Source organism: Streptomyces sp. NPDC015130 (assembly GCF_043080005.1).
Taxonomy (GTDB): domain Bacteria; phylum Actinomycetota; class Actinomycetes; order Streptomycetales; family Streptomycetaceae; genus Streptomyces.
Window position 1 is genome coordinate 395,650 of the sequence record NZ_JBIBVC010000007.1, and the last position, 102,622, is coordinate 498,271.

Genomic DNA, 102,622 nt, shown 5'->3' on the forward strand with positions numbered 1-102,622 from the left:
CTCAGGCCGACGGTGCCGGGGCCTCCAGTTTGATCCCGACGTGGCGGATCGTGTGCAGGTACCGGGGCCGGGCCGCCGATTCCCCGAGCTTCCGGCGCAGCCAGGAGAGATGGATGTCCACGGTGCGCTCCCCGTGGTAGGTCTGCAGCCACACCTGCTGGAACAGTTCGCTGCGCGCCACGACGACCCCGGGGCGCCATGCCAGGAACTTGAGGAGGTCGAACTCCTTGGGCGTCAGGTCGAGCGGGGCGTCGTCGAGGGAGGCCAGGCGGCGCGCCGCGTCGACGACGAGCCCGCCCACCGTGACGACGTCCGCCGACGGCCCCCGGGTGCCGGCCCGCCGCAGCACCGCGGTCATCCTCGCGATGAGGTGCTCCACGGAGAACGGTTTGACGAGGTAGTCGTCGGCCCCGCTGCCCAGCACCCGTACGATCTCGCGCTCGTCGTGCCGGGCCGTCACGACGACCACGGGGATGTCCGAGACGGTACGGAGCATGACGAGCATGTCCCGGCCGTCGAGGTCCGGCAGGCCCAGGTCGAGCAGCATCACGTCGAACGGCTCGTCCAGGACGGCGCGCAGCGCACCCAGCGCCGTCCCGCACTCCCGCACGGTGTACGTGGCGTTCGAGAGACATCTGTGCAGGGCGGAGCGGACGGACGGATCGTCCTCGACGAGAAGCACCTTTGCCATGCGGTGCACGCTACGTGACACACATGTCTGCCTGGAGGTCAGGGCGGGTGACACATTCCCCGTTAAGGATCCTTAAGGCATCGGCAAGCCCGGGTTAACCCCTCCCGCGCACATCGCCTCCTAAGATGGCATGTGCCGCTGACGCTGCTGCCGGGAGCTCGCGTCGGCGGGAGCGGACCGGTGGAATGCGAGCGGTCCCGTAACCGCGTGAAGGGCGGTGAAGGGGGCGATCCGCTACTCCGCGGGGGTGGCCGCGGTGTAGAAGACGGAGGACCCCTCCTTGGTCCGGCGGGCGTGTCCCTTGGCGACGAGGTTCTCCAGGGAGGTGCGGACGACGGTGTTCTGGACGTGCCGGTCGCGGTGCTGCTCGCTGAGGGCGGTCGTCACCTCGGAGGCGGAACAGGGAGTGCTGCTCGCGGCGAGGTGATTGCGGATCAGCTCGACGAGCGTGGTCTTCGTGGCGCCGGAATTCTTTCCGCTCCTGCTGTTCCTGCTGCCGTTCCCGGCCTTCTGCCGGGGAACCCGCCGGCCGGGCGCGGGGACGTCGGCCCGAAGAGCCTGCTGAAGGCTGAGCAGAACGCCGTGGTCGTGCACGAGCTCGTCGAGTTCGGCGGTCAGCCGTGCGACCTCGCCGCGGATCCGCTCCTGTTCCGCCACATTGCGCTTGAGATCATCGGCGACCTTGCTGCTGTACGCGGACGTGAGTTCCGTTTCTCCCGGCATGCTTCCCTCTTCGTCGAACGGGGTCGGACGCGCGTGATGCCGTCCTGCCGCTTATCCGCTCCCATCGAACTCGCGGTGACGCCGCGGATGTCATCAGGAAGATGGGGAACCCGCGGCGCATGGTCGGCTGCCCAAAGCCGACGACCACTGTAAGGCATCGCCTTCATCGGCCCGGTTCTTTGTGTATTGGCATGGCATGAGGAAGTCGTATTGGTCATGCGGCCAATTCGCGTCCGAGAAATTGCGGGACAAACGAAGACGTGGTGTGAATGCGGACCCTTCGTCCTGCGCGAAGAAGGTGCACGGCGCGGACGGTAGGACGGGGGAGACCTGGCCGTCCGCGCCGTGCGGAGTGCGCGCAGCTGACGCCTTGTCCTCCGACGGGGGAACGTCGGGCAGGGCGGAGGTGCCTCCGGGAGACCGGAGACCTCGTGCACGCAGGAGGAGTATGGCACATGTGTTCCGTGCGTGTGTGATGCCAGACGGTGGATGTGATGCTCTGTCATGACGCGAACTCGCCCTGGATGAGGCATGGATGGCGAAGGGCGACGGCCGGTCCCGTGGATCCTCATCCCCGGCTGATCACGACCTCAAGGAACCCTTAAGAATCACCGGCCGTCGCCTCTGTGCCTCACATATGCCATCACCGGGTGGTTAGGTTTCCAGCAGCTCATCACACGCCCGCTGGGCCTCCCACCCTCATCACCGTGCGGGTCCGGACGTTCCGACCGCCCGGCCCTCCGCACAGCCCCTGCCGGTTCCCAGGCCCGGAAAGGAAACGTCGCCATGGTCCTGCCCCACTTCAGAGGCGCTGCTCGCATCGCAGACATACTCGACGCCCTCCCCGACGGTCTCGTGCTCGTCAACCGCGACGGCACGGTCGTCAACGCCAACACGATCGCCCTCGGCATGTTCGAGACACCCGGCACCGCGCTCGTCGGCCGTGGTCTGCTCGACCTGCTACCCGCTTTCCCGCTGCGGCTGGTCCCGGGCTCGGCGCGCCACTCAGGAGGCACCGACGAGCGCAGCCGCACCGAGCCGACCCGGATGATCGCCCGCCGCACGGACGGTGGCGAGTTCCCGGTGGAGGTGACGAGCGCCGAGCTGGGGGACGGCCGCGAGGCCTGCGACCCGTACGGCGGCCACACCGGCGACGCGACGCTGGTGCTCGTCGTCCGCGACCTCACCGGCACCCTCGACACCGAGGCCGAACTCGCCCGCTCACAGCACCGGACCGAGACGATCCTGCGCGCCACCGCCGAGGGCGTCGTCGGCACGGACACCGACGGCCGGGTCGTCCTGGTCAACCCCGCCGCCGCGCGGATCCTCGGCTACCGCACCGACGAACTCGACGGCGCCGAGCTGCACCCGCTGGTCCTCGCCTGGCGCGCCGACGGCGAGCCCTTCCCGTACGAGGACTCCCCGCTCGCCGACACCCTCAGATCCGGGCGCAAGCACCGCGTCCGCGGACAGGCCCTGTGGTCCAAGGCCGGCGAACGCGTCCCCGTCGACCTGACGACCGCACCCCTGCGCGACGGGGACCGGCTCGTCGGTGCCGTCCTGACCTTCACCGACCGCAGGCCCTACGAGGTGCTGATCGCCCGGCACGCGGCCGAGCGCAAGGAGCAGGCGGAGCGGTACGCCGTCCTCGCCTCCCGGAATGCCGAACTGACCGCCGCACTCGCCGGGCTGCGGCCGGGCACACCCGGTGCGCTCGCCGTGAGCGGTCCGGAACCCCGGCGGCCGGCAGAGGCGGCGGCCGCCGTCACCCGGCACCCCACCACCCTCGGCACCGTCGTGTCCGCCGGCATCGACAAGGCCTCCGCGCTCATCGGCCCGCACCGGACGCAGTTCGCCGTGCACGCCCCGCCGGTCGTCGTCGCGCTCGATCCGGCGCGCGCCTCGACCGCCCTGGCCCACCTGATCGCCGACGCCTCCGGAGCCGCCTCCGCGGGCACGGCCCGTCCGCGCGCCCGGGCCGTGCCCCAGGCCGACACCACCGTCGTCATCACCGCGGCGCTGCGGGGCGCCCATCTGCGCATCGAGATCTCGGGCCCCAGGGCCGCCAACGACCCCGCCCACCTCCTCCTCGCGCGCGGGATCATCGACGCCCACGGCGGAGACCTCATCGCACGGGAGGGCCCCAGGGGCGCCGGCCTCACCTACGTCGTCCAGATCCCGCACGCCCCCGCACCCGTGCCCGCGGCCCCTCACCTCGCGCACCCCCGCCCCCTGCGGGCCGTCCCGGCCCCGGTCACCGGCTCCTGGATCGTCGGCGCGGCGGTCGGCGCCCACCGCGACCGGACGGCCGCCCGCCCCCGCCCGTACGCCGAACCGGCCGGGTCCGCCCCTCGCGTCCGGACCGGTGGCGACGAGGCCGCGCAGCAGCGCATCGTCCATCTCCTCGCCAGGATCAGGCGCCACTCCGCCTGACCGACGCCCCTGACCGACGCCCTCGACTCCGGAGGCGGGCGGCGGCGCGGGTCTCACCAGGTGGGGCCGAGGCGCAGGAGGTGGTCGCGGACCAGGGTGGCGTGGGGGTTGTCGGGGATCCCCGGGCGCTGGACGAGGTAGGCGGTGTTGATGGGCGGATCCTCGGTGTCGTGCAGGGCGACCAGGGCGCCGGAGGCCAGTTCGTCCTGGCAGAGGTAGCGGGGCAGGACCGTGAATCCCGCACCCGCGGCGACCGCGGCCAGGACTCCGCGCAGGTCGGGCACGGTGACGGCGGCGCGGCGGGTCAGACGCCGGCCGAAGACGTGCCGCCAGTAGCGGCGGGCGATGGGCAGGTCCTCCGCGTACGTGACGAGGGGGACGCCGTGCAGGGCGCCGGGGTCTTCCGTCGTCACCCGGCCGTCGATCCGCTCGGCCCACACGGGCGCGGCGACCAGGACGAACTCCTCGTCGAGCAGCGGTACGGCCGTCAGCGTCCGGCCGCGCGGGCGAGCGGTGGCGATGGCCAGATCGTGGCGACCGGCCCGGAGTTCGTCGAGGAGGGGTTCGGTGAGCCCGGTCGCCACCCGGAGTTGCACGCCGTCCGCCACGAGCGGCGCGAGGGCGGGGAGGACGCGGGTGCACAGCAGTTCGGCGGGGCCGGCCAGGTGCACGGGCGCGGCCGTGCCCTCCGCCGCGGCGCCGTGGCCGGTCGCCGCCATGAGGGCGTCGAGCGGGTCCATGACCCGTGCCGCCAGATCGTGCGCGTACTCCGTCGGGGCGACGCCTCGCGGCAGCCGGGCGAACAGCTCCCGGCCGGTCTGCCGCTCCAGTGCGCGGACCTGACCGGTCACCGTGGGCTGCGAGATGCCGAGGAGCTGTCCCGCGGCGGTGAAGGAGCCGGAGCGGTAGACCGCGAGGAACGTGCGCACGAGGTTCAGGTCCAACGGCGACGAGCGCGCCGGGGACGCGGCGGCCGACGCCGCCGCCGAGCCATCAGGATTCCTGTGCTTCACGTGAGGGAGCATAGTCAGCGCGAATGGCCGGGAGGCGGCGGAAAAGGCGGTGACGGTCGGGGCCGGTGGCCGCCGTCAGGCCATCTTCTTGAGGACCTCGGCGGCGAGCGGGGCGGAGGAGGACGGGTTCTGGCCGGTGACCAGGTTGCGGTCGACGACGATGTTCGGCACCCACGGCTCGCCGACCTGGACGTCCACGCCGGCCTCGACGAGGCGGGTCTCCAGGAGCCACTGGGCCTTGTCGGCGAAGCCGGCCTGGGTCTCCTCCGCGTTGGTGAAGGCGGCGACCTTGTAGCCGGCGAAGGCGTTGGTGCCGTCGGCCTTCGTCGCGGCGAGCATCGCGGCGGGGGCGTGGCAGACGACGGCGAGGGGCTTGCCCGAGGCGAGGGCGTCGACCAGGATCCGGCCGGAGACCGGGTCGACGGCGAGGTCCTCCATGGGGCCGTGGCCGCCGGGGTAGAAGACCGCCGCGTACTCGTCGAGGCGTACGTCCTCCAGCGTGATCGGGTGGTCGAGCTCGTCGAGCGAGGCGAGGGCGGCGGCGACCTTGTCGGCGCCCTCCTGTCCGCCGTTGACCTCCGGAGCGAGGCTGCCCCGGTCGACCGTCGGGACGACCCCGCCGGGCGTGGCCACCACGACCTCGTGGCCGGCGGCCTTGAACACCTCGTACGGCGCCACGGCCTCCTCCGCCCAGAAGCCGGTGGGGTGCTTGGTCCCGTCGGCCAGGGTCCAGTGGTCGGCGCCGGTCATCACGAAAAGGATCTTGGACATGCGAGGGGCTCCCGGGGTCGTCGGTGCGGCGATGTCTTCGACGCTATGCCCGCCGCCGAGAGGTTTCCAATGGAGAACCCGATGTCCGCCATGGGAAGTCCGATGGCTCCCGGGGAATACCTCCCAGCGGCTCCGACCTGCGAACTCGCCTATCCGACGGCGGACCCCGGGGCGGTGACCGGGGCCGTGAGGCCCGCGAGGGCCAGGGCCCTCGCGACGGCGGGGCCGTCCAGCGGGTCGCCGTCCGGGCCGATCGGGCGGAGCCGCTCCAGCAGGACGGCCGGGTCCAGCCGGTGCGCCTCGGCCGCGGCCAGGAGCGCGTCGGCGCTCGGCCCTTCGGCGGTGCGGTCGATGCGGTCGGACAGGTCGCCCACCGCCCGCTCCCGGTCGACGAAGTCGCTCATGCCGCAGTCCAGGCCGTCGTCACGGAGGTCCGCGGGGTACGGCGCGCGGGCCCAGGTCCCGTTCTCGTACCAGTAGACGCACCCCAGCTCGTTGCCTTCGAGGCGGTCGTGCAGCTCCTCGTACGGGAGCCACTCCGGGCCGCCCGCGAGCATGTCGATCGGCGGCTCGTGCCACTTGACCCCGCTCGACTCGTCCTCGCCGTAGAGCACGAACCGGCCTTCGCCCATCCGGGACATGGTCCACCAGGTGCAGCCGGAGTCGTCGTGGTGCAGGCCCTCGGAGTCGATCCAGACGCCGGTGCGGTAGCCGCTCCGGCGCTGCTCGTCCTCCGTGGTCGCGCCGACCGCGGCGAGCAGGGCCCACCGGGCCCAGAGCGCCTCGCCCGTCGGAAGGTCCTCCGGCAGTCCCGGTCGGTGAATGGTCATTCCTGCCCCCGTGTGTCGAGCCGTGCGGCCGTAGAGCTGTGCGGCCGTAGACCAGAGACCGTATCGGAGGGGTCCGACACGGTCTCCGACGACCTGGGGGAGCCCGTGCGTCAGCGCGTCCGCGCCGGATCCGGTGCCGTGCGCGCGAAGTGACGGGCGGTCGGGGTCAGTGCCGCGGCCGCCGTCACGAGGAAGCAGGCGGCTGCGCACACGCCGAGCACGGGCGTGACCCCGAAGGCGTCGATGGCCGGGGCGATCAGGGCCAGGCCGACCGGCGCGAGACCGTACGACACGAGGAAGTCCAGCGAGGAGACACGGGCCGGCCTGTCCGGTGCGACGTTGGAGCAGATGGAACCGTGCAGCGACCTCAAGCTCGACCAGAAGCGGCGCGTCGCGCGGATCCACGAGATCCTCGCCGAACACCCCGAGTACCACTGGATGCGGCAGTACCACGACGACATCCACTACCTCGGCTACCGGGCGATCGCCGACCGGATCAGGGAGGCGACCGGGCCGGCCGATCCGGACGGAGCGGCCGGCCCGGACGGAGCCGCCGGGCTCACCGTCGTCGGCGGGGTCCGCTCGGGTGCCTCGACCGGCGCCCTCGCCCGCTACCTGGGCGCCTCCCCGAGCGGCATGGCCGACGTCCGGCTCGTCGGCGTCCAGCCGTACGGCAGCGTCACCTTCGGCGCCGAACACGTCTCCGATCCCGAGATCATCATCGCCGGGATCGGCAGCTCCATCCCCTTCGGCAACGTCTCCCACGAGCTGTACGACAACCTGCACCGGATCTCCTTCGACGCGGCCCTGGCCAGCAGCGTCGACCTGCTGCGCCGGCACGCGGTCTTCGCGGGCCTCTCGACCGGCGCCGGCTACCTCGCCGCCCGCCACGAACGCGATCGCACCCCCCAGATGCACGGTCCTCTTCATCGCCGCCGACACCGGTCACCGCTACGTCGACACCGTGCACGCCCGCCACCGCGAGGCCGCGCCCCTCGCCGCCCTCGCCCCGCGCGACGTGACCGACCGGAGCGAGCTGGCGCTGCCGTGGTCCCGGATGGAATGGAACCGCGCCGGAGCGGACGTCCGTGCGACCGGCTCGTACGCACCGGCGAGATGATCACTCGTTGGTGAGTTCGCCCGTCCCCGCCACCGGTCCGGCGCGAGGCTGAGGGAGGAGTGGCAGTGATCGTGCGGCCGGGACGTGCCGCGGGCAGGGGAGCGGTGTGACGAGGGAACCAGGGGTCCGCGAGGGCCTGGACGAGCGGGCGTTGCTGCTGGCGGCGGGGCTCGCGGACCTGGCGGTCAGCACCCTGAGCACGGGACTCGGGGCCGTCCGGGGCCTGTTGAGGCGCTCGGACGCCGCCGAGGTGGCGGCGGAGGCCGAACGGGACCTGGAGGCCCGCGGCCGCCTCGTCCTCGACAGGTACGCGGCGCCGCCACCGGCCTACCTGGAGGTCCTCGCCCGGCACGTGCTGGCCCGGCGGGCCGACCGTGACGTCTGAGCGCTGGGAGCCGGCCGCCTTCAAGTCCCGCGTCGACGAGGTGCTCCGGCGGTACGTCGCCGAGGAGGCCGGCCTGCTGTCGGAGGTCGATCCCGCGCTGGGCCCGGTCGCCGGACAGCTGGAGGCGGCGGTCGCGGACGGCAAGAGGCTGCGGGCCGCGTTCTGCTACTGGGGCTGGCGCGCGGTGGGGCAGCCCGACAGCGAGGCGCTGCTGCGGGCGGCGGCCTCGATGGAGCTCGTGCACGCGGCGGCCGTCGTCCACGACGACCTGATCGACGACAGCCCGCTGCGCCACGGCCGCCCCACCGCCCACGTGGCCCTGCGGGACGCGGTGGGGCACCACCCGCGGCCCGCCGCCGGCGCCCGGTCGCTGGCCATGCTCGTCGGGGACCTGCTCATGTCGCTCGCCGGCCAGCTGTTCGTCACCAGCGGAGTACCGGCCGCCTACCTCGGCCGCGCCCGACCCCTCTGGGCGGCACTCGCCCGGGACCTGATCGCGGGCGAGTGCCTGGAGATCCTGCACACCGGAGCCGCCCCCGACACGGCTGCCTCGCTGAAGGTGATCCGCTACAAGACCGCCAAGTACACCGTCGAGCAGCCCCTGTTGATCGGCGGCGCCCTGGCCGGGGCCGGTCGGCGGCTGCGTGAGGGCTACTCCGCGTACGGGCTGCCGCTCGGGGAGGCGTTCCAGCTGCGGGACGACCTGCTCGGCCTCTTCGGGGACCCGGAGACCACCGGCAAGGCCGACGCCGACGACGTACACGGCCGACGGCCCACCGCCCTGCTCGCCGAGACCTGGCGGCTCGCCGGTGGCGAGGACCGGCGGCGGCTGCGCGACCTGCTCGCCCGCCCCGCCCTCGACGGCGACGCGCTGGAGGCCGTACGCGCGCTGATGCGGCGGCTGAAGGCGCCCGACCGGGTCGAGGCCATGATCGCCGCGCGGGTCGAGGAGGCACTCCGAGCCCTCGACGGGCTGAACCTGCCCGCCCCGCCCGCCGCCGCGCTCACCGCCCTGGCGCACTCGGCGGCGGCCCGCCGTTCCTGACGGAGACCCCCCCGACCCCCGTCAGAGATCCCCCGTCCCCGACAGAGATCCCCGTTCCTGACGGAGAACAAGGAGCCCTGCCCCATGACCCCTGTCACGTCCCGTACCGAGGCGTCGATGGACGCCCTGCGGCGGTCCGGCGACGAACTCGCCGACGCCACGGTCGCCACGCTCTTCGAACGCGGCGAGGTCGGAAAGTTCAACACCCTGATGCGGTACGTCTCCACCGCCGGCGCCCCGCTGCCGGACGGGCTGCCCGACGTCGCCCGGGAGTACCTCCACGCCACGAGCGCCCCGCCGTCCTGGGTGGACTGGGGGGAGATGGAGAAGGCCCGGCTGTTCTTCATCGACAACAACGTCCACATCTCCACCGCGCTGTCCTTCGCCTCCATGCCCGCCTGCTACCTCGTCCCGCACGTGGCGAAGCTGCTGTCGGCGACGCACGGCCTGAGCTACCCGTCCAAGCGCATGGCGGAGACCGGGCAGTTCACCGTCCACCTGATGCAGCCCGACGCCTTCGAGGCCGGCAGCAGGTTCATCCCCGCCGCGCAGAAGGTCCGTCTGCTGCACGCCTCCATCCGTCACCACCTCGTCCGCGAGAACCGGTGGGACGCCGCCGAGCTGGGGGTGCCGATCTGTCAGGAGGACATGATCGGCGGGCAGATGTTCTTCTCGATGCTCGTCCTCGACAGTCTGCACCGCCTCGGCATCCACATGACCTCCGAGGGCGCGGACGCCTACTACTACGCCTGGCGTGTGGTCGGCGCCATGCTCGGCGTCGACCAGGACGCCGTCCCGAAGACCCTCGACGACGCCCGGGCCTTCCTCGACCTCTACATGGTCCGCCACATGGGACCCTCGCCCGAGGGTTCGCACCTGACCCGCCAACTGATCGACCTCTACGAGGAGATCGTGCCCGGCACCTTCTTCGACCCGGTCGTCTCCGCGCTCATCCGCTTCCTCGTCGGCGACACCTGCGCCGACTGGCTGGACGTCCCCCGCACCCGCTGGGACACCCTCGTCAGGTCCGTCCCCCACCTCCTCGGCGTCCTGGAGAGCATCGAGGACAGCTCACCGCTCGGCGCCTGGGCCCTGGACCGCCTCGGCCACCTCACCACCGTCCTGGAACTGTCCTCCCTCACCCGTGGCCGCGTCATGCACTACGCCATCCCCGAGCACCTCAGGAAGGAGTACGGCGTCCCGGCGGGCCCGGCCCGCACCCGCCGCTGGGCGCCCCCGGCCGCCACGGTCTCCCCGTGACGGCCGGGTCGCGGCCGCGTCGCCGTCAGGGAGCGGTGAGCTCGGCCCGGACGGTGCGGGCCGCCGCCACCAGGTTCTCCAGCGAGGTGCGGGTCTCGGGCCAGCCGCGGGTCTTCAGGCCGCAGTCGGGGTTGACCCAGAGCCGCTCGGCGGGGATGGCCTCCAGGCCGGTACGGAGCAGCTCCGCGGCCTCCTCGGCGCTCGGGACGCGCGGGGAGTGGATGTCGTAGACCCCGGGTCCCGCCTCGCGCGGGTAGCCGTGGGCGGCGAGCTCACGGGCGACCTGCATGTGGGAGCGGGCGGCCTCCAGGCTGATGACGTCGGCGTCGAGGTCGTCGATGGCCTGGACGACGTCGCCGAACTCGGCGTAGCACATGTGGGTGTGGATCTGGGTCTCCGGCCGCACTCCCGCGGTGGTGAGGCGGAAGGCCTCCGTCGCCCAGGACAGGTAGTCCCCGTGGTCGGCGGTGCGCAGGGGCAGGGTCTCGCGGAGGGCCGGTTCGTCCACCTGGATGACCGAAGTGCCCGCCGCCTCCAGGTCGTTCACCTCGTCGCGCAGGGCAAGGGCGACCTGGCGGGCGGTGTCGGCGAGGGGCTGGTCGTCACGGACGAAGGACCAGGCGAGCATGGTGACGGGGCCGGTGAGCATGCCCTTGACCGGCTTGGTGGTGAGGGACTGCGCGTACGTCGTCCAGCGGACCGTCATGGGCTCGGGCCGGGAGATGTCGCCGGCGAGGACGGGCGGCCGGACGTAGCGGGTGCCGTAGGACTGGACCCAGCCGTGCTGGGTGGCCAGGTATCCGGTGAGCTGCTCGGCGAAGTACTGCACCATGTCGTTGCGTTCCGGCTCGCCGTGGACGAGGACGTCCAGTCCGGTCTTCTCCTGGAAGGAGATCACCTCCTGGATCTCGGACCTGATCCGCTCCTCGTACCCGGCGGTGTCGGTCCGGCCCGCCCGCAGGTCGGCCCGGGCGCTCCGCAGCTCCGCGGTCTGCGGGAACGAGCCGATGGTCGTGGACGGCAGCAGCGGGAGCCGCAGGGCGGCGTGCTGGGCGGCGGCGCGGTCGCCGTACGGCTGGGAGCGGTGGGTGTCCGAGGCGGAGACGGCCGCGGCGCGGGAGCGGACGGCCGGGTCGCGGGTGATCGGGGAGGTCGCGCGCGAGGCGAGGTCGGCGCGGTTGGCGGCCAGTTCGGCGGTGACGGCCCCGGTGCCCTGCGAGAGACCCTTCGCGAGGGTGACGACCTCGGCGGTCTTCTGGCGGGCGAAGGCGAGCCAGCGCAGGATCTGCGGATCGGTGTCGCGTTCGGCCGCCGCGTCGAGCGGGACGTGCAGCAGCGAGCAGGAGGCGGCCACGTCGACCCGCTCGGCGAGACCGAGGAGGGTGCCGAGCGTGGTGAGCGAGGCGGTCAGGTCGTTGACCCAGACGTTGCGGCCGTCGACCACCCCGGCGACGAGCCGCTTGCCGGGCAGGCCGCCGACGGCGGCGAGCGCGTCCAGGTTGGCGGCCGCCCGCTCGGTGAAGTCGAGGGCCAGCCCCTCGACCGGTGCCTTCGCGAGGACCGGCAGGGCGTCGCCGAGCCGGTCGAAGTAGGAGGCGACCAGGAGCTTCGGCCGGTCCGTGAGCGCTCCGAGGTCGCGGTAGGCGCGGGCGGCGGCGTTCAGTTCCGCCGGGGTGCGGTCCTGGACGAGGGCCGGCTCGTCGAGCTGCGCCCACTCGGCGCCCCCCGCCCGGAGGTCGGCGAGGACCTCGGCGTACACCGGGAGCAGCCGGTCGAGGAGGGTCAGCGGGTCGAAGCCGGGCGCCACACCGGGTGCGGGCTTGGCGAGGAGCAGGTAGGTGACGGGGCCGACCAGGACCGGCCGGGCGGCGAGGCCCTCGGCCAGGGCCTCGCCGAGGGCGGCGACCTGCCGGGAGGAGTCGGCCGTGAAGACCGTGTCGGGTCCCAACTCAGGCACGAGATAGTGGTAGTTGGTGTCGAACCACTTGGTCATCTCCAGCGGCGCGACGTCCTGGGTGCCGCGCGCCATCGCGAAGTACCCGTCGAGCGGATCCGCCGCGACGGCGGCGCGGTGCCGCTCGGGGATCGCGCCCACCATGACGGTGGTGTCGAGGACGTGGTCGTAGTACGAGAAGTCGCCTGTGGGGACCTCGTCGAGGCCGGCGGCGGCGAGCCGCCGCCAGGTGTCGAGGCGCAGTCCGGCGGCGGTGTCCCGGAGGGCGTCGGCGGTGACGCGGCCCTTCCAGTAGCCCTCGACGGCCTTCTTCAGTTCGCGGTCCGGCCCCTGACGCGGGTAGCCGTGGAGGGTGGAACGCGCTGCCGCGGCTGCGGACTTGGTGGTCACGGAGATCTCCTTCGCGAGATGAATCCCTGAGATCCCGGGGACGGGACGGGGGCGCGAAGGGGTGACGGAACGGCCGGTACGACCCGGCGTGGTGCGACGGGGTCGTCCTGCTCGCTCTGTACGCCGACCCGCCCTCGAGGTCACCGGAATGTCCGCGCGCGGAATCGTCCGCGTGCGGGCAACGGGCAGGTCTTCGGACTCGCGGGCACGTCCTCACGGGGGAGGACACCTAGTGGCCGTCGCTTCCCAGGCCCGTCACGGGCCCAGTGCTGTGTGACGGCGGTCGTTCCCGCTCACCGCTGCGGGGCAGTCCCGGATTCCCACCGGGTTCCCTCTTACGACGCATCCCGTCCGGCTGACGGGGCGAACCAGCTGCACCGGCAGCGTAACCCGGCCCTCCGGCTGCGCGCACGCAAAAGGGCCCCGGGACCGCGCAGGGCCCCGGAGTCCGTCAGGTCACGGATGCGGACCGGTCAGCCGCCGCTCGGGCTGGGGACGCCTCCTGCCGGCCGGGGACAGCACGCCACCTTCCAGGGCAGGTCCGGCGGGCCGGAGCCGCAGGGCGGCCCGGAGGCCGTCTGTTAGGTTCCGAAGGCCCAGCGGTTCCGGCGCGGACGGGGACCTCACATCCCCGGCCGCCGGTCGAGAGGAAGAGTCGCACGATGGCCGTCATCCACCACACCACGATGCAGCCCACCAAACTGGAGCTGCTCGCCTCGTGGCTGCCCACCCGCGACTGGTACGGCGGCCGGGAGGGCGGGCCGGCCCCGGCCAAGGCGGGCGGCTTCCGGCTCGACGACCCGGCCGGCGAGGTGGGTATCGAGTTCATGGTGGTGACCGACGGCACCGAGCCGGGCGCTACCGCCTATCTGGTGCCCATGACCTACCGGGGGGCTCCGCTGGAGGGCGCCGAGCACGCGCTCATCGGCACGTCCGAGCACGGCGTCCTCGGCACGCGCTGGATCTACGACGGTGCCCACGACCCCGTGCTCGTCGGGGAGTTGTACGCCCTGCTGCGGGGCAAGGCGGTCGCGCAGCACCAGTCCGTGGACGACACGGTGGATCCGACGGTCTCCGTCACGGCACCGGCCGGGGACGCGCCCGACGCCGAGCTCGTACGGGTCGTGGACGGGGCCGACCACACCGCCGTGGTGCTGCGGGCGGACGGCGCGCCCGAGGAACTGACCCTGCGCGTACGGCGCGTCCTGCGGGCCGCCGACGAGGACGGCTCGCCGGACTCCGGCCGGGTCACCGCCGCGTGGCTGCTGCCGGACGGGAGCACCGCCCGCGGCTCGTACGTCACCGTCTAGTGGCTCGTCAGACAGCCTTGGCCGGGTAATGCGTCCAGGCGCGGATGGGTGAGTCGGGGGCGAAGTTGGTCTTCGGTTCTGCGTGAGCGTTGTGCCAGCGGATGTAAGCGGCGATGGCCGCGTTCTGCTCGTCGTGGCTGCGATGGTCGGTGCCGTTGAGCGCGAAGTAACGCAGGGCCGCGAACTCGGCCTCGATCCAGTTCAGCCAGGAGACCTTGCCCTCGCGCAGGATCCGGCGCAGGGTCTCCCGGCTGATGGCCGCGGTCACCTTCTGCTTGATGAGGTGGTCGGCGAGCTTGCTCAGGCTCCAGGTGGAGAACGCGGTGATCTTCCAGTCGGCGGGGGACGTCCGGGCGATCAGACAGATGTGCTCGCGCACCTCGTCACTGATCGTCTTGGGGGGTCCCCCGCTCCATTTTGGGGCCAGCGCATCGAACCCCCGCTCGGTGGAGGCGTGGATGACATCACGTTCGTAGTCCTCACCAACCTGCATCAACGTGGTGATGTCCTTCACCGACTGGCCCTGGGCGGACATCAGCACCACGATCGCCCGGCGGAGTTTCACCGGGTCCTTCGCGGTCCGGCTGATCCGCTGCAGCCTCCGGCCCTCGTCCATCGTGACCGGCCGGACGAACACACCCGGTCGTCGTCCCACGACCACCTCCAAGATCAGGTCTTGGAGACAGTCTGCTGCCCCACGAGCAGCAGGTCGCGCGACCGCTCTGAGCACTTCGGCTGGCGAGTCGGCGGGACGCAGTTTGCGGACAGGCCCCCAATCACACCGTCGGCGGTTCCAGGGCGACCCCGTCACGGAACCGGAACCCCAAGGCGTGAACAAGCGCGAAGACCAAGTCCTCCGCCAACGGATCACACTCAGCCACCAGGGCGGTCCTGAGCGCCACCGGGTCCGGCTGAAGGCCAGCCCCTCGGGCCCAGGCTGCAGCTCGCTCACCTACTTCGACCGAATCACCGATCCACTCACCAGGGAGGCCGTAATCCCGCGCCATCTCCGACGACAAGGCACATTGCCATGACAGGCCATCGGGACTCGCTGCCTGAACGGTCGCGAAGTCGCTGTCAACCACATGACAGACCAGGACAGAAGCTCGCGTCTCGTCAATGATCGAAGGCTCCGGATCAGCGATAGGACACGCTTGCAGGATCTGCCACTCGCCATCACGCGCCCACCACAACGGCACACAGTCCGACGCCCGCATCGCCGCCAACTCCGTCAGCGGCCGGCCGGCTCGCGCCACGATGAAAGACCCCGAGAACCCCATGACCGGGAACCATAGCCGTGATCACTGACACCGTTGATTACCCGGCCACGGCAGCGTGACAAGCCACTAGGGCGTGTTGCGAAAGTCCCGCCTGCCCGACGGGCGGCCGGCGCTACTTTCGCAACACGCCCTAGCTCGTACGTCACCGTCCACGGCGCCGCTCCCGGATCCTGCCGGACTCGCGGTGTGATCCGAAGGAAACGCCCACGGGGCTCGCAGGGCCCGTCGGGCGGGCCTCAGACCCAGTTGACCTCCGCCTTGGCGAGCAGCGGGTCGTCGACCAGCTCCCACAGCGCGACCGCGAGGTTCCCGCTGCGGTAGCGGCCGCCGAAGTGCAGACCGAGCACACGGTGGTCGGTGAGGTCGAACACGGGGGAGCCGCTGTTGCCGCCCAGCGTCGAGCAGTCGTGCTTCATCACCAGGCTCCCCGGGGTGAACTCGGTGGCCGCGCCCGGCTGGAGCCGCTTGACGTTGTACACGTCCATGAAGATCCGGCGCATCGACTCGGGCTCGTTGCGCCTGCCGTCCCAGGCCGGGTAGCCGATCACGTACACCGGGCGGCCCGGCAGGCTCGCGGGGGCGTCGGCGGCCACCGCGAGCGGGGTGGGCAGCCCGTCGGAGGCCGCGGGCTCGACCCGCAGCAGGGCCATGTCGACGTCCGGGTGGATGCCGAGGACCTCCGTGATCTCGTACGGGACCGAGGGCGGTGCCGTGACCGGGTCGCCGCCGTCCACGGGCAGCTCCTCCGCCGGGTCCACCCGCGCCGACATGCCGAACTCGAACGTCCAGCGGTCCCGGTCCGCTTCAAAACGGCTGAACTCCGCCGCCACATGACGGTTCGTCATCACCGTGCGCGGCCCGACGAGGAACGCCGTGCCGATCCAGTCCAGACTGGGATGGCCGGTCACCTCGACCCGGCCGACCCGCGCCAGGGACTCCTTGATGGCGGCCCGGTGGCCGTCGAGGACCGCCCACTCGTCGCGCTGAGAGGCGAAGTCCTGGCGCTGCACCAGGATCGCGGGGCGGCCCTGGAGGAGGACGATCGCCTCCACGCCGAAGGACTCGTCCGGTTCGAGCTCGTCCTCGCGGTGCGCCGCAAGCTTCTCCAGACCGCTGACCCCGGCCTCCAGGACCCGCGCCCGCTCGTCGCGGGCGAAGCGGGAGATCTCGGCCGCGGGCGCCACGTCGGCGGGCAGTTCGAGCGAGGACTCGGCGATCTCCGCCTCCAGGTCCGCCCGGACGCGGGCGGCGACCGCCCGCAGGTCCCCGAAGATCTCCGCGGCGCCGGTCGCGACCGGCGACCCGGGCGACCCGTTCCGTGCTCCGTTCGGCATGGTCACTCACCTCCGCCACCCGTGCGCCCGCCCGGGGCGGGCCGCCCCGACTGGCCGGCCACGATCTCGTCGTACAACTCCGGCCGGGAATCCCGCAGATGGGTCATGATGCTGCTCATCTGGGTGCCGACGTTCACGAACTTCGTCTTCCCGCCCTGGAACTCGACCTCGTCGACCTTCTGTGTGCCCCGGTGCAGCCCCACCACCGTCCAGTCGTCCAGGCAGACGGGAGAGCCGGACGAGCCGCCGCGCGTGTCGGTGAAGTAGAGGATGTCCCGCTCGTCCGCCCGGTAGACCAGGTTGTTGCGCAGGGCCACCCGCTTCGGCAGGCCCCCCGGGTGCTGGATGATGTTGACGGGCACGCGCTGGCGCTCCCGGACGAGCAGCGGGCGCGTGGCGACCTTCAGCGTCGGCCGCGGTGCCTGCTCGGCGGCGAGCCGCACGACGGCGTAGTCGAGGGCCTCGTCCCAGGCCGCCAGTTCACCGGCGGTCACCTCCGGGGAGGCCGTCGCGTTCTCGACGAAGTCGAAGCGGGAGCGGGACATCAGCGCCTGGAGCCGCAGATCCTCGTCGCTCACGAACGGCCGCACGCCGGACTCCCACGAACGCGCCATCACCACATGGTGGTTGGTGATCAGCAGGCCGGGCGCGACCATCCACCCCGTGCCGCCGTGCGGGTACGAGGGGAGGAGCGGCGACCCCGACTCGTACGGCGGGATCCTCAGCAGCGCGACGGACGCACCGGCCCGGATGCCGCCTTGGAGGAACTCGTACGGCACGGTGTCGTCCTGGAGGACGATCTCCTCCTTGAACTCCCCGGGCATCATCTCCGGCGGCAGGGAGGCCTCGCCGGCGATCTCCCTGGCCACGGTGTCGAGCGCTCCCTGGAGAACGGCTCGCGGACCCTGCTCGTGGGTCTGCTCGATCGCGTTGTGCAGCCAGATCTCCAGGGGCACGAGGCCGTCGATGAGCCGCTCGACCTGGTTCATCGCGTTCAGATCGGCATGGGCCTGCTCCAGCGGGTCGCTGAGCGGCTGGAGGGTGGCCGTGAAGTGCGCCGGGATGCCCTTGAGCAGTGCGGGCCGCAGCGCCCGGTCGGCGAGCCCCGCCTCCATCGCGGCGTTCCGGACCCGGACCAGCTCCTCCTGGGGCAGGAAGGGCTCCTTGCGCAGCGCGGCCCCGGCGGCATGGGGCGGCGGCTGCGTCCACAGGCCGGGAGGCGGCGGGGACGAGAGCGGGGCGGCGGGCATCCGGACGGTGGCCGTGGGGCCGTGCGCGGCCGGGCCGGCCTCCATGGCGGAGGCGACCCCGAGCAGCAGGTCCCCGCTGCCGTCGCGGAGCGTGAGGGCCTGCCGGGCGACGCTGTCCAGCGTCCCGCGCCGCCGCGCCTCCCGCAGCGCCCGCTCGATCCGCTCACGGCCCATGCGGGGCGTCTGCCTCCCCCCGCCCCGCGGCGCCGCTCCCCACGTCGCCGGTGCGAGGTCCGGGGGCTCGCCGGCCGCCGCGTCCAGGATGCGGGTCAGGGGCTCGCACAGCCGCGGCTCGTCGTTCATCGTCGTGTCGATCCAGTGGGCGAGCTCGCCCACGACCGCGTCCTCGTCCGCCGGGAGCCCCACGAGCCGCAGCGTGTGCTCCAGCAGCTGCGGGTCCGCCCGGCAGGCTGTCGCGGCCGCCGTGCGGGCCAGGGACGGCTGCCGCGCCAACTCCGCGTCGGGAATCCCGCGCAGCGTCCGGGCGAGCCGCGCCTCCGCCGGGGCGGCGTCGCCGTCCGCGAGGGCCGCGAGCCGGGACCGGGCGACCAGGACGCCCAGGGACTCGTACCGCAGGCCGAGACCGGCCGCGATCTCCTCGGCCTCCTGGAGGTCCCGGTCCGCGTCGGCGAAGTCCCCGGCGTCCTGCGCGAGCCGCGCCGACAGCTGGAGCAGTTCGAGCTGGGTCTCCCCGCAGCCCGCCTCCGCCGCGCCGGCCACGGCCCGCTCGGCGCCCTCGCGGGCCTCCGCGCCCCGCCCCGAGCGGGCGAGGGTCTCCGCGAGCAGCGCGTGGAGCCTGCTGCAGGGAGTCCACGGCCGCCGCCCGGACAGCCGCTGCGCCGCCGCCTCCACGTACCCCTGGGTGAGGAGGTCCTCGACCTCGCGCGCGGCGATCCGCTCCCAGTCCTCCTGCTCGGCCTCCGTCATGATCTGGTCGGGGACGTGGCCGCCGATCAGACCGAGGAGGAAGGCCGCCGACCGGTCCGGCATCTCGCGGTGCGTCGAGCCGCCGAGGTACGGGGTCACGCCCTGCTCCCAACGGGCCTCCACCGTGCGCGGGTTCTCGCCGAGGCGGAGCCGGTGGTAGATCTCCTCGGCGCGGTCCCGCGGCCCCTCGCGGGCCGCGTAGTACGCGACGGCACGCCGGTCCACGGCCCGCATCAGATCGGTGCGCGCGCGGTCCGAGAGGCGCAGCATGATGGCCCGCAGGTCGGCCCGGTGCCGGATGGCCTCGGGGCCGGCCGACTCCATCAGGTCGACCCGGGAGGTGAGCAGCCCGTAGAGGCGGCGGGCCTCCGCCGCGGTGTCGACCCGCAGCCCGGCCGGTCCGGCGAGGACGTGCCGCACCAGCTCGGGCGTGATGAAGCGGAGCGCGAGCCCCGCCTGGACCAGGGCCCGGACGTCGTCCTCCGCGATGTGCTTGAGGATGCGGTCGTACAGCGTGCCCTGGATGAGCATCTGGTCGACCTGGCGGTCGAAGTAGCGCCGCCGGTACGGGAGTCCGCGCAGCAGCTCGCCGAGTGAGGTGGAGTCGCCGCCCAGCGCGACCGCCGTGCGGGCCGCCAGCCTGAGGCTGAGCGGATGGCCGCCGATCCGGTCCACGAGGCTCTCGGCGACCGCCTCGTCCGTCACGCCCGAGGACAACAGCAGCTCGACGGAGGCCTGTTGGTCCAGCTCGGTCAGCTCCATCGTCCGAGGGGCGAGGACCCGCGCCGGGTGGTCGACGGGCGCGCGTCCGGCGACGACGAAGCGCAGGCGCGAGTACGCGGCGCGCAGCGCGGTCCAGATCGCCCACATGCGGCCCATCACCGGCGAACCCCGGTACTGGGCCTCCTCGAAGGAGTCCATGACGATCAGGAAGGGCGGGGCCTGCGCGGACCCGCCCCGCGCGGGCCGGACGGCGTCGGCGACGAGGGCCGCCATCCTGCGGGCCAGTTCCTGCTCCCGGGCGCTGGCCCGGGCGTGGAAGTCCGCCGAGTAGTCACGGCCGAACGTCGCCCGCGTCGTGGAGAGCTGGTACAGCTCGTCCAGTTCGTTGCGCTCGCCGCGCTGCACCGCCGCCGTCCGCTCGCACTCGTCCGCCAGGGCGTCGAAGGCGGCCCGGTGTCCGGGGTGCTGGATGCCGAGCTGGCGTGCCGTCTCCGCGATCACGGTGGCGGGTTCGTGGATGGAGAGGGTCGGACGCTCGAAGTCGAGGTAGGCGAAGGGGAACCGGGTGGGGGCCTCGGTCAGCGCGTCGACGAGGAACCTGGCGAGCAGCATGCTCTTGCCGATGCCTCCGACGCCGTGGATGAGGACGGGGGGCTCGGCCGGCTCCTCGGGGAGCGCCAGATAGGCGTGCAGGGCGTCGAGTTCGGCGGCGCGGCCGTGGAAGGTCCCCTGGAGGAGCCGGTGCATCGGCTGGAGCAGCCGGGCCTCCTCCAGGCGGCGCTGGACCTCCTCGGCGGGCGGGAGCCCGGTCACGCCGGGGACCCGGCCGAGCCACAGGACGGCCTGGAGGGTGTCGCAGAGCTCGTCGACCACCGGTCTGCCGGTGAGGGCGGAGACGCCCGTCGTCGGGGCGGCGCCGCGCGTGCCCGCGAGAGTGCGGGGTCCGGCGCCGGTGAGCAGGCCGAGGGCGGTGCGCTCGGGGCCGGGGCCCTCGGGCCGCAGGCCGATGTTGGCCCGCAGGGCGCGCAGTGCGGCCTCGGGGCCGGCGAGGCCCGCGAGGGCCGTCTCGCGGATCTCGGGCTTCAGCGTCCAGAGCGTGGCCTCGGTCGACGGCAGCGCCGCGCAGTCGTCGACGAGCTCCAGGACCGCCCGGCCGGTGGACCCCTCCTCGTCCGGGAGCCGCAGCAGCGCGGGGTCGAACTCCTGGAGCAGGCAGGCCGCTTCGCGGTAGGACCTCCGGAGGTCGGGCAGGGCGGGGGCGGGGGCCGCGAGGCTCGTGCGCAGGGCGTCGCGGAGCTGGTGACCGGCCTCCCCGGGCGAGGGAGGCAGCGGGGCGAACGCCCGGTGCAGCCGTACGACGTCCTCCACCGCCGTGCACAGCCGGCGCATGTAACTCTCCTCGGCGCCGGGGCGGTCGACGGCCCGCAGGACCTCCGACACGGCCGTCTCGGTGAGGGTGCGGACGACCTCCTCGTCCTCCTCGTCCCGGTGCACGGCGGTGAACTCGCCGAAGAACTCGCGGAAGAACGCCCGGAGATCGTCGCCGTCCAGCAGGCGCGTCGTGTCCCGGCACTCGTTCTTGCGGATCTCGTAAGGGAGTTGGCGCATGGCGGTCGAGTAGCCGAGGAGGACCAGGCGGGGCACGGTCTCCTTCCGCACCGGGGTGTGCTCGTAGACCGCCCGGGCGAGGACGCCGACGCAGTCCCACACGTCCGAGTTGGGGTCGAGGCGGTCGCAGTCGTCGAGGACGATCCAGAAGCTCTCCTCGGCGGCGGTCGCCCGGCCGACGATCCGGTGCGCGGCGTCCTCGAATGACGGCAGTGGATCGTTCAACCGTGTCGGGTTCAACGAGACTTCGTCGGCTCCGGGACCCGCGACGAAGGCGGCCAGGCGCTCCATGAGCCGCGCCGCCGTCGACGTGCGGGACAGGGTGACCCGTACCGGCCGGAAGCCGTGGTGCTGGCCGAGGTGCCGGAGGAACTCGTACGTGTAGGAGCGGCCGCTGTGCGGGGGGCCGTCGACGACGAGGACCGTCTGCTCCGGGTCGGCCAGGAAGCCCCGGAGCTTCTCGCGCAGCTCCGAGCGGTCGAGGAAGGCCGCGGTGCCGTGCTTCAGGAGCTGACTGTCGAAGGGGTCCCGCGGGGAGCGGTCGAGCCGCTCGTCCTCCCGCAGCCGGGTGAGGAGGTTCCGCGCCTCCGCTCCCTGCTCGAAGGCGTGCGGATCGTCGATCGCCGCCAGCGCGTCGAGCCCGGAGAGGACCGCGAGCAGCCGCCGCTGGTGGGCGATGTCCCGGCGGGCCGCCCCGACCACGAGCAGCGCGTTGCGGTCGGGGTCGGGGGTGAGCGGCAGGTCCTGGACGAAGTCGGCGGGCAGACCCGCGCGCAGCAGGCTCTCCCGCGGCTCGGGTGTGTCCAGGAGATGGGCCCGTACCCAACTGGCGACGAGCCCCCACTCCGTCTCGGTGAGCGGCATAGCGCACCTGTCCGGCGAACTGGCTGGTCCCTCTCATCGTTTCACCGGGCGGTACCGGTCGCAATCGGTGCCGGGCGGCCGCCGGGACCCCCGGCCGACCGGCCGCCGGGACCCTCGCCGACCGGCCACCGGGACCCCCGGCCGACCGGCCGCCGGGATCCTCGCCGACCGGCCGCCGGAACTCTCGCCGACCGGCGACCGGGACCCTCGCCGACCGGCCGCCGCACCCCTGGCGGTGAGCCGGGGGACGCCCCCGCGATCAGGGGTGCAGCACGATGTCCCCGTACGACTCCAGGCGCCGCCAGCGGTCCTCCGGCCCGCGCGCCGGCGGCAGGACGTCCACGTCCGGCAGCGGTCCGAACTCCAGCTCGGTGATCTCCGCGATGTCCGAGACCGGTACCTGGTACGTACGGAAGGGCCCCAGCGGCGGTGGTGCGCCCGCCGTCGCCCCCGCGAGCGCCCGCTCGGCGTCCCGGCTCAGGTCGGGGCTCTGGTCGAGGACGTACGCGGCGGCGGCGAGCGCCCCGTCCTGCATGAACGCCGCCACCTTCCAGAACCGCAGCGGCACCTGGATGCCCCGGTAGGGCGGGTCGGAGTCCTGGAGCACCGGGCCCGTGAGGACCGTCAGCTTGCGGTCGAACTCGGCGGCGTGGTCGAGCAGGTAGTTCTCCAGGCCCTGCCAGAGCTGCCTGCCCTGGTTGAAGACGTCCGCCTGCGGGGCCGCGTTGGTGAAGTGGAAGGTGTCGGTATTGGCCCGGGCCGCCACGGCGGGCGAGCCCCAGACCGGGTCGAGGCGGCGGACCAGATGGCCGCGGTCGAGGCTGTTGTTCCGGTAGATCTCGTCGCCGGCCTGCTGGTCCTCGGGCAGCCGGGGGTCGAACTCCCAGACGTCGTCCCGGGGCATGTCCTCGTGGAGCTCACGCCCCTCGATGCAGACCGCGGTCGAGGCGGCGAGCCGCCGGTCCGGCCGGAAGACGACCGTGAAGTGGGTGTACGGAAGGATCACCGTCCCGATCGTGTCGCGGACCGGGAGCGGCAGCGGCACGGCCGGGCCGAGGAAGGTCTCGTCGTAGCCGGCGCGGTCGCCGAGCGCGTCGTGACGGGGACCTCCGGCGGGGAGCGGGGGATCGGAAGGGTTCATACGATGTAAGTACCGCGCGGAGGGGATCGCGTTCGGCGCCGGACCGCAGGCCACTCGATCAGCCGCCTCCGACCGCCGCCGCCCCCGGCGCCCTTCCCGCCCCGCTCCCTTCCCCCGTCCACCCCTTCCCTCCCCCCGACACACGACCCTCCCGACACCCGTCTCCCCCTCACACATCTCCCCTCACACGTCCCCTCACCTCCCACCCTCCGCACGAGGAGGCACCCCATGGCCACCGGACTCTCCCTGCACGTCGGACTCAACGAGGTCGACCCCGCCCGGTACGAGGGCTGGGCGGGCACCCTGGTCGCCTGCGAGAACGACGCCCACGACATGGCGCGGATCGCCCGCACCGCCGGATTCGAGACCACCGTCCTGCTCACCCCGGAGGGCACCGTCGCCAACGTCACCTCCGTCCTCGGCGAGGCAGCCTCCCGCCTCGGCCCCGGGGACATCCTGCTGTTCACCTATTCGGGCCACGGCGGACAGGTGCCCGACGAGACCGGCCCGGACGCCGAGCCGGACGCCCTCGACGAGACCCTGGTCCTCTACGACCGCCAGTTCCTCGACGACGAGGTGCAGCAGACCTTCCGTGCCTTCGCCGACGACGTCCGGATCGTTGCCTTCTTCGACTGCTGCCACAGCGGCAGCAGCATCGAGATCCCCGGCGGCGGCGAGGACGACCGGGGCCGCTATCTGCCCGAACCGCAGCAGCGGCAGCTCTACGAGCGGGACCGGGGCTTCCTGACGGAGCTGCGGCGCTCGCTCGCCGAGGACGCCGCCGGGGACGGGGCCGCCCCCGACGCCCTGCTCGTCTCCGCCTGCCAGGACAACCAGACCGCGTCCGACGGCGACGTCAACGGAGCCTTCACCGCGGCCCTCCTGGAGGCGTGGGACGGCGGCGCCTTCCGGGGCGGCTACCGGGCCTTCCACCGCGCGATCCAGCGCAGACTGCCGCCCACCCAGAGCCCGAACCTCTATCTGACCGGCTCGCCCGGCCCGGAATTCGTGAACCAGCGGCCGTTCACGGTCTGAGCGCCGTCGCCAGCTGGGCGCGCGAGCGGACGTCGAGCTTCTGGTAGATCCTGGTCAGCCGCGCCTCGACCGTCTTCACGCTCAGGTACAGCTTCGCCGCCGCCTCCTGGTTGCTGGCCCCCTGACCCACCAGCCGGGCGAGCCGCAGCTCCGCCTCCGTGAGGGTGGAGAGCGCCGGCAGCGTCTCCTCGCCGCCCGAGCCGCCGCCCGGGCCCTCGCCCGCCGCGCCCGCCGGGGTCTCGCCCGCCAGGGCCAGCCACGGCGCCGCCCCGGCCCGCTCGAACACGGACGCCGCCTCGTGCAGCGCGCTCTGCGCCGCCGACCTGCGCCGCCTGCGCCGCTCCACCCGGGCCAGCGCGATCAGCGCCCGGCCGCGCTCCAGCGGCAGCCCGGCGCGGCCGAAGCGGTCGGCCGTCCCGGTGAGGAGCTCGGCCGCCGCGTCCGTACGCCCCTCTGCCGCGAGGCAGAGGGCGTGCACGCGGTCGCAGCCGAGGAGGACGGTGTCGCGTCCGAGGCGCTCCGCCACCGGCCGTACCTCGGCGAGGACCGCGAGGGCCTCCTCGCCGGCGTCGTTGGCGAGCAGCGCCTCGGCCAGTTCCTCGTGCCAGCGCAGCATCGACGGGTCGACGGTCGACTGGGCCCGCTCGTCGGCCTGGACGCGCCGGAGCGTCTCCAGGGCGGCGGCCACGTCCCCGTTGACCAGCTGGACCCGGCCGAGGGCGTACCGGCTGCGGGAGAGGAAGACCCGGTCGCCCTCCTCCTCCGAGGCCTGGACGCTGCGGCGGGCGTAGCTCGCGGCCCGCGCGAAACTGCCGCCGGCGGTCTCCGCGAGCGCCAGCGCGTACCAGGCGGGACCGGGCGAGAGGCCCGCCTCCAGGGTGAGGGCGAGCGACTGCCCGGCGTGCGCCAGGGCCGCCCCGCACGGGCCGAGCCGGGACTCGATCTCGGCGAGGGTGCTGAGGAGCTCGATGGCGTCCTCCACCGTGCCGCGCCGCTGCACCAGCGGGAGGAGCGCGCCCAGTTCGTCACGGGCGTCCGTCAGCCGTCCGTCGAACAGGGCGTGGCGGATCGTCAGGATCTGCGCGGCGTTGCGGATGCCGAGCGGCCGCTCGGCCAGCTCCAGGGCCCGGGCCTGGGCGAGCACGGCGTCGGTGTCGGGCGAGCCGAGCGCCCGCTCCATCCGCGCCTGCACGGTCAGGGCCTGGGCGGCCGTGCGCGGATCGCCCATCGAGGCGGCCAGCGCGGCCGATTCGGCGGCGGCCGTCCGGGAGCGCTCCGGATCGCCGTCCGCGAGCACGTACTTGACGGCCAGCCGGAGCTGTACGGCGGCGCGCAGCGCGGTGTCGCCCTCGGAGTCCTCCATGGCGTGCACGTACATCTCGTCGAGCCCGGTCAGCCCCTGGCCGGCCGTGTCGAGGACGGCGAGGCGCGCCCTGACCCGGTCGGCGGGCGCCGCGTCCCGGGCGAGGAGGTCGGTGGCGGCCCGCATGGCGAGATCGGCGCGTGCCGCGCGGGCGGCCTCCTCGGCGGCGTCGACGAGCCGGGCGATCCGCCGCGTACCGTGCCGGCCCGGCGTCGACTCGGCCGCGAGCAGCGCCAGTTCGGCGGCGAGCGCGCTGTTCCCGCGGCCCCGGGCCAGATCGGCGGCGGCGGCGACCTCGGCGGCGAGGTCCTCGTCGGGGCTGTCGGTCGCGAGCGCCCGGTGGCGTACGGCCTCCACCGGGTCGTCGACGACCTCGGCGAGGGCCGCGTGACCGGCGCTCCGCTCCGACCAGCAGGCGTCGTGCACCAGGGTCGAGGGCAGCAGCCCGGCGGTGAACGTCACCGAGCCGTCCTCGGACAGCGACACCAGTCCCGCCCGCTCCGCCGCCGCCAGGTCGGCCTCCGCGGTGGGCCGGCCGGCCCGGCGCACCAGGGTCGCCGAGGGGCGCAGCGCCAGCGCGGCGAGCAGCAGCGTCTCGCGTACGGGGAGGGGCGCGGCGCCCAGGAGCTGGCGGGCGAGGTCGCGGGCGCGCCCGGTGAGGGTGAGCGCCTCCGCGTGGTGGACCGGGGTGCGGGCGTCGGCGAGCGAACGGCCCACGGCGAGCGCGAGCCGCGGATTGCCGCCGCTGGCCCGGTGGATGCGGCCGGCCATCCGGGAGGGCAGGCGGTGGTGGATGAGGAGTTCGGCGATCTCGTCGGCGTGCAGCGGGGGGACGAGCAGGACGTCCGCCTCCGAGGGCACCCAGAGGTGCGTGGCGTGCGGGTCCTCGGGGCGGAAGGCCGCCCGGTGGCTCTCGCCGTACGGCTCGTGGTCCCCGCCGTACGGCTCCGGGGTCTCGACGGCGACCACCCGCAGCGCGGGCGGGGCCAGATGGAGTGCGAAGCGCAGCAGGTCCGCGCTGTCCGCGTCGATGTACTGCACGCCGTCGACGACGAGCAGGACCGGGCCGCGGCCGGCGAGGGCGCGCAGGATCCGGGCGATGCCGAGGCGCAGGGCGATCGGGTCCCAGCCGCCCGCGTCGACGGGCGCCTCGCGGCAGAGCATGGCGACGGCGGTGCGCTGGGGGCCGGGCAGTTCGTCGAAGACACCGGAGGCGAGCACCCCGGGCGTGAACGGCGCGGCGGCGAACGGATCGGACACATCGGACTGATCGGACTGGCCGGAACGGCCGGACCGGTTGGACCGGTGCGACGGATCCTCGGGATCGGAGAGGTCGGGTACGGGAGTGCCGAGGCCCGCCCATGTGACCGTCGCCGCCACGGAGGCGACGAGCGCGGCGGCCGCGGCGCCGGGTATCTCGCGGTCGGAGGGGAGCGTCGCGAGCCAGAGGACGGTCTCGCCGCGCGCCTCCGCGCGGGCGGCCTCGGCGAGCGCGAGCTCGGTCTTGCCGACGCCGGCGGGTCCGGTGAGGAGGGCGCGGCCCCGCGTGTGCAGGACGCGCTCCAGCCGGGCGAGGAGTTCCTCGCGGCCCACGGGTGCCGGTGGCCCCCCTGTGCCGGCGGGGCGCAGGGGGCGCTGCGGTGCTGTCGTCACTGTCCACCACCTCCGGCCCTCGGGCCCCCGGCCCAAGAGCCCCGTGCGCAGAGAATACGGAGCCCCGCCGTGGAGTCCAGGCCCCTTGTCCGGCATACGGACACGGCGTCCCTGCCCGGCCTGCCCCCAACACGCCAGAACGCGCCCGTGGTATAGACCACGAGCGCGTCGCTGACCAGCAAGAATGCTGATGTGGGGGGTGGTTCGGAAGGGGATCCGCGCTACATCAGAAGGTGAGGTTCCACGAGTCGATGTAGCCGGTGTCACCCGAGGCCACATCGCGGACCTGAAGCTTCCAGGTGCCGTTCGCGACCTCGCTCGACGCGTCGACCGTGTAGGTCGTCACGACGTTGTCGGCGCTGTCCGAGGACGAGGACGCCTTCAGGTTGCGCACCGTGCCGTCGGGGGCGACCAGGTCGATGACCAGGTCCCCGCGCCAGGTGTGCTTGATGTCCACGCCGACCTTGAGGGCGGCGGGGGCGTTGCCGGTGCGGCCGGTGACGGCGATCGAGGACGACACGGTGGCGTTGTCCGAGATCGTGACGTTGTTCGCGTTCGTGAAGACGGTGCCGGTCGGCGGAGTGGTGGTGCCGGTGACGGCGTCCACGGTCTTCGCGGTGTCGGCGATGCCGGTGCCGCAGCCGCCGGTGCAGGTGCCGGGCAGCGGGCGGGCGTTGGTCTTGATCGCGGACTCGATCTCGGCCGGGGTGAGGGTGCTCTTGGCCGACTTGAGCAGCGCGGCGAGGCCGGCGATGTGCGGCGCGGCCATCGAGGTGCCCTGGTAGGGCTTGTAGTTCTCGGCCGACTGGGTCGTCGTGCCCGAGTTCAGCGTGGAGAAGATGCCGTTCTCGGGGGTGGTGACGGTGCCGGGCGTGTCGGTGGCGCGACGGGTCTCGCCACCGGGCGCGGACACGTCGATGTTGGTGCCGAAGTTCGAGTAGTACGACCGGTTGCCCTCACGGCTGGTCGACGCCACGTTGATGACGTTCGAGCAGTTCGCGGGGGTGAAGCCGGAGGCGTTGGCGTTGCTGTTGCCCGCGGCGACGACGACGGTGGTGCCGCGCGAGACGGCGCCGTTGATGGCCGTCTGGTAGACGCTCGGGCAGGAGGCGCTGGCGCCGCCCAGGCTGAGGTTGATGACCTTCGCCGGGTTCGCGTTGGCCGGGACGCCCGGCACGCTGCCGCCAGAGGCCCAGGTGATGGCGTCGGCGATGTCGGAGGACGAGCCGCCGCACTTGCCGAGCACGCGCACGGGCTGGATCTTCGCGTTGTACGCGATGCCCGCGATGCCCTTGGTGTTGTTCGTGACGGCGCCGATGGTGCCGGCCACGTGGGTGCCGTGCCAGGAGGAGTTGGAGGCGCGCGAGCCGGTGCCGCACTCGCCGTCCGTGGCGTTCCAGTCGCCCTCGTCCTTCGGGTCCGCGTCGCGGCCGTTGCCGTCGCGGGCGTCGGCGGACGTGGAGATGAAGTCGTAACCGGAGACGATGTTGGTCGCCAGGTCCGAGTGGGCGGCGTAGCCGGTGTCGATGACGGCGACGGTGACGCCGGAGCCCGTGGTCTTGTCCCAGGCGGGGGGAACGTTCATGCCGCCGGTGGGCTCGAAGAGGTCCCACTGCTTGGCGTAGTCGGTGTCGTTCGGCGTGGCGGCCATCGCGTAGGCGCGGATGTCGGGCTCGACCGAAGCGACGGACGGGTCGGCGCGGAACGCGTCCATGACCTCCGTCACGTCCTGCTTGGTGGCGCTGTCGCCCAGGTCGACCAGGGCGCCACCGCCGGCGAGGCGGCGCTCGAAGGAGAGCTTCTCGCCCGTCTTCGCGGCCTTCTCGGCCGTGTCGCTCTTCGCGGCGGTGTTGGAACCGGCCTCGGCGGCCTGGCTCTTGTAGGTGACGATGACCTTGTCGACCGGGGCGCTCGGCAGCGCCCGCATCGTCTGCGAAGCCGGGGCCGGCTTCGGGGTGGCAGCGCCCGGGGCGGCGGCGAACGCCCCGGTGGTGGCAGCGGCGCCGAGGATCGCGGCGCTCGCGACCACGGATATGACTCTCCGCCTGGAACCGTTCAAGGTGTGGCCCTTTCGAGTACGACGTAACTGCGGAGCAGTGGCGGCGGCGCGGGACACACGGTGCGAAGTGGGGTCGCTGTCCGTCGGTCCCTGGGCTTGGGGAGCCCGTGCGCCGCCACCGGCGCGACGGCCCGGGTCAAGGCCGTCCCCGGCGGATGCCACCCTCCGCATGCACCTGTCAGAGTGCGTTCGGGGGATGATATCTGCCGGTGCGGAGGACAGTAGGGAACGGGAGAGTGAACCCGATACGGGGAAAACCCTTGTCACCCCTCACGGGGCCGCGGGGGGTCGAGGAGAGGGAGACGGGGGACCGGTGGGGGCGGGCGCACGGCGACCGCGCGCAGAGCCCGCCGCGATACGGCGTTTCCGCTGGTCGCGGCGGGTGCGGACCCCTCGCGGGGACGCGCCGTCAGCGCCGGCCGGCGGGGACCGGAGTGGGCCGGGGAGGGTCTGCGAACCCTTGGATCCACCCCTCGGATCCACCCCTAGGGGCGGCCCTCGCGACAGGGGGAGAGCGGGGGAGGACGGGCAGACGAGCGGGAGCCGAGCGGGCCTTGAGGCCTCAGCCGAGTTCGAGCGTCGTGACGCCGAAGACCCGCTCCCGCGCCACCGGCCGGACCGGCCCCGTGTACATCCGGGCCGTCTCGAACGTCGGCTCAAGACCCCGCTCCAGTGCCAGGCGCGCCGCCGCCGGGTTCGACTCCGGCATGTCGACGGCGATCCGCGCCGAGCCGAAGTCCCGCGCCTCCGCGGCGAGCGCGTCCAGCAGGGCCGCCGCGTCCGCGGGGGTGTCGGCGAACAGCGGCCCGACGCGCGCCTCGTCCTGCGCGGGGCGGACGACCCCGTACCCGGCGGGCCGGCCGTCGACGAGCCGGACCAGCGCCCGGTGGCCGGGGGTGGTGAGCCAGCGGGAGAGGAAGCGCGGCCGGTCGGCGTGGTGGCAGGCGCTGTCGTACGCGGCGAGGGCGGCCGGGGCGACCCTCTCGGCGGGCACCACTCCGGTCACCGGGCGGTCGGGCGCCGGGACCTCGCCCACGAACCGCGCCGTGCGGTACGCCGCGCCGAAGCCGGAGCGCCGGTAGTTGTCCTGCTGCGCCGGCACCCCGTCGAGCCCGACGGACCGGTCGCCGGCGTGGGCGAGGGCGGCCCGCCAGGTGGCCAGGCCGTGGCCGAGGCCGCGGTGTTCGGGGCGGACGAGATAGAAGCCGAGGAAGGCGTACGCGTCGCTGTAGTTGACGACCGAGATGGCGGATACCGGTTCCCCGTCGACGCGACCGAGGAAGAACCCGCCCGGATCCTGCGCGAAGAAGGCGGGGACGTCGGAGCGCCCGGGGTTCCACCCCTCGTCGGCCGCCCAGGAGCACACGAGCGCCCAGTCCTCGGGCGTGGCGGGGGCGACGGACAACGAACCGGAGGAGGCGGGGGCCATGGGATTCCTTCGGACAGCGGGTGCCGGGCGAGCGCCGGAGCGGGCGAGAGAGGAGCCGGGGACGGGTGAGGGAGGAGCCGGGGAGAGGAGCCGGGGACGGGTGCGGAGCGGGCGAGGGTGCGGGCGGGCGAGGAGCCGGGGACGGGTGAGGGCGGGGCGAGCATAGTGCCGCCGCGCGGCTGCTCCGGCACACGCCGATCGAATCCGGCCGCGAGCCCTCCGTGCGCCCGCACCGGCCGCGCCACCGGCCCGGGAGTGATGCCCGGGACGGCGGGTTGACGGACCGACCGCCTCCGCGGTCCTCCGCGCCGCGCCCGCTCAGCCCACCAGCCGGAGCCTGGCCTCGGCGGCCGCGAGGCGGACCGTCTGGCCCCACGTCAGGTGCAGGGCGTCCGACTCGACGCCGTCCCCGAAGGCCACCAGACGGTCCGACTCGACGGTGAGGCGCAGGCCCTGGCCCGCGTCGAGGAGGCCCTCGACGCGGCTGGTCCCGGTCGTCGGCGACGGCCAGGCCTCGCGGACGAACCAGGCGAGCCGGGGGTCGGCCGGCGCGGGCAGGGCGAGCGCGCTGGACCGCTGCTCCCACAGGGAGCGCAGCCAGCCCGTCGCCCCGGTCCCGGTGCCGACCAGGACACCCGACGAGGCCTGCGGCTCAGGCTCGGGCACCTGGTGCGGCGGGCTCTTCGGGGCGTCGATCCCCAGGGTGTAGCGCGCGGTCTGGTGGCCGGGCGGGCCGACGTAGATCTCGTTCAGCGCGAGGAGCCGCTGCGCGTCGTCGGTCACCGCCTCCACCATCGTCAGCTCGTCGACGGCGGCCCCCGCCCCCACCGCGTACGGCAGCAGCCGCCGTGCCTGCGCCGGGCGGTGCCGTACCAGGACGCCGGCGTTGCGGCCCGGGTCCGCGTCGATGCCGACGACCGGCTGGCCCGTCAGGTACTTCGCCGCGTTGGCGACGAGACCGTCCTGGCCGACCACGACGACCACGTCCTCGAGCCCGAAGAGAAACCGGTCCAGATCGGCGCGTTCCACCCGGGTCTGCCGCCACGACAGCGGGACCGCGCCCGCCACTTCGGCGAGCGCCCGGTGGACGCGCTCGTGCCGCTCCCGTACCGCCTCGACCGAACGGCCGCGCGCGGAGAGGAAGAACGCGGCCTGGCCGTGCGTGCCGTGCCGGGCGAGCAGCTCCTCGTACTCCGTGGTCCGGTGCACCAGGACCGCGCGCGGCGCGAGGCTCACGGCCGGGCCCCGCCCTCGCCGCCGCCCAGCTTCGCGAGGAGCCCGGTCAGCACGTCCGGGGAGAGCGTCAGGTTCTCGATGCGCGGCAGGTTCTCCGCGGCCCGGGTCACGGCCAGGGCGTGCAGCGTCGCCGGATCCGCCTCCCCGTGCGCCCGCAGCCAGGCCGACTGCGCGCCCGCGCGCGCCTCGCCGACCACGCGCGCCGCCTCGGCCTCGGCCTGCGCGAGCCGCACCTTCCGTACGGCCTCGGCCTCGGCCCGTACGGCGTCGGCGGCGGCGCTCTCCTCGGCCTCGCGCCGCGCGTTGGTGCCGCGCTGCTCGACGAGCCGCTCCTCCTGGCGGGCCAGCTCGATCTTGCTGGCCAGCTCGTTCTCGGCGATGGCGCGCTCGCGCTCGACCGCCACGGCACGGCGCTCGTAGGTGGCGCGGTCCGCCTCCTGCTGGATCTGCTCGCGGGCGGGCGTGCGCAGGGCGCGCTCCACCTCCGGCTCGGGGCGGATCGCCACCACCCGGACCGCGACCAGCTCGATACCGGTGTCCGGCAGGCGCGGTTCGTCCGCGAGGCCCGTCGAGATCCGGTCGCGCACGGCCGCCACCCCGTCGACGAGCGCCGCCGCGAGCGTGGTGCGGGCGAGGACGTCGAGGGCGTGCTGCTGGGCGGTCTCGGTGAGGAGGGTGGCGATCTGCTCCAGCGGCGTACCGCGCCAGGCGCCGGTGTCGGGGTCGATCGAGAAGTCGAGCCGGGTGGCCGCCGCGCCCGGGTCGCCGATCCGGTACGTGACGGTGGACTGCACGCTCACGTCCTGGAAGTCGGCCGTGCGGGCGTGGAAGGCCATCGCCAGCTCGCGGTCGTTCACGGGTACTTCGGAGAGGGCGGCGCTGCGCGGACGGAACCAGAAGCTCAGCCCTTCGCCGTCGTGCACGAGCTGTCCGCGGCGCTGGTGGCGGATGTGGGCGGTGGGCGCGGAGCGCAGATGGCGCCAGCCGGACCGCCGGGTGATGTCAGCCATGGAGACCCCCTTGTCGTCATGATGACGATAGGGGGTTCTCCGGCTTTTCGTCAATGTGACGTAAGTGAGGACTCGGGAAGGGGTGACGGGAGGGGTGACGGCAGAGGGGAGGGGGGCGGCGCGGGGAGTTCGGTGCGCTGGGTCGGTGACACGGGTGGCACCGGCAGGGATCCCGCCACGACCGTGGAGGGGGAGGCGGCGGGTGTCTCGGGGGCGGGCGCCCCGCCCTTCGTCAGGAGCACCACGCCCCGCGCCGCGACCAGCGACGCCGCGGCCGCGACAGGCCAGCCCCAGGCGCCCGCCCGGAAGGTCTCGCCGAGCAGGGCCACCCCGATGACCGCGGCGGCCGCCGGGTTGGAGAGGTTGACGACGGCGAGCGGCGCGGCGAGCCCGCCCCGGTAGGCCGCCTGCGAGAGCAGGAGCCCGCCCACGGCGAAGCCCGAGATGAGGACCGCGAGCAGCGCGGCCTGCCACCAGACGGGTTCCCGGCCGGGCGGTTCGAGCGCGAGCGCCGCCGTCAGCGTCTGCGTGAGGGCCGAGCCGACGCCGGACGCGATGCCGGAGGCCGTCGCGTGCCCGAGCCCACGGCCCCGCCCGCCGCCCTCGCCACCGGTCCCGCGCTCGCCGGTGCGCCCGTGGGACAGCCGGCCCGAGGCCAGCGCGGCGATCAGAAGGGCCGTCGCCGCGGCGACGATCAGGGCCTCGCGCAGGCTGAGGGCCTCGCCCGGCTCCGCCGGTCCCGTCATGGCGACCAGGCCGACGAGCCCGGCCAGGGTCAGCAGCGCCCCGCGCCACTCGGTCCGGGTCACGCGCCGGCGCGCGCAGTACGCGCCCAGCGGCAGGGCCGCGACGAGCGTCAGCGCGCCGAGCGGCTGGACCAGGGTCAGCGGCCCGTAGTGCAGGGCGGCCACATGGGCGAGGGCTCCGGCGGCGTTCAGCCCGACCGCCCACCACCACTGCCCGCGGGCGAGGAGCGCGCGGAGCGCCCCGCGCCCGTCCGGGGCGGGGGAGGCGGCGAGGCGTGCCTGGGCGACGGCGGCGAGCGCGTACCCGGCGGCGGAGGCGAGGGAGAGCAGCACCGCGAGGACGGTGCCGGCGACGGGGCTCATCGCGGGACTCCCGCCGGGAGTGCGGCCGTTCCACGCTGCCGGGGCAGGGCCGGCGGCGCCGTCCCACCGTCACCCGGGGCCCTGACCGCGAGCAGCGCGAGACCGAGGAGCGCGGCGGCGGCCAGCGCGTCGAGCCAGTAGTGGTTGGCGGTGCCGACGACGACGAGCAGGGTGAGCAGCGGGTGCAGCAGCCAGAGGACCCGCCACCGGGAACGCGTGGCGGCGATCAGGCCGACGGCGACCATCAGGGCCCAGCCGAAGTGCAGCGACGGCATGGCGGCGAACTGGTTCGCCATCGAGTCCGCCTCGGGAGTGGCCCCGTACACGGAAGGGCCGTAGACCCGCGCGGTGTCGACGAGGCCGGTGGCGGCGAGCATGCGCGGCGGGGCGAGCGGCACCAGCAGGTGCAGGGCGAGCGCGGCGCCGGTCAGGAGCGCGAGGACGCGGCGCGCCCACAGGTAGTGGGCGGGGCGGCGCCAGTACAGCCAGCCGAGGAAGGCGATGGTGGCGGGGAAGTGCACGGCCGCGTAGTAGGTGTTGGCGGCCCGGATCAGGGGCTCGCCGTGCATGAGCAGCTGCTGGACGGCTCCCTCGCCGGGGAGGTGGAGCGCGCGCTCGGCGTCCCAGACGAGGTCCGCGTTGCGGAAGGCGCGGGCCTCGTGGCCGTTGGCGACGAGGCGGCCGAACTTGTAGACGAGGAAGAGCGTGGTGACGAGCACGAACTCACGCAGGACCGGGGGTCTCGCGACCGCCCCGCCGCCCTGGCGCTCACGGCCTCCGGAGCCCTCGCGGCCTTCGGCGTCCTCTCGGTCCCCGGCGTCCTCTCGGCCTTCGGGCTCGTCGGGGCCGGGGGTAGCCGTCGTCCCCGGTCCTGGAGGACGTCGTCCTCGTGTCCCGCGTATCCCGGCAGCCATCGCGCGGCCCCTCTTATCCGTCAAAACCGGCAGCAAACGGAGTGAGCCTAGATCCGAATTCATCGAGACGCAAGCGTCTCGATACGTTTGCGTCTCGATTGTGCACCCCCTACTCTCGTATGTGCAGGGAAAGAGGAGTCCGGGAGGATTCGATGTCGACACAGGCCGCGACCGCCGCAGCCCGTCGCAGCAAGATCACGCCCGAGCGTGAGACCGAGCTCTACGACGCGGTGATCCGCCTCCTCAGGGAGGGCGGCTACGACTCCGTGACCATGGAGGGCGTCGCGGCCCGCACCAAGTGCGGCAAGGCCACGCTCTACCGCCAGTGGGGCACGAAACCCCAGCTCGTCACCGCCGCCCTCGCCCAGCGCCGCTGCACCGTCTTCACCGGAATCGACACCGGCTCCCTCGCCGGGGACCTGCGCGAGGCCGCCCGCATCGCCGCCTCCCACCACGAGCGCGACGCCGAGCTCATGGAGGCCGTCGCCCAGGCCTTCGTCCAGCACCCCGACCTGCGCGCCGCGCTCCGCGAGACCGTCATCGCGCCCGAGGTCGCGGCCATCGACGAGGTCGTCGCCCGCGCGGTCGAGCGCGGCGAGGTCGCCGCCGACAACCCCGCGATCGCCTTCGTCGCCCCCTGCTTCCTGGGCATGCTCCGCATCGAGCGGATCTTCGAGGAGCGGTTCGCCGAGACCTCGGCCATGAGCGGCTTCGTGGACGCCGTCCTCCTTCCGGCGCTGCGCGCCGGGAGGTGACCCGCCGGTCCGTCCGGCACCCTGGAGGCATGCCTCCGAGCAACCCCCACGTCCACGTCCGCCGGATCTACGAGACCCCGTCGCCCGACGACGGGGTGCGCGTCCTCGTCGACCGGCTCTGGCCCCGCGGGCTCGCCAAGACGGACGCCCGGATCGACGAGTGGCCCAAGGCACTGACGCCCTCCACCGAACTGCGCCGCTGGTACCACGGGCCCGAGGGGGAGTACGCGGAGTTCTGCCGGCGGTACGAGGCCGAGCTCGCCGCCCCCGACGCCGCCGCGGCCCTCGACCGGCTCGGGGAGACGGCCGCCCGCGAGACCGTCACCCTGCTCACGGCGGCCAAGGACCCCTCGGCCAGCCACACCTCCGTACTGGAGCGCGAACTCGCCCGGCGGGCAGGGAAGTAGCGGACCTCAGACGCCCGGACCGCGCAGGCGCGGCGCCTCCGCCGCGGCGTCGACCTCGGTACGGGACGCCTCGGCGCGCTCGGCCAACTCCCGCGCCCACGCGACGAGTCCGCGGACATCGATCCCGTACGGGGTCGCCCGCGGGCCCTGGTCGGGGCTCGGGACCGGGACCTCGCCGTGCGCACCTCGGTCCCGTGTCTCGTGCGTCGACGTCTCGTACGAGTCCGGATCCGGCATCTCGTACGCTCCCGAAGTCCGCTCCCACGAACGGCTCGTGAGCCGGTCGGCGCCCCTCCGCAGCAGCCGCGCCCCGCCCTCCCGGTTGCCGCGTGCCGCGTGCGTCAGGCCGACCGCGAGCTGCGCGAGCCCCTGCCACAGGTCACGCTCCTCCGCCGGGCCGGACTTCCAGGCGTCCTCGAAGACCTCGTGGGCGTGGAAGGGCATCCCGGCGTCGAGGAGCCGCTGCGCCTCGCGCACCGTCTCGGCGGGGGCGCGCACGACACCCTCGGGCTGCCGGGGCACGCCCTCCGCCCCGTACGGCAGGGGGCGCCCGAGCCCGTCACGCGGGCGTGCGCTCCGCGCCCGGCCCTCCTCGTCGCGATCCCTGCTCGTCCGATCCACCCGCCCATTGTCACCCCCGGGACGATCAGGGGCGGTAGGCTCGTCGGTCCGGCGCTTCCCGGGGCCGTGCGGTCGCCCGACCAGGCGGGCCGCGTCGTGACCGTAGCTCTTGTGGGGGAGTGAGTCACCGGTGCCGTCGGAACCCGAACAACCGCAGCCCGCAGGGCCGTCGGGCTCGTTCACCGCCCTCGCGCGGCCGGAGCGGGGCGCACTGCTCGAACGCGGTCCGGAGCTCGCCGCGGCCCGGCACGCCGTCGACGCACTCGTCGCCGGGGCCACGGGCGGCGGACCCGCCCGGGGCGCCGTCCTCGTCCTCCGCGGCGACCCGGGGGTCGGCAAGACGTCGCTCCTCGCCGAGATCCACCGCGCGGCCCGGGACCGGTGCACGGTCCTGACGGCACGCGGCGGCGAGACCCTCACCCAGGTCCCCTTCCACCTCACCCGCCAGCTCCTCCAGCCCGCCCTGGACGGCTACGGCTCCGAGGACGTCCGGCGGCTCTTCGGCGAGCACTTCGACCTCGTGGCCCCGGCCCTCGGCCTCGCCCCGCCGCCCGCGCCGTCCGCCGCGCCCGCCGACCCGCAGGGCGTACGGGACGGACTGGTCCGGCTCCTCGACCGCCTCGCGGACGGCCTGAAGGACAGGCCGCCCGTCCTGCTCGTGGACGACGCGCACTGGGCCGACGCCGAGACCCTGGCCTGGCTCGACGCCTTCGCGCACACACGGAAGGACCACGGCCTGCCGGTCCTCGTCGTCCTGGCCCACCGCCCGCTGCCGAGGCGACTCCCCGACGGGCCGGACGAACCCGACGGCACGGCCCCCCTGACCGCACTGACGGACCGTGCCCTCCTCACGCTCGGCCTGTGCGCCCTCACCCGTGAGGCCACCGCCGAGCTGGCCCGCGAGACCCTCGGCGACCACGCGGACGAGCCGTTCTGCCAGGAGCTGTGGACGGTGACCGCGGGCAACCCGTACGAGACGGTCGAACTCCTCGCCAAGGTCCGCGACCGGACGCTCGAACCCGTCGCGGGCACGGCGGGCCTCCTCCGGGGCCTCGCCGCGGGCGCCCGCGGCGGCGGCCTCGTCGCCCGCCTCGAAGCCCTCGGCAGCGGGCCGACCCGCCTCGCCTGGTCGGTCGCCGTCCTCGGCGCGGACAGCACCCCGGACCTCCTCGCCCAGCTCACGGGCCTGGACGCGCGGGAGCTCGCCGACCACACGGAACGGCTCCGCCGGGCCAGGATCGTCGCCGCGCCGACCACACGGAACCCCCTCGCCGGCCCCCTGGAGTTCGCGCACCCGCTCATCGCCAGCGCCGTCTACGGCTCGGTGCCGACGGGCGTCCGCACCGCCCTGCACGGGCGCGCGGCCTGGGCGCTCACCGAGGCGGGCCACGGGCCGGCGGCGGCCTCCCGCCACCTCCTCGAAGTCCACCCGGACGACGACGAGGACGTCGTCGACCGGCTGAGGGCGGCCGCCGTCGAGCACCTGGCCGTCGGCGCCCCCGACGCGGCCCGCCGCTGCCTGGAACGGGCCCTCGCCGAGCCGCCGGGCCCCGCCACGTACGCCAGGGTCCTGTACGAACTCGGCTGCGCCTCCCTCCTCACGGCACCGGCCGCGACCGTCCTGCACCTGCGCTCCGCACTCGACCTGCCCGGCCTGGACGACACCCTGCGCACCGACGCGACCTACCGGCTCGCCCAGGCCCTCGCCCACAACAACCAGCTCCAGGACGCGGCCCGGGCCGTCGCCGCCGAGGCGGCCCGCACCCCGCCGGGCACCGGCCGGCGCCGCCTGCAGGCGGCCCACTTCATGTACGAGGGGTTCCAGGCCACGGAGGACGACGGCCCTGACCGCTCCCGCCACCTCGCCGAGCTCACCGCGGCCTTCACCGGCGCCGACAACTCCGAGCGGGCGCTCGTCGCCGTCCGGGGCTTCGACGCGATGCTCCGCGGCGAACCCGCCGACGAGGTCGTACGCCTCTGCGACCGCGCGCTCGTCGACGGCCGGCCGGCCCGCGGCCTCGGCTGGACGGACCCCACCTGGGGCTTCGAGATCCCCGCACTCACCGGCATCGCGTACGTCTTCGCCGACCGGCCCGACCGGGCCGAGGTCCTCTTCACCGAGGCGGTCCGGGCCTTCGAGATCTCCGGCTGGAGCGGCGCGCACCTCGCCTTCGCCCATGCCCTCCTCGGGCTGGTGCACCGGCGCCGCGGCGACCTGCCCCGCGCCCAGCACCACCTGGAGGAGGCGCTGCGCCTCGCCGACCGGGTCGGCGAGGGCCTCCCCGTCCACTGGGACACCGCCTGCCTCCTCGTCGACACCCTCCTCGCCCGCGGCCGTACCGCCGAGGCACGGAGCGTGGCCGACCGGCACGCCTTCGGCCCGCCCTGGCCGGGCGCGATCGTGCTGCCCGACGGCCCCAGCGTCCTCGGCCGGCTGCTGCTCGCGGAAGGCCGCACCGACGAAGCCGTACGCACCCTCGAAGAGGCCGCCGAGGCGCTGACCGCCCGAGGGCGCCACCACGTCGTCTGGGCCCCCTGGCCCTTCGACCTCGCGAGGGCCCTCGCCCCCGTCGACCCGCACCGCGCCGCCGGGATCGCCGCCGAGGCCCTGACCCACGCCGAACGCCTCGGCACCCCCACGGCCCTCGGCGAGGCCCTGCGCTGCGCCGCCGTCCTCGCGGACCCGCCGGAGGCCCGCGAGCTCCTCACCCGAGCCGTCGCCCACCTCACCGCCTCCCCGTCCCGCTACGAGGAGGCCCTGGCCCACCACGACCTCGCGCGGGCCACCGGTTCCCCCTCCGCTTTCGCCCGAGCCGCCGCCCTGGCCGCCACCTGCGGCGCAGACGCCCTCGCCGCGACAGCGGTGACAGCCCGTGCGTCAGCCCACCCTCCGGAGTGAGGTAGTGTTTCTCCTGCACGCCGACGCGGGGAAAACCCGCGGACGACGAGCATCGGGACGTGGCGCAGCTTGGTAGCGCACTTGACTGGGGGTCAAGGGGTCGCAGGTTCAAATCCTGTCGTCCCGACTGTGCGGAAACGCAGGTCGGAGGCCGTTCTCTCATCCATGAGAGGGCGGCCTTTCGTGCGTCCCGTGGCGTGGTGGTCGCACGCCTGAGCCGGGGCTGGTTCGCCAGGCGGCTGGAGGCGGACGGTGCGGGGGAGCGGAACCGGCCGAGGGCTTCGCGGAGGCGGTGGAGGTGGTCGCGTGGTGGTCGCAGCCATGCCGGTCGGGTCGGGCCAGCGGCTCGTGCGGCCGCGGTGAGGGTGTGGTCGATGGTGTCGACGGCCTGGTGCGCGGCCTGTTGGGTGAGGTGGCTGTAGAGGTTCGCAGTCATCGACAGGGTGGAGTGCCGCAGCGTCTTGGAGACCACGGTGAGCGGGACGCCGGCGGTGATGGTGATGGTGGCGGCGAGATGCCGCAGGTCGTGGACGGTGACCCGGGGGACACCGACTTCCTCGGAGAGTCCGTGGAGCCGGTCGAGTACCAGATGCGGGCCGAGCGGGCGGCCGTCGGGTCGGCAGAAGACCAGCCCCGCGAACGGGTCGTTGGGGTCGCCGCGGGTCTGGGATGCTGAGCGTGCCCGGCGGCGGAGGGCTGTGGCGACGCGGGGTGAGATGGCGATCCAGCCTCTGCTCGACCGGGTCTTCGGTGTCGTGATGACCAGGCGGTTGTTGTCGATGGCGGAGAGCGTGCAGCGGATGTAGAGCACGCCCTCGCCCAGGTGGACGTCGTCCCAGTGCAGTCCGAGGGCTTCGCCTTTGCGCATGCCGGTGCCGATGAGGACCTCGAACAGGTCAGCCATCTCCGGGTCGGCCTCGTGGCAGTGGGTGAGGAAGCGGGCCGCCTCCTCTGCGGTCCAGATCCGCCGCTCCGGCGACGGCGGTCGGCGCAGGGCCGGGGGAGAGGCCGGGTTGTGGGGGAGACGGCGCTGGCGGACGGCGTCGCCGAGCGCGCTGGAGAGGGTGGCCAGGCACCGATACAGGGTGGTGCGGCCGCGGCCGGCGGCGAGCTGGCCGGTGACGAAGGCCGAGATGTGGCGGTGGGCGAGCTGGTCGAGCTTGAGGGTGCCGAACGCGGGGACGAGATCATTGCGGACGTAGTCGCGGTACCGGGCCATCGTCGTCGGCTTCAGCACCAGCGCCTTCGCCGCCAGCCACGCGTCCATGTAGGCGGCGACAGTCTGGTTCGGGTCCGCATCGAACCCGCCGGCCTCACCCTCGAGGAACCGCCGCAAGGCCTCTTCGGCCGAGTCCTGGCTGGCGAAGCCGCCCCGCCGCACCGTCGTCCGGTGACGGTCTGAGGCAGGGATGTCGACGGCGAAACCCCAGGTCCCGTGAGTGCTGTCGGCGAGCAGATGTGGACAGCGGGCACCGATCTGGTGACGGTGGGTGTCCCGGCAGCCACAGCGACGGTAGACACGGCCTCGGCCGGTGCTGGTACGCATGGCGATCGCCTCCACGAGGCGGGAGAGCTCCGACACCTTCATCCTGCGACCACGCGCGACCACCACGCCGGTCAGAGAGGCCGTGACCAGCGAATTTCCCATGTCTGTGCGCCAAGGGTCGCCTCCTCGCACTGCGGAGAATCACCGGGTGGCCTCAGTCGGGCAGTGCGATCCGCGAATTGACTGTGATCGAATGGTTACGGACTGCTTGGAGGTTGTGGTACTTGTGGTGATCTTCCACCGTCGGCTCTAGGGCCGTACCTCCAGCGGTGGGTGGGGGGAGTGCAATGGCGGATGAGGCTGAGGCAGCAGAGAGCGATGAGTCCGACGAAGGATTCGTCCATCCAATCTTCCGCCTGGCGCCCCACGAGGACAGCGGATCGGACACCCTGGGGAACTACCGCTATCAGGCAGAGGTTGCCGCTCAGATGTGTGTCGTGCTGCTCACGGAGGACTCCGTCGAGTCGGTGGTCTGCGAATGGCATGAAGACTTCGTGGTCTCCTACGCGGATGGATTCGTCGAACTCGTATCGGTGAAGCACCGTGGAAAGCGACGCAATCCCTGGAATGTGGCAGACCTGTGCAAGGATGGCGGACTGGCGCACCTCTTCGATAGGTGGCGGGCCTGTGACGGCCGGAGCAATGTCCGCCTTCGCCTCGCCACGAACGCTGGCCTCACCACGGGCAAGCTTGGCGCCACCACCCTGAAGGCCATGTGTGGGCGCGACCCGCAGGTCACCGCTGGGGTGGATGCCATGGCAGACACCGTCGCCCGCCACCTCCTGCGGGTTCGCTGGAAGCAGGCCTACGCCACTATCCCCGAAGTACCTCAAGCTAATCTCGCCGACATCGCCATCCCGGCAGGCTTCACTGACTTGGTGAGGCTCTTCCTCGCGGCACTCCACATTGACGATGAACTGCCGTCCCGTCGGCACATCACGGACGTCAACCTCCAGAGTTTGCTGATACCCGCGATCGCGAGACTGCAGCGCGACCATGTGGATGTCGAAGCGACCTACCGTGCACTGGTCGAGCGCATTGAGAAGTCGAATCGCGACGAGAGCGACCGTGGACAACTCGCTGTCTACATCGCCGACCCAACCAGGGTTCTGCACAGTGTGCAGATCCAGCAGCGCATCGCACGGCGTAGGCTCACCAAGGCGACGGTCCTCGACACATTTGTCTGCAGCAGCTCGGCAGTGCCCACCATCGCTCGCGGCCAGCTTCCGATCGTCGCTCCGGGCGGGGCCAACCTGCGCAAGAAGATGGAGCGTGGCCGCATTCCGGCCGACGAAGCTGCACACGCCGAACGCCTTCGATCAGCCTGGTATGTCACCTGGTCCCAGCAGCGGTCCGGCCTTGCGGGAGACACCACCGACCTGGCCAACGCCAGCTTCGAGGTCCTGGACATCGTCTTCGCCTGCCGCGAGCAGGCGGAAGAGGAGGCGCCCGGCAGTGCACCCTACGGGCGGCGCATGAACCAGCTGATGGCCCGGCACCTGACGCCGGATGCCCTCGGAACTGGCCTTCCGTTTCCCGTAAACGGGCGACACCTTCGTGGCCTGGCATACCAGCTCTGCGACGACTGTGACTTCTACTTCTCCGAGGTGTTCGATCCCTCCGAGGAGGAGGCGTCGTGACGAGTGCCGGCGACCGTCTGGCTGCTGCCGCGCGAGTTAGGGACCGAGCGCGCCGGCAGGAGCAGCATGAGGCTCATTATCACGAGGCCCGTGTGCTGCTGCTGATCGACCGTTTCACCGAAGCCAAGAAGGGCCTGAACGGTCTCACCAAGCTGGCCAAGCTCGACTTCCTGCTTCGCTACCCTGCCATGCTGGATCGCCTCCTGACCGAGGATGGCCTTGCCTGGCCCCCAGGCACCCAGCCCACCTCCGCCGAACGGCTGTCCGTCGAGAGCCGCATGACCCGCTTCAAGTACGGCCCCTGGGACCACCGCTACTACAGCGTCCTGGGATCGCTGGCTGCGCGCGACCTGATCACCTATAGCGGGGCCGATCGGGCCGAGTTCCGAATTACCGCCTCCGGCGCTGTCGCCGCGGCCATGTTGGCAGAGACGGACGAGTGGGCCGTGGTCGCCAAGCGCATCACCCTTCTCAAACAGCACTTCGACAAGTCAGGTACGACGCTGAAGACCCTCATCTACGACCGTCTGCCGGACGCGGTCGACAGGCCCTGGCGGACGGAGATCTGAAATGGCAGTCCACCTGCGCTTCCGCTCCCTCACCGTCACCACCGCAGACGCCGAGAAGACATACCGTTTCGAGGGGCCGGCCACCGTCGTTAGCGGCCCTAGCGGTACTGGCAAGTCGAGCCTCCTTATGCTGCTCAAGCACGTGGTGGGTGGCAAAGCCGTACTAACCCCGGCTGTCCGGGATCACGTACTTTCCGCCCGCGCAGAGGTCTTCATCGGTGGGGAACACGTGGTCCTGAAAAGGACCGTGAACGACGCACGCGCCGGCCAGGTCGACGTCCTGGACCCTGACACTCTGAGCACGCGCAACACCTTCGCCGTGCAGAGCGACCCCGACCTGCCGCTTTTGTCGGACTACCTTCTGGCAGCCCTCAACTTCCCCCGCGAGACGATCCCTGCCAGCCGTGACGGCAAAGCGACAACACGCGACCTCACGTTCACTGACCTCTTTGCCTACGTATACCGGGAAGCCCGCAACATCGACCGTGAAGTCGTGGGACACCTCGACACCTGGTTCAACCCCAAACGCACCGCGCTCTTCAAGCTGATGTTTGCGCTCACCGACAGCACCGTTCTCGAACTCAGTCGGCAGCTAGGCCAGTTGAAAGAAGAACTTCGCAAGAAGACCGCCGAGCACGAGAACGTCCGGAACTTCCTCAGCGCGACCGATCCCCGCACCGAGGACCAACTGCGCCCTGAGCTCACCAGTCTTCGGGTCATGCTGCAGCGCGCCGAGGCAGCGCTTGCATCGCTGCGCCATGAGCTGGAGGAGAGCACTGCAGCCGACGCCATCCTCCGCCAAGAGCTGCGTGCCGCAGTCGACAGCGCTCGTGAGGCAGCGCAGGAAGTCGTTGCGGCACAAGAGCTCGTCGAGGCTCGTGCCGCGGTCGTCGCCCAGGTCGAGCTCGACCTGTCCCGACTGGACCGCTCCGCCACCGCCATCGAGAAACTGTCGCCGTTCGACTTCGTCGTCTGCCCACGATGTATGCAGCGTCTCAGCACGCGACCAGTCCCCGCAGACCACTGCGTGGTCTGTCTACAGCACGACCCGCATGACGAGGACATCGATCCCGCCGCGATCGCACAGACCCGAAGGGCCCTTGAAGTTCAGCTCCAGGACGCCCAGTCCGTACTCGTAGCTGATAGCCGCGTTCTGGAGGCCGCTCAGCAGCGAGCCCAGCAGACCGACTTCGTCGCCCACAGCCTGCGCCGCCAACTCGACGCGCAGACCCGCGACCTCGTGGCGCCGCGCTTCGACGCCATCGCAGACGCTAGCGCCCGGGCAGCCTCGCTGAGAGCGGCCATCGACGCTGTGACCCAGCTGCAGGGCGCCTGGACGCGGGCACATGCGATCGAACGAGACGTCCGGGACATCAAGGCGCAGCGGACCCGCGCCACTGCGGAAAGGAAGGCCCGCACAGCCGAACTCGCCGCGCGGCAGACCCTTGTGACTGACCTAAGCCTAGACTTCAACGCGATGATTTCGCAGCTGCGCCCTGCTCCGTGGATCCAATCCGCGACCATCGACCCGTCGTCGTACCTGCCCGTAGTCGACGACGTCTCGTTCGAGAGTCTTCAGGCCGACGGTGGGGGCATCGTGACCTGCATCAACGTCGCGTACAGCCTCTCGCTGCTGGAATTCGGTATCATGCACTCAGACGTGCGAGTGCCGTCATTGCTGATCATCGACTCGCCGCGGAAGGCGTCCGGGAGCAACCTGGACGACCAAGCACGAGGCCACCGGACCTATCAGCGCTTTCAAGCCCTTGCCGAGACCCACGTCTCCCAGGTCCAGCTGATCATCGCCGACAATGACTCGGCGCCGATCCCGGGCCCAGCCTTTGGCAAGATCGAACTTGACTACGACAACCCACTCGTTCCTGGCGTAGCCCACCCGGGACCCGAGCACACTCACCGCGCCGAAGACGAGGCCTGGCCAAGCTGAATCCCCGCATCGCCATGGGGCGCTGCTACGCGCTGCGTTCAATGAGGGAACGTTCACTCGAACTGGATGAGGCAATGGCCTTGGTCAACACCTGAGATGATGTGTAGATGAGTCATGATGACAGGGTCCGAAAGTTGGGCACGAAGTTTGCGAAGGCGTGCTACCCGGCGTTCGGCCCTGTGCTGTTGGGGATGAGAGTCCAGGGCTTTCGCGGTGTGCCGGACCTGACGCTGGAGTTCAAGTCCCCAGTAACGGCCATCTCGGGGCTGAACGGAACTGGAAAGAGCACGGTCGCGCAGCTTGCGGCAGCTGCGTTTCGCCAACCGTCCGGACACCCCTGGAATCGCTACTACGTCGCGTACTTCTTCCCGGTATCGGTCGCCGACCCCGAACCTTTCACTGCTGGCGCCCAGGTGCAGTACCTCTATGCCGCTGACAGTGGGTCGGGCGTACAACAGGTCACCGTGACGCGGGCGGCGAAGGAGTGGTCTGGCTACAAGCGGCAGCCCGAGCGGGCTACCTATTACCGCGGCTTCACCCAGTTCATTCCGAAGGTCGAGAAGCGAGACCTGTCCATCTATGGCGGGTCCAGTCTGGAACTGGGGAAGGCGAATCCGCTTGATCCGGCGGCTGCCAGCCACGTCGGGCGAATCTTGAGCGTTCCCTATGAGCACCTTGGCTTCACCGAAGTGCTGACCACCCAAAAGACGGCAACACTCGCGATGGCCGGGCGAGGCGGTCGACGCTACTCCGAGAACCACATGGGAACAGGAGAAGGACGAGTGCTGTACATGGTGAACACCATGGAGACGGCGCCGCCCAAGAGCCTCATCATCCTGGAGGAGCCCGAGACCTCCTTGCACGGCGACGCTCAAGTCCGCCTCGCGAAATACTTCATCGAGGTGGCCTTGCGTCGTGGGCACCAGATCGTCATCACTACGCACAGCTCCGCAATCCTCGGCCAGCTAGGCCGTGACTCAGTCGTCTACCTCCGACGCACGCCAACAGGAGATGTGACAGCCACTCACGGGTTGAGTACTTATCAGATCGACTCGCACCTCCAGCGGGAAGGCCGCACTCCCGGTGGAATCACGGTCTGTGTGGAGGACGAGTTCGCGCGCCACCTCGCCACCGAGATCTTCCGAACCGCCGATCCGGACCTTCTTGCCGGCTGCTCGTTCCTCACCATCGGGGGCGGTCAGGAGATTCCGAAGGCTGTGATGCTGTTGCGCGACGCGAAGGTACGCGCTGTTGGGCTCAGCGATGGAGACATGCCCCACGACGGCACGGACGGTGTCCGGACGCTACCTGGTACTGAACCTCCGGAGAAGGAGGTGTTTGCTCACCCCGCGGTCAAGAGCCACTTCGCCGACGCGCCGTACTTGATCGACCTGGATGAGGTCCTGGCCGGCGTAGCCGACCATCATGACTATGCCAAGACTGTGGCGTCGCACCTCATGCTGGATGAGATCGCGGTAGTGAGCGTGGCGTGCCGGACATACGCATCTGCCCATCAGCAGGGTGACTTTGATGCGATCGTTGACTTCGTCCGCAAGGAGGTCGGTGATCGACGGTAGTCAGCGCAGCCTTCGAGAGGCTTATGGGGCGCACGTGCCTGCCCCGATGAACTGGCGTGTGCCAGCGTACGCGTCGTAGACGGCGACTGCCCAGCGTGTGTATTGCCAGCTCTTGTTGTTGTGGAACTCGAGCGTGAGCTTGCGGCAGACGGCCTCTTCGACTGTGCCTCTGAGGTTGGACTGGGAGGCGTGGCTGGTGAATCGGCTGTTGGGGTCGTCGGTCCAGACGTAGGCGGCGTTTTCGATGGGGTCGAAGCCGAGGCTGATGCCGTCGTTGAGTGCGATGGGGTCGTCGTTCGTCTCGGTGGTGTTGGTGTTCCAGGTGGTGACGATGGCCTTGACCGTGGCGTCGGCGACGCGGATCTCCGCCTTGTCGCTGCTGGGGATCTCGGCCGTGGCCATGCCGGATTCGTCTCCGTGCCACTGGCCGGCTGTTTCTGAGATGCATCCGTCAGTGGCCTCGCCGTAGCCGAGGGCCGTTGCATCGAGATCGGATGTCTTCCAGTAGATGGCGAAGCGGCCGTAGGGCCACGTGGCCGGGTCGTTCTTGAGACGATGCGCGAGGGCGGAGCAGGCCGCCATCTCGCCGGCTCTGCGGAACACCTCTTGGTAGTTCTCGGGCAACTGCGGGACGGGGCCACCGGTCACCATCACGGTCTGTGCCCGCTGGTTGAACGTAATAGTGGGCTTCATGAAGTCCATGTCCTTTGTAGCCAGCATGGACGTCATCCGGTCCCGGATCGCCTTCTCGGCGTCCCGCTCTTCGGGGCTGCCGGCGGTGGTGCTCGCTCTCCACTCGTCTGGGTGTGGTTGGGTCTCGTCGCCGGCTCTCGTGTAGGCGGGATTGGCCACCCCGGCGAGGGGATCCTTGGGGATCCTGATGGTCCGCGGATCGACCGCAGGCGCGACCGTGGTTTTGGCAGGCGTTCCAGAAGCCGTGGTTCCAGAAGCGCTGATCGGAGCGGATATCTCGGTGGAGGGTGTCGAAGGGGTGGTGCGGTCGGGCGTAAGCGTCACATGCGCACGGTCGCCACTGGTGTAGAAGGCGACGATTCCGCCCGAGACAGCCGTGACCGCGATTGCCGTGACGGCGGCGGTCATGAGCGCGCGCTTGCGCCTCGGGGGCGCGGGAAGGCTCCAGGCGGGGTCGTCCATGCTGGGCAGGTTCCACGCGGCGGTGAGGCGGTCACTGATCCGCGTCGGCTCCGGTCCGGTGGCGCCGAGAACCTGGGTAGCCTGACGGGCCAGGAACCGCGCGCATTCCTCTGCTGCCGTGTCGGCGCTGATTCGCTCGGCGGGGTTCTTCGCGAGCGCCTTCGTCAGGGGCTCGCGCAGTTCGTCGGGGAGGCCGTCGAGATCGGGTTCCTGGGACATGACGCGGTAGGCGACCACGTCGGGTGCTCCGGTTCCGAAGGGGAGGCGCCCCGTGGCGGCGTAGGCGACGAGCGTGCCCCAGGCGAACACGTCGCCCTCGGGTCCGGCGGTGCCGGTGCGGTAGTGCTCGGGGCTGATCCAGCCGGGGGTGCCGGTCATGGTGCCGGTCCGGGTCACGGAGGTGCCGTCGGCGGCATGTGCGATACCGAAGTCCAGGACCCGGGGGCCGGCCGGGGTGAGGATGACGTTCTGCGGCTTCACATCCCGGTGGACGACGCCGGCGGTGTGGATCGCGGCGAGGGCCTGGGCAGTTCCGGTGGCGAAGGCGTACAGGGTGGCGCCGGTGAGAGCTCCGTGGGCCGCGAGATGCTGGTCGAGGGTGAGACCGGGCGCGTAGGCGGTGGCCAGCCAGGGGGTCTCGGCATCGGGGTCTGCTGCGAGGAGCGGGATGAGGCACGGCCCGTGCACACGCGAGGAGAGCTGGACTTCTCGGCGAAAGCGGGCCCGGAACTCAGGGTCCTCGGCCTGCGCGGGGTGGATCACCTTCACAGCGATACGGAGGCCGGCTGGATCGAGACCGGCGTGGACGGTGCCCATGCCGCCCGAGCCGAGACGGCCGATGATCCGGTAGGGACCGACCCGCTTCGGGTCGCCGGAGCGGGCAGGCTGTACCCGCCCATCTACGCGAGCGATGCTCACAGGGTGTTCGTTCCTCTTCTGCGATGGAGCGCCATGAGGCTGACACACACCCATGAATGGAGTCCCCAGCCCAGGAACGGGATGCTATCGGCAGACTGCCCAGATGGGCGGGGCAGTTCGATGCATCGTTGTCTCTCGCAAGGATCGCCAAGGGGCATGAGGCTGTGCCCGGACGTGAGTTGGGGACCAGTTGGGGACCACACGGCATGCGCGATGGTGCACGACGGGCCGTCACGTGCACGATATGCGCCCAGATTAAGTCTGCTATATCCAGAAAATACCCTTGGCCCTTACTCCTGGGGGTCAAGGGGTCGCAGGTTCAAATCCTGTCGTCCCGACTCGTAAGAGTCGTAGATCGAGGGGCCGTTTCAGAGCGATCTGAAACGGCCCCTCGATCGTTTTCCTCGCCGACCGGCTGCCTGCGGTCTAGGGCGTGTTGCGATCGCACGCACCAGACGCCGTCGGGCAGGCGGGACTTTCGCAACACGCCCTAGGAGAGGGCACTGCCGTCGGCGGGCAGGACCTGTTCGGCCCAGATGACCTTGCCTTCCGGTGTGTACCGGGTGCCCCAGTGCTCGCTGAGCTGGGCCACCAGGAACAGCCCGCGGCCTCCCTCGTCCGTGGTGGCGGCGTACCTCAGATGCGGGGCGGTACTGCTTCCGTCCCACACCTCGCAGGTCAGCGTGCGATCGCGCAACAGACGGACGCGCACCGGCGCGGCGGCGTACCGGATGGCGTTGGTGATGAGCTCGCTGAGGATCAGCTCGGTCGTGAAGACGAGTTCCTGCAGGCCCCACTCCTCGAGTTGCTCGGCCGCGCGGCCGCGCATGGCGCCGACCTCGCTCGGGTCGAACGGCACATCCCACTCGGCGACCCGGCTGGGGCCCAGAGTCCGTGTCCGGGCGATGAGCAGCGCGATGTCGTCGGCCGGCCGGCCGGGGAGCAGGGCGTCGAGTACGGCGCGGCGGCTGGCTTGCGGGTCTCGGCCGGGGTGGCTCAGCGCCGTGCGCAGCTCTTCCACGCCCACCGAAATGTCCCGGCTCCGCTCCTCGACCAGCCCGTCGGTGTACAGGACGAGCTGACTGCCTTCTGCCAGGTGCAGTTCCATGGTCTCGAACGGCATGCCTCCCAACCCCAGCGGGGGGCCGGCCGGCAGTTCCACGATCGTTGTCGTGCCGTCCGGGGCGACCACGAGCGGTGGCATGTGTCCCGCCCGCGCCATGGAGCAGTTCTGCGAGACCGGGTCGTAGACGGCGTACAGGCAGGTCGCGCCGAGGACACCGGCGTCCGAGGGCGCGCTGTCGCCCTCCTGGTCCATGCGCTGGACGAGGTTGTCGAGCCGGGCGAGGAGTTCGTCGGGCGGCAGATCCAGGGAGGAGAAGTTGTGCACGGCCGTGCGCAGCCGGCCCATGGTGGCCGCGGCGTGCAGGCCGTGCCCGACGACGTCTCCGACGACGAGGCCGACGCGGCTGCCGGGCAGCGGGAGCACGTCGAACCAGTCCCCGCCCACTCCGGACTGGGCGGGCTGGTAGAAGTGCGCGACGTCCACCGCGCTCTGCTCGGGCAGATCCCGCGGCAGCAGGCTGCGCTGGAGCGTCACGGCGAGATGGTGTTCGCGGGTGTAGCGGCGGGCGTTGTCCATGGTGACCGCGGCGCGGCCGACGAGCTCCTCGGCCAGGGACAGGTCGTCCTCGTCGAACGGTTCCGGCTTCTGCGACCGCCAGAAGTTGACGATCCCGAGCACGACGCCTCTGGCCTTCAGCGGAGCCGCGATGAGCGAGTGGATGCCGTAGTCGACGATCCGGGACGTCCGTAGGGGGTCCTGGGCGTGCCAGCCCGGCGCGTCGTGGAGATCGGGTACGAGTTCGGCCGTGCCCGTGCCGTAGCCACGGGCCTGCGGTGTGGACGGCAGGAAGTCGATCAGTGAGCCGAGCGGGTACAGAGGGTGATCGGACCGGATGCCGCTGACCGCCGTGCGCCGCATGTCGGCGCCCGGGCCGGGCTCGTCGCCCTTCAGTACCGGGTCGGCCAGGTCGACCGTGACGAAGTCCGCGAACTGGGGGACGGCGACGGCGGCCAGTTCCTCCGCGGTGTGGACCACGTCGAGGGTGCTGCCGATGTCGCCCCCGGCGTCGTACAGCAGCTTGAGCCGCTTGCGGGCCGTCTCCGCCCGGCTGCTCAGGAGCTGCATCTCGGTGGAGTCCCGGATGGTGACCGCCGAGCCCTTCGGGCGCGTGGGCCGCTGGTTGACCACGAGCAGCCGGTCCCCGGCCTCCAGCACCTCGTCGGTGGCCACCCGGCCGGACAGCAGCAGTTCCGCCATGCGGCGATCCATGCCGACCTCGTCGACGGGGCGCCCTTCGGCGTCGTCCGGCAGGCCGAGCAGCCGTCCGGCCTCGTCGTTCGCCAGGAGTAGTCGTCCTTCGCCGTCCGTGATCAGAACCCCTTCGCGGACGGAGTGGAGCACCGCGTCGTGGTGCTCGTACATGCGGGTCATCTCCTGCGTGCCGAGCCCGTGGGTCTGGCGGCGCAGTCTTCGGCTGATCAGCGCCGTGCCGACGGTGGCCAGAGCCAGACCGCCGGCGGTGGCCATGAGGATGACCGGAAGCTGACGGTCGGCGACGCCGGTCACGCTCTCCACCGTCAGACCTGCCGAGACCAGGGCGACGACCTCACCCTCGGGCGAGGTGACCGGGACGATCGCCTGGATCTCCTTGCCGAGCGGCCCCTCCACACTCTCGGTGTACACCTCGCCGGCGAGCGAGGGCTCGATCGTGCCGACGAACCGCTCGCCGATGCGGTCGGGCTGGGGGTGGCTGTAGCGGATGCCGTTCGTGTCCATCACCACGATGAAGTCCACGCCTGCGTCCTTGCGTGTCTCCTCGGCGACGGGCTGCAGGATCGCGGACGGGTCCGGCGAACTCAGCGCGTCCTGCAGGCCCAGGGAGTTCGCGAAGGTCTGAGCCACGGAGACCGACCGGTTGCGCGCTTCACGGTCGTTGTCGTACCGCGACTGCAGTACCAGAGCCAGGAGGGCCCCGGCGGCGAGCAGCACCACGATCGCCACCTGAAGGACGAAGACCTGTCCGGCGACGCTTCCGAATCTTCTGGCTAGGCTCGACCGCACCGGCACGCCGGGCACGAGAGACGAGACGGGCTCACAAACCCAGTTGTAGCACCTCCCCGCGGCCAGGGCTCCTGGCGTTCACGGTACGCATCCGGGCCACCGCACAGGGTTCCCGCCGCTGCCGGGAAGTCCGCCGCAGCGGGTGGGGTCAGGGCTTCGGGACGGTGTTGACGTAGCCGGTGCCCTCGCCGTGGAAGCCGTCCACCGTCTTCCGGACGTCCGCCGGGGAGACGGCCTCGTCGGCCTTGTAGTAGACCCAGTCGACTTTCATGTCCCAGGTGCGCGGGCCGCCGGTGAAGGGGAGGTCGATGAGCCAGTTGCTGAAGTGGATGTCCATCTGCTCGCGCGGGACGTACTTGCCGGAGCTGGTGAACAGCTCCTTGCCGTCCAGGGAGTAGGTGACCTTTCCGTCCATCGCGGTGATCATCATGGTGTGCCAGCCCTGGAGGCGCCGCTTGACGGTGTTGTGCACCCGGTCCGGCGGGTCGGCCTTGTACCAGCTGACGTTGTCGAGCTGCGGACCCACCGAACCCCAGCCGCCGTTCGGCAGGTACTCGAAGTCGAGTTCGCTGTAGTTCTCCGAGGAGTCCGACGAGGAGATCGGGAAGAAGGCCTGGACGACGTGGTCGCCGTCGCGTCCGCTCGTGGGCTTGTCGCCGAGGTGGACCCGGGCGGCGAAGGTTCCCGTGAAGAAGTTCCGGCTCGTGGTGTGGACCTCGACCTGCGTGGTGCCCTGCTCCGTGCCGTCGGTGGAGGAGCGCAGCCGCAGGACCTTGCCCCCCTCGGCCGTCGGGTCGGAGGGGAAGGCGGCGCCGTCGGCGCTCCAGGTGTCCTTGATCCCGGGGCCGCCCCCGCCGGTACGGATCCCCCAGCCGTTCGCGGCGAGGGAAGGGTCGTCGGCGCCGGTGTAGTCGAAGTCGTCGAACAGGGTTCCCGGCGGTCCGGTGGGCGTCGGCGAGACGTCCTGCGCGGGCTTGGCGGCGTCGGCGCCCCCGTCGGTCGAGGGGTCGGCGGAACACGCGGCGAGCACGCACAGGAGCGCGGGCAGCGTGAGCGCGGTCCACGCTCGGCGACGAGAGGTGCGGCGGGGCTGGCTCACACAGGCTCCTTGGGGCGTAGAGGCGGTGACTGGACACGCCCGTTGCATGCGGATCCATCGCCGACGGCATGAATCGAGCGGTCATCCTAGCGAAGGATTCAAGCCATCCCACCCTGTGTTCGCGACCTGGTCATCCCAGGGTCGCGAGGTGCCCGTTGACATACCGATCCGGTTACGACGCTCGATCGGACTGTGCCAAATACACACATCACACACCAATCGATTCAGGTCATGCGCTACCGTCCGCTCTACGCTTCAGCGGTCTCCACACCCTGCACAAAAAGGCCACAAATGATGCGCCAAGTCGCCACACCCTCCGGGCGCGGACCGGTCCACTCGGCACAGCCCGGCGTGGCCGAATCGCACCACTGGGAGCCTGCTCCGACACCGGTGTTCGTCGACCAGTCGGGTCTGCGCAGCCGTCTGCTGCGGCGCTTCGGCTGGCCGGTCTCCGTGGTCGGCGCGATCCTGGCGGCCGCCATGGGCAGCAGCCTGATCGGCATGCAGTCGGACGCCCCGGCGATGGAGATACCGCCGAAGCCCGCGTACCTGCCCGCCAGGGGGCCCGTGTTGCCCTCCTGACCCTGGAGGGCGCGGCCCGCGGCATCTCACCCCGAAAGTTCGGTCATCACACCGAACATCGCGACATTGCATGACATATCGCGGCCGTCGTGCCGCCCTGAGCAACGCCTGCCGGCCGGCCGAGCGTGCCTGATCGTCCGCACCACCCATCTCCAGGAGCGCCCTTGTCCCGCCACCAGCGTCGTCGGCAGTCCCTGCTGAGACCACGCCGACTGGCTGCGCCGCCGCTGCGCTTCTTCATGCCGCTGTCCCTGCTGGCCTGCTTGCTCGCGCTCCTCGTCCTCCGCGGCCTCGCCACCAACGAGGCCTTCCACGACACCCGGATCGCGACCTCGGTCGACAAGACGACCGTGCCGAAGAACCTGCTCAAGGGCGGCCCGATCATCGACGCGCGCGGCGACAAGAACGAGCGCCCCGTGAGTTATCGGATCCCCGACCGCACCGCGGTGCTGAGCTTCGACGACGGCCCCTCGCCGGAGTGGACCCCGAAGATCCTGGACGTGCTCGCGGCCCACGACGTCCGCGCGGACTTCTTCGTGACCGGCGCGATGACCACGCGCCACCCGGAGCTGATCCGGCAGATCGTCGCGGGCGGCCACGAGATCGGCGTGCACAGCTTCACCCACCCCGATCTGGTGTACCAGTCCGAAGCCCGGATCAGCTGGGAGCTGGCGCAGACGCAGCTGGCGCTGGCCGGCGTCGCGGGCGTCCACAGCGCGCTGTTCCGCCCGCCGTACTCCTCCGACGCCTCGGCGCTCGACGACTGGAACTACCCGGTGATCAAGTACGTGGGCTCCCACGGCTACCTCACCGCCTTCATCGACCGGGACACCCACGACTGGAAGCGTCCCGGCGTCGACGCGATCGTCGAGGCGGCGATGCCGCGCAAGCCCGGCGCGGGCGAGCTGATCCTGCTGCACGACGCGGGTGGCGACCGTACCGAGACCCTTGCCGCGCTCGAGCAGATCATCGTGAAGCTGAAGGGCGAGGGGTACCGCTTCGCCACCGTCTCCGAGGCGCTCGGCGCCAGCAACGCCACCGTGCCGGTGCACGGCTACCAGCTGTGGGCGGGCAAGTGCTTCATCTGGGCCACCCAGGCCGCCGTCCTCACCCTGCCGGTCCTGGTCGCGCTGCTCGCGGTCGTCGGCTTCCTCAACTTCGGCCGCTTCGCGCTGATGCTCGTCCTCGCACCGCTCCACGCCCGCCGCTCCCGGCGGCGGGACGCGTGGGGACCACCCGTCACCGAGCCGGTCACCGTCCTCGTCCCGGCCTACAACGAACGCGAGTGCATCGCGAACACCCTCAACTCGCTCGCCGCCAGTGACTATCCGATCGAGGTCATCGTCATCGACGACGGCTCCACGGACGGCACGGCGGACATCGTCGAGGCGATGGCCATGCCGTTCGTCCGGCTGATCCGCCAGGCCAACGGCGGCAAGTCCACCGCGCTCAACACCGGTATCGCGGCCGCGTCGCACGACATCGTCGTGATGATGGACGGGGACACCGTCTTCGAGCCGTCCACCGTGCGCGAGCTGGTCCAGCCGTTCGGCGACGCGACGATCGGCGCGGTCGCGGGCAACGCCAAGGTCGGCAACCGCGAGAGCCTCATCGGCGCCTGGCAGCACATCGAGTACGTCCTCGGCCACAACCTGGACCGCCGGATGTACGACATGCTCAACGTCATCCCGACCATCCCCGGCGCGGTCGGCGCCTTCCGCAAGGAGGCCCTGCGGCGGGTCGGCGGGATGAGCGACGACACCCTCGCCGAGGACACCGACATCACCATGGCGGTGCTCTGCGACGGCTGGCGGATCGTCTACGCCGAGCGCGCCCGCGCCTGGACCGAGGCACCCGCCAGCCTCCAGCAGCTCTGGTCCCAGCGGTACCGCTGGAGCTACGGCTCCATGCAGGCGATGTGGAAGCACCGCCGCGCCGTGACCTCCCGCGGCCCGGCCGGACGCTTCGGCCGCCTCGGGCTGCCCCTCGTCGTGATGTTCGGCGTGGTCGCCCCGCTGCTCGCGCCGCTGGTCGACCTGTTCCTGCTGTACGGGGTGCTGTTCGCGGACGCCCCGATCACCCTCGCCAGCTGGGGCGGCTTCATCCTGCTCCAGGCCGTGCTGTCCTGGTACGCCTTCCGGCTCGACGGCGAGAAGCCGCTGCACCTGATCAGCCTGCCGATCCAGCAGCTGGTCTACCGGCAGCTGATGTACATCGTCCTGCTGCAGTCCACGATCACGGCGGTGACCGGTGGCCGACTGCGCTGGCAGAAGCTCCGGCGCACCGGCGAGGTCGCCGCACCGGTGGAGGCCTGACCATGACCGCATCCTTCGAGTTCGGGGGAGCCCAGGACACCCTCCGGCTGAGAATCCCCGCCGCTCTGCGACGGGAGCCCCAGCCGGAGCCGGAGCCGGCGACACCGGCCCCGCGCAAGGGCGCCCGGGACCGCTACTTCGACCTGCTGCGCGCACTGGCGCTGGTCCGCGTGGTGATCTACCACAACTTCGGCTGGTTCTGGCTGCCCGTCGTCTTCCCGTCGATGGGCGTGATGTTCGCGCTGGCCGGGGTCCTGATGGCACGCTCGCTCAGCCGTCCCGCCCTGGGCGTCATCCGGGGGCGTATGCGCCGACTGCTGCCGCCGATGTGGCTGTTCGGCGCGGTCATCCTCACCCTGGAGATCGTCGACGGCTGGGGGCCCGACGCCGAGGGGCATCCCAACTGGTGGTGGGGCAAGCTGCTCTTCTGGCTCGTGCCGCTGAGCACTCCGCCGTACGCCGAATCGCTGAACGGCTTCGACCACCTCGTGGGGCAGGGCTGGGCGGTGCAGGTCGTCGTCCCGCTCTGGTACCTCCGCGCGTACCTCTGGTACGTCCTGCTCTCCCCGTTGCTGCTGTGGGCGCTGCGGCGGATGCCGGTGGTGACGCTGTCCGTGCCGCTCGCGGTGACGGTCGTGATGAACGTGTTCTTCATCGACCAGGAGTTCCTCTACGGCCGGGTCTGGGAGAACCTCAGCGACTTCGCCATGTTCGGCTCCTGCTGGATCCTCGGCATGGCCCACCAGGAGGGCCTTCTCAGGAAGATCCCGCAGTACGTCGTGCCGTCCGTCGCGCCGCTGATCATGGTGGCCGGCTGGTGGTACCTCCAGACCCGGCCGGTCGATCCGACCGTGCACACCGACATCGAGAGCTGGCCGATCGCCCAGGCCCTGTGGTCCTTCGGCTTCGTCGCCCTCCTGCTCCACGTCAGTCCCTCCTGGGAGCAGTGGCCCCGGCCGCTGGAACGCTGGAACGGCCTGATCAGCCTGCTCAACTCACGCGCGGTCAGCGTCTACCTCTGGCACCAGGTCGCCCTGGTGACCGCCATCCCGCTGATCGACCCGCTCTGGTCCGTCGGCTTCTTCTACGAGCACTTCCAGTGGCTGCTGATGAGCCAGTGGTTCCCGCTGCTGGTGGCGATCCCCCTGACCGGACTGCTGGTGCTGACCTTCGGGTGGGTCGAGGACGTGGCCGCGAAGCGCTCCCCGCGGCTCTTCCCGTACCCGCGCCGTGTACGGGGCAGGCGCCGGGCCGGCGCCTGACGCGGGGGCTCGCGGCGGAGCTTCGTATCGCCGTGGCCGTGGCCGTGGCCGTGGCCGTAGCCGTCGTACGCTGCCCGTTCCCGTGCGTCGCGTCGATGTGACGCGGCTCACGGGAACGCGAGGGCGGGCCGGTCCAGTGCAGATCATGAACGTCAACTCGAAGCACTCGCCCTCGTCTGCCCCGTCTGCCCTGTCGAGCCCGTCCGGCTCGTCGGTCCCGTCCGGCCCTTCCGTCCCGTTCGGCCCCGCCCGGGCGGCGACGCGCCGGTCCGTCCTGCGCGGGCTCGGCGTCGCGACCGCCGCGGGTACCGCCGCGGTCTGCCTCCCGGCCGTCGCGGCCCACGCCGCGCCCGCCGGCCGGCGGACGCCCGGCGTCTCCGGCACGTACGCGCTGACCCTCGTCCACCTGGGCCGCGACGGCGCGCCGACCACCGACTACCGCACCCTGCTGACCGCGCTGTCCGGGCCCGACGCGGGCAGCGGCCGGGAGCTGAAGGAATCGCCCGGCACCGTCACCGTCCAGGTGCCCGCCGGGCGCTACCTGCTCGACGCCTCCATCGCCACCCGGCCGGTGGGGGACGGGAACTGGGGGAACGACTGGCTCGTGCAGCCCCGGCTCGACGTCGACCGCGACATGACCCTCGTGCTCGACGCCCGGGTCGCGCGCCCGGTGGACATCCGGCCGCCGGTCGCCGACGCCAGGTTCGAGCAGGGCGGGGTGTTCGCCGAGGTGACCTACGAGGGGGTCACCGGCCTCGCGCACCTGATGACGATGTCGCTGGACCTGCGGATCGCGCACCTGGGGCCGGCCGCCGAGCGCGGGGCCGTACGGACCTGGGTGGACTCGTACTGGAGCCGGCCGGGCGGCGTCTGCGCCCTCGGTTACGTCTTCCGCGGCGAGCGGGCGCTGACCGGTCTGGTCCGGCACCCGGCGCCCGGCGACCTGGCGACGCTCGTGGTGCGCGCGGGGGTGCCCGCGTCCGGCGGGGGAACGGCCCTCGTCGACTTCACGCCGTCGGCCGGCCCCTCGCCGGCGCTGGGGCTGCCGGTGCCGTCGGGGGGCACCGGGACGTTCCTCCTCACGCCCGAACGCGGCGCCTGGGACCTCGTGTACGGAGCGCAGCCGGAACAGGAGGGGCCGGCCAACAACTACTTCGTCCTCGGCCGCTCGTTCACGCCCGGCTCCACCACGGTGCACACCTTCGACACCCCGGTCTTCGGCCCGGCCCTGGACTCCTCGCCCGGCGCCCGGCCCGTCGCGCAGCGCACCGGCGACACCCTGGACCTGGCGGTGCCGCTGCTCGCCGACGGCGACGGCCACACGCCGTCCTCGCCCCTCTTCACCGCGTCGACCGTCACGCTGCACCGCAACGGCAAGCTCGTCGCGACCCGCCGCGGCGAGAAGCCGGGGCACGCCTCGTTCACGGTGCCGGCGGGACGGGCCGCCTACCGGCTGACGGCGAGCGCGACACGGCCGCGCGGGCACGTCACGGCGACGTGGACCTTCACCTCCGCGGCGACGGCCACCGCCACCGACCTCCCGCTGAGCGCCGTACGCTTCGGCCCCGACCTCGCGCTCGACGGCACCGCCCCGGCGCACACCACGAGCCGCGTGCCGGTGACGGTGCAGGGCGAGGCCCTGCGGTCGGGGGTCCGGTCGCTGACCGTGTCCGTGTCGACGGACCGCGGCTCCACCTGGACGCGGGCGGCGCTGACCGGCGGACGGATCACGCTGACGACGCCGGCACCCGGCCAGGCGGTGTCGCTGCGCGCGGAACTGACGGACGCGCACGGCAACACCCTCACCCAGACCCATGTCGACGCGTACGTCACGCGCGCCGCCACCGGGGCGCGCGATGCCCGGACGTCGGCACCGTCGACCTGACCCGGTCCGCAGGCACGCACCGGCTCGTTCCGGCGGGCCGTCGCGCGGCGCGTGCCGGACGGCCGTGCTGCTTCACGCCAACTCCATCGTTCTTCCGTCGAGTTGATGTGTTCTGGCCTACCTTCGAGGGATCCGTAGCGGTTCACGGTTCGCCCAGGAGGTCCGCTTGAAGTCCAGACGCATCCGCGCCCGGCGCTTCCCTCTGCTCGTCGCCTTCGCCCTCGGCTCGCTGCTCGTCGGGTTCACCCCCTGGCTCGGAGTGGCGAGCCCGGGGACGGCCGGCCGCGGCCCGACGCCGCCGCCGGCATCCGACCAGCAGACCGCGCAGTCGTCCCCGCACCACAGCGTGGCTCCGGCGAACGCCATGGAGCCGTCGGCTCCCGTGCTCGACCGTACCGGCTGGACGGCCACGGCGAGCGACGAGGAGACCGTCCAGGAGAACGGCCGGGCATCCAACGTCCTCGACGGCGACGCCGCGACGATCTGGCACAGCAGGTGGTCCGGGACCGCGGCTCCGCTGCCGCACAGCATCACGATCGACATGCAGCGCACGGTGGTGGTCTCGGCGCTCGTCTACCGGCCCCGCGCCGCAGCGGGCAACGGGCGCGTCGGGGAGTACAGCATCAGCGTGAGCACCGACGGCCGGAACTGGGGCAGTCCGGTCGCCACGGGCACCCTCGCGGACGACGCCGCAGCCAAGACCCTCGGATTCGCCCCGCAGGGTGCGCGCTTCGTCCGGCTCACCGCCGTCACCGAGGCCGGCAACCGCGGCCCGTGGAGCTCCGCCGCGGAGCTCGACCTCCTCGGCGACCCCGGAACCCCGGCGGCCACCGTCGACCTGCCCCGTACCGGCTGGACGGCCACGGCGAGCGACGAGGAGACGGTGCGGGAGAACGGCCGGGCATCCAACGTCCTCGACGGCGACGCCGCCACCATCTGGCACAGCAGGTGGTCCGGGACCGCGGCTCCGCCGCCGCACAGCGTCACCATCGACATGCACCGCAGGGCGGCCGTCTCCGCACTGGTCTACCAGCCCCGCAGGGACGTCGCCAACGGGCGTGCGGGCGCGTACACCGTCACCGTCAGCACGGACGGGACCCACTTCGGCGCACCGGTCGCCACGGGCACCTGGCGCGACGACGACACCGTCAAGACAGCGACCTTCACCCGTCCCGCCAAGGCCCGCTACGTACGCCTGACGGTGACCCGCGAGGCCGGCAACCGCGGGCCCTGGACCTCCGCCGCCGAGATCCGCCTGAGGGGACCGGCCAAACCGGCCGCCCACGGCTCCTGGGGCCGGATCACCGGCTTCCCCCTGGTCCCGGTGGCCACCGCCGTCCTGCCGGGCGACAAACTCCTGGCCTGGTCGGCGTACGGGGTCGACCGCTTCGGCGGCAGCAACGGCTACACCCAGACCGCGATCCTGGACCTGAAGACGGGCAAGGTCACCCAGCGCCGCATCGACAACACCCGCCACGACATGTTCTGCCCGGGCATAGCGATGCTCGCCGACGGACGGGTCCTCGTCACCGGCGGCAGCAACGCGGAGAAGGCGAGCATCTACGACCCGGTCACCGACGACTGGTCCGCGACCACCGACATGAACATTGCCCGCGGCTACCAGTCCATGACCCTGCTCTCCACCGGCGAGGCCTTCGTCCTCGGCGGCTCCTGGAGCGGAGCCACGGGCGACAAGGCCGGCGAGGTCTGGTCCCCGGACACCCGCACCTGGCGCAAGCTCACCGGAGTCCCCGCCGCCCCGGCCCTGACGGCCGACCCGGCCGGCGCCTACCGCGCCGACAACCACATGTGGCTGTACGCCACCTCGGGCGGCAAGGTGCTCCAGCTGGGCCCGAGCAAGCAGATGAACTGGATCACCACCGCCGGGACCGGGAGCATCACCTCCGCCGGCACCCGCGCCGACAGCCAGGACGCCATGACCGGAAACGCCGTCGCGTACGACATCGGCAAACTGCTCACCCTGGGCGGTTCACCCGCGTACGAGAAGTCGCCCGCGACCCGGCGCGCGTACACCGTGAGCATCGACGGCGGCCAGGTCAGGTCCGCACGCACGGGTGACATGGCCAACGCCCGCGCCTTCGGCAACAGCGTCGTCCTGCCCGACGGCAAGGTCGCCGTGTTCGGCGGGCAGTCGTACCCCGTGCCGTTCAGCGACGCCACGTCCGTGCTGACCCCCGAGCTGTGGGACCCGGCGACCGGACGCTTCACCCCGCTCGCCAGCATGGCCGTCCCGCGCAACTACCACAGCGTGGCGAACCTGCTGCCGGACGGGCGGATCTTCTCCGGCGGCGGCGGCCTGTGCGGCGACTGCGCCACCAACCACGCGGACGGCGCCGTCTTCACCCCGCCGTACCTGCTCAACACGGACGGCTCGCCCAAGCCGCGTCCCGCCATCACCGGGGGCGTACCGCCCCGGGTCGCGGCCGGCACCTCGCTCACCGTCACCACCTCGCGGCCGGTGGCCTCCTTCGTCCTGATGCGGGCCGCGGCCGCCACCCACTCCACGGACAACGACCAGCGGCGCGTCCCGCTGACCTCCACCGCCGCGGGGACCGGCACGTACAAGGTGTCCGTCCCGGCCGACAAGGGCGTGGTCCTCCCGGGCACGTACATGCTCTTCGCCCTCGACGCCCAAGGCGTTCCGAGCACCGCCCGCTTCCTCACCGTCTCCTGACGGCACGACACCGACTCCCGCCCCCCGGCATGCAGCACCTGCCGGGGGCGGGACCGTCACGCGGGAAGGGCGGTCAGAGGTTCCGGGCCTCGATGACCTCCTGTTCGGCCCGTTCGACCAGGAAGCGTGCGGCGGGGTCGCCGCCCTCGCGGCGCACGGCGCCGCGTACCAGGGCGAGGTAGAAGAGGGCCGGCGCACAGGGGGACCAGCGGTCCTCCGGCTGGTCGGCGATGAAGCCGAGCACGGAGACGGGGTCGGCGGGGACGAACTCGAAGCGGTCGTGCTCCCACTCGTCGGCGACGCCCCGGGTCCAGCGGGAACTCGCCCGGTGGCGAGAACAGGCCGACCGGTACTACCCCGACCGCCCGGACGACCCGAAGGTCCTGCTCGTCTGCCACTCCACGGGCGGGCTGATCGGGCGCACCTACCTGGAGTGCGAGGGCGGGCGCGAGACCGCCCGCGCCCTGGTCACGCTGGGAACGCCCCAGCGGGGCCTCGCGCAGGCCGCCCGGCTCCTGACCGGCCACGCGGTCGGGGGCCAGACAGCCGGTCGTCTTCAGCGCGACCGGGTCGGACCTGTTCCGGGCGGAACTGGAGGCCGGCCCCGGGAAGTGGGTGGTGCAGGCCATGGCCGACAGGCCGAGCCGGGCGGACCGCGGAGTCGTGACCCTCACCCTGACCACGGACAAGGCGGATCCTGTCAATCCGGAAGGCCCGTACGTCCGGCGCCTGTCGGACGAACGGTTCGAGAAGGCCCTGAGGGTGGTCATCAACTCCGTCGTCTTCCGGTCGTCCGGTCAGGACCTGACCACCGCCGGGACCTACATCGAGATGACCTCCCGCATCCTCGAACCCGCCCTGATCGGTCTCACGGTGCTCGCGGTCCGCAGTCGCGTGAAGCGGTAGGCGGGTAGAGAAGGTAGACAAGGTAGAGCAGGCAGAGCCGGAAGCCGGTGGAGCCGGAAAGTGGAACCCCGGCGCTGTCAGTGCGCCCGGATAGTCTTCCGGCCACCGAACACCGACTGTAGGGACCACGAGACTTGACCGGCCTGTCTGCTTTCCCACTGCCCTTCCACACCGCACGAGCCATCGCGTTCGCGACCCCCCGGACGCTGCGGGAGCTGCAGATCATGCAGTGCAGCGCGCACATCCGGGCCAAGCCGCAGTGGTTCGAGAAGATGAACGATGCCGACATCGTCGCCAGGTGGACACGTGAAGCCGTCGACCAGGGCCTCACCGAGGCGCAGGTGCGGTACGTCCTCGCCGAACTCGCGCACTACGCGGCGCTCCGGGACGGGCGGACCGGTGTCGAGGTGTCCGCCGTCGACGGCGTGTGGCAGTCGGACGCGCTGGTCGACGACAAGCTCGCGGCCCGGCTGCGCGAGGCCGTCCGGGTCCTGGAAGAGGTCCCCGAGGAGGAGCGGGACTGGCATCCCGGGTCCGACGGACAGGTGCTGGACCTCGTGCACCCCTCGCTGTTCTGTCTGGTGCGGGAGGCGAGCGGCGGACCCGAGCGGGCCTGGCAGAACCCGACGGACCGCTACTCGAAGTACGAGTTCTCGGAGAAGTTCCAGTGGCTGCCGACGGACGTCGACGTGGACGACGACGGCGACGTCGCCTTCCGGTCGTACGTGAACAACGTCCACCCCGAGAAGCACCACGAACTGGCCGCCGTCCTGCCGGACCTGTTCGCGAGCATGCGCCCGCTCCTGGAGAACGTGCTCACCGATCTGCGCCATCCGCGGCCCCTGCGGATCGAGGCCGATCCCTACGGCTGGTACGACTCGAAGCCCGAGTATCCGAAGAAGACCTCCTACAGCGACGCCGGGGCCTACGGGGAGGCCGTCCACGAGTGGGGAGAGGCCTACGACGAGTGGTCGGAGAACCGTCGGCCGGTCGTCCCGGACGCCCCGGAGTTCACGGCGCCCGAGGTGCCCGACGCCTCCCGGATCGATCTGCGCGGCCGGCGCCTCCAGGTCATCGTCAAGCTCGCCACCATCCATCTCACCCCGGAGAAGCCGGAGTACGCGGGCGGTTCCTGGCACGTCGAGGGGATGCTGAACGAGCGGATCGTCTCGACCGGCATCTACTACTGGGACAGCGAGAACATCACCGAGAGCACGCTGAGCTTCCGGGCGGCACTCGACGATCCGGACTACGAGCAGAACGACGACGACGGTCTGCGCGAGGTCTACGGCCTGGAGGACGAGGACGCGCTCAACCAGGTGCTGGGATCGGCCTCGACGCCGGCGGGGCGCTGCCTGGCGTTCCCGAACGTCCTGCAGCACCGCGTCGGCCCGTTCCGCCTCGCGGACCCCGCCCGCCCGGGACACCGGAAGATCCTCGCGTTCTTCCTGGTCGACCCGTCGGAGACGATCGTCTCGACGTCCGACGTGCCGCCGCAGCAACCCTGGTCCGGCACCTCGACCATGACGCTCGCTCAGGCCGAGGACTTCCGCGAACAGCTCATGCGGGAACGCAAGTTCTTCGTCGACGAGCACAACGAACAGCTCTACGAGCGGGAGTTCTCCCTCTGTGAACACTGAGTGCCGGGTGCAGGTACTTCTTCCGTCCTGAGCGGGCGCCGGGCCCCGGGTTCCGGACGATCACGGACGGGTACGGGCGGTCCAATCTCGAACATTTTTCCGTAGCGGCGCAGGTCAGCGGATCGTTCGAGCTTGGACCTCCCGTGGCGCCCGGCCTCCGGGAGCCCTGCGGAGCGCCACGACACCGCCCCCCAACTGGCCGAACGACCAGTCGGTAGGGGGCTGTCGGGACACACGGCCGGAACGTTGCGACCACGTGTGCGATCACCCTCCGCATCGACGAGACTCCGGTGCGCAGCCGATCGGCTCGCATCACCCCCGTCACCCGCGAAGGGACACCCCCGTGCGTTACTTCCGTACCCTCGGTGCCACAGCGTTCGCCACCGCGACCGGCCTCGCGCTCGTCGGCTCGGCCTTCACCGGCACCGCCGCCGCGGCGCCCGAGAGCCTCTACGCGCCGTCGGCGCTCGTGCTGACCGTCGGCGAGGGCTCGGACCCGTCGTCCGGCACCGTCCTCCGCGCGGTCACCCTGACCTGCGCCCCCACCGCGTCCGGCACGCACCCCGCGCCGGAGGAGGCCTGCACGGAACTGGCCGCCGCGGAAGGCGACTTCACGAGCCTGACGGACTTACGCGAGGGGCGCCCCTGTACGCGCGAGTGGAACCCGGTCTCGATCACCGGTGACGGCGTCTGGCAGGGCCGGCGCGTGGCCTGGTCGGCGACCTACGGCAACCCGTGCGAACTGCGCGCCCGTACGGCGGGCGGCGCCGTCTTCGGGTTCTGACAGAACTCGCCGTCATGAAGCCGGGGTTGACGCGTCGGACCACGTTCGGCGCGTGACCCGGCGGCGGCCGGCCGCCACCGACCCGAACTTCCGCGCCCCGATACGGGGCGCGGAAGTTCCGGGCCCGCGGCGGGCTCGCCGAAAGGATCGCGCCGGAGGCGCCCCGCGCCGGGCAATCCTCAACGAGCCCACGTGCCCTGACTGATATTCTCGACTCATGGTCGAGAGTCCCGTGGCAGCACGGTCGGCGTCGCGTCCGGCGCCCGTGCAACGCCGGGGAGTGCTGCGTGTGCGGGCGATCCTCGACGCCGCCGAGCAGATCCTCGCCGAGGAGGGGTACGAGGCCTCGACCCTCGGCGCCATCGGCAAGCGGGCCGGCATCCCCACCCCGTCGGTCTACCACTACTTCGCCGACCGCAACGAGGTGGACGCCGCGCTCCTGCGCCGCCACGGCCAGGAGATCGACGAGATCGTCGCTGCCGCGGCCGACGACCCCGGGATCGGCACCCTGCGCGAGGCCGTCGACGCACTGATCGACCCGCAGCTCGCCTACTGCCGTGCGCACCCGAGCGTGGTGGAGCTGTGGCACGCCCCGGGCCGCAGCCCGATGGTCGTGGAGCTCGAAGAGGCCTGGGGCCAGGCGCAGGCCGGGCGGTTCTGGCGCTGCCTCCTGGAACGGCAGCTGATCGCCGCCGACACGCCCCGGCTCGCCGTCGAGGTCGCCTACGAGGCCGCCGACCGGATCTTCGCCGTCGCCTTCCAGCGGTCGCGGACCGGCGACGAGGCCACCGTCGAAGAGGCGCGGCGCCTGATGACCGCGTACCTCACCACGTACGCTCCGAAGCCGCTCCGGGCCCGGTGACCGACGCGGGCGAAGTGCCCGTCGCCGTACCACTCCGTTATCCGGACGCAGCCGCCCGTCGGGTCGCCGTCCACGAGGGTGCGGTGGTGTGGTGTGGCATTGATCACGACTGGCAGGCTTCCGGTTCAGGTGGGGGCGGCCCGATTCTGTTCGGGGCCGGAACCCGAATCGGAGTCGAGGTCGTCGCAACCCGTCGTCGGCATGAGCAGCGAACGGAGAACACTCGTGAATGTCGGAGTCCTCAAGGAAGCGCGGGCAGGTGAGAGTCGTGTCTCGGCAACGCCGGCCACGGTCGAACAGATCCGCAAACTGGGGTACGACGTGGTCGTCGACCCGGGCGCAGGTGTCGCGGCCGGTTTCACCGACGGTGCCTATGAGGCCGCCGGTGCGCTCATCGGTGATGCGGCGGCGGAGGACGTGGTGCTCGGGGTGAACGCCCCGGACCCGTCCCAGCTGGACCGGGTGCGGCCGGAGGCGACGGTGATCGCGTTGTTCGCGCCGGCCTTCGACCCCGAGATGGTCGAGGCGCTGGGCCGGCGGCCGTTCACCGCGCTGTCGATGGACGCCGTGCCGCGTATCAGCCGTGCGCAGTCGATGGACGTCCTGTCGTCGATGGCGAACATCGCCGGTTACCGGGCGGTGGTGGAGGCGGCGCACGAGTTCGGGCGGTTCTTCACCGGTCAGGTGACGGCGGCGGGCAAGGTGCCGCCGGCGAAGGTCCTCGTCGCGGGCGCCGGTGTCGCCGGTCTGGCGGCGATCGGCGCGGCGGGCTCGCTGGGTGCGATCGTGCGGGCGACCGACCCGCGGCCGGAGGTGGCCGATCAGGTCCGCTCGCTGGGTGGCGAGTATCTGTCGATCGAGTCCGCCGAGGTCGAGGTCTCCAAGACCGGCTACGCCAAGGAGATGGGCGAGGACTACAAGGCCCGCGAGGTGGAGCTGTACGCCGCGCAGTGCCGTGAGGCCGACATCGTCATCACCACCGCCCTGATCCCGGGCCGCCCCGCGCCCACGCTGATCACCGCGGAGATGGTGGCGAGCATGAAGCCGGGCTCGGTGATCGTCGACATGGCGGCCGCGAACGGCGGCAACGTCGTGGGCACCGTGAAGGGCGAGAAGACCGTCACCGAGAACGGTGTGACGATCATCGGCTACACCGACCTCGCGGGCCGGCTGCCCGCGCAGGCCTCGCAGATGTACGGCACGAACCTGGTGAACCTGCTGAAGCTGATGACCCCGGACAAGGACGCCCGACTGGTCCTTGACTGGGACGACCCGGTGCAGCGCTCGATCACCGTCGTGCGCAAGGGTGAGTCGGCCTGGCCGCCTCCTCCGGTGCAGGTCTCGGCGGCCCCCGCCCCCACGGCCCCGGCGGCCGTCGTGCGGGAGGCGGCGCCGAAGAAGCCGCCGATGACCATGAAGCAGAAGTTCGGCGGCGTTGCCCTCGCCGCTCTGGTGCTGTTCCTGGCCGCCGGGTTCGCGCCCGCGGCGCTGCTGCCGCATCTGACGGTCTTCGTCCTGGCGATCGTGATCGGCTACTACGTGATCGGTCATGTGCACCATGCGCTGCACACGCCGCTGATGTCGGTGACGAACGCGATCTCCGGGATCATCGTCGTCGGTGCGCTGCTGCAGATCGGACACGGAAGCACGGCGGTCACGGTGTTGTCGGTCGTGGCGATCCTGCTGGCAAGTATCAATGTCTTCGGCGGCTTCGCGGTGACGCGACGCATGCTCGCGATGTTCAACCGGAGCTGACATGTCTGCGACCATCGCCGCTCAGGCGGCCTACCTTGTTGCCGCGCTGCTGTTCATCCTGGCGCTGGCAGGACTCTCCAAGCACGAGACGGCCCGGCTCGGGAACGCGTTCGGCATGCTGGGCATGGGTGTCGCGCTCGTCGCGACGGTCGTGCTCGCACTCGACGGCGACGTCAGCACCGCGGGCCTGGCCCTGATGGGTCTGGCGATGCTGGTCGGTGCGCTGATCGGCCTCCAGCGGGCGCGTGGCGTGGAGATGACCGGGATGCCGGAGCTGATCGCGCTGCTGCACTCCTTCGTCGGTCTGGCGGCCGTGCTGGTCAGCTGGAACGGGTTCCTGGAGGTCGAGCACCACCCGGACGGCCACGAGGCCCGGGCCCTGGACGCGCTCGGCACCCTGGGAATCCACCACGCCGAGGTGTTCATCGGCCTGTTCATCGGCGCGGTGACGTTCACCGGCTCCATCGTCGCCTACCTGAAGCTCTCGGCGAAGATCAGCTCCAAGCCGCTGATGCTGCCGGGCAAGAACGCCCTGAACCTCGGCTCGCTCGCCCTCTTCGGTGCTCTGACCGCATGGTTCGTGATCACGCCGGAGCTGTGGCTGCTGATCACCGTGACCGTCCTCGCGCTCGCGCTCGGCTGGCATCTCGTCGCCTCCATCGGCGGCGGCGACATGCCGGTCGTCGTCTCCATGCTCAACAGTTACTCCGGCTGGGCCGCGGCCGCCTCCGGCTTCCTCCTCGGCAACGACCTGCTGATCATCACCGGCGCCCTGGTCGGCTCCTCCGGCGCCTACCTGAGCTACATCATGTGCAAGGCGATGAACCGCTCCTTCCTCTCCGTCATCGCCGGCGGCTTCGGCATCGAGGCCCCCACCGGCTCCGACGTCGACTACGGCGAACACACCGAGATCACCGCCGAGAGCGCCGCCGAACTGCTCGGCTCCGCCCGCTCGGTGGTCATCACCCCCGGCTACGGCATGGCCGTCGCCCAGGCCCAGTACCCGGTCGCCGAACTCACCTCGAAACTCCGCGCGAAGGGCGTCGACGTACGGTTCGGCATCCACCCGGTCGCCGGCCGCCTGCCCGGCCACATGAACGTCCTCCTCGCCGAGGCCAAGGTCCCGTACGACATCGTGCTGGAGATGGACGAGATCAACGACGACTTCGCCGCCACCGACGTCGTCCTCGTCATCGGCGCCAACGACACCGTCAACCCCGCCGGCGCCGAGGACCCCTCCAGCCCCCTCGCCGGCATGCCCGTCCTCACCGTCTGGGAGGCCGGCAAGGTCATCGTCTTCAAACGCTCGATGGCCTCCGGCTACGCGGGCGTCCAGAACCCGCTGTTCTTCAAGGACAACACCTCCATGCTCTTCGGCGACGCCAAGGCCCGCGTCGAGGACATCGTCGGAGCACTCTGAACCCGGTCGGGCCGGTGGTCCCGGCTCGACCGGCTCAGCGGAAGATCGCCATCGCCTGGACCTCCAGGACCCCTTCCGCCGCGTTCCACTCCTGGACCCTGTCCAGGCAGCGCGCGGAGAAGGTGCCCTGGGGGACCTGCGCTCGCAGCCCCTCCGTGGCGCAGGTGACACGGACGCGGGGGCCGTGGGAGGGGTCGGCCGGGTCCCCGTACGGTGCGAGGAAGACGGTGGACGGCCCGTCCGCCGAGTCCTCCCCGGTCGTACGGAACCGGCCCCGGATCAGGACGAAGTCCCCCACGTCGCGCAGTCGCACGGTTCCGCGCGCGTACGCGGAGGCGAGCCCGCCGGAGGAGTCCACGGCCGGCGCGTGTCCGGCGACGAAGCCGCGCAGCCGGTCGCAGGACACGTCCTCGGGGCGCAGGACTCCGCCGGTGGCCGCGGCGGCGGTCGCCGCGCCCACCAGCGCGGACAGCCCGCTGTGCGAGCTGCGCGGGTCCGCCATCGCGTACGTGAGCGTGCCGGCCGCGGCGGCGTCGGCCAGGTCCGCCCACGACAGCTGCCCGTCGGGGGCCGTCCGGCGCAGCCGCTGCGCCACCTCGGGCTCCAGGCCGACGACGGGGGAGCGCATCGTGCTCGTCGACAGCGGGCCCTCCGTCTGACGGCCGTGCTGCTTCAGGCCCGCCCGTGGTGCAGGAGGCGAGGGCGGCGAGGACGCACAGCCACGCCAGGCGAGCGCGGCCGGGGCCCTGCGGTGGCGCGGTGGGCGGGGACCGCCGGGGCCCGTCACCGGGCCTGGTCCGGGAGCTGGGCGGCCGGGCAGTCGCCGACGACGGAGATCAGCTCCGGACGGCGGGGCGTGCGTGGTCCGTGAGTGGCCTGCGTGTGGTCCGTCGCCGCCGTATCGGTGAGACGACCGATGTGCCGGTCGCCGGGTCGCGGACATAGTCCTCGGGAGATCGTTTCGGGCGGCCCCCCGGCGCGCCCGGTGTGGAAAGGACCTTCTGTGGACACGTATGCGGATCTGGTGTTCGTCGGTGGACGAGTCGTCACGGTCGACGCGGACTTCTCCGTCGCCTCGGCCCTGGCGGTGACGGGCGGCACCATCGCCGCCGTCGGCGGACGGGACGACGTCACTGACTTCATCGGGCCCGCCACCCGCGTCGTCGAGCTGCGCGGGGCGACGCTGCTCCCCGGGATCAACGACTCCCACCTGCACGGCTGCGCCTTCGGCACGGCGAGCCCGCCGCTCTCCCTCGACGTCGCCCACCCCGCCGTGTCCTCCCTCACGGACGTCGCCGAGGTCGTACGGGAAGCCGTCGGACGGACCCCGGACGGGCAGTGGATCACCGGGCACGGCTGGGACACCGGCTATCTCGACGAGTGCGCCGCCGACCCCTCGCGGCAGCCCTCCGCGCACGACCTCGACGCCGTGAGCCCGGACCACCCCGTCGTCCTCTACTCCTTCTCCGGCCACGCCACCTGGGTCAACTCCAAGGCCCTGGAGCTCCTCGGGATCGACCGCGACACCGTCGCGCCGCCCGGCGGTGCCGTCGTCGTGGACGAGGCGGGGGAGCCGACCGGGCTCCTCCACGAGGGCGCCCAGGCCCTCGTCCAGAACGCGCTGCCGCCCCTCAGCCGCCAGGAGCGGACCGACGCGATCAGGTCGACCCTCGCCACGCTCGCCCGGCTCGGCGTGACCAGCTACACCGAGCCCGGTCTCGGCCCCGGCGGCGACGGCATCATGCGGGGCGCGCTCGGCGGGGAGACCCTCGACGTCTACCGCCGGCTGCTCGCCGACGGCGAACTGACCGCCCGCGTCGGCGTCCTGCTCCTCCCGACCGGCATGGCGAGCACCGCGGAGGAGTTCGCGCGCGGCCTCGACGCCCTCGGCGCCGCCGAAGCCTCCCGCGCCGCCGATCCGCGCCTCCTCGCCATCCACGGCGTCAAGATCTTCGGCGACGGCATCGTCCCCAACAGGACCGCCTGGATGCACGAGCCGTACGTCGGTGGCGGCTGCGGCTCCCTCTGCGTGGGCGGCGAGACCGACGACGACCGGATCGCCGAGATCGGCGCCATGATCCGGTATGCCCACGCCGCCGGGTACCAGCTCGGCGTCCACGTCACCGGCGACCGGGCCGGCGACACCGTCGCGGACGCCTTCGCCGCCGCCCTGGCCGAGCACCCGCGGCCCGACGCCCGCCACTACGTCATCCACGGCGACTTCCTCACCGCGCACAGCATGAAGGTGCTCGCCGCGCACGACCTCGGCGTCAACATGAACCCCACCATCAAGTGGACCGTCGCCGACATGGAGGAGGAGTTCGTCGGCGCCGGACGCGCCGCGTACGCCTGGCCCTACCGCGACGCCCTCGACGCCGGCGTACGGGTCGCGAGCGGCTCCGACGCACCCGTCACCCACCCGGACTGGCGCCAGGGAATCGCCACCATGATGCTGCGCGAGTCGAAGGCCACCGGCCGGGTCAGCGGACCCGAGCAGCGCATCGGCCTGGCCGAGGCGATCCGCACGTACACCATCGACGCGGCCTGGCAGGACTTCGCCGACGACTGGAAGGGCTCCCTGGAGCCGGGCAAGGCCGCCGACCTCTGCGTGCTCGACGGGGACCTGCTCACCGCCGACCCGCACGACATCCCGGACATGCCCGTCGTCCTCACCGTCGTCGACGGACGTGTCGTGCACGACACCCTGCGCGATTGACGTCTTCCAGGCAGATGATCATCCTGGAGGGATGGCGGAAGAACGGAGCACGGCGGACATCCTGGACGCGGCCGTCCACGTCCGCGAGGCCGCCAGGAGCGCCGCCGGCGGCACGACCGGCGTCGACACGGTCCTGGCGGCCCTCTCCGAGGTGATGGAGTACGACCACGCCTCCCTCACCCGGTGGGACCCCCTGCGCCGCCGCCACACCACCCTGGCCGGGAGCTACCCGGACGAGGCCACGGCGTACATCGAGACCCGCCTCCACCGCGACCCGATGTTCCCCGTGCTCCGCGGCACGGACAGGGGCGGGCTCTGGCTCAGGGACGTGCCCCGGCGACTCCTCGACGCCTCGCCGGGCTTCCGTGAGGTGCTGAGCCCCCTCGGGATCGAGGACGGCGTGGCCCAGTGCCTCTTCGCCCCCGACGGCCGGTACGTCGGCATGCTCAACGTCAGCACCCGCGGACCACGGCGCGCCCCCGGACCGGCGCGCGCCGTGGTCACCCTGCTCACGGAGTCCCTCGCCGCGGCCGTCGACGCCCGCGACCGTCCGCGGCCGGGCGGACTCTCCCCCCGGGAACTCCAGGTGCTCGCCGAGCTGACCGCCGGCCGCACCAACCGGGAGATCGCCGAAAGGCTGTACATCACCCCGCGCACCGTGGGCACCCACATCGAGCACATCCTCGCCAAGCTCGACCTCCCCAACCGCGCGGCCGCCGCCGCCCGGGCCGCCGCCTGGGGCATCGAACCCACGGACTGACCACGTCCGCGCGAGCGTGAATGCGCTAGCCTCCCGGCTGATCGTCCGGTCGTGTGCGACCCGAAGAGGCAGCCGGGAGAGACAGTTGACCCAGTTCGAGGACCAAGTCCCCTTCGTGGCGCGCCTGGACACCGAGGACCGGCACGCGCTCTTCCGCGGCGGCGGCCACCTCTCCTTTCCCGCCCGGCAGGTGCTGCTCCGCGAGCACGAGCCCTCGACCCACGTCCTCGTCATCCTCTCGGGCTGGGCCAAGGTGACCTCGGCCGCGCCCAACGGGTACGAGGCGCTCCTCGCGCTCCGGGGCCCCGGCGACATCGTCGGCGAACAGGCCCTCCTCAGCGGGCGCCCGCGCGGAGCCACCGTCATCGCGCTCGAACCCGTCGAGGCGCTCGCCGTCGACGCCGAGCGGTTCGGCGCCCTCCTCGACGAACGCCCCTCCATCGCACGGAAGTTGCTGGCCCTCACCGCCGACCGCACGCGCGACAGCGACCGGCGGCGCGTGCAGTTCGCCTCGCTCGCCGTACAGGAGCGGCTCGCCCTGCTCCTCCTCGAACTGATCCGTACCCACGGCGAGGAGTCGGAGGACGGCGTCCAGCTCACCGCAGGGCTCACCCAGAGCGAGCTCGCGGGCTCGGTCGGCGCCTCGCGCGAGGCCGTGGCACGCCTGCTCAAGCAGTTGCGGGAGCGGGGCATCGTCCGGACCGGGCGGCGCGGGATCGTCGTCGTACGACCTGACGTACTCCGGCAGATGGCCCGTGCGGGCAGCGGCTGACAGGGGCCGTCGGGCGGCCGGCGCCGGACCCGTTCTGTGCACACGGTCACATTCCGAGTGTGCTGGTTTCCGTCGCCTCCCACCCCCCTCCCCTGAGATCTTCTTGATGTCCAGAAGGCCCCGAGCGGGCCGTGCAACCAACGGAAGGCGGCCATGCGCGAGCCTGTCAACCGGACCATCCTGCTGATCGACGTCGAGCGGTTCAGCCGTCGTGACGACGTCGTGCAGGCCGTCCTGCGGCGCACCTTCAACAAGATCGTGGACCAGACGCTCGAAGCCGCCGGCGTCGAGGCCAACCAGCAGTACCGCGAGGACCGGGGCGACGGCCTGATCGCCCTCCTCAGCGGCGACGTGGCGAAGACCGCGATCCTGCGGTCGCTGCTGACCACGACTCCCGAACTCCTGCACGAGCACAATCTGTTGGCCTCCGAGAGCGCGCAGATGCGGATGAGGATCGTCCTCGCCGCCGGCGAGGTCGCCCACGACCCGCACGCCGGGACGACCGGCGGACTCGTCGGCCACGACCTCAACCAGGCCTGCCGGCTCCTCGACGCGGACGTCCTGCGGTCCGCCCTCGCCGAACGCGGGGACGAGCACTGCGTCCTCGCGGTGAGCGCACCGGTCTACGAGGGCGTGGTCCGGCACGGCCACCGAGGGGTACGGCCGGAACACTTCCGGCGGGCGGACGTCACCGTCAAGGACGGCGTGCTGCCGGCCTGGATCCACCAGGGCGCCGCGTCTCCGGACCGGACGCCCGAGGCCGCCGGGACCGCGGGGACAGCAGAGACGACGGGGACGGACGAGGCCACCGGGACCACCGCGGCCTCCGCGCCCGCCGGGACCGCAGAGACGACGGGGACGGACGAGGCCACCGGGACCACCGCGGCCTCCGCGCCCGCCGCCACCGCGGCTCCCGCCCCCGCACCGCAACAGCCTTCCACCGGGGCCGTCTTCCACTTCCACGGCGGGGCACCCGTCATCCACGGCTCCCTCGTCGGCGGCGACCAGAACGGCGTGAGCGGCGGCCAGGTCACCGGCGACGTCGTCCTCGGCGGCACCCGGGCCGCGGACGGCCCCACCGAAGGGAGCCGGCCGTGACGACACCCCAGGAGCACCGGGACGGCCCCGACGGCCAGGGCCTGTACCAGGAACGGGCCGCGGTGGACCCGCACACCCCGGAAGGGACGGGCGACGCGGCCACCGCCGCCGAGGACCCGGCGGGCGACGAGAACGAGACCGAATACGCCTGGGACTCCCGCCGCGACCTCTACCGGCACAGCCCCGGCATCATGCTCGGCCACTCCGCCCGCGTCGGCGGCTCCCTCGTCGGCGGCGACCAGCACGGTGTGAGCGGCGGCCAGGTCACCGGCGACGTCATCCTCGGCGGCAGCAAGGTGGAGTACCACCTCGGGGGCGACACCGAGGAGCGCTCGGGAGAGATCCCCGGCTCCGAAGTCGAGGAGCTCGCCCGGAACTTCGTCCACCCCACGGACGACGAGGAGACGGGCCCCGGACAGGAGGGCGGCCGGCCCGCCCCGGCCGACGCGGGGCGCGACGGGGACTTACCCCGCGAACCGTGGCAGCCCGGCGGCCCCTTCGCCCGCGCCCTCGCCGCACTCCGCGAACACCGCGTCGCCATCCTCTCCGGACCCGCCACCACCGGCCGCCGCGCCGCCGCCCTCATGCTGCTCCGCGCCGCCGGCTCCCGCTCCTACCGGGCCCTCGACCCGGCGCTCCCGCCGGGCCGGCTCGCCGGAGAGCTCCGCGAAGGCTGCGGACACCTCGTCGCCGACTTCGCCACCACCGCCGAACGCCCCCTGCGCGAACACCACATCCGCGCCCTCAGCGAGCGGCTCCACGCCACCGGCAGCCACCTCGTCGTGGTCGTCGGACCCCACCCCGTCGTCCACGGGAGCGTGAGCCCCGTCCCCTGGGAGCCGCCCCGGCCCGCGGCCCTGCTCGCCGGGCACCTCCGGCACAAGGACCTGGCGGGGCGGAGCGTCGACGAACTCCTCGCCCTCGCCGAGGTACGGGCCGTCCTCGCCCACCACCGACCCGTCGCCGACACGGCCCGCTTCGCCGAACGCGTCGCCGGCCACGCACGCGGCACCGTGTCCCTGGCCGAGCTCGGCGCCTTCGGCCACTACGCCGCCGAACGCCAGGTCAGGGAGTGGTTCGACAGCGCGGACCACAGCCTGCACGACAAGGCCTTCCTCATCGCCCTCGCCACCTTCGACGAGGCCCCGTACCCCCTCACCGCCGAGCTGAGCGACGTCCTCTTCGCCCTCCTCCAGCGCATCGAGAACCCCGGGGAACCGGCCCGCATCCCCGTCTTCGGCACCTCCAGCGCCCAACGCGTCGAACAGGCGCTCGCCGACCGCTACCAGGAGCCGGAGGAGACCGAGTGGGGCCCGGTGCTCCAGACGAAGGTGCAGTTCAGGGACCGGCTCACCGCCATCACCCTGCTGCGCGAGGTCTGGACCGGCCACCCCTCCTCCCGGCCCGCGCTCGTCGCATGGCTGCGCCGCCTCGCCGACGACCCCCGGCCCGTCGTCCGCACCCGCGCCGCCGCCACCGCCGCCGTCATGGCCGCGGCCGACCTGCCCTCCGCGATGGCCCTCCTCATCCGCTCCTGGGCCGCGGACCGCCGCCTGCGAGCCCGGCTCGCTGCCGCCAACGCCCTGGCCCTCGCCCACCACCTGGGCGCCCCGCACGTCTCCCGCATCCTCGCGGAGTGGTGCGTCGCCCCCGACCACCGGCTCCGCTGGACGGCCGTGCGCGGCTACGCCCTGGTCGGCGACGCCTTCCCCGAGGACGCGCTCGCCGCACTCACCGAGGCCGTACGAGGCCTGGAGGCCCGGGGCGGACCGGCCCAGGGCTGGGCCGACGAACGCGACGACCTCGCCCAGTCGGCCGCGGCGCTGCTGCTCGCGGCGGGACAGGAGGCGGCGGCACGCGAGGACTGGGACGCCGTCGCCCGCCTGTGGGGCGCGCTCCCGCCGCTCCTGCGCGGCACCACCAGGGACTTCACGCTGCGTGCCACGGTCCACGCCGGCGGACCCACCGACGGACCCGTCGGTACGGGACGCGCCCTGATGCTCGACCTGTTCGCGCGGGCCGACCCGGCACCCGGGACGGACGGAGCGGTCCTGCGGCACGCCCTCGCCGCCCTGTGGCGCGGCGTCCTGAACGACCCCGTGTGCTCCGCCTCCGGACTCAACACCCTGCGGCAATGGGTCCGCGCCGCCGAGGACGACCGCGGGGCCGAGACCGCGCTCGCCGAGCTGCTGCCCCTGCTCGCGGTCTCCACCGAGGACCACAAGCGCCTCGTCTACCTCCTGGAGAACCTGCGGAGCGAGGGCCACTCCGCCCCGCCCTCCGCGGCCCTCCGGCTACGCGCCCTCGTCCTGGTGTCCGCCCCACCGCACGCCGACACCCACGCCCGGCGCCCGTCCCCCGCGTAACCCCCGGCGTCAGCCCCCGAACCCACACGCCGCCAGAACGGTCCCAAGGAGCCCACTCACCATGATGAGCCAGCCGCCCCAGTGGCAGCAGGAAGCGAACCGCCACACCGCACTCGTCGACCCGGTGGTCACGATCCAGGAGCTGTCCCGCTTCAAGCCGCTGCGTGCCACGCGCATCGACCACGCCCTCGTGTTCACCACGGCCCAGGGCAGCCGCGACACCTATCTGCCGCCGAGCCGGCCGAGCCGCACGGAACTGGCCACCAAGCGCTGGACCAGCGTGTACGAGGTCGACATGGGCCGGCACGAGGCCGCCACCGTCCTCGCCGTACCCAGTCGGCGTGACGCCTTCCTCTTCGAGGTGTCCCTGAGCTGCACCTGGCAGGTCGTCGACCCGGCCGCCTTCGTGGCGAGCGGGGAGCGCAACGTCCCCGCCATGGTGCAGCGTCTCGTCGAGGACGTGGTCCGGCCCGTGCTCCGGGGCTTCGACATGGAGGACAGCGCGGGCGCCGAGGCCCACGCCCGCAAGGCGGTCGAGGCCGCCGGGCCGCTCGGCGCACGCGCCGGACTCGACGTCCGCTGCGGGCTCCAGATCCGGCGGGACGAGGCGGCCCTCGAACAGGAACGCCAGATGCGCGAGATCGCGTTCGCCCGGGAGAGGCTCGAACCGCAGCACGCCCTGCTCATGCGGGAGGACGAACTCGCCGCGGAGCGCGCGCTGGTCCAGGGCCGGCAGCAGCACCGCATCGACTCCCAGCAGCAGGAGCTCGACCACGAGCGCAGTCTCGCCCGGGGGCGGCAGGAGCTCGAACTCCAGGAGATCGAGGCCAAGAAGATCGAGTACTACGCCTACTACCTGGAGCGCGGCGGCCCCGCCGCCATGGCCTTCCAGCTCGCCCGGCACCCCGAGGACGCCCGGCTCGTCATGGAGAACCTGCGCCAGGACCAGCTCCTGGCGATGAAGAACCAGCTGACGGTCGCCATCCAGGCCCTCGGCGGCGGCCCGGGCGGCCTGGAGGAGCACCAGATGGACGAGCCCCGGCGGCTCGCGGCCAACGTCATCAAGGAGGTCCTGGGGGCGAAGCTTTCCCCGGGACCGGTGCAGCCGCAGCCCGCGGTCGACGCGGCGGCGGTCGAGGGGGCGGAGCCCCTCGCGGTGGAGGACCGGGCGCCGGGGGCGGCCGGGACCGCGTCGGCCGCCCCGCCCCCGCCGGAGGACGGTCCCGTCTTCGGCTACCACACGGCCCCGCAGCCGCCGCGATGAGCACGGAGCCGCAGGCCCGGAACCTGTCGCTCGGCGCGGCCGAACGCCTCCTCGGCGAACTCCGGCAGGAGGCCGTCCGCGCCGACACCAAGGGCTCCATCCTGGTGGCGGCGCAGGGCATGGCAGCCGCCGCGCTCGTCGGCGTGCTCGCCGCGCGCGGCTGGCACCCCACCGACCTCTCGGGCCTCGGCCAGGTGCTGTGGTGGGCCGGAGCCGTGTGCTTCCTCGTCTCGCTCACGGCGCTGCTCATGGCCGTCGTCCCCCGCTACCGGACGGCCGGCTGGCAGCCCGGCGACCCCCTCACCCACTTCGCGGACATCCGCGGCGCGGCCCGTCAGGGACAGGAGGTCCTGGAGGAGGCGCTGCGGGAGACCGACCGCGCGCCGAGGGCCGCCGTCATCGCCTCGCTCATGGAGAACAGCCGGATCGTCTCGATCAAGTACGAGTGGCTGAGGGTGGGCATCGCCGGGTTCACGGTGGCCCTGGTCCTGCTCCCCGGCGCGCTGCTCGCCGGCTGAGACGGCGAAGCCGTCGCCCCTCCGTCACGCACAACCGTCAGGAGACCCATCGCCATGCCCGACCACGAGGACGTCCCACCTCCGCGCCACCCGGGGGACGAACTCCCGCCCCGGCCCTACCCGGGCGAGCCCGCGCCTCCGGTGTCCCCGGGGGAGGCGGCTGCGCCCGCCTATCCGGGCGAGCCCGTGCCGTCGGCGTCCCCGGGGGAGGTGGCTGCGCCCTCGTACCCGGGGGAGCCTGCGCCTCCGGTGTCCCCGGGGGTTGCGGCTGCGCCGTCGTACCCCGGCGAGCCCGCGCCTCCGGCGCACTCGACGGAGACGGCTGCGCCGTCCTACCCGGAGGAGAGCGCTCCCGCTACGTATCCGGACGAGTTGGCTGCGCCCGCCTACCCGGGGGACGGCGCCCCACCCGTGTACCCGGGCGAGTTGGCTGGGCCCGCGTATCCGGGCGAAGTCGCCCCACCTGCGTACCCGGGCGAGGCCGTCCCGCCCTCGTACCCGGCGGACGAGGCTGGGCCCGCCCAGCCGGGCGAGGCCGTCCTGCCCTCGTACCCGGCGGACGAGGCTGGGCCCGCCCAGCCGGGCGAAGTCGCCCCACCCACGTACCCGGGCGAGGCCGCCCCACCCGCGTATCCGGGCGAGGCTGCCCCACCCGCGTACCCGGCGGACGAAGCTGCGCCCGCCCAGCCGGGCGACTTCGCCCCACCCACGTACCCGGGCGAAGTCGCCCCACCCACGTACCCGGGCGAGGCCGCCCCACCCGCATACCCGGGCGAGGCCGTCCCACCCGCATACCCGGCGGACGAAGCTGCGCCCGCCTACCCGGGCGAAGTCGCCCCGCCCTCGTACCCGGCGGACGAAGCCGCGCCCGCCTACCCCGGTGACGCCGTGTCCTCGGCACCCCGCGTTCAGGACCAGGGCCGGGGCGAGGCCTCGGAGGTCTTCGTCGGAGACGTTCCTCCCGCCTACCCGGGGGAGATCCCGGCCCCCGCCCAGCCGGGCGACGCGGTGTCCCCTGTCCGTCCCGGTGCGGACGCCGCGCCCGCGTACCCCGCCGACGTCCGGACCGTCTTACGGGACGAGGTGCCGGAAGCGGTGTCCGGCGTGCCCGCGCCGCGGGTCGGGGGCGGCGCCGTGCCCGTCGCCTCCCATGACGACCTGGCCCTGGAGCAGGGGCGTCGCATGGTGAAGGCCGTGCAGCGGGGGATCGACGGCGCCGCGCTGTCACATCTTCTGGTGACCCTGCCCATAGGCCTCATCAGCCTGGGCGTCGTGACCGGACTGTCCGCCCTGGTCAGCTCCGTCCTCGCGGTGGTCGTGCCGGTGGTCTGGCTGCTGTCCGGGCCGCTGGTCTTCCACCGCAGGGTCGAATCGGCCATCGCCCGGCGTCTGTTCGGGATGCGCAGGCCCACTCCCGAGGAGGCCGGGCGGCTCGACCTGGTGTGGGAGCAGGTGACGCGGCGCGCGGGCGTGGACCGGGAGACGTACGAGCTCTGGATCCAGGAGCGCACCGAGCTGAACGCGACGGCCGCCGCCGGGCACATCGTCGCCGTCACGCGGCACGCGATGGACCGGCTCCCCAACTCCCGCCTGGCCGCCGTGCTCGCGCACGAACTCGGCCACCACGTCGGCGGTCACACCTGGGCGGCCATGCTGGCCGACTGGTACGCGCTGCCCGCGCGGGCGGCCGGGCGGGCCGTCGTCCTTCTCGTCCTCGTCCTCTTCCGGACGAGGCACTGGGCCGGCATCGCCTGCGGAGGCTGCCTCACCCTGATGATCGTCCAGTTCCTCTTCGTCTTCACGTTCGTGCAGGGGTACTGGTGGTTCGTCCTCCCGGTCGCCACCGCTCCGCTGCTCATCGCCTGGCTCCACCGACGGGCCGAGTTCCGCGCCGACGCGTACGCCGTGGGGCTCGGGTTCGGTCAGGCCCTGGAGACGGTCCTCGTGGAGGAGGCGGCCCGGGGGACGGCCGCCGTGCCAGGGGGGCCGACGGCCGCGGCGCCGTCCCTGCCGCCGGGGACTCCGCCGATCCCGCACCAGCAGTATCCGCACCAGAAGTACCCGGGCCAGCAATACCAGGGTCAGCCGTACCCGGGGCACCAGTACCCCGGTGCGCCCGCTCCCGTACCGCCCGGCCCCGAGGCCGAGCAGGCCGCGGCGGGCCGGGGGATCGCGGCCCGGGCCGCGCACACGAACACCGAGGCGCGCCTGAGGAACGTGCGGCTCGTCATGGGACGGCAGGTCCGGCGCTCGGCTCCGTAGGGCCCCGGGCCTCAGCCCAGCTGGATGTCGTCGCCCGAGTGCGCCACGCGCAGGAGGGCCGTCGTGATCACGGCGGCCTCCTCGTCCGTGAGGTACCGGCCGAAGTGCTCGCGGATGCCGCGCATGTAGGCCGGGGCGGTGGCGCGCAGGGCCGAGCGGCCCTCGTCGGTGATGACGGCCCAGGTGACGCGCTTGTCCGTGGCGTCGGGCTCCTTGGTCACCAGGCCGGAGCGGGCCATCTCGTCGACGAGGCGGCTCACCCGCGTCCTGCTGAGCACGACGCGCTCGGCGACCTCCTGCATGCGCAGGCCCTGCTCGCCCGCGCCGCGGAGCTCCAGGAGCACGTCGTACCAAGTGAGCGGAATCCGGCCGTTGCGCTGCACATCGCTCTCGATGGCGCGCACGGCGGCGTTGTGGGCCAGCAGCAGGGCTCGCCACGCTTCGACCCGGTACTCACCTTCTCTCATGACCATGACGAGAAGTATAGCTTGTGTGCGCACGCACGGACTATTAGAGTGTGTGCAGACGCACGGACTATTCATTGAGGGAGAACGGTCATGGCCCAGCGGATCTCGCGGGACGAGCTCAAGAAGAAGATCGACGAGAACCTGGTGACGGTGCTCGAGGCCCTTCCGGCGCAGTACTACAACGACAAGCACCTGCCCGGAGCGCTCAACCTGCCGCACGACCAGGTGGACGAGCTCGCCCCGACGCTGCTTCCGAACAAGGACGCGGAGATCGCCGTCTACTGCGCCAACAGCCCCTGCCCCAACTCGGGCATCGCGGCCGACCGCCTGGTCGAGCTGGGCTACACCAACGTGTTCGAGTACTACGAGGGCAAGGACGACTGGGTCGAGGCCGGTCTGCCGACCGAGTCCGTCGCCTGACCGAAGGAGCGCACGGAGATGACCACCGCACCGATCCGTACCGTCGACGGCGTGGAGCTGCCCGCCGCCGGCCCGTGGAAGATCGACCCCGGTCACGCCGAGGTCGGCTTCGTCGGGCGTCACTTCATGCTGACGAAGGTCCGCGGGCGCTTCACCGGAGTCGAGGCCACCCTCGTCATCGGCGAGCGGCCGGAGGACAGCAAGGTCACCGCGGTCATCGACGTGGCCAGCGTCGACAGCGGTGACGCCACGCGTGACGAGCACCTGCGCTCCGCGGACCTCTTCGACGTGGAGAAGTACCCGAAGGCCGTCTTCACCTCCACCTCGGTGACGTGGGACGGCAAGCGCGGCACGCTCGTCGGGGACCTGACCATCAAGGACGTCACCCGCCCGGTGACGCTCGCGGTGGACTACCTCGGCTACGCGCGCGACCCGTGGGGCAACGACCGTACGGTCTTCTCCGCCCACGGCAAGGTCAACCGTGAGGACTGGGGTCTGACCTGGAACATGGTCCTGGAGTCCGGCGGCATCCTCGTCTCCAAGGAGATCGAGCTGTCCCTGGAGTTCGAGGCGATCAGGGAGAGCTGACCCGCTCCGTCGAGGGCCCCGGTGCGGAGCGCGCCCGCACCGGGGCGCCTTCGACGTACCCGAGCCCGCCGCGGTCGTGCTCGGTCATGCCCGGCGAACCCCCGGCGATTCCCGGCCGTGCCCGACGCACCTCGGCCGTGCCAGACGGCCGTGCCCGAACGCCGTCCCCGGCGCACCCCCGCGTGCCCCGGGCGCGTCGGCGCGCGCCGGGGCGTCGGCGTGCTCCCGCGCGCGACCCCGGGGCCGCGTCAGTCGGCGATGACTCGTCTCACCAGGGTGAGGAGCGTGCTTCTGATCCGGTCCGGGCTGAACTGCCCCTGCCGCAGCGCGTACTGGAGGTCGGAGTCCAGCGGCGCGAGCAGCAGGTGGGCCGTGCAGTCCGCGTCGAGGTCCGGGCAGGCCTCGCGGAGCATCAGCGCCAGGTGGACGCGCCAGAAGCCGTACGAACCTATCCGGTAGCGCGCGCCCGGCGAGGCCGTCTCGGAGAGCCTCAGCAGCTCCAGGTTGTCGTCCAGGAGGTCCAGATAGGCGTCGAAGAACGCCAGGATCCGGTCGGCGGCCCGGGCGTCGGGGCCCAGCGGGGGTGGTCCGAAGAGGATGCGTTCCTGAAGGCGGCTGTCCTGGGTGTCCAGCAGCGCGGCCGCGAGCCCCGCCTTGCTCCCGAACCTGCGGAAGAGCGTGCCCTTGCCCACGCCGGCCTCCGCCGCGATGCGGTCCATGGACACGCTCTCGACCCCGTGGGTGTCGAAGAGCGCCTGCGCCGCGGCCAGGATGCGCAGGCGGTTGCGGGCGGCGTCGGACCGCTCCGCGGGTGGCTCGGGGGCGACGAGGGGACGACTGTCCGGCGAAACGTGCTGCACCTGGGGGCCTCTCGGTTCACGCTCCGTGGGGGGTCCCGGTGGGTGGCCGGGTGGCGTCAGCGCAGTGTAAGGCCGGGAACGCCGCGTGCGGCCGCCCGGACGCCGTGATCTCCGCGGCCCGGACGCCGTGATGCGCCCTCGCCCGGATCGCTTGTCCCGCCGCCGCCACGTGTGGCAGAGTCGCCCCCAATCGGACCGCAGTCCGTTTACGGGGGAGATACATGTCTGGAACAAGGTTCCGATATTGCATCGCAGCCGACGTTGAGCGCCTCGGCCACTGCCCGTAGCGGCAGTCCCCCACCGTCCTTCCGAGACGGTCTTCCGTGTACCCGGGAGTCGCGGCCCGCCGCGCCGGCCCGTCGGGACACGCAGTGAAAGTCGAGCAAGACCCGTGGCGACCCCACACGCCACGCCGGCACTTCCGCACGCGCTCACCCGTATGCCGTTCGCATGGAGGAACCATGACCGCGCACGCCGGCACCACCCTGAGCAGCCAGGAACTCCTCGATCTGACGCAGCACGAGATCCAGGCCCTGCTCACCGAGTTCAACCTCGCAGACGCCCACACCCACCAGCGCCAGTCCGCCGCCCAGCACAAGATCGTCGAGCGGCTGCCCGAGCTCTGGTACGAGGCGGAAGAGGGCCTCCAGGCCACCTACGAGCAGCGGTTCATCGAGGCGTTCTTCCGCCTCCACCGCCAGCCCACGGCGCTCGCCAAGAACAAGACGCTGCTGTCCTACGCCGCCTCCATCTCCACCATGGTCGTGGCGATGTACCTCAAGCAGCAGCGCATGGCCGTGACCCTCGTCGAGCCCTGCTTCGACAACCTGCACGACGTCCTGTCGAACATGGGCGTCCCGCTGTACCCCGTCGAGGAGTCGGCGCTGCACGACCCCGACCGGATCTACGCCGAGCTCAAGCGGCGGGTCCGCACCGACGCGCTCTTCCTCGTCGACCCCAACAACCCCACGGGCTTCAGCCTGATGCACTCCGGGCGCAAGGGCTTCGAGGAGGTCGTCCGGTTCTGCAAGGACCACAACAAGCTGCTCATCATCGACTTCTGTTTCGCGTCCTTCACCCTCTACGACCCGGAGCTCGCGCGGTTCGACGTGTACGAACTGCTGGAGGAGTCCGGGGTGCGGTACCTGGCCATCGAGGACACCGGGAAGACCTGGCCGGTGCAGGACGCGAAGGCGGCCATGCTCACGGCCAGCGACGACATCAAGGAGGAGGTGTACAACCTCCACACCAGCGTCCTGCTGAACGTCTCGCCCTTCGTCCTCAACATGCTGACCCAGTACGTGGAGAACTCGGAGGCGGACGACCTCGCGTCGATCCGCGACGTCCTCGACATCAACCGCGAGGCCGTCAAGGAGGCCCTCCAGGGCACGATCCTCGAATACCAGGAGCCGATCGCGAAGACCAGCGTGGCCTGGGCCAGGATCCAGCACCCCGACCTCACCGCGACCGAACTCCAGCGGGAACTGCGGGAGGTGGGCGTCTACGTCCTGCCGGGCCGCTTCTTCTACTGGAGCCAGCCGGGCCGCGGCGAGCCGTTCGTCCGCATGGCCCTCGCGCGCGAGCCGGAGATGTTCGCCGGCGCCATGAAGCGCCTGCGGGAGGTGCTGGACCGCCATGAGCGCTGACGACACCGGCGCCGCCCGGGACGCGTTCATCGACGCGGAGCTCTTCCTCGGCATGCACAGCGCCGACGACTCCGTGCGCGTCGCCGCCAAGGCGTTCTTCGTTCGCCGCCTCGACGGGCGCGTCGTGATGAGCCTGGAGCAGGTCGGCCGCTGCGACGACGTCATCTGGGGCTTCTCCCGCGAACTCCAGGACCTCTACTACCCGTTCATGGACCACCTCCACACGGTCATGGACATCAGCCGGGAGGGGTACGACCGGGCCGACGTCCGACTGGCCCTCTCCGACACCGGGACACCCCCGTGGCTGCCCTTCGCCGACCGCATGCTGCTCGGCCAGGTGATCAACCGGAAGGGACTGCTGCACACCGTGGGCCCCCGGTCGGCCGACTTCGAGGGCCTCCCCGTCCGCGCCGTGGCCGACTGGCCGGCCGGTCAGCCGGAACCCGCCTTCCCCGAGCCGCTGGAGCGGCTCTACCGTGAATCGCTCGCGCTGCGCCTGCCCGCCGGCGCCGGCGCCCTGTCCGAGGGAGCCTGAGATGAACCAGGGAGTGATCGCGGCCCTGGTGACCCCCTTCTCCGAGACCGGCGAGGTCTCGGAGGGCGGAGTCGCCCGGCTGCTCGACACCCTCCGCCCCCACGTCGACGCCCTGCTGCCCAACCTCAGCACCGGCGAAGGTCGTTGGCTCGACGACGGCCAGTGGGAGGACATGCTCCGGGCCACCGTGAAGCACGCCGGCGAACTGCCCGTCCTCGCGGGCGTCCTGCGGCCCACCACGGAACAGGTCCTCGAACGGGCCCGGGTGGCGGCCGACCTCGGCGCCCACGGACTGGTCGCCACCAGCCCGTACGGCACCGGTGTCACCCAGGGCGAGATCTACCGCCACTTCGCGGACCTCGCCGAGCACAGCGGCCTGCCGGTGATCGTCTACCACGGCACCGAGGTCTCCGGGAACTCCGCCGACCTCGACACGCTGCTCCGGATCTGCGCCCTGCCCTCGGTGGTGGGCGTCAAGGACTCCTCGGGCAGCTCCGCCTTCACCCGGCGGCTCGTCGAGGCCCGGCCCGGCGCGCGCGTCCTCGCCGGCCTCGAACACCTGCTGCTCGAATCCGGCCCCGTCGACGGATACGTCGTGGCGCTCGCCAACGTCGAACCGGCCCTGTGCGCCGAGCTGTTCGCCGGCCGTCTGGCCGACCCCGAGGGCCCCCTCGCCGCGGCCTGCGAGCGCTACGGCCTGGAGAAGGACGACTGGTACCGCTGGGTCAAGACCGAGCTGTACCGCCGCGGGGTGCTGGAGACGGACCGGACCGTGGACACCGGGGAGGTCCCGTCATGACCGTCGCGGCGAAGACCGCCGGGACGGTCCCGCCCGCCCGATCCGCCGGTCCGGTCGCGGAGTCGGTGCACCGGGAGCTGTTCCGGCACAACCGAGGCCTCCTGGACTCCCGTCTGCTCGCCCGGGTCGAGGAGATCGAGCGGGACTGGATCGTTCCGCTCGTGGCCTCCCTCGACGCCGGCGGCGAGCCGGTCCCCGACCGGGCCGCCTGGCAGCGGCTCCTCGACGGCCTGCTGGCGGAGGAGCGGGCGGGCAGCCCGGCCGGCGAGTACCTCGCCGACCACGCGAGCCGCGAGGAGTTCACCCTCGTCGTGAGGGAGTTCGCGCTCGACGGACTCACCGAGGCGCAGAACTTCTTCCCGGCCGTCCCCCGGCTCCCCATCAAGGCCCAGATGGCCGTGATGCGGGTCCTGATCGACGAGTTCGGCTGCGGCAACCTCCAGCAGGCGCACTCCCAGCTCTACCGGCTGCTCCTGGCGGAACTGGGCCTGCCGCAGGAGCCCGAGGGCTTTCTCGACACCACCGGGGACGAGACCTTCCGGTTCCTCAACGTCTTCTACTGGCTCACCCAACGCGCCCCGCACGTCGAGTACTTCCTCGGCGCCCTCGCCTACCTGGAGGCGTCCATCCCGGACGCCTTCACCCACCAGGCCCGGGCCTGCGAGCGGCTCGGCATCCGGCAGGGCCGCTACTACACCGAGCACCTGCACATCGACACCTTCCACATGCAGGAGATGCAGCTGGCCATCAAGGAGTACGAGACGGTCCACGGCCTCGACCCGGCCAGGCTGTGGACCGGAGCCCGGCTCCTCTCCGTACTGATCGGCGACGCCTTCGACACCGCCGTGGCGCGGGCCAGGGAGCTCACCGGCCGGGCGGCGGCATGACGGGCCTCGACCCCGCCGCCGAGCCGGCGACGCTCACGGAACTCCCCGGCGACCGGCTGCGCGTCCGCGCCGCCGGCCAGGAGTTCGTGATCGACGCCTTCTGCCCGCACCGCAAGGGACGCCTCGTCCACGGCTACGTGAACGCCCGCACCCTGCGCATCAGCTGTCCGCTCCACCACAGCGGCTTCGACCTGACGACCGGCTGCGCGGTCCGCGGCCCCGGCGACGACCCGCTGACCGTGTACCGGGCGGGCGTCTGGCCCGGCTACTACGGCTCCGAGCAGGTCTGGCTCCCCGCCTCCGAGCAACTGCTCGACTGGGGCGAGGAGTTCCACGAGCTGATGCTGGGCGACGACCTCCGCATGACGGCCTTCAGGACCGCCATCGCCGAGGCCGTACGCCCCGGGGACGTCGTCCTCGACCTCGGTACCGGCACCGGCATCCTGGCCCGCTGGGCCCTGGAGGCCGGAGCGGCCCGGGTCTACGGCATCGACCTCAACGAGAAGGTGCTCGCCACGGCGACCGAGCGCCTCGCCGAAGCGGGCTTCGCCGACCGCTTCGTCCCGCTGTCCGGTCTCTCCTTCGACCTGGAGCTGCCCGAGCGGGTCGACATCGTGATCTCCGAGATCATGGGGAACCTCGCCGACAACGAGAACTTCTCCGCGATCCTCGACGACGCCCGGGAGCGCTTCCTGCGGCCCGGCGGCACGATGCTGCCCGGCCTGGTCGACAGCTTCCTGGTGCCCGTGGCCGCCGAGACCGCCCACGCCCAGCTGGCCGGCGAGGGCCCCCGGGACGCGGGCGGGCCCGAGCGGTTCGCGGCCCTGCTCGCCGCCCGTGGCGCGGAGAGCCCGTACGCCCTGTACTACGACACCGTCCTCCCGGTCGCGGGCCACCTCGCCTCGCCCCGGCTGGTCCGGCGCTACGACCCGGTGCCGGCCGGGCCGGCCGGGACGCAGACCTCGTACGACGTACCGCTGGCGTACACGGTGCAGAAGGACGGCGTGTTCACCGGGTTCAAGGGCTACTTCGTCGCCCAGCTGTCGGAGTCCGTCGCCCTCGACATCTCCGGGGACGACATCGAGGGACGCACCACGTCCGACAGCTGGAAGCACTGCTACCTGCCGATAGAGCGGCCCGTACGGGTCAGACGGGGCGACCGCATCGCCCTGACCTTCAGCCGCCGGGGCGGCCGCGACGGCGATCCCTTCGGCCAGACCTACAGCTGGGAGGGGAAGGTCCTCTCCGGCACCCGGGTGGTGGACCGGTTCGCACACAGCACCGGTCCCGCCGCCGACTGACCACCGCACGAAACCGAGCACGGGGGAGTACCGCAGATCATGAACGACAGCACGACAGCGATACCGGCCGAGCGCCACGGGGACGGCAGGCCGGTGCGGACGTACGACGTCGTCGCCCTCCACGTACCCATCGCGTACAACGAGTTCGGCGACCACGACCGCAACGGCACCCTGTACGTCCTGGCCTCGGACGCCCCGGAGCTGAGGGAGGTCGCGGCCACCTGGCCCACGCCCTTCCCCAGCTACCTGGAGCACCCGGAGCTGGTGCCGACGCCCCACCCGCTCGCCCGCCCGCTGGTCCTGCGGGTCCGGCGCGGCGAGCGGCTCCGGGTCCGGCTGACCAACGAGCTCGCCCGGCCGGCCGGCATCACCCTCCAGGGCGTCCGGTACGACGTCCGCACCATGGACGGACTCGCCGCCGGCGCCAACCCGGACAGCAGCGTCCCGCCGGGCGGCACCCGCGTCTACGAGTGGGTGTGCGAGCACGAGGGGGTGTTCCACTTCGGGGACATGTCCGACGCCCGGGGAGAGGGCTCGCAGAGCCACGGCATGGTCGGCGCGGTGGTCGTCGAGGCACCCGAGGCCACCTGGACCGACCCGGAGACCGGCGGACCGCTCGCCACCGGCCTGTACGCCGACGTCCATCTCCCGGACCGCAGCTTCCGCGAGTTCGTGATCTTCATGATGGAGTACCCGAGCAACGACAACCCGGCCGTCCCGCCGCCGATGCCCGGCCACGGCCACGGCGGAGGGCACGGCAGCGGCCACGGCACGGCCCAGGCCCTCGACGGCGCGGCCGCCGCCGCGGCCGGGATCTACCGGCCCGCCGCCTCCGCCACCGGCGCCCCGGCGGCCGGCCCCGGCACCTCGGACACCGTCGACGACCTCACGCCGGTCAACATCGCGATGCTCCCGGTCAACCACCGCATCGAGCCCATGGAATGGCGGATGCACCGCTACCGGCAGCTCCTCGACGAGGGCCGCATCGACCCCGTACGGGACGCGGTCCTCGGCGAGGAGGTGCACCACAGCTCCTGGCTCTTCGGCGACCCCTCCACACCCGTCCTGCGCGGCTACTCCGGCGACCCCACGGTCATCCGGCTCGTGCACGGCGGCATGCGCGACACCCACGTCTTCCACACCCACCTGCACCAGTGGCGGCTGCGGGCCGACGACGAGAACAGCCCGATCGTCGACTCCGTCAGCATCGGCCCGCAGGAGGCCATGACCCTCGAACTCGTCGGCGGCCTCGGCTCGACCCAGGGCGCGGTCGGCGACTCCATCTGGCACTGCCACATGTACGTCCACTTCCACATGGGCATGTGGGGCATGTTCCGGATCTTCGACACCCTCCAGGACGGCACCGGCGGGTACCCCGACGGCCGGCCGATCCAGCGGCTCGTACCACTGCCGCACCGCGAGGCCCCGCCGCTCCCGACACCCGAACGCCCCGGCTTCCCCGGCTTCCTGGCCGAGGCGGCCACCTTCCCGCAGAAGAACCCCCGCCCGCCGCGGACCCCGCTCCAGCCGCCGGGCATGGGCCGCGAGCCCACCCCGCTGGAGGCGGCCGCGTTCGTCACGGACCCGCGGCCCGGCGAGGCCTTCACCCGGGTCGGCCCACGGGACGCGCCGGTACGCCGCTACGACCTGGTCGTCACCAACGGCACCCTCCACTACCACGGCGACCCGACCGACGAGCACGCCGCGACCTGGCACGACCACAACGCCCACTTCTACGTCCTCGCCGAGGAGATCGAGGAGGCGGGCGGCCTCGCCGAGTTCAAGCGGCAACTCGCCGAGGGCGAACGGACCCTCGAACCCCTGGTCATCAGGGCCAACAAGGGCGAGGTGCTCGAACTCACCCTGACCAACTCCCTGCCGACCGGCCCCCAGAAGGAATCCGCCTTCGACCCGAAGCTCCCCTTCCAACCCGAGTGCGGACTCCACACCCACCTCGTCAAGTACGACCCGCTCATCTCCGACGGCTCCGCCGTGGGCTGGAACTACCTGTCGGCGACCACCACCGCCGACCAGGGAGCCGAGGCGAACGGACAGTACAACTCCTGGACGTACCGCTGGTACGTGGACGAGGACTTCGGAACCGTCCTCTTCCACGACCACCTCCTCGCCAACTACCGCCAGCGGCACGGCCTGTTCGGCGCGCTCATGACCGAACCCGAGGGCGCCGTCTGGGTGTCGCCCGACGACCACGACAAGGAACTGCGACGCGGCACCCAGGCCGTGATCAAGACCGCCGACGGCAAGGCCCACCGCGAAATGGTCCTGGCCATCGGCGACTTCGTCCCCATGGTCAAGCACGGCCACCACGACCACGGCGGCCCCGTCAACCCGCCGCCGTTCCCCGGAGCCCCCGACGACCAGGGCTCGATGGGCGTCAACTACCGCAGCGCGCCGCTCTCCGAACGCGGCGGCGACCCCGCCCACTGGTTCTCCAGCACCGTCCACGGCGACCCCGGCACCCCGCTGCTCCGCGGCTACCCCGGCGAGGACCTGCGGATCCACGTCCTCCAGGGCTCCCACGACCTCCAGCACAGCTTCACGCTCTCCGGAGCCCGCTGGCGCGAGTGGCCCGACCGCGAGGACACCGCCTGGCGCAACCAGCAGACCCTCGGCATCTCCAACGTCGCCGAACTCGCCCTCGCCCCCACCCTGGGACCCGGCGACCACCTCTGGTCGTTCGGCGCGGGCAACGACCTGTGGCTCGGCTGCTGGGGACTGCTCCGGCTGTACGGCAGGCCCCAGGCCGACCTGCCGCCCCTGCCCGGGCGCACCGCCGACGCCCCGCCGAGGCCCCCGCGCCGCCGGGTCCGCCGCCACACCGTCCGGGCCCGCGCCGAGGTCGTCACGTACCACCCGCTGCGCACCGACCCGTACGGCCTCGTCTTCACCGCCGAGGGCGACGGCGGCCCCGAGGAAGGACCGCTGGTCCTGCGCTGCCGGGCCGGCGAATGGGTGGAGGTCACCCTGATCAACGAGCTGGACGGGCCGCCGCCCGCCAGCCCCCTGGACCCGCGGCTGATGAACGAGGCCGACAGCGGGGCCCGGACGATCTCCGGCCGCGTCTCCCTCCACCCCACCCTGCTCGACTTCGACGTCCGCACCGACGACGGCGCCCACGTCGGCCGCAACGCCGACACCACGGTCAAGCCGGGCGCCTCCCGCACCTACCGCTGGTTCGCGGCCGAACCCGGCGTCGTCCTGCTGCGCTCGCACGCCGACGTCATCTCCCACCCGCGCCGCGGCCTGGCCGGCGTGCTCGTGGTGGAGGAGGCCGATGCCACCCCGTACGACCCGGACACCGGCCAGGAGCGGTGGACGGGCGAGCGGGCCGTGGTCCGCAGGCCGGACGCCGAGCCCGTACGGGAACTCGTCCTGCTCTCCCAGGACGGCCTGCGGCTCTACCACGACGGGGACCTGACCCAGCCGGTCACCGACCTCTTCTCGGACAGCCCCGACGACGCGGGCCAGAAGGCCTACAACTACCGCAGCGCCGCCCTGCACCCGCTGGACCCGGTGCTGTCCGACCCGGAGCCGCCGACCCCGCTGCTCACCTGCCGCGCCGGTGACCAGGTGGCCGTCCATCTGGCCGTCGCCTCGCACCGCATGCGCAACCAGGGCCTCACCGTGCACGGCCAGGTGTGGGACGCCTCGGAGACCGGCCTCGGCTGGTACGTGTCGACCCTCGGCGCCCTGGCCTCCGGAAGCACCCGGACCGTGCGCTTCCGCGCCCAGCACCCGGGCGACCACGTGTACCGCACCGGGAACCTCCACTGGGGTGTCAGCGAGGGCTGGTGGGGACTGATCCGCGTCGAGGAGGCACCATGACCGACAGCACGACGGACAGCACGGCCGGACAGGCCGAGGGGCGCGCCGCCGACCCCCGGCTGCCGGCCGCACCCGACACCATCGCCGTCTACACCGACCTCAACTGCTCCTTCGCGCACGTCGCCGTGCACCGCCTGCACGAGACCCGGCGGCGCCTCGGCCTCGAAGGGCGCCTCTGGTTCGACCTGCGTGCCTTCCCGCTGGAGCTGTTCAACCGGGAGGTCAACGCCCGGCCCGGGGTGGACTCGGAGATCTCCGTCCTCGGCGCCCTGGAGCCGGAGGCCGGCTGGCGGCTGTGGCAGGGCCCGGACTGGACCTACCCGGTGACCACCCTGCCGGCCCTGGAGGCGGTCCACGCCGCCAAGGAACAGAGCTGGCACGCGAGCGAACAGCTCGACCGGGCCCTGCGCCGCGCCTTCTGGGCCGAGGGCCGGTGCATCTCGCAGCGCCACGTGATCCTCGACGTGGCCGAGGAGACGGGCGCGGTCGACGTGACGGCGCTGGCCGAGGCATTCGACGGCGGCACCGCCCGCCGGGCGGTGATGGCCCAGTACGAGTCGGCGCGGGACGGCCGGGTCGACTGCAGCCCGCACCTCTTCCTGCACGACGGCACGGACAGCGCCAACCCGGGCATCCGGGCGCGCTGGGTCAACGGCGACTTCGGCACCGGCTTCCCCGTGATCGACGAGGACCGGCCGGAGATCTACGAGAAGCTCCTGACCCAGGCGGCGGACCTGCCGTAGCACCGGAGGGCGCCGGCGGTCCCACGACCCGGGACCGCCGGCGCCCTCTTCCCGCACGATCTCCGTTTGTCCACAGGTTGCGGCGGACGGCACCGGGGTGTCGGCGACGGCCGCTAGGCTTCTCGAATGGTCCTCTCCGACGAATCCGCCCAGGTCTCCGACGCCGCGCAGGTGCTCCACCGCGTCTTCGGCTACAGCTCCTTCCGCGGGGAGCAGCAGGAGATCATCGAGCAGGTCGTCGGCGGCGGCGACGCGCTCGTCCTGATGCCGACCGGCGGCGGCAAGTCGCTCTGCTACCAGATCCCCGCGCTCGTCAGGGACGGCACGGGCGTCGTGATCTCGCCGCTCATCGCGCTGATGCAGGACCAGGTGGACGCGCTCCGTGCCCTGGGCGTGCGGGCCGGGTTCCTGAACTCGACACAGGACCCGTACGAGCGGCAGTCCGTCGAGCAGGCCTTCCTCGCGGACGAGCTGGACCTCCTCTACCTGGCCCCCGAGCGGCTGCGCACCGAGGGGACGCAGCGGCTGCTCGACCGGGGCAAGGTGTCGCTCTTCGCGATCGACGAGGCCCACTGCGTCGCCCAGTGGGGCCACGACTTCCGGCCCGACTACCTGGCGCTCTCGATGCTGCACGAGCGCTGGCCCAAGGTGCCGCGGATCGCGCTGACCGCGACGGCCACCGAGGCCACCCACGCCGAGATCGCCGCGCGTCTGGGCCTGGAGGAGGCCAAGCACTTCGTCGCCGGCTTCGACCGGCCGAACATCCAGTACCGCATCGTCCCCAAGAACAACCCGCTGAAGCAGCTCCTGGAGCTGATCAGGACCGAGCACGACGGGGACGCCGGAGTCGTCTACTGCCTGTCGCGGTCGTCGGTCGAGAAGACCGCGGCGGCCCTCGTGGAGCAGGGCATCGACGCGGTGCCGTACCACGCGGGCATGGACGCCCGGACGCGGGCCGCGAACCAGTCCCGGTTCCTCCGCGAGGACGGCGTCGTCGTGGTGGCGACGATCGCCTTCGGCATGGGCATCGACAAGCCGGACGTCCGCTTCGTGGCCCACCTGGACCTGCCGAAGTCGGTCGAGGGCTACTACCAGGAGACCGGCCGCGCCGGCCGTGACGGGGAACCGGCCACGGCCTGGCTGGCGTACGGCCTCCAGGACGTCGTCCAGCAGCGCAAGCTCATCGACGGCTCCGAGGGGGACGAGGCCCACCGCCGCTCCCTCGGCATGCACCTGGACGCCATGCTCGCGCTCTGCGAGACCGTCGACTGCCGGCGCGTCCGGCTCCTGGCGTACTTCGGGCAGTCGGGCAAGCCGTGCGGCAACTGCGACACCTGCCTGACCCCGGCCGAGTCCTGGGACGGCACGGTCGCCGCGCAGAAGCTGCTGTCCACGGTGTGGCGGCTGGCGAAGGAGCGGCGCCAGAAGTTCGGTGCCGGCCAGATCATCGACATCCTCCAGGGCAAGAAGACGGCCAAGGTCATCCAGTTCGACCACGACAACCTGTCGGTGTTCGGCGTCGGGTCGGACCTGGGGACCGCGGAGTGGCGCGGCGTCGTCCGGCAGCTCCTCGCCCAGGGCCTGCTGACGGTGGAGGGCGACTACGGCACGCTCGTCCTGACGGAGGCCAGCGGCGAGGTGCTGGGCGGCCGGCGCACCGTCCCGATGCGCAAGGAGAAGGCGCCCGCCGCGGCGTCCCGCAAGGAGCCCGGGGCGCGCTCCTCGAAGGGCGCCCGGGTGCCGGTCGACCTGCCGGCCGGCGCCGTGCCGGTCTTCGAGGCGCTCCGCGCCTGGCGGGCCGCGACCGCCCGCGAGCAGGGCGTCCCGGCGTACGTCGTCTTCCACGACGCGACGCTGCGCGAGATCGCGACGCTGTTCCCCGCCTCGGTCGAGGAGCTGGGCACCGTCGGCGGAGTCGGCGAGGCCAAGCTCGCCAAGTACGCCGAGGGCGTCCTCGCCGCCCTCGCGGAATGCGGGGCCCCCGCACCGGCCGCGGCCTCCACACCGGCCGCGACCCCCGCACCGGCCCCGGCACCCGCGCGTGCGGGTGCGGGTGCCGCCGCGCCCGCACGAGCCGGAGCCGCCGGACGGGCCCCCGCGCCGCGCGCGGCAGCGGAGGCCCCCCGGCAGTCGCCGTTCGACGACGGACCGCCCTTCGACCTGGACGAGCCGCCCGCCGACCTGGACGATTTCGAGCCGCCCTGGGACGAGTGACGCACACGGCTCACCCGCCGGGCAGCTCCTTCGCCCGGCGGGCGTAACAGAAGACGTGCTCCTCCGGGCCCGCCTGCGCGTCGTCCGGCTGGAAGACGGAGACCTCGTGGTGCAGGACGTCGAGCCCGCACTCCTCGCGGACCTGGCGCACGTACTCCTCGGCGGAGAAGCTGGAGACCCTCACCCGGCGCCCCATCCACACGATCTCCACGTCCTCCACGTCCGCCGGGACGGTGGCCGTCACCAGATAGCCGCCGGGCGCCAGCCAGCCCGCCATCCGCCGCAGCGCGGCGGACACCTCCGCCCGGCTCATGACGAGCAGCGGGAAGAACGCGCACACGGCGTCGAAGCTGCCCTCCGGCGCCTCGAAGTCGTGGACGCCGCACTGCTCGAACCGCGCCCCCGGCACCTGCTCGCGGGCCAGCTCGACCATCGTCCGGGACACGTCGATCCCCGTCACCTCGCAGCCGGACCGGACCAGCAGATCGGCCACCGGGCGGCCGGTGCCGCTGCCCACGTCCAGGACGCGGGCCCCCGCGCCCAGCCGGTCCGTCAGCCACCCGACGGCCTCCAGCTGCGCGGGCAGCCGCCCGAAGGCCCGCTCGTACTCGATCCCCATGCCGTCGAACAGCTCCGCCGCCGACAGGGCCCGTCCCTCCGCCTCGTGTTCCGCCACGTCCGCTTCCCTTCCCTCGGGGTCGTCCTCGTACCGTCAGGGTCCGCCGGACGGCCCGATACGAGGCCGTCCGGCGGACCCACTACCCTTCTGGGGCGATCCCTACCACCGGGACCGCCGGTGCCGACATCGGAGGCTGCGCATGACGGGGAACGGACGAAGGGTCCTGCGAGGGATCGCCGCGACGGCGCTCGTGGGCGTCCTGGGCGCCGGGGCCGTCGCCTGCGGCGACGACTCCGCGGACTCGGCGGGCGGCTCGCCCGCCGGACTCACCGCCGTGCTCGGCACCGTGCCCGAGGCGGACGCCGGAGAGGTCCTCACCTACACCGACGTGACGGCGACCCGAAAGCTCGTGAAGCAGGACGACAAACTGTACGGCGGCCTCTCCGCGTACGGCATCCCCGAGGTCGCGCAGGCGGCCCGCGAGAAGCGCCCCCTCAAGGACACCCACGGCTTCGACGAGAACGACGTGAGCACCTCGCTCGGGATCGGCTCCGACCGCTGGCGGCTCACCGGCGGCTTCGACGTCGGCGCCGTCACCGACGGCATGAAGGAGCTGGGGTACACCGAGAGCGCGACCGACGGCGGAACGCTCCTGAAGGACCCGAACGGCGGCCAGGTCGCCGTCTCATCGTCCGTACGCTCCCTGTCGGTCTCACCGGACGCGCCCCCGCCCGCCCTCGCCGCGCCCTCGGCCCCGGTCGCGGACGACCCCGCCTACCAGGCCGTCGCCCGCTGCCTCGGCGACACCACCTACCACGCGACCTTCTTCGGCAAGGGCCGCGAGAGCCAGACGCCGGACGTCACGCTGTACGCCATCGGGGCCACCGCCGAGACCGACGGCACCTCGCGCGAGCGGCTCTGCGCGCTGACCGTCTCCGCCGACGGAGCCCGGCGCACGGCCGACAAGCTGCGGACGGCCACCGCCTCCGGCGAGCGCTTCGCCGGCGCCACCGTCGACGCGGGCAGCGGCGCCACCCCCATGGTCACCATGGAGTGGGCGAACGGACCCCGCGCGCGCCCCGGCGACCAGAACCGCACGATGCAGCTGCCGCAGCTGCTCATGAACGGGCGGTGAGCCGGAGATGACGACACTCGCCGAGGCCGACGCGCTCGCGGCCCGCGCCCACGCCGGCCAGGTCGACCTGATCGGCGTCCCGTACGTCGAGCACGTCCGGGCCGTCTCCGCGGGCCTCGAACCCTTCGGCGAGGAGCTGGCGATGGCCGGCCTCCTGCACGACGTCATCGAGGACACCGGGTGGACGGCCGAACGGCTCAGGGCCGCCGGCGTCCCGGACCGGGTCGTCGCCCTCGTCGAAGCCGTCACCAACCGGCCCGGACTGTCCTACGAGGCGAAGCTCCACCTCATCGCGCGGGACCCCGACGCCACCCTCGTGAAGATCGCCGACAACGCGCACAACAGCCGCGAGGACCGGGCGGCGGAGCTGCCGCCCGCCCGGCGCGAACGGCTCGCCGCCAAGTACCGCGGCGCGCGCGACATCCTGTGGGCGGGCGCCGACGCCGAGCACGTCGCGACGATCCTGACGGTCGTCAACCCCGGCCTCCTCCCCGAACTGCGCGCCCGGACCACCGGCGGAATGTGACCCGGCTCACGGGAACCCGTCCCGTGAGCCGGACAGACGACAGTCGTGAACACCGACACACGCGCACGGATCCGGGCCGGGGACCCCTCGGCCTTCGCCGAACTCTTCGACTCCCACGCCCGGAGCGTCTACAACCACGCCTTCCGGCTGACCGGCGACTGGTCGGTCGCCGAGGACGTCATGGCGGCGACCTATCTGGAGGCCTGGCGGCTGCGGCAGAAGGTCGACCCCGAAGGGGGATCGCTCCGGCCCTGGCTCCTGGGCGTCGCCACCAACGTCGCCCGCAACCACTGCCGGGGCAACCGGCGCTACCGGCGGGCCGCCTCCGCGTACGCCGCGGCCGGCGCCGCCGAGGCCGCGATGCCCGACCACGCCTCCGAGGTCGCGGGCCGGCTCGACGACCGGCGCCGCATCGCCGCCACCCTGCGGGCGCTCGGCACGCTCCGCCGCACCGAACGCGAGGTCCTCGTGCTCTGCCTCTGGGAAGGCCTCGCCTACACCGAGGTCGCCGCCGCCCTCGGCGTCCCCGTCGGCACCGTCCGCTCCCGCCTCTCGCGCGCCCGCGCCAAGCTGCGTACCGGAGCGGAGGAGGAACTCGCCCGCGGCACGGGGCAATCCGGCCTCGACGTCGGCCGACCCGGCCGTGACGTCGGCCAACCCGCCCGCGGCGCAGGGCAGTCCGACCCCGGCAGCCGGCAACCCGTCCGAGATCTCGCGGAATCGGTCCGGGAAATCCGGGAACCCGCCTCCCGCGCCCGACAGACAACAGGTGATCGCGTGAACGCGGTCCGGCCCGCACAGGAGGGAATCCGATGAACCCCGATCCGACCGAAACCCGAACGGCACCCCGGCACGAGCCCGGTGACCTTCCGGCGATCGAGGAGCGCGAACTTCCTCCGGGCCGTCACCAGTTCCACAAGGAGCGCCTGATGAGCCAGATCCACGACGACCGCATCGCCACCGCCGAGGCGCACGCCGCGCGCACCGCACGCGCCCGCAACCCCTTCCTGCGGAAGGCGGTCCTCCTGCCCGCCGTGACCGCCCTCGCGGGCGTGCTCGTGGTCGGCGCCCTCGTCCTCACCCCGGGCGGGACCGCCGGATCCGGGAACGGCCTCGCCGACGGCCCGGCCCTCACCACCCGGATCGGCGTCGTCGACCCGAAGGGAGCCCCGCAGCTCCTGGACCGCATCTCGCTCGCGGCCGCCGAGGCCGACGCCCCGAAGGCCGCCCGGGCGGACCAGTTCGTCTACATCGAGTCCCGCTCCGCCGGCACCCACGTGCGCACCGACAGCGGCGTGAGCAAGCTCGTCAGCGTGCCCCTGCACACCCGGCAGATCTGGAGGTCGACCGACGGCAGCGACGGCTGGCTGATCGAACCGGGCAACACCGAGCCCGAGGGCATCACCCTTGCCGGCCCCGACGAGCAGGGCAACGACCCGAAGCCGCACCTGGGCGCGCCCTCGCACGACTACCTCGCCCAGCTCCCCACCGACCCCGACGCCCTGCTGCGGAAGATCTACAAGGAGACCGAGGGCCAGGGCAACGGCCCGGACCAGCAGGCCTTCACCACCATCGGCGACCTGCTCGGCGAGAGCTGGCCGTCCCCGCAGCTCACCGCCGCGCTCTACCGGGCCGCCGCGAAGATCCCCGGCGTGGTCACGGTGGACAGCGCCACCGACGCCGTCGGCCGCAAGGGCGTCGCGGTCGCGCGACTCGACGAGGTCGGCGGCCAGCGCACCGAGTGGATCTTCGACCCCAAGACCCTCGTCTTCCTGGGGGAGCGCACGGTCCAGGTCAAGGGCAACGCCGGCGAGGGCGGACTGATCAAGCCCGGAACCGTCGTCTCCACCGACGCGATCATGGTCCGGGCCTTCGTCGACGACATGAAGGTCACCCCGTAAGGTCCGGTGGCCGAGCTCAGCCCGCGGCGGACCCGGAGGTCCGTCCCGCGATCCAGCCGGTGAGCTCGGCGGGCCGGTTGGTGATGATCCCGTCCACCCCGAGGGCGTCCAGCGCCTTCCAGCGGACGGGATCGTCCACCGTCCAGACGTTCACGGCGACGCCCGCCGCGTGCAGGTCGCCCACGATCTGGGGCCGGTCGGCCAGCGCGGCGTCCGAGACGTTGTACGCCGCGAGCCCCAGTTCCTCGGAGAGCCCGACCGGGTCCGCGTCGAGCGTGGAGCGCAGCAGCCCGATCGGCAGCTCGGGCGCGAGCTCGCGGGCGTACCGGAGCGTCGGGATGTCGAAGCTCTGCACGAAGACCCGGCCGCTCATGGACTGCTCCCGCACGTCCCGGACGATCCGGGCCACCTGCGCGTGGCTGTGGCGGCCCTTGATCTCCAGGAGGAGGTTCCCGCCGCGCTCGCGCAGGTCGGCCAGCTGGGCGGCCAGCGTCGGGACCCGGGCCCCGGCGTAGGCGGGGGCGAACCACGAGCCGGCGTCCAGCTCGTCGAGCCTGGCGGCGGTGAGGGAACGGATCGGGCCCGTGCCGTCGGTCGTCCGGTCCACGGTCGCGTCGTGCAGGATGTACGGCACGCCGTCCTTGCTGGGCTGGACGTCGTTCTCGATCCACCGCGCCCCGCCGCGCCGGGCCACCTCGTCGGAGACCAGGGTGTTCTCCGGGGCGGCGGAGGAGGCGCCCCGATGGGCGATGACGGTCGGTGCGGCCTGGGCCGCCGCCCGCCCCGAGGCACGGTCCCCCGGATCGGCGAAGAGCGTGGAGGGAGCGGCCAGGACCAGGACGGCGGCGAGCGCCGCCGAGCCGTAGGTGAGGCGCCCGGGGCGCCGGGACCGGGGCGCGGTCGATCGTCCGTCGTTCATGGACGCACAGCATAGATACGCAGGGTGACACGCCAGGGACCCCACACCGGACCGCACATGACGAATCCTCGACGCCCGCCGGGTCCCGCCGGCCGCGCGCTCACCCCCGCATCCGCAGGTACGCCTCCAGCTCCGCCGCCCCCGACAGCATCGCCCGCGCGCGGGCGGACAGCCGGCCGTGCCAGTCGCCCAGCGCCGCCTCCAGCGGCTCCGGACCGCCGGCCGACCGCACATGGGCGATCAGCGGGGCGATCCGCTCCAGCGGGTATCCGCCCCGCCTGAGCTGGTGCGCCATCCGCGCGTCCCGCACGTCGGCCTCGTCGTACACCCGGTAGCCGGTCAGCGGGTCGCGGCGCGGGCTCAGCAGACCGGCACGCTCCCAGGCCCGCAGCGTCGCGGGCCGGACGCCGAGCCTCCCGGCCAGCGTCCCGATGAACGTTCCCCCGGCCTCAGGGGCCGTGCCGGACGCCGGGACCCGGACGGCCGCCGGTCCCGCGACCGGCGCCGGCTCGTGGGCGAGCGGCGCGAGGTCCCGCAGGGCGCTCTCCACGGCCCGGAGGGTCCGCCGGTCGTCGAGGAGCTGGACGTGGCTCTCGTCGACGAGCCGGAACGCCTCCTCGACCGCGCCCTCGTTCACGGCCCGCATGATCGACGCCGCCGTCCCGTGACCGTGGCCCGGCACCAGCGCCAGGAAGGCGCGCAGGGCCGCCGCGTGCAGCGGCGTGTAGGTGCGGTGGCCATGGGGCGTGCGGTCGGCCGACGGGAGGATGCCGGCCTCCTCGTAGTTCCGGACGGCCTGCGTGGACAGACCGTGCCCACGCGCCAGATCGACCGGCCTGAGCCGATCCCCGCTTTGAAGGTTTCTCCCCATTCAGCCCATGATATCGGCGAAAAACCTCAACCGAGCCTTCAACGATAGCGTTGAAGGCATGGCGACCGACATCAAGGAAACCGCCCGTGCCTTCGAGGCTGCCGCCGTCCTGCGGCTGCTCCCGAACAGGCCCCGACTGCTCGCCCTCGGCGAGCCCACCCACGGCGAGGACACCCTCCTCGGCCTCCGCAACACCCTCTTCCGGCAGCTAGTCGAGGAGGGCTACCGGACCATCGCGATCGAGAGCGACTGCCTGATGGGCCTGCTCGTGGACGAGCACGTCACCTCGGGCGCCGGCACGCTCGACGAGGTCATGGAGCACGGCTTCAGCCACGGCTGGGGCGCGTCCCCGGCCAACCGCGAGCTCGTCCGCTGGATGCGCGCCCACAACGAAGGACGGCCCGCCTCCGAGCAGGTCCGCTTCGCCGGCTTCGACGGACCGCTGGAGATCGCCGCCGCGGCGAGCCCCCGGCAGGCCCTCACCGCACTCCGCGCCTACCTCGCGGCCCGGCTCGACGACGACCTGTTCCCCTGCACCGCCGACACCCTCGACCGACTGCTCGGCCCCGACGAGACGTGGACCGAACCCGCCGCCATGCTCGACCCGGCCCGCTCCGCGGGACGGTCGGCCGAGGCCCGTGAACTGCGGCTGGTCGCCGACGACCTGGCGGCCCTCCTCGACGCGCAGCGCCCCCGCCTCCGCGCGGAGTCCTCGCCGGAGGAGTGGCACCGGGCGTGCCTCCACGCCCGCACCGCCGTCGGTCTGCTGCGCTACCACCACTGGATGGCCGACACCTCCCCGGCCCGCCTGAACCGGCTGGTGGGCCTGCGGGACCAGATGATGGCCGACAACCTCCTCGCCCTCGCCGCCCGCGGCCCGCTGTTCGTCCACGGCCACAACTCCCACCTCCGGCGGGAGCAGAGCTCGATGCCCATGGGAGGACAGCTGCTGGAGTGGTGGGGCGCCGGAGCGCTGGCGAGCAGCCGCCTGGGCCGGGAGTACGCCTTCGTGGCCACGGCCCTCGGCACCATCCGCCACCAGGGCGTCGGCACACCCCCGCCCGACACGCTCGAAGGACTCCTGTACGAGCTCCCGGAGGAGGCCTGCGTCGTCGACACCCGACGGCTCACGACCGCCCTCGGCGACACCCCGCCCGTACCGCGCGTCTCCCCCTGGTACGGCTACGCCCCGTTCGACCCGGCCCACCTGGCGGACAGCGACGGGCTCGTGTTCGTCAAGGACATGCCGACCCCTTAGGCCCTGTCGTCGAACTCCCGCCTGCCCCGCGACGCCATGCACGCACTCTCGCCGCACCGGGCGCGGGCCCGCGTACCCGCGTACTGGATGTACGCGGGCCCGCGTAC

At 72.5% G+C, this 102,622-nt stretch carries 76 protein-coding genes, 1 tRNA gene, 2 pseudogenes and 1 riboswitch; of the genes and pseudogenes, 49 read left to right on the forward strand and 30 right to left on the reverse strand.

The window, feature by feature from the left end; genetic code table 11:
• Position 1: 1 nt before the first annotated feature.
• On the reverse strand, positions 2-691 hold the full coding sequence (locus ACF08F_RS17945) for a response regulator transcription factor (RefSeq protein ID WP_392299448.1): 690 nt from the start codon (positions 689-691) through the stop codon (positions 2-4).
• A gap of 234 nt (positions 692-925) precedes the next feature.
• Positions 926-1,414, reverse strand: coding sequence for a BlaI/MecI/CopY family transcriptional regulator (locus ACF08F_RS17950; protein WP_392299449.1), 489 nt, complete (start codon positions 1,412-1,414; stop codon positions 926-928).
• Positions 1,415-2,200: 786 nt separating this feature from the next.
• Here ACF08F_RS17950 and ACF08F_RS17955 point away from each other — a divergent pair.
• Positions 2,201-3,847, forward strand: a complete 1,647-nt coding sequence (locus tag ACF08F_RS17955; RefSeq protein WP_392299450.1) for a PAS domain-containing protein — start codon at positions 2,201-2,203, stop codon at positions 3,845-3,847.
• Between the two features lie 53 nt (positions 3,848-3,900).
• On the opposite strand, the gene ACF08F_RS17960 is transcribed toward ACF08F_RS17955, so the two are convergent.
• The 4 genes and pseudogenes from ACF08F_RS17960 to ACF08F_RS17975 form a co-directional block, all read right to left on the reverse strand.
• Positions 3,901-4,860 (reverse strand): LysR family transcriptional regulator, encoded by a 960-nt coding sequence (locus ACF08F_RS17960; RefSeq protein WP_392299451.1) that lies wholly within the window; start codon positions 4,858-4,860, stop codon positions 3,901-3,903.
• Positions 4,861-4,935: 75 nt separating this feature from the next.
• The gene (locus ACF08F_RS17965; protein WP_392299452.1) at positions 4,936-5,631 is read right to left on the reverse strand and encodes a type 1 glutamine amidotransferase domain-containing protein; all 696 of its coding nucleotides are present in this window, start codon (positions 5,629-5,631) and stop codon (positions 4,936-4,938) included.
• Between the two features lie 149 nt (positions 5,632-5,780).
• On the reverse strand, positions 5,781-6,461 hold the full coding sequence (locus ACF08F_RS17970; protein WP_392299453.1) for a hypothetical protein: 681 nt from the start codon (positions 6,459-6,461) through the stop codon (positions 5,781-5,783).
• A 110-nt stretch (positions 6,462-6,571) separates the two neighbouring features.
• A pseudogene (locus ACF08F_RS17975) lies at positions 6,572-6,799 on the reverse strand (MFS transporter); the annotation flags it as partial.
• 10 nt (positions 6,800-6,809) lie between these two features.
• On the opposite strand from ACF08F_RS17975, the gene ACF08F_RS17980 reads away from it, so the two are divergent.
• From ACF08F_RS17980 to ACF08F_RS17995, 4 genes are all read left to right on the forward strand, one after another.
• On the forward strand, positions 6,810-7,595 hold the full coding sequence (locus ACF08F_RS17980; RefSeq protein WP_392299454.1) for a pyridoxal-phosphate dependent enzyme: 786 nt from the start codon (positions 6,810-6,812) through the stop codon (positions 7,593-7,595).
• Positions 7,596-7,687: 92 nt separating this feature from the next.
• Positions 7,688-7,966 (forward strand): polyprenyl synthetase, encoded by a 279-nt coding sequence (locus ACF08F_RS17985; RefSeq protein ID WP_392299455.1) that lies wholly within the window; start codon positions 7,688-7,690, stop codon positions 7,964-7,966.
• Entirely contained in the window at positions 7,956-9,011 is a 1,056-nt protein-coding gene (locus ACF08F_RS17990) for a polyprenyl synthetase family protein (protein WP_392299456.1), read from the forward strand. Before ACF08F_RS17985 ends, ACF08F_RS17990 begins: the two co-directional genes overlap by 11 nt.
• Before the next feature lie 84 nt (positions 9,012-9,095).
• Entirely contained in the window at positions 9,096-10,271 is a 1,176-nt protein-coding gene (locus ACF08F_RS17995; protein ID WP_392299457.1) for an oxygenase MpaB family protein, read from the forward strand.
• A gap of 25 nt (positions 10,272-10,296) precedes the next feature.
• Here ACF08F_RS17995 and metE read toward each other — a convergent pair whose 3' ends face one another.
• Positions 10,297-12,615, reverse strand: a complete 2,319-nt coding sequence (gene metE, locus ACF08F_RS18000; protein ID WP_392299458.1) for a 5-methyltetrahydropteroyltriglutamate--homocysteine S-methyltransferase — start codon at positions 12,613-12,615, stop codon at positions 10,297-10,299.
• A 166-nt stretch (positions 12,616-12,781) separates the two neighbouring features.
• Positions 12,782-13,003: riboswitch (cobalamin riboswitch) on the reverse strand.
• 274 nt (positions 13,004-13,277) lie between these two features.
• Here metE and ACF08F_RS18005 point away from each other — a divergent pair.
• Positions 13,278-13,925 carry a 1,4-alpha-glucan branching protein gene (locus ACF08F_RS18005; protein WP_392299459.1) on the forward strand — a complete coding sequence of 216 codons (648 nt, stop codon included), beginning with the start codon at positions 13,278-13,280 and terminating at the stop codon, positions 13,923-13,925.
• Positions 13,926-13,932: 7 nt separating this feature from the next.
• Here the strand turns inward: ACF08F_RS18005 and ACF08F_RS18010 are convergent, their stop codons facing one another.
• The 4 genes from ACF08F_RS18010 to ACF08F_RS18025 all read right to left on the reverse strand — a co-directional run bounded on the left by ACF08F_RS18010 (position 13,933) and on the right by ACF08F_RS18025 (position 23,052).
• Positions 13,933-14,580, reverse strand: a complete 648-nt coding sequence (locus tag ACF08F_RS18010; protein WP_392299460.1) for a transposase — start codon at positions 14,578-14,580, stop codon at positions 13,933-13,935.
• Between the two features lie 861 nt (positions 14,581-15,441).
• Positions 15,442-16,539, reverse strand: coding sequence for a trypsin-like serine peptidase (locus tag ACF08F_RS18015; protein WP_392299461.1), 1,098 nt, complete (start codon positions 16,537-16,539; stop codon positions 15,442-15,444).
• A 2-nt stretch (positions 16,540-16,541) separates the two neighbouring features.
• Complete coding sequence (locus ACF08F_RS18020) at positions 16,542-21,911, reverse strand: trypsin-like peptidase domain-containing protein (protein WP_392299462.1); 5,370 nt, start codon at positions 21,909-21,911, stop codon at positions 16,542-16,544.
• Positions 21,912-22,170: 259 nt separating this feature from the next.
• On the reverse strand, positions 22,171-23,052 hold the full coding sequence (locus ACF08F_RS18025; protein WP_392299463.1) for a DNA/RNA non-specific endonuclease: 882 nt from the start codon (positions 23,050-23,052) through the stop codon (positions 22,171-22,173).
• 228 nt (positions 23,053-23,280) lie between these two features.
• On the opposite strand from ACF08F_RS18025, the gene ACF08F_RS18030 reads away from it, so the two are divergent.
• Complete coding sequence (locus tag ACF08F_RS18030) at positions 23,281-24,087, forward strand: caspase domain-containing protein (RefSeq protein ID WP_392299464.1); 807 nt, start codon at positions 23,281-23,283, stop codon at positions 24,085-24,087.
• Here the strand turns inward: ACF08F_RS18030 and ACF08F_RS18035 are convergent.
• From ACF08F_RS18035 to ACF08F_RS18065, 7 genes are all read right to left on the reverse strand, one after another.
• Positions 24,077-27,103: an AAA family ATPase gene (locus tag ACF08F_RS18035; RefSeq protein ID WP_392299465.1), complete on the reverse strand. Its 3,027-nt coding sequence runs from the start codon at positions 27,101-27,103 to the stop codon at positions 24,077-24,079. The two genes, ACF08F_RS18030 and ACF08F_RS18035, sit on opposite strands and share 11 nt — an antisense overlap.
• Before the next feature lie 226 nt (positions 27,104-27,329).
• Entirely contained in the window at positions 27,330-29,030 is a 1,701-nt protein-coding gene (locus ACF08F_RS18040; protein ID WP_392299538.1) for a S8 family serine peptidase, read from the reverse strand.
• A 694-nt stretch (positions 29,031-29,724) separates the two neighbouring features.
• Positions 29,725-30,591, reverse strand: coding sequence for a GNAT family N-acetyltransferase (locus tag ACF08F_RS18045; protein ID WP_392299466.1), 867 nt, complete (start codon positions 30,589-30,591; stop codon positions 29,725-29,727).
• Between the two features lie 318 nt (positions 30,592-30,909).
• On the reverse strand, positions 30,910-31,827 hold the full coding sequence (locus ACF08F_RS18050; RefSeq protein ID WP_392299467.1) for a hypothetical protein: 918 nt from the start codon (positions 31,825-31,827) through the stop codon (positions 30,910-30,912).
• Complete coding sequence (locus tag ACF08F_RS18055; RefSeq protein ID WP_392299468.1) at positions 31,824-32,837, reverse strand: SPFH domain-containing protein; 1,014 nt, start codon at positions 32,835-32,837, stop codon at positions 31,824-31,826. Before ACF08F_RS18055 ends, ACF08F_RS18050 begins: the two co-directional genes overlap by 4 nt.
• Before the next feature lie 50 nt (positions 32,838-32,887).
• Positions 32,888-33,946, reverse strand: coding sequence for a DMT family transporter (locus tag ACF08F_RS18060; protein ID WP_392299469.1), 1,059 nt, complete (start codon positions 33,944-33,946; stop codon positions 32,888-32,890).
• Entirely contained in the window at positions 33,943-34,665 is a 723-nt protein-coding gene (locus tag ACF08F_RS18065; RefSeq protein WP_392299470.1) for a phosphatase PAP2 family protein, read from the reverse strand. Before ACF08F_RS18065 ends, ACF08F_RS18060 begins: the two co-directional genes overlap by 4 nt.
• Before the next feature lie 347 nt (positions 34,666-35,012).
• On the opposite strand from ACF08F_RS18065, the gene ACF08F_RS18070 reads away from it, so the two are divergent.
• Together ACF08F_RS18070 and ACF08F_RS18075 are read left to right on the forward strand one after the other, a co-directional pair.
• Entirely contained in the window at positions 35,013-35,615 is a 603-nt protein-coding gene (locus tag ACF08F_RS18070) for a TetR/AcrR family transcriptional regulator (protein ID WP_392299471.1), read from the forward strand.
• A gap of 29 nt (positions 35,616-35,644) precedes the next feature.
• Positions 35,645-36,022 (forward strand): DUF488 domain-containing protein, encoded by a 378-nt coding sequence (locus ACF08F_RS18075; RefSeq protein ID WP_392299472.1) that lies wholly within the window; start codon positions 35,645-35,647, stop codon positions 36,020-36,022.
• Between the two features lie 6 nt (positions 36,023-36,028).
• On the opposite strand, the gene ACF08F_RS18080 is transcribed toward ACF08F_RS18075, so the two are convergent.
• Positions 36,029-36,643, reverse strand: a complete 615-nt coding sequence (locus tag ACF08F_RS18080; protein ID WP_392299473.1) for a DUF309 domain-containing protein — start codon at positions 36,641-36,643, stop codon at positions 36,029-36,031.
• Between the two features lie 211 nt (positions 36,644-36,854).
• On the opposite strand from ACF08F_RS18080, the gene ACF08F_RS18085 reads away from it, so the two are divergent.
• Both ACF08F_RS18085 and ACF08F_RS18090 read left to right on the forward strand, forming a co-directional pair.
• A complete protein-coding gene (locus tag ACF08F_RS18085) occupies positions 36,855-39,542 on the forward strand; it encodes an ATP-binding protein (protein ID WP_392299539.1) in 2,688 nt (895 codons plus the stop codon).
• A gap of 53 nt (positions 39,543-39,595) precedes the next feature.
• Positions 39,596-39,669, forward strand: a tRNA-Pro gene (locus ACF08F_RS18090).
• Positions 39,670-40,005: 336 nt separating this feature from the next.
• On the opposite strand, the pseudogene ACF08F_RS18095 reads toward ACF08F_RS18090, so the two are convergent.
• Positions 40,006-41,190 (reverse strand): annotated as a pseudogene (locus ACF08F_RS18095) (tyrosine-type recombinase/integrase); the annotation flags it as partial.
• Positions 41,191-41,375: 185 nt separating this feature from the next.
• Between ACF08F_RS18095 and ACF08F_RS18100 the strand changes: the two are divergent.
• From ACF08F_RS18100 to ACF08F_RS18115, 4 genes are all read left to right on the forward strand, one after another.
• Positions 41,376-42,728, forward strand: a complete 1,353-nt coding sequence (locus tag ACF08F_RS18100; protein WP_392299474.1) for a dsDNA nuclease domain-containing protein — start codon at positions 41,376-41,378, stop codon at positions 42,726-42,728.
• Positions 42,725-43,297 carry a hypothetical protein gene (locus ACF08F_RS18105; protein WP_392299475.1) on the forward strand — a complete coding sequence of 191 codons (573 nt, stop codon included), beginning with the start codon at positions 42,725-42,727 and terminating at the stop codon, positions 43,295-43,297. The genes ACF08F_RS18100 and ACF08F_RS18105 overlap by 4 nt, the downstream gene beginning before the upstream one ends.
• Before the next feature lies 1 nt (position 43,298).
• Positions 43,299-45,242: a hypothetical protein gene (locus ACF08F_RS18110; RefSeq protein WP_392299476.1), complete on the forward strand. Its 1,944-nt coding sequence runs from the start codon at positions 43,299-43,301 to the stop codon at positions 45,240-45,242.
• Positions 45,243-45,349: 107 nt separating this feature from the next.
• Positions 45,350-46,819 (forward strand): ATP-dependent endonuclease, encoded by a 1,470-nt coding sequence (locus ACF08F_RS18115; RefSeq protein ID WP_392299477.1) that lies wholly within the window; start codon positions 45,350-45,352, stop codon positions 46,817-46,819.
• Between the two features lie 21 nt (positions 46,820-46,840).
• Here ACF08F_RS18115 and ACF08F_RS18120 read toward each other — a convergent pair whose 3' ends face one another.
• From ACF08F_RS18120 to ACF08F_RS18130, 3 genes are all read right to left on the reverse strand, one after another.
• Positions 46,841-48,892 (reverse strand): serine/threonine protein kinase, encoded by a 2,052-nt coding sequence (locus tag ACF08F_RS18120; protein WP_392299478.1) that lies wholly within the window; start codon positions 48,890-48,892, stop codon positions 46,841-46,843.
• 490 nt (positions 48,893-49,382) lie between these two features.
• A complete protein-coding gene (locus tag ACF08F_RS18125; protein WP_392299479.1) occupies positions 49,383-51,959 on the reverse strand; it encodes a SpoIIE family protein phosphatase in 2,577 nt (858 codons plus the stop codon).
• Positions 51,960-52,167: 208 nt separating this feature from the next.
• Complete coding sequence (locus ACF08F_RS18130) at positions 52,168-53,118, reverse strand: glycoside hydrolase family 16 protein (protein WP_392299480.1); 951 nt, start codon at positions 53,116-53,118, stop codon at positions 52,168-52,170.
• Between the two features lie 291 nt (positions 53,119-53,409).
• On the opposite strand from ACF08F_RS18130, the gene ACF08F_RS18135 reads away from it, so the two are divergent.
• From ACF08F_RS18135 to ACF08F_RS18155, 5 genes are all read left to right on the forward strand, one after another.
• Complete coding sequence (locus tag ACF08F_RS18135; RefSeq protein WP_392299481.1) at positions 53,410-53,700, forward strand: hypothetical protein; 291 nt, start codon at positions 53,410-53,412, stop codon at positions 53,698-53,700.
• A gap of 239 nt (positions 53,701-53,939) precedes the next feature.
• The gene (locus ACF08F_RS18140; protein WP_392299540.1) at positions 53,940-56,015 is read left to right on the forward strand and encodes a bifunctional polysaccharide deacetylase/glycosyltransferase family 2 protein; all 2,076 of its coding nucleotides are present in this window, start codon (positions 53,940-53,942) and stop codon (positions 56,013-56,015) included.
• A 2-nt stretch (positions 56,016-56,017) separates the two neighbouring features.
• Positions 56,018-57,277 (forward strand): acyltransferase, encoded by a 1,260-nt coding sequence (locus ACF08F_RS18145; protein ID WP_392299482.1) that lies wholly within the window; start codon positions 56,018-56,020, stop codon positions 57,275-57,277.
• Positions 57,278-57,422: 145 nt separating this feature from the next.
• Positions 57,423-59,162, forward strand: a complete 1,740-nt coding sequence (locus ACF08F_RS18150) for a serine protease (RefSeq protein ID WP_392299483.1) — start codon at positions 57,423-57,425, stop codon at positions 59,160-59,162.
• Between the two features lie 166 nt (positions 59,163-59,328).
• Entirely contained in the window at positions 59,329-61,857 is a 2,529-nt protein-coding gene (locus ACF08F_RS18155; RefSeq protein WP_392299484.1) for a discoidin domain-containing protein, read from the forward strand.
• Positions 61,858-61,930: 73 nt separating this feature from the next.
• Here the strand turns inward: ACF08F_RS18155 and ACF08F_RS18160 are convergent, their stop codons facing one another.
• On the reverse strand, positions 61,931-62,101 hold the full coding sequence (locus tag ACF08F_RS18160; protein ID WP_392299485.1) for a hypothetical protein: 171 nt from the start codon (positions 62,099-62,101) through the stop codon (positions 61,931-61,933).
• A gap of 383 nt (positions 62,102-62,484) precedes the next feature.
• Here ACF08F_RS18160 and ACF08F_RS18165 point away from each other — a divergent pair, with 383 nt between their 5' ends.
• From ACF08F_RS18165 to pntB, 6 genes are all read left to right on the forward strand, one after another.
• Entirely contained in the window at positions 62,485-62,763 is a 279-nt protein-coding gene (locus ACF08F_RS18165; RefSeq protein ID WP_392299486.1) for a hypothetical protein, read from the forward strand.
• Between the two features lie 134 nt (positions 62,764-62,897).
• Complete coding sequence (locus tag ACF08F_RS18170; protein ID WP_392299487.1) at positions 62,898-64,403, forward strand: DUF4246 domain-containing protein; 1,506 nt, start codon at positions 62,898-62,900, stop codon at positions 64,401-64,403.
• Between the two features lie 343 nt (positions 64,404-64,746).
• Entirely contained in the window at positions 64,747-65,187 is a 441-nt protein-coding gene (locus ACF08F_RS18175; protein ID WP_392299488.1) for a subtilase-type protease inhibitor, read from the forward strand.
• A gap of 289 nt (positions 65,188-65,476) precedes the next feature.
• The gene (locus ACF08F_RS18180) at positions 65,477-66,049 is read left to right on the forward strand and encodes a TetR/AcrR family transcriptional regulator (RefSeq protein WP_392299489.1); all 573 of its coding nucleotides are present in this window, start codon (positions 65,477-65,479) and stop codon (positions 66,047-66,049) included.
• A gap of 201 nt (positions 66,050-66,250) precedes the next feature.
• Positions 66,251-67,804: a Re/Si-specific NAD(P)(+) transhydrogenase subunit alpha gene (locus tag ACF08F_RS18185; protein WP_392299541.1), complete on the forward strand. Its 1,554-nt coding sequence runs from the start codon at positions 66,251-66,253 to the stop codon at positions 67,802-67,804.
• A gap of 1 nt (position 67,805) precedes the next feature.
• Entirely contained in the window at positions 67,806-69,224 is a 1,419-nt protein-coding gene (gene pntB, locus ACF08F_RS18190) for a Re/Si-specific NAD(P)(+) transhydrogenase subunit beta (protein ID WP_392299490.1), read from the forward strand.
• 34 nt (positions 69,225-69,258) lie between these two features.
• Here the strand turns inward: pntB and ACF08F_RS18195 are convergent, their stop codons facing one another.
• Complete coding sequence (locus ACF08F_RS18195) at positions 69,259-69,852, reverse strand: hypothetical protein (protein ID WP_392299491.1); 594 nt, start codon at positions 69,850-69,852, stop codon at positions 69,259-69,261.
• 375 nt (positions 69,853-70,227) lie between these two features.
• Between ACF08F_RS18195 and ACF08F_RS18200 the strand changes: the two genes are divergently transcribed.
• The 8 genes from ACF08F_RS18200 to ACF08F_RS18235 all read left to right on the forward strand — a co-directional run bounded on the left by ACF08F_RS18200 (position 70,228) and on the right by ACF08F_RS18235 (position 80,980).
• On the forward strand, positions 70,228-71,940 hold the full coding sequence (locus ACF08F_RS18200; protein WP_392299492.1) for an amidohydrolase: 1,713 nt from the start codon (positions 70,228-70,230) through the stop codon (positions 71,938-71,940).
• A gap of 31 nt (positions 71,941-71,971) precedes the next feature.
• Positions 71,972-72,700, forward strand: a complete 729-nt coding sequence (locus tag ACF08F_RS18205) for a LuxR C-terminal-related transcriptional regulator (protein ID WP_392299493.1) — start codon at positions 71,972-71,974, stop codon at positions 72,698-72,700.
• An 85-nt stretch (positions 72,701-72,785) separates the two neighbouring features.
• Complete coding sequence (locus ACF08F_RS18210) at positions 72,786-73,472, forward strand: Crp/Fnr family transcriptional regulator (RefSeq protein WP_392299494.1); 687 nt, start codon at positions 72,786-72,788, stop codon at positions 73,470-73,472.
• A gap of 153 nt (positions 73,473-73,625) precedes the next feature.
• Positions 73,626-74,570, forward strand: a complete 945-nt coding sequence (locus ACF08F_RS18215; protein ID WP_392299495.1) for a hypothetical protein — start codon at positions 73,626-73,628, stop codon at positions 74,568-74,570.
• Positions 74,567-76,936: a hypothetical protein gene (locus ACF08F_RS18220; RefSeq protein WP_392299496.1), complete on the forward strand. Its 2,370-nt coding sequence runs from the start codon at positions 74,567-74,569 to the stop codon at positions 76,934-76,936. The genes ACF08F_RS18215 and ACF08F_RS18220 overlap by 4 nt, the downstream gene beginning before the upstream one ends.
• Before the next feature lie 61 nt (positions 76,937-76,997).
• Positions 76,998-78,200, forward strand: a complete 1,203-nt coding sequence (locus ACF08F_RS18225) for a PE-PGRS family protein (RefSeq protein ID WP_392299497.1) — start codon at positions 76,998-77,000, stop codon at positions 78,198-78,200.
• Positions 78,197-78,718 carry a Pycsar system effector family protein gene (locus ACF08F_RS18230; protein WP_392299498.1) on the forward strand — a complete coding sequence of 174 codons (522 nt, stop codon included), beginning with the start codon at positions 78,197-78,199 and terminating at the stop codon, positions 78,716-78,718. Before ACF08F_RS18225 ends, ACF08F_RS18230 begins: the two co-directional genes overlap by 4 nt.
• Positions 78,719-79,144: 426 nt before the next feature.
• Positions 79,145-80,980, forward strand: a complete 1,836-nt coding sequence (locus tag ACF08F_RS18235) for a M48 family metalloprotease (protein ID WP_392299499.1) — start codon at positions 79,145-79,147, stop codon at positions 80,978-80,980.
• Between the two features lie 11 nt (positions 80,981-80,991).
• On the opposite strand, the gene ACF08F_RS18240 is transcribed toward ACF08F_RS18235, so the two are convergent.
• A complete protein-coding gene (locus tag ACF08F_RS18240) occupies positions 80,992-81,453 on the reverse strand; it encodes a MarR family winged helix-turn-helix transcriptional regulator (protein ID WP_150264414.1) in 462 nt (153 codons plus the stop codon).
• Between the two features lie 84 nt (positions 81,454-81,537).
• Between ACF08F_RS18240 and ACF08F_RS18245 the strand changes: the two genes are divergently transcribed.
• Both ACF08F_RS18245 and ACF08F_RS18250 read left to right on the forward strand, forming a co-directional pair.
• Positions 81,538-81,867, forward strand: a complete 330-nt coding sequence (locus ACF08F_RS18245) for a rhodanese-like domain-containing protein (RefSeq protein WP_392299500.1) — start codon at positions 81,538-81,540, stop codon at positions 81,865-81,867.
• Between the two features lie 18 nt (positions 81,868-81,885).
• Positions 81,886-82,455 carry a YceI family protein gene (locus tag ACF08F_RS18250; RefSeq protein ID WP_392299501.1) on the forward strand — a complete coding sequence of 190 codons (570 nt, stop codon included), beginning with the start codon at positions 81,886-81,888 and terminating at the stop codon, positions 82,453-82,455.
• A 248-nt stretch (positions 82,456-82,703) separates the two neighbouring features.
• Here ACF08F_RS18250 and ACF08F_RS18255 read toward each other — a convergent pair whose 3' ends face one another.
• On the reverse strand, positions 82,704-83,315 hold the full coding sequence (locus ACF08F_RS18255) for a TetR/AcrR family transcriptional regulator (protein ID WP_392299502.1): 612 nt from the start codon (positions 83,313-83,315) through the stop codon (positions 82,704-82,706).
• A 461-nt stretch (positions 83,316-83,776) separates the two neighbouring features.
• Here ACF08F_RS18255 and ACF08F_RS18260 point away from each other — a divergent pair, with 461 nt between their 5' ends.
• The 8 genes from ACF08F_RS18260 (at position 83,777) to recQ (ending at position 95,286) form a co-directional block, all read left to right on the forward strand.
• On the forward strand, positions 83,777-84,961 hold the full coding sequence (locus ACF08F_RS18260; RefSeq protein ID WP_392299503.1) for an aminotransferase class I/II-fold pyridoxal phosphate-dependent enzyme: 1,185 nt from the start codon (positions 83,777-83,779) through the stop codon (positions 84,959-84,961).
• Positions 84,951-85,496: a DUF6190 family protein gene (locus ACF08F_RS18265; protein WP_392299504.1), complete on the forward strand. Its 546-nt coding sequence runs from the start codon at positions 84,951-84,953 to the stop codon at positions 85,494-85,496. The genes ACF08F_RS18260 and ACF08F_RS18265 overlap by 11 nt, the downstream gene beginning before the upstream one ends.
• Before the next feature lies 1 nt (position 85,497).
• Positions 85,498-86,295 carry a dihydrodipicolinate synthase family protein gene (locus ACF08F_RS18270; protein ID WP_392299505.1) on the forward strand — a complete coding sequence of 266 codons (798 nt, stop codon included), beginning with the start codon at positions 85,498-85,500 and terminating at the stop codon, positions 86,293-86,295.
• Positions 86,292-87,182 carry an iron-containing redox enzyme family protein gene (locus tag ACF08F_RS18275; protein ID WP_392299506.1) on the forward strand — a complete coding sequence of 297 codons (891 nt, stop codon included), beginning with the start codon at positions 86,292-86,294 and terminating at the stop codon, positions 87,180-87,182. The genes ACF08F_RS18270 and ACF08F_RS18275 overlap by 4 nt, the downstream gene beginning before the upstream one ends.
• Positions 87,179-88,483, forward strand: coding sequence for a methyltransferase domain-containing protein (locus ACF08F_RS18280; RefSeq protein ID WP_392299507.1), 1,305 nt, complete (start codon positions 87,179-87,181; stop codon positions 88,481-88,483). The genes ACF08F_RS18275 and ACF08F_RS18280 overlap by 4 nt, the downstream gene beginning before the upstream one ends.
• 39 nt (positions 88,484-88,522) lie before the next feature.
• Positions 88,523-92,329, forward strand: a complete 3,807-nt coding sequence (locus tag ACF08F_RS18285; protein WP_392299508.1) for a multicopper oxidase domain-containing protein — start codon at positions 88,523-88,525, stop codon at positions 92,327-92,329.
• Positions 92,326-93,072: a DsbA family protein gene (locus tag ACF08F_RS18290; protein ID WP_392299509.1), complete on the forward strand. Its 747-nt coding sequence runs from the start codon at positions 92,326-92,328 to the stop codon at positions 93,070-93,072. Before ACF08F_RS18285 ends, ACF08F_RS18290 begins: the two co-directional genes overlap by 4 nt.
• A 126-nt stretch (positions 93,073-93,198) precedes the next feature.
• Positions 93,199-95,286, forward strand: coding sequence for a DNA helicase RecQ (gene recQ / locus ACF08F_RS18295; protein WP_392299510.1), 2,088 nt, complete (start codon positions 93,199-93,201; stop codon positions 95,284-95,286).
• A gap of 10 nt (positions 95,287-95,296) precedes the next feature.
• On the opposite strand, the gene ACF08F_RS18300 is transcribed toward recQ, so the two are convergent.
• A complete protein-coding gene (locus ACF08F_RS18300; protein WP_392299511.1) occupies positions 95,297-95,962 on the reverse strand; it encodes a class I SAM-dependent methyltransferase in 666 nt (221 codons plus the stop codon).
• A gap of 142 nt (positions 95,963-96,104) precedes the next feature.
• Between ACF08F_RS18300 and ACF08F_RS18305 the strand changes: the two genes are divergently transcribed.
• Genes ACF08F_RS18305 through ACF08F_RS18320 form a run of 4 tightly spaced genes read left to right on the forward strand, consistent with a single transcriptional unit; the run spans position 96,105 to position 99,467 of the window.
• Complete coding sequence (locus tag ACF08F_RS18305; RefSeq protein ID WP_392299512.1) at positions 96,105-97,040, forward strand: hypothetical protein; 936 nt, start codon at positions 96,105-96,107, stop codon at positions 97,038-97,040.
• Between the two features lie 7 nt (positions 97,041-97,047).
• Entirely contained in the window at positions 97,048-97,566 is a 519-nt protein-coding gene (locus tag ACF08F_RS18310) for an HD domain-containing protein (protein WP_392299513.1), read from the forward strand.
• A gap of 45 nt (positions 97,567-97,611) precedes the next feature.
• Positions 97,612-98,382 (forward strand): RNA polymerase sigma factor, encoded by a 771-nt coding sequence (locus ACF08F_RS18315; protein WP_392299514.1) that lies wholly within the window; start codon positions 97,612-97,614, stop codon positions 98,380-98,382.
• Positions 98,379-99,467, forward strand: a complete 1,089-nt coding sequence (locus ACF08F_RS18320) for a CU044_5270 family protein (protein ID WP_392299515.1) — start codon at positions 98,379-98,381, stop codon at positions 99,465-99,467. Before ACF08F_RS18315 ends, ACF08F_RS18320 begins: the two co-directional genes overlap by 4 nt.
• A gap of 16 nt (positions 99,468-99,483) precedes the next feature.
• On the opposite strand, the gene ACF08F_RS18325 is transcribed toward ACF08F_RS18320, so the two are convergent.
• Together ACF08F_RS18325 and ACF08F_RS18330 are read right to left on the reverse strand one after the other, a co-directional pair.
• The gene (locus ACF08F_RS18325) at positions 99,484-100,386 is read right to left on the reverse strand and encodes a glycerophosphodiester phosphodiesterase (protein ID WP_392299516.1); all 903 of its coding nucleotides are present in this window, start codon (positions 100,384-100,386) and stop codon (positions 99,484-99,486) included.
• Between the two features lie 100 nt (positions 100,387-100,486).
• The gene (locus ACF08F_RS18330; protein ID WP_392299517.1) at positions 100,487-101,257 is read right to left on the reverse strand and encodes a TioE family transcriptional regulator; all 771 of its coding nucleotides are present in this window, start codon (positions 101,255-101,257) and stop codon (positions 100,487-100,489) included.
• 58 nt (positions 101,258-101,315) lie between these two features.
• On the opposite strand from ACF08F_RS18330, the gene ACF08F_RS18335 reads away from it, so the two are divergent.
• Complete coding sequence (locus tag ACF08F_RS18335; protein ID WP_392299518.1) at positions 101,316-102,515, forward strand: erythromycin esterase family protein; 1,200 nt, start codon at positions 101,316-101,318, stop codon at positions 102,513-102,515.
• Positions 102,516-102,622 lie beyond the last annotated feature (107 nt).

Excerpts from the sequence above, each read along its gene's own strand:
- ACF08F_RS17945 (WP_392299448.1), bottom strand. The coding sequence starts at position 691 with ATGGCAAAGGTGCTTCTCGTCGAGGACGATCCGTCCGTCCGCTCCGCC.
- ACF08F_RS17950 (WP_392299449.1), bottom strand. The coding sequence starts at position 1,414 with ATGCCGGGAGAAACGGAACTCACGTCCGCGTACAGCAGCAAGGTCGCC.
- ACF08F_RS17955 (WP_392299450.1), top strand. The coding sequence starts at position 2,201 with ATGGTCCTGCCCCACTTCAGAGGCGCTGCTCGCATCGCAGACATACTC.
- ACF08F_RS17965 (WP_392299452.1), bottom strand. The coding sequence starts at position 5,631 with ATGTCCAAGATCCTTTTCGTGATGACCGGCGCCGACCACTGGACCCTG.
- ACF08F_RS17970 (WP_392299453.1), bottom strand. The coding sequence starts at position 6,461 with ATGACCATTCACCGACCGGGACTGCCGGAGGACCTTCCGACGGGCGAG.
- ACF08F_RS17980 (WP_392299454.1), top strand. The coding sequence starts at position 6,810 with ATGGAACCGTGCAGCGACCTCAAGCTCGACCAGAAGCGGCGCGTCGCG.
- ACF08F_RS17995 (WP_392299457.1), top strand. The coding sequence starts at position 9,096 with ATGACCCCTGTCACGTCCCGTACCGAGGCGTCGATGGACGCCCTGCGG.
- ACF08F_RS18005 (WP_392299459.1), top strand. The coding sequence starts at position 13,278 with ATGGCCGTCATCCACCACACCACGATGCAGCCCACCAAACTGGAGCTG.
- ACF08F_RS18015 (WP_392299461.1), bottom strand. The coding sequence starts at position 16,539 with ATGCCGAACGGAGCACGGAACGGGTCGCCCGGGTCGCCGGTCGCGACC.
- ACF08F_RS18020 (WP_392299462.1), bottom strand. The coding sequence starts at position 21,911 with ATGCCGCTCACCGAGACGGAGTGGGGGCTCGTCGCCAGTTGGGTACGG.
- ACF08F_RS18025 (WP_392299463.1), bottom strand. The coding sequence starts at position 23,052 with ATGAACCCTTCCGATCCCCCGCTCCCCGCCGGAGGTCCCCGTCACGAC.
- ACF08F_RS18030 (WP_392299464.1), top strand. The coding sequence starts at position 23,281 with ATGGCCACCGGACTCTCCCTGCACGTCGGACTCAACGAGGTCGACCCC.
- ACF08F_RS18040 (WP_392299538.1), bottom strand. The coding sequence starts at position 29,030 with ATGCGGGCGCTGCCGAGCGCCCCGGTCGACAAGGTCATCGTCACCTAC.
- ACF08F_RS18045 (WP_392299466.1), bottom strand. The coding sequence starts at position 30,591 with ATGGCCCCCGCCTCCTCCGGTTCGTTGTCCGTCGCCCCCGCCACGCCC.
- ACF08F_RS18055 (WP_392299468.1), bottom strand. The coding sequence starts at position 32,837 with ATGGCTGACATCACCCGGCGGTCCGGCTGGCGCCATCTGCGCTCCGCG.
- ACF08F_RS18060 (WP_392299469.1), bottom strand. The coding sequence starts at position 33,946 with ATGAGCCCCGTCGCCGGCACCGTCCTCGCGGTGCTGCTCTCCCTCGCC.
- ACF08F_RS18070 (WP_392299471.1), top strand. The coding sequence starts at position 35,013 with ATGTCGACACAGGCCGCGACCGCCGCAGCCCGTCGCAGCAAGATCACG.
- ACF08F_RS18075 (WP_392299472.1), top strand. The coding sequence starts at position 35,645 with ATGCCTCCGAGCAACCCCCACGTCCACGTCCGCCGGATCTACGAGACC.
- ACF08F_RS18100 (WP_392299474.1), top strand. The coding sequence starts at position 41,376 with ATGGCGGATGAGGCTGAGGCAGCAGAGAGCGATGAGTCCGACGAAGGA.
- ACF08F_RS18110 (WP_392299476.1), top strand. The coding sequence starts at position 43,299 with ATGGCAGTCCACCTGCGCTTCCGCTCCCTCACCGTCACCACCGCAGAC.
- ACF08F_RS18115 (WP_392299477.1), top strand. The coding sequence starts at position 45,350 with ATGAGTCATGATGACAGGGTCCGAAAGTTGGGCACGAAGTTTGCGAAG.
- ACF08F_RS18135 (WP_392299481.1), top strand. The coding sequence starts at position 53,410 with ATGATGCGCCAAGTCGCCACACCCTCCGGGCGCGGACCGGTCCACTCG.
- ACF08F_RS18140 (WP_392299540.1), top strand. The coding sequence starts at position 53,940 with ATGCCGCTGTCCCTGCTGGCCTGCTTGCTCGCGCTCCTCGTCCTCCGC.
- ACF08F_RS18145 (WP_392299482.1), top strand. The coding sequence starts at position 56,018 with ATGACCGCATCCTTCGAGTTCGGGGGAGCCCAGGACACCCTCCGGCTG.
- ACF08F_RS18150 (WP_392299483.1), top strand. The coding sequence starts at position 57,423 with ATGAACGTCAACTCGAAGCACTCGCCCTCGTCTGCCCCGTCTGCCCTG.
- ACF08F_RS18165 (WP_392299486.1), top strand. The coding sequence starts at position 62,485 with ATGGCCGACAGGCCGAGCCGGGCGGACCGCGGAGTCGTGACCCTCACC.
- ACF08F_RS18185 (WP_392299541.1), top strand. The coding sequence starts at position 66,251 with ATGAGCAGCGAACGGAGAACACTCGTGAATGTCGGAGTCCTCAAGGAA.
- pntB (WP_392299490.1), top strand. The coding sequence starts at position 67,806 with ATGTCTGCGACCATCGCCGCTCAGGCGGCCTACCTTGTTGCCGCGCTG.
- ACF08F_RS18195 (WP_392299491.1), bottom strand. The coding sequence starts at position 69,852 with ATGCGCTCCCCCGTCGTCGGCCTGGAGCCCGAGGTGGCGCAGCGGCTG.
- ACF08F_RS18205 (WP_392299493.1), top strand. The coding sequence starts at position 71,972 with ATGGCGGAAGAACGGAGCACGGCGGACATCCTGGACGCGGCCGTCCAC.
- ACF08F_RS18215 (WP_392299495.1), top strand. The coding sequence starts at position 73,626 with ATGCGCGAGCCTGTCAACCGGACCATCCTGCTGATCGACGTCGAGCGG.
- ACF08F_RS18225 (WP_392299497.1), top strand. The coding sequence starts at position 76,998 with ATGATGAGCCAGCCGCCCCAGTGGCAGCAGGAAGCGAACCGCCACACC.
- ACF08F_RS18230 (WP_392299498.1), top strand. The coding sequence starts at position 78,197 with ATGAGCACGGAGCCGCAGGCCCGGAACCTGTCGCTCGGCGCGGCCGAA.
- ACF08F_RS18240 (WP_150264414.1), bottom strand. The coding sequence starts at position 81,453 with ATGGTCATGAGAGAAGGTGAGTACCGGGTCGAAGCGTGGCGAGCCCTG.
- ACF08F_RS18245 (WP_392299500.1), top strand. The coding sequence starts at position 81,538 with ATGGCCCAGCGGATCTCGCGGGACGAGCTCAAGAAGAAGATCGACGAG.
- ACF08F_RS18250 (WP_392299501.1), top strand. The coding sequence starts at position 81,886 with ATGACCACCGCACCGATCCGTACCGTCGACGGCGTGGAGCTGCCCGCC.
- ACF08F_RS18260 (WP_392299503.1), top strand. The coding sequence starts at position 83,777 with ATGACCGCGCACGCCGGCACCACCCTGAGCAGCCAGGAACTCCTCGAT.
- ACF08F_RS18265 (WP_392299504.1), top strand. The coding sequence starts at position 84,951 with ATGAGCGCTGACGACACCGGCGCCGCCCGGGACGCGTTCATCGACGCG.
- ACF08F_RS18270 (WP_392299505.1), top strand. The coding sequence starts at position 85,498 with ATGAACCAGGGAGTGATCGCGGCCCTGGTGACCCCCTTCTCCGAGACC.
- ACF08F_RS18275 (WP_392299506.1), top strand. The coding sequence starts at position 86,292 with ATGACCGTCGCGGCGAAGACCGCCGGGACGGTCCCGCCCGCCCGATCC.
- ACF08F_RS18280 (WP_392299507.1), top strand. The coding sequence starts at position 87,179 with ATGACGGGCCTCGACCCCGCCGCCGAGCCGGCGACGCTCACGGAACTC.
- ACF08F_RS18285 (WP_392299508.1), top strand. The coding sequence starts at position 88,523 with ATGAACGACAGCACGACAGCGATACCGGCCGAGCGCCACGGGGACGGC.
- ACF08F_RS18290 (WP_392299509.1), top strand. The coding sequence starts at position 92,326 with ATGACCGACAGCACGACGGACAGCACGGCCGGACAGGCCGAGGGGCGC.
- recQ (WP_392299510.1), top strand. The coding sequence starts at position 93,199 with ATGGTCCTCTCCGACGAATCCGCCCAGGTCTCCGACGCCGCGCAGGTG.
- ACF08F_RS18305 (WP_392299512.1), top strand. The coding sequence starts at position 96,105 with ATGACGGGGAACGGACGAAGGGTCCTGCGAGGGATCGCCGCGACGGCG.
- ACF08F_RS18310 (WP_392299513.1), top strand. The coding sequence starts at position 97,048 with ATGACGACACTCGCCGAGGCCGACGCGCTCGCGGCCCGCGCCCACGCC.
- ACF08F_RS18320 (WP_392299515.1), top strand. The coding sequence starts at position 98,379 with ATGAACCCCGATCCGACCGAAACCCGAACGGCACCCCGGCACGAGCCC.
- ACF08F_RS18325 (WP_392299516.1), bottom strand. The coding sequence starts at position 100,386 with ATGAACGACGGACGATCGACCGCGCCCCGGTCCCGGCGCCCCGGGCGC.
- ACF08F_RS18330 (WP_392299517.1), bottom strand. The coding sequence starts at position 101,257 with ATGGGGAGAAACCTTCAAAGCGGGGATCGGCTCAGGCCGGTCGATCTG.
- ACF08F_RS18335 (WP_392299518.1), top strand. The coding sequence starts at position 101,316 with ATGGCGACCGACATCAAGGAAACCGCCCGTGCCTTCGAGGCTGCCGCC.